We start from the raw sequence: 114811 nt of genomic DNA on the forward strand, positions 1-114811 counted from the left end.
CGCTGCAAGGGGATCGAGTGCTGGAGCGCCGTGAGGAACTGCAGATCTGGCGCGAAGCGACCACCGTGTTCATGACCTCCGGCCACGGGGGGTGCAGCCCTCAAGGCCTGGCACTGGCGGCATCGCGGCGCGGGTTTCGGGTGCGCCTGCAAGTGAGCATGGCCGGGCCGTTGTTTCTCGATGGCGTGCGCGATACGCATAAAAAAGACGTAATGCGCCTGGTGCATGAAGAGTTCACAACACAATTGCTCGCCACTGACGTTGAACGAGTGATTGGCGGGCCGCTGGATCTGCCACGCTTGCTGGCTGATGGCGGGCAGCCGCTGGTGCTGATCAGCAGCTATCGGCTGACCCGTTCAAAATCGCCGCACTGGGTGATCGTCACCGACTGCGATGAAGAGTTCGTCTACCTGCACGACCCGGATGTCGACCATAGCCAGCATCGTCAGCCCATGGATTGCCAGCATTTGCCGGTCAGCCATGGGGAGTTCGAGAAAATGAGCAGCTTCGGGCGGGGCAAATTAAGGGCGGCAGTGATTCTGTATGCACACAACTGAATTTGCTTATGCCTGAAAAGATCGCAGCCTTCGGCAGCTCCATGGATCGGCGTACACCTGTAGGAGCTGCCGAAGGCTGCGATCTTTGCTCTTTGCGTTACTTCAGTCCGACTTTGTAGAGCACGCCATCATCTTCATCGGTGAGCACATACAAATACCCATCCGGCCCCTGCCGCACATCGCGAATGCGCTTGTTGAGCTCGCCCATCAAGCGTTCTTCGTGAACCACCTTATCGCCGTCGAACTGCAAGCGAATCAACTCCTGGCTCACCAGCGCACCGATAAACACGTTGTGCTGCCAGACCTTGAAGCGGTCAGCGTCGTAGAACGCCATGCCGCTCAGCCCGGGGGATTTTTCCCAGACATGGTGTGGCCCAACGGTGCCTTCGGCAGTCTTGCCCTTGGCTTCCGGAATCGGCTGGCCTGAATAGTTGATGCCATGGGTTGCCATCGGCCAGCCGTAGTTCTTGCCACGCTCGATAATGTTGATCTCGTCGCCGCCCCGGGGGCCGTGCTCGTTTTCCCAAAGGACGCCGGTCCAGGGATTGAGCGCCGCACCTTGCGGGTTACGCTGGCCATAGGACCAGATTTCCGGGCGCACGCCGGCCTGACCGATAAAGGGGTTGTCGTCAGGCACCTTGCCATCCGGATAGATCCGCACCACCTTGCCTTGCAACTTGTCGAGGTCTTGGGCGGTTGGCCGGTCGTTGTTCTCGCCGAGGGTGATGAACAGGTAGCCATCGCGGTCGAACACCAGACGCGAACCGAAGTGATTGCCGACCGAAAGCTTGGGCTCCTGACGGAAGATCACTTTGAAATTCCTGATGGCTGTCAGGTCTTCCGACAGCTGTCCGCGACCGACCGCCGTGCCGGCCTTACCACCCTCACCGCCGCCTTCGGCATAGGACAGATAGACCGTGCGGTCCTGCTTGAAGTCGGGCGACAGCACCACGTCCAGCAAACCGCCCTGCCCCTTGGCCCAGACCTTTGGCACGCCGTTGAGCGGCGCCGAGAGCTTGCCATCGGCGCTGACCACTCGCAGGTTGCCGGGCCGCTCGGTCACCAGCATCCCTTGGCGATCGGGCAGGAACGCCAAGGCCCAGGGGTGATCCAGCCCCTTGACGATCGGCGTGACCTCAAGGGTGCCCTGTTCGCTTTTCAGTTCTTGTGTCGGCGCCGCGAAAACGGGTGCCACCGTGGTGATCAGTGCGCTGGCGCAGAGCGTGGCCAGGAGTTTTTTACGCAACATGCACGATTCCTTTTGTGGTCAGAATGGCTGGCAGTACTTGAGCCTTGCCGCTCAACGGTTGCTGGTGTCTGCGTCTCGATGAGGCGGATTGGGTATGAATTTCGGCGGGCTGACGGGGGCCGATCGATCCTGGGGATAGCGGTTGCCAATGCCACCATTGTCCAGGGTCGGCGGGCGCGGAACGGGTACGGTGTTGGGCCCGTGAATGGCCGGAGCGCTGGGTTGCGTGCCCTGCATGCTATTGGGATTGGCCCGGCGAATCGGGCTGTTGTAAGGATTACTGGCGTTGCCCGTCGGGCTCTGGGCCAGCAGCACGGGGGATGATGGCAATGCCGCGTCGGCCTGGGCCAGGCTGCTCAATGCCAACGCGGTGAGGCCAAGCATAAATCGGTTCATGGGGAGCCTCTTCACGTAAGCCTGGATAGGGTCTTCGATATCACGCTACGCCCAGGGTTCGGTTTTGTTAATCAAAACCTCCCCGGCAAGATGTAACACGAAGTTGATCCGCCGGCAGCTCCGGGCCACAAGCCGCTGAAACTTTTTCACCGGGCCACAGGTCACCTGATCATCACGCGGGAGTAGACGACGATGGCACGGGCAATCTGGAAAGGCGCAATCAGTTTCGGGCTGGTGCATATCCCTGTGGCGCTGGTCTCGGCAACGTCCTCCCAAGGCGTGGATTTCGACTGGCTCGACAGCCGCAGCATGGACCCGGTGGGCTACAAGCGCGTCAACAAGGTCACCGGCAAGGAAGTCACCAAAGAGCACATCGTCAAAGGGGTCCAGTACGAAAAGGGTCGCTACGTGGTGCTCAGCGAAGAGGAAATCAAATCGGCGCACCCGTTATCCACGCAAACCATCGACATCTTTTCCTTTGTCGACGCCGAACAAATTCCCCTGCAAAACATCGACACACCTTACTACCTGGCCCCGGATAAACGCGGTGGCAAGGTCTATGCGCTACTGCGCGAAACCCTCAGCAAAACCAACAAGGTTGCCCTCGCCCATGTGGTTTTGCATACCCGCCAGCATCTCGCCGCGCTGATGCCGCTGGAATCGGCCATGGTGCTGGTAATGCTGCGCTGGCCGGCGGAGGTACGCAGTCTCGACACACTGGAGTTGGGCAGCGAGGTGACCAAACCGGAACTGGCCAAGGGCGAACTCGATATGGCCAAGCGCCTGGTTCAAGACATGAGCGCCGACTGGAAACCCGAGGATTATCGCGACAGTTTCGAAGACAAGATCATGGCGCTGGTCGAGAAAAAGGCGAATGAAGGCAAGATCGAGGATGTGGAAACGGCGACCGGTGAAGAGGAGCGTAAGACTGCGGACGTTATTGATTTGACGGAACTGCTCAAACGTAGCCTTGGCGGCAAGGGTGCCGATAAAACCAAACCGGCCGCACACAAAAAAGCCACGAAGGCATCTCGTGGCTGATTGTGGGTTTTGCAGTAAAGGTTAAGACCCTATCGCGAGCAGGCTCGCTCCCACAGTCGACCGAGTTCCAATGTGGGAGCGAGCCTGCTCGCGATGGCGCCATACGCCACAACGAAAAAATCAGATCAGTACGAAAATCGCCAGCAACCCACCGAAAATCGCCCATTTTTCCAGGTAGTAGAGTTTGCGGTTGCGCTTCTTGAGCGCCTTGCCCCGCAGGCGAATCTTGTAGATTTTGGCGAACAGGCGGTTGATGCCACCGGTCTTGTCGCCTCCATCGTTCGGCGCGCCCGCCGCCGACATCACGTTACGGCTGAACCAGCCGTTGAAGGCCGTCGCCCAGCGATACTTCATCGGCCGCTCGATGTCGCAGAACAGAATGATGCGGTTCTGCTGAGTGGTGTTTTCGGCGTAATGAATGTAAGTCTCGTCGAACATCACCGCTTCACCGTCGCGCCAGTGGTAATTCTCGCCATCGACATTGATGTAGCAACCGGCATCGTTCGGCGTGTCCAACCCCAGGTGATAGCGATACGAACCGGCATAGGGATCGCGGTGACGCACCAGTTTGGAACCCGGCGGCAGCTCCGCGAACATCGCCGCCTTGATCGAACCGATGCTCTGCACCAGTTCGGTGGTGCGCGGGCAGAGTTTCATCGCAGAGGGGTGGCTGTCGCCGTACCACTTGAGGTAGAAGCGCTTCCAGCCGGTTTTGAAGAACGAGTTGAAACCGACGTCGTCATACTGGTTCGATCGCTTGATCTCACCAGCCTTGAGCAGGTTCTGGCCTTCGGCGCGGATTTCTTCCCAGTGGGTCTGCAACGGACTCAGGTCGGGAAAATCGGCCGGATCGAGGTAAGGCTTGTTGGGGATTTTCGAGAACAGGTAAAGGAAGCAATTGATCGGCGCGAGAAACGTCGAGTGGTCGCTCAATTGACGACCCAGTTTGTGGCGCACCCGACCGCGCAGATGAACATACGTAATGGATACAACATAAATAGCGGCGATGATGAGTTTCACGGAGATCGTCACACGTCAGAAGTGAACAAACTGCGTTCCCTGCCAGCCAGGCGGCCCAAGGGTCTTGTGCAGCGTCTGAATACGAAACAGCGTCCTGAGCTATGCCGCCGGTCGGCATCAGGTCGAAAGATGGCATATTAGCCATTATTTGTAACAAATAGTTAGCTTTCAGGTGTGAAAATCTGTCCGCTGATACTGCCAAAGTGCCCGTGGGGCCTCAACGCCCTATCGTTTAAAGAGCCAGACCAGTACAATCGCCGCCAAACATTACGCGCCCCCCTTGGTTGATGACGGGAATGAACCCCGTCTCAGCGCACTTCGACTCGGGCCAAGCGCTCCACATGCTGCTGTCCACTTATTGCCAGATGGACCTTCCGCTTCTGACCGGGATGCATTTCCCATGGTTTGAATACCGGAAACGGGTACTGAATCGGTACTGCCGCAACCCAAGCTACTCTGAATGCTTCGCAGGAAAAACCTTTGATCTCTACAGCTAACATCACGATGCAGTTCGGCGCCAAGCCGCTATTTGAAAACGTTTCGGTGAAATTCGGCGCGGGCAACCGCTATGGCCTGATCGGCGCCAACGGTTGCGGCAAGTCCACCTTCATGAAAATCCTCGGTGGCGACCTCGAGCCGTCGGGCGGCCAGGTCATGCTCGAGCCGAACGTGCGTCTGGGTAAATTGCGCCAGGACCAGTTCGCCTACGAAGAATTCACCGTGATCGACACCGTGATCATGGGTCACGAAGAGTTGTGGAAGGTTAAAGCCGAGCGCGATCGCATCTACTCGCTGCCGGAAATGACCGAAGAAGACGGCATGGCCGTGGCCGAACTGGAAACCGAGTTCGCTGAAATGGACGGCTACACCGCCGAATCCCGTGCCGGTGAACTGTTGCTGGGCCTGGGTATCGGCATCGAGCAGCATTTCGGCCCGATGAGCGAAGTGTCCCCAGGCTGGAAACTGCGCGTATTGCTGGCCCAGGCGCTGTTCTCCGATCCTGAAGTGCTGTTGCTCGACGAACCGACCAACCACCTGGACATCAACACCATCCGCTGGCTGGAAAACATTCTGACCCAGCGCTCCAGCCTGATGATCATCATCTCCCACGACCGTCACTTCCTGAACAGCGTGTGCACCCACATGGCTGACCTGGATTACGGCGAGCTGCGTCTGTTCCCGGGCAACTACGACGAGTACATGACCGTGGCGACCCAGTCCCGCGAGCAGCTGCTGTCGGACAACGCCAAAAAGAAAGCGCAGATTTCGGAACTGCAATCGTTCGTCAGCCGCTTCTCGGCCAACGCCTCGAAAGCCAAGCAGGCCACTTCCCGCGCCAAGGCGATCGACAAGATCCAGCTGGCCGAGGTCAAGCCTTCGAGCCGCGTGAGCCCGTTCATCCGTTTCGAACAAACCAAGAAGCTGCACCGTCAAGCGGTCATCGTCGAGCGCATGGCCAAAGGCTTCGACGGCAAGACACTGTTCAAGGACTTCAGCTTCCAGGTTGAAGCTGGGGAGCGCGTGGCGATCATCGGCCCGAACGGTATCGGCAAAACCACCCTGCTGCGCACCCTGGTCAACGAACTGACCCCGGATGCCGGCACCGTGAAGTGGACCGACGCCGCGGAACTGGGCTACTACGCCCAGGACCACGCGCACGATTTCGAAGACGACTGCAACCTGTTCGACTGGATGGGCCAATGGACCCAGGGCGGCGAGCAACTGGTTCGCGGCACCCTCGGCCGCATGCTGTTCTCCAACGACGAGATCCTCAAGTCGGTCAAGGTCATCTCCGGTGGCGAGCAAGGTCGCATGCTGTTCGGCAAGCTGATCCTGCAAAAACCGAACGTGCTGATCATGGACGAACCGACCAACCACCTGGACATGGAATCCATCGAGGCGCTGAACCTGGCGCTGGAGAACTATCCGGGCACGCTGATCTTCGTCAGCCACGACCGTGAGTTCGTATCGTCCCTGGCCACCCGCATCATCGAGTTGAGCGCCAGCGGCGTGATCGACTTCAGCGGGACCTATGACGACTACCTACGTAGCCAGGGCGTTGTGCTCTAAAACGCCCGCTGCAACTGAAAAGCCCCGTCCTGGTGACGGGGCTTTTTATTGTCTGAAGATCAAAAGATCGCAGGCTGCGCCAGCTCCTACTTTGGAATGCGTACCCCTGTAGGAGCTGGCGCAGCCTGCGATCTTTTGATCGTTAGCCTGCTTCCTTTTATTCCATGCCCGCGCCATGATGCAGTTCTCCCACCGCCGCCCGCGAACGAGCCCTCATGTCTGTGCAGCAGCTGCCACCGCAAAGCTCCATGGCGATCACCCTGCAGATCGTCTCCATCGTTTTCTATACCTTTATTGCCTTCCTCTGCATCGGCCTGCCGATTGCGGTATTGCCGGGCTATGTCCACGAACAGCTCGGCTTCAGCGCCGTCGTGGCGGGGTTGACGATTGGCTCCCAGTACCTCGCGACCCTGCTCAGCCGCCCCATGGCCGGGCGCGTGTCAGACACCATCGGCACCAAGCGAGCGATTGTTTACGGGTTGTCCGGGATTGTGTTGAGTGGCGTGCTGACATTGATTTCAACGCTGCTGCAAAGCGTTCCCCTGCTGAGCCTGTTGATTCTGATCGCCGGCCGTTTATTGCTGGGGATCGCCCAGGGCCTGATCGGGGTCGGCACCATCAGTTGGTGCATGGGCCAGGTCGGCGCAGAACACACCGCGCGCTCGATCTCCTGGAACGGCATCGCCTCCTATGGCGCCATTGCCATCGGTGCGCCGTTGGGGGTGGTGATGGTCGGTGAACTGGGGTTTGCCAGCCTGGGGATCGCGCTGTCGCTGCTGGCGCTGGCGGCGTTGCTGCTGATCCGTAACAAACCTTCGGTACCGGTGATTCGCGGTGAACGCCTGCCGTTCTGGGCGGTGTTCGGGCGTATTGCACCGTTTGGTGCGAGCTTGAGCCTGGCCTCTATCGGTTACGGCACCCTGACGACCTTTATTACCCTGTACTACCTCAGCCGCGGCTGGACCGACGCCGCGTACTGCCTGACGGTGTTCGGGGTGTGTTTCATTCTCGCGCGGCTGGTGTTCATCTCCAGCATCAGCCGCTTCGGTGGGTTTACCTCGGCGATTGCCTGCATGAGCATTGAAACAGCAGGCCTTGTGCTGCTGTGGCTCGCGCCTTCGACCGGTTTTGCGTCGATTGGCGCGGGCCTGACCGGGTTCGGTCTGTCGCTGGTATACCCGGCGCTGGGGGTTGAGGCGATCAAACAGGTGCCCAATTCCAGTCGTGGCGCGGGACTGAGTGCTTACGCAGTGTTTTTCGATCTGGCGCTGGCAATTGCGGGGCCGTTGATGGGCGCGGTGGCGTTGAACCTGGGGTATTCGTGGATTTTCTTCAGCGCGGCGCTGTTGTCGGTGACCGGACTGGGCTTGACCCTGTTACTGAAACGCCGCGCGATGGCCTGACACTGCATCCCTGTAGGAGCTGCCGAAGGCTGCGATCTTTTGCCTTTGCTTTTCCAAACAAAATCAAAAGATCGCAGCCTTCGGCAGCTCCTACAGGGGGTTGCGTTGGATCTTATTGATCGGCGGTCTGCATACCGGCCCGGGTCAGTTTACCCAGAGCATGTGAGAAGAACCGTCCGGCTTCGGAAATCAGGTTGCGGTGAATGTCTTCACGGTCGACCCCATCGGCATCGGTGCACAGCGCCGGCATGGCGATGATCTGCTCTTCGTTGCAAGGTGCCAGGAACACGAAGTGCCCTGCCCCGGCCAGCAATTTGAAGTCCGGTGCGATCGGCAGTTTGCGCGCCAGCGCCGCGGCGTTCTTGTCGAACGCCACCAGTTTGTCGCCGTCCCCGCTGTAAAGCAGTACCGGCACATGCACGTCGGCCAGGGTATGGCGGCCGAACTTCAGGCTCAGCGGCGCCATCAGCAGCAAGGCATGGACGCGTGGATCGGCCACCGGCTGCAAATCATCACGATCGACAATCAATTCGCCCTGAGTATTGCAGGCATCGCGGTCATCCGGACGCTCCTGGCAATAGCGACGCAGACGATCCAGGTCAGGTGTCGCACCAGACAGGATCAACGCAGTCTCACCGCCCGCCGAGTAACCGATCACACCGACCTGTTCGGCATTGACGAAAGGCGCCAGCATGCGGTCGCCCAAGGTGGCGGTAATGGCTTCGGAAATCTGGATCGGCCGCCCATAAAGGTTGCTCAAGGTGCCGAGACGGCTGTGGTCTTTGGAGTTGTCGCCGGGATGGATCACCGCCACCACCACAAACCCTTTGCGCGCCAACGACGTCATGAGGTCGTGCAGGGCCAGCGGGGTTCCGGTGTTGCCGTGGGACAGCATCAGCATCGGGAAACGGCCGATGGCAACCCGGGTGTCTTCGCCCGCTTCGACGGTGTAGCCCTCAAGTTTGCTGGAGTGTTCCTTGTCGCTGGAGGGATAGAACGCGATGGCGCGCATCGGTTGCAGGTCCAGCGGATCGAGAAAACTCATCTCATGGAAACCGACGCTCCAGTGAGGATGCGGCGCAGGCGCGGCGTGCACTGAATTCAGGCTGCTGAGCAGGAAAACCAGTAACGTTGCCCAAAGACGCACCATGGGATGCCCCACCTTTGTTACTTGACCGGGAAGCCCGTTCTCCTTCGGATACCGAGGACGCGGCCTTGTGCCAGTGATTGCTGCCGCCAAGGTCGTTGCTGAACGGGGACGTTAACCCTCGATTGCATAACCTGGGCCACACTCTGAAAAAATCTGCAATGATCAGAAACAAAAAACTCCATATCTGGCACTTGCGTGATCAGAATACAGAGTTTTTGGGGTATTGCCTGAGCTGTGTGATTTTTTTTACACAAGCCTTACGCAACGGCGAACAATTGCTCGCTGATTTGCGTCTGCGCGTCGCTCATGGCTTTGGTGCGCACTTCGTCACCGTAAGCCAAGCCGTGAGCACGGACGAACTCGATGTCGGTGATACCGAGGAAGCCGAACATCACCTTCAAGTATTCTTCGTGAGCAACGCCGGTCGCCTGACCGACATGCAGACCGCCAGCCGTCGAAACGATCACGACTTTCTTGCCACCGCACAGGCCTTCAGGGCCGGCTTCGGTGTAACGGAAGGTCTGGCCGGCAACGGCGATGCGGTCGATCCAGGCCTTGAGTTGGGTCGGGATGGTGAAGTTGTACATCGGCGCTGCAATCACGACGGCATCAGCGGCGAGGAATTCGGCCAGCGTCGAAGCACTCAGCTCGGCTTCATGCTGTTGGGCGGCATTGCGCAGTTCAGCGGTGGTGCCGGCGGCAACCAGGGTCGTGGCGGAGAAATGGCTGATGGCATCGGCGGCCAGGTCGCGGTAGGTCACGACGGCAGTCGGCTCGGCGGTTTGCCAGGCTTTAACGACTTCGCTGCTCAGCTGACGGGACGCCGAGTTGTCACCAAGAATGCTCGAATCGATATGCAGCAGTTTCATATGGGATCTCCAGGTGAGGATCGCTACGAGGCGATCTAATGGAGACAATCCTACAGACGAAACCAATAGCTGATTAGACGGCAACAATGCGATAGTTCGTCCCACTGATAGAACAATCGAGCTAACACCATGCAAGACCTCAATGACCTCTACTACTTCGCCAAGGTGGTTGAAGCCGGTGGTTTCGCGGCGGCCGGGCGCTTGCTGGGGATCCCCAAGTCGCGCTTATCACGACGGATCGCCGAGCTGGAAGAACGCCTGGGCGCGCGCCTGCTGCAACGCACCACCCGGCAACTCAAGCTAACCGCCGTGGGCGAGCGCTATCTGCGGCATTGTCAGGCAATGCTGCTGGAAGCCGAGATGGCCGACGAAGCGGTGGCCAGCATGTCCAGCGAACCTCGCGGGCGGCTGCGGGTGTCCTGCCCTGTCGGGCTGGCGCATGAGATGCTGCCGACGGTGATCAGCCGATTTCTCGAAAAATACCCTCAGGTTCAACTGGAAGTCATGCTGCTCAACCGCCGGGTCGATCTGGTGACCGAAGGCGTCGATGTCGCCCTGCGGGTCCGCGAGCTGGGTGATGAAGACCCCCTGCTAGTCACCCGGCGTCTGCGCCAGGCGCAGATGCTCATGGTCGCCAGCCCGGACTTTCTCCACGGCCGGCAAATCAATCATCCCGAGGACCTCAAGGGCCTGCCGGTGCTCGGCGCCCTGGAAGCCGACCGCATGGTGCACATACGCATGCTCGATCAACAGGGCAAAAGCTGCGACCTGGCACTGGAAGCGCGGCTGGGCATCGACGACTTCATCGTGCGCAGAGCCTGCACCCTCGCCGGCCAGGGCTTTACCATGCTGCCGATGATGTATTGCGAGCAGGAGCTGGAAGACGGCTCGCTGGTGCAATTGCTGCCCGACTGGTCATTGCCTGGCGGCTGGCTGCAAGCGGTCTACCCTCATCGGCGCGGGGTGATGCCGGCAGTACGCGCCTGGATCGACCATTTGGTCGAGTCATTCAATGCCTGTGGGGACCGACTGATATGAAAGCTGGACGCATGAGCGAAGAGGACGTCGCGACATTCTGTCTCGCGCTGCCCGGCGCGCGGGAAGACTATAAATGGGGAGGTGTGCGGGTGTTTTCGATTGCCGGCAACAAGATGTTCGCCTTGCAGAACCTGCGGGGCGAGTCCCTGGCCTTCAAGGTCGACAAGGATTTGTTTCTCGGCCATTGCGATCGTCCGGGCATTCATCCGGCACCTTATCTGGCGCGGGCCCAGTGGATCATCATGGAAACGCCCTACCCGCTGGGCGCCGAAGAACTGCAAGGCTTGTTGCAGCGCTCCCATCAACTGGTGGTGAGCAAGTTACCCAAGCGCACCCAAGTCGGATTGCTGCTTTAAAACAGCGCCAGCAGATTGGCACCGAGGAACATCTGGTCGATCCAGAACACTTGGTGCAGCAGCACGATCATCCAGAACAGCAGCTGAAACGACACCTTGCGCGTCTTGTGCCGAAACACCTGCTGGGCCAGCAACGCACCCGGCCAGCCACCGGCGAACTCCACTGCGTGCAGAACGTTCTCCGGCGTACGCCAACGGTCGGTGCGTGCCTTGTGCTTGTCACGCCAATAAAGGAAGAACGCCAGCACGCTGACCACGCCGTAGGCCGCCAGGGGAATCACCGAAACCCCACGCAGCCACAACGACATCGAACCCAACAACGGCAGCGCGCACAGCAGCGCAAACACCAGCAATTTCAGCCGCAGGTTCTGTACCCCGCCCCCGGAACCGCGTCCGGGGTAGTTGCGTGCGCTGCCATCATTCATGGTTTGACCGAAGTCCAGTCGACCCAGCCGAACTGCCAGGAGGCCAGGATGACCAGGCCAAACGCGATGCGATACCAGGCAAACGCCGCATAGCTGTGGCTGCCGATGAACACGAGCAAAGCTCTGACGGCAATCATCGCGAAGATGAATGCCGTGACGAAACCGATCGCGAACACCGGAAAATCAGCCGGAACGAACAGGTCGCGATACTTGTAGCCCGAGTACACCGCCGCGCCGACCATGGTCGGCATCGCCAGGAAGAACGAGAACTCGGTGGCGGTCTTGCGCGACAAGCCGAACAGCAAGCCGCCAATGATCGTCGAGCCGGAACGCGATGTCCCGGGAATCATTGCCAGGCACTGGGCAAAGCCGACTTTCAGGGCGTCTTTCCAGGTGATTTCGTCGACGGTGTGGGCATGCACTTCATGCTGACGCTGCTCAGCCCACAGCATGACGATACCGCCCCCGACCAACGCCGTGGCCACGGTGATCGGGTTGAACAGATACTCGTGGATCAGATCAGCGAAAATCACCCCCAACACCACGGCCGGCAGGAAGGCTATCAGCAGGTTCGCGGTAAAGCGTCGAGCACTTGGTTGGGTCGGTAAACCGATGACTACGTCGAAGATCTTGCGGCGAAACTCCCACACCACCGCCAGGATCGCCCCCAACTGGATAATGATGTTGAAGGCCATGGCCCGCTCACCACCGAAGTTGAGCAAGTCGGCCACGATGATTTGGTGACCGGTACTGGAAATCGGCAAAAACTCCGTCAGCCCTTCTACAACCCCAAGAATCAATGCCGAAAAAGCAGTCCAAAGATCCATCAATCCCCCAAGAAGCAATGCGCCACGGCATGCCCCGTTAATATTTTTTTCAGAACGTTGACTGCGGTCAGCGTCGCTGCTGCACCGCGCGCATAGAATCCGGACGAAACCGTAAAAGTTTCGTGAAAGATAAACTTGAATTCAGGTTTTTCCATGCGGGGCCGAAATCCTATCAGACAAGGCTGATTAACGCTGCCACGTTATTGGACTTGGGTCGGATATGCCCGATCGGCAAAGTGTGGTTGGATGCTGGCGATCGTTTATTACAAGAAAAAGAAACTGGAGTGACAGCGTTATGAACAGCTTGCGCAATATGTCGATCAGCCGCCGTTTGTGGCTCATTTTGATCGTGGCCGTCATGATGCTTTTGACATTGGGCGTGTTGATGCTCAAGCAGATACACGATGACCTCTACCACGCCAAGGTCCAGAAAACCGAGCACGTGGTGCAAACCGCCAGTGGCGTTCTGAACTATTACCACGACCTCGAAACCGCCGGCACGCTGACCCGCGAAGCCGCGCAGAAACAGGCACTGAGTGCCGTTCGCGGCCTGCGCTATGACCAGAGCGACTACTTCTGGATCAACGACCTGACGCCGGTGATGGTCATGCACCCGGCCAACCCGAAACTTGAAGGCCAGAACCTCTCGACGATCCGCGACCCGGATGGTTTTGCGCTGTTCAATGAAATGGTCGCCATCGCCAAGGCCAAAGGTGCCGGTACGGTTGACTACCGCTGGCCAAAACCGGGTGCCAACGCCCCCGTAGAAAAAACCTCCTACGTCAAACTGTTCGAACCCTGGGGCTGGGTGATCGGCTCGGGGGTGTACATCGATGACGTGCAGGCCGAGTTTTATGACCAGGTCTGGAAGGCCACGTTTGTCGGGCTGGTGATTGCCCTGTTTATGGCGTTGCTGGTGATCCTGATTGCCCGCAGTATCGTCCGTCCGCTCCAGGAAACCGTGAACGCCATGGCCAACATCGCCAGCGGCGAGAGCGACCTGACCCGCAGCCTCGACACCCATGGCCAGGATGAAGTCACGCAACTGGCCCGGCACTTCAATGCCTTCACCGCCAAGCTGCGGCTGGTGATCAGCGAGTTGCAGGTGTCCGCCAGCGCCCTGGGCCAGTCGTCCAGCGACTTGGGCAACGACGCCGCCCAGGCACAGCAACGCAGTCAGCAACAGTCCCAGCAGATGGAACTGGTCGCTACGGCCATCAATGAAGTGACCTATGGCGTGCAGGACGTCGCGAAGAATGCCGAGCATGCCGCCAGCGAAATGCGCGATGCCGAGTCTCAGGCGCAGCAAGGCCAGGTCAACATCGATGGTAGCCTGCAACAGATCGACAAGTTGTCGTCCACCATCGATCAGGCGGTGGAAGTGATTCGCACCCTGGCCGCTGAAAGCACCCAGATCGGCAGCGTCCTGGAAGTGATCCGCTCCATCGCCGAGCAAACCAACCTGCTGGCCCTCAACGCGGCCATCGAAGCCGCCCGTGCCGGCGAGCAAGGTCGGGGTTTTGCGGTGGTGGCTGATGAGGTCCGACTACTGGCCCAGCGCACCCAGAAATCCACGGCTGAAATCCAGGCGATGATCGAGCGCCTGCAAAGTCACTCCGAAGCGGCGGTCAAGGTGATCAGCGACAGCAGCCGGGCCTCTCAACTGACCATCGAGCAGGCCGGCCTTGCCGGTGCAAGCCTGAACGCCATTGGCCAGGCGCTGCGCAACCTCAACGGCCTGAACGCCTCCATCGCCAGCGCAACGTTGCAACAGGCCCATGTGGTCGAGGACATCAACCAGAACGTCACCCAGGCGGCCGGCTTGTCTCACAGCACGGCGCTGGCGGCGGAACAGTCGAGCCTGGCCAGCGTTCGTCTCAAGGAATTGAGCGAGCAGTTGAACGGGTTGCTCAAGCAGTTCCGGGTGTAGCCCGAAAAGATCGCAGCCTGCGGCAGCTCCTACGCCGACCGCATACCCCTGTAGGAGCGGCCGCAGGCTGCGATCTTTTGATCTTCAAACTTCGCGCCTACCCGTTACAATCGCCCCCTCTTCGATTTCCCCCAAGGAACCTCCATGTCCGGGCTTGAGCTGTTTGCCGCCGCCCTCGGTGTCACTGCCGTCTGGTTGACGGTCAAACAGAACCCCTGGTGCTGGCCGATCGGCCTGGTCATGGTGCTGCTTTATAGCTGGATCTTTTTCGAGGTGAAGCTGTATTCAGACATGCTGCTGCAAGTGATCTACGCCGCCTTACAGCTCTATGGCTGGTGGCAGTGGACGCGTGCGGGTGATGCGCATCAGGGGCGCCAGGTCAGCCAGCTCGATGGAAAATCAGTAGGGCTGAGCCTGGCCATCGGCGCCGTCGGCAGTCTGTTGCTGGGCGCTGCAATGGCGCACTGGACCGATGCCGCCCAGCCCTGGCTCGATGCGGCGCTGACCGGATTCAGCCTGGTGGCGCAGTTATGGATGGCACAGAAGCGCGTGCAATGCTGGCCGCTGTGGATCGTCCTGGATGTGATCTTCGTCGGTCTGTTTATCTATAAAGGCATGTACCTGACCGCCGGGCTCTACACGCTATTCACCCTGATTGCGGTGCAAGGCTGGCGGGAATGGCGCGCCGATCCGGCGTTGCGCACATGAAAGTCCTGGTGCTCACCGGCCCCGAGTCCAGCGGCAAGAGTTGGCTGGCGGCCGAGTTGCAAGCGCATTTCGGCGGGGTCCTGGTCGACGAATATGTGCGCTGGTTCGTCGAGCAGAACCCACGAGACACCTGCCTGGCCGATATTCCTGATATCGCCCGCGGGCAGCTGCAATGGGAGGACGAAGCCCGCGCACGGCAGCCGCCGTTGCTGATTCTTGACACTCACCTGCTGAGCAACATTCTCTGGAGCCAGAACTTGTTTGGCGATTGCCCGGCCTGGATCGAACAAGCGCTGCTGGCCCGGCACTACGACCTGCATTTGCTGCTGTCTCCAGAATTCGTGGAGTGGGCGGATGATGGCCAGCGTTGCCAGCCCGAACTGAGTGAGCGCCTGGCTTTTTTCAACACGACCCTGGCCTGGCTGAAACAACATCGACAACCCTTTCAAGTGCTGCAGGGTGACTGGGCAGAACGCCGTAGTCAGGCCTTGCAAGCCGTTACGGTGCTGCTCGGTAACTGATCCTGCTTTTGGGGTGTTTTCCCCAGCGTTTCCCCCTGTTTTTGGGGAAAAGTGTCCACTCCTGAAACACCCTTCCCGCTCCAAACAGGCCGTTTCAAAGGCCTTCGCGCCCTTGGCATGTCACTTGTTAAGCACGTGATACACCATACCGCAAACCCTTGATCTAGAGCTTCGCGACCGTTTTAGACGGTTGTGGGCGCTGTTGGGTGTCTCAAACATGAAACAACGCTGACACAGTGCTCCCGGAAAAAATCCATAACCTATTGAATTAAAATACTATTTAAAAACCGGCACAGCTTTCGCTCTCTCCTTCACAACGCTGACTAGGGCCAGCCCACAAAAGAAGGAATTGCCGCCGTGGGGACTATCAATAAAGGCTTGACCTGCCTCCTCCTGATTGGATGTGCCGCCAGCTCGGTACTCAGCTTCACCGCTCAAGCAGATGGCAACGGCACCATTATTCTTACTCGTGACGTTCAGCCTGTTCATTTTGGCCGTAACGGTGGCACGGATCCCAACCCGACCACCGTCAATGCCAACCCTTCTGCGCGGATCAATCAGAACATTGCCAACAACGAGTTGAGCGACGGTGACTTCGCCAGCGTGGCCAGCGGCTCGTCCATTCGCAACACCATCGCCCCGAACGGGGGCATCCACGGCCTCAACGTCGTCACCAACCCCAATGGCATGCCCGGCATGGGCGCAGGCCACGGCGGCAGCGGTGGTGGCGCGATTTCGGGAACCATCAACCGCGCCATGAGTTCCGGCCTCGCCCCACTGGGCAGACTGGCTGGAGGCAAATGACATGAATCGTTCCCTCCTGTTCCTCGCCTTGTTCGCCTGCACCAGCGTCATGGCTGATTCCAGTGTCAGCACAGTGAACAACGCCACCATTCAAAACTCCGGCACGCAATACAGAGGCAATTTCAACGTCAACCAGGCGTCCGGTGATCAACAGCAACAAACCAACGTTCGTGCGATCGCCATTGGCACCGAAGCCAGCGCGACCACCACCGTCATCCAGAGAATCGATACCCCCGCCAATCCGTCGATGAACGCGACGGCCACCATTGGCGGCACCTCTTTCAGTAATGGCAACGGTGTACTGGGCGTGAACCAGGGTGCCGGGGCCAACAACCAGATGGCCAACGTCATGCGCATCAGCATCAGTGCTGCACCGCAAGCCGTTGACGATAGCGCCCTTTCTCAACAGAACGTGGCGTTGCTACCAAGCTCAGGAGCAACTGGCACCCCAATCGGCAGTCGCCAGGTCGTTACCAGCGACCAGGCCTTCACCGGCAGCCGGGGCGTGATTCAGGTGAACCAGAGTGCCGGGGTGGGGAACCGAATGGCTAACACCCTGAGCATCCGGGTCGCTGACTGACCCAAACGCAGTGCGATTAGAAAGTACCAACACTTAACCAACTAATTAAGCACGGAGAAACACCATGAAACCTACAATGGCCTTAAAACCACTGGTTTTCGCTCTCGCAGCAGTGATGGCAATCGCAGCACAAGCAGGCGGTCGTGATAACGATCATGGAAATGGGCATGGTAATGGTAACGGTCATGGCAACAACCATGACCCTAAAGGCCCAACCCTGGAACAACTGCTGCAAATCACTGCCGGCGCCGGGGCCGCCGTCATCGACGTACAAAGCAGCTCGGGCAACGGCGTGTTGAACCAAGGCACCAAAAACGACGCCAAAATCGACAACTCGCTCAATGGCTCCAACGGCAACATGGGCGCCAACGTTGCAGCTGGCGACGGCAACCAACAAGACAACGCCGCGGCACTGGCTACTGCTGACGAAAGCTTCATCTTCGGTACTGCAGTCGCTGCTTCCAGCGCCACACAAACCAACACCGGCAACGCTGTTGCCAACTACTCTAATACCAACAGCGCAAACATGACCAATGCGGCCAACAACGGCTCCGGCAACATCGGTGTCAACTTGACAGCCGGCAACTTCAACCAACAGAAAAACAACCTGGCTATCGCTGTATCGGGTGGTCGTGTGGCAACAGCTGCTGCTGCGGCTAACCAAACCTCCAGTGGGCTGGTTGTCAACAACTACGGCACTCAGACCTGGAAAAAAGATACTCTGGTCGGTACCTTTAACGCTGCTGGCGTGTTCGTAGCCGCAGGCACTGCCACCACCCAAGATGATGATAACGGGCACGGCAATGGCCATGGCAATGACAACAGAGGCGGCAATGGCGGTGGTCATGGCGGCGGTCATGATGACGGCACCACTTCTGACTTCGTTGCAGTTGGCGTATTCGGCCTGGCTGGCGTAACCACTCAACAAGTGCTGACCGCAGATGGCTGGAAAAACCCTGTAACCAACACTGCCAACATGAGCAACTCGCTGAACGGCTTCTCCGGCAACGGCGGCGCCAACGTATCGGCTGGTGTAGGCAACCAACAAAGCAACTCGCTGTCCATCGCTGCTGGCTGCAAAGTCTGCCTGTAATCGCGATCGAAATGAAAGCCCCGGCAACGGGGCTTTTCCACAGTCCGCAAAGGCGTATCGATCATGCGTAAGACTGCCCTTTTCGCCCTCCTCTGCCTGTCTGGCCTGACTCAGGCCGCACAGATGCCGGTTGCCGCCCTGCCTGGCGGCATGTTGGTCTACAAGGAAGTACAGAGTGTGCGTGAACGCAAGTTCAGCGACATCGTCGAACAGAAAACCGATTTCAGCTGCGGCGCCGCCGCACTGGCAACGATATTACGCCAGGCCTATTGGCTCGATGTCGATGAGGAGCACGTCATCAAAGGCATGCTGGTCAACGCTGACCAGGACCTTGTTCGTACTCAAGGTTTCTCCATGCTGGACATGAAGCGCTACATAGAAAGCATCGGCATGCGCGCCCGGGGCTACAAAATCCCACCCGAAAAGTTGGACGCAGTAACGATTCCGGTGGTGGTACTGATGGACATTCGCGGCTACAAGCATTTCGTGGTGATGCAGCGGGCAGACAAGGATTGGGTCTATATCGGCGACCCGGTACTCGGTCACAAACGCTACTCCCATGATGACTTTGTCAAAGGTTGGAACGGCATTGTCTTCGCTATCGTAGGTCCCGGTTATGAAAAAACTAATGCACTACGCAGTCCACCGGTCCCCCTGACAGCCAAGAACAAGCTGGATAACTTCAACCCGGTCAAAGATGCTGAATTGATGGACTTTGGTTTCATACAGAGCGACTTCTTTTAATCGCCAAAAAGATGTTATTGGGGCTGGACGCCCTGGGAGCAGCAGATGAAAACCTCATACTGGCTGGCCGCCGCCTGCATGGCAGCGAGCGCTTCAAGTTTCGCCAACGGATTTAAACCCATCGAAATCAGCGATCAGCAGCTCGGCGAGTTGCGCGGTCGTTACGTCATGCCGGGCCGGATCATCAGCTTCGGCATTGTCATGAGCAGTACCTGGCGCAACGCCAGTGGTGATCTGATCGGTGCGACCAGCTCGATGCAGATCCAGTCATCGACCGTAAGACCCGAATTCTATGTTTCAACCTACAGCCAGACCGGCGACGGCAGTACGCCAGGTCAAGGTACCGGCAATGTTGTGGGCGGCTCTGGCCTGAACAGCACCCAGGGCGTCATCCAGAGCGTACGTGCAGCTGGCGATGGCAACAGCGCCTACAACAACGTCTCCATCAACGTCGGAGAAGGTCGGGCCCCTGCCCTGAGCCCTGGTCAAGGTCAGCTGCTGATGAGCGGACAAACCATTTCCGGTAGCAATGCCGCTGGAAGTATTGCCGTATCCGCCACGGGCGGCGGCATCCGCATGGCCATCGCAGCCAACAACAACCAAGGCTCGACCATGCAACAAGTTGGCCGGGGCGGGCTGCTGCAGAACACCCAGTTACTGGGTAACAGCAACATGGTCAGCAACATGACTCAACTCAACGTGGTACTCAATAATAATGGGCCAAGTGCCGGTGCATTGGATTGCAATCTTTCTCAACTAACCGCACTACGCACCTTGGGATATTGAACTACGCTGACTCTCGATCATTGGGCTTAAAGGGACGGCTTATTTCATGTATCGATCAGTATCACTGCGCGCAGTTGTATGTTTGAGCACTCTCTTCCCGGCGGCGATGCTGCAAGCAGCGCCCGATGCGGATGTAGAGCTTCTGAAACAAGAGCTTCTGGAGCTGAAGCAACGATACGAAGTACAACAAAAAGCCCTGGCGGTACTCGAGCAACGGGTCCGCCAGGTCGAAGATCAACCGGCAACCCCTCAACCCAAACGCCTGGCCAAATCGCCAGCGGACATGAAAGGCAATCAGGTGGCTACCGGTACCGGCGCCGCGGCCGCTTCAGGGGGAGCCGCCGGGGGTGGCAGTTCCTACGGGCAATCGCTGGCAGATGATTCACAACCGGCACAAAGCGTTTCCAACCTCTATGACGAGGCCAGCGGATTCTTCGGCGGCGGCAAATTCAGTTTCGAAACCGGAATCACCTACTCCAGATACGACACCCGCCAGCTGATTCTCAACGGCTTCCTCGCACTGGACTCGATCTTTCTGGGCAACATCAACCTCGACCGGATCAAGGCCGATACCTGGACGCTTGACCTCACCGGCCGCTATAACTTCGACAACCGCTGGCAGTTTGACCTGAACGTGCCAGTGATCTACCGCGAATCGACGTACCAGTCCGGCGGGGGCAACGACGGATCCGCAGGCGTCACCACCGAAGATACTGTCACCCGGGATCCAACCATTGGCGACGTCAACTTCGGTATCGCCTACAAATTCCTGGACGAATCGGTCAATACCCCGGATGCCGTGGTCACCTTGCGGGTCAAGGCGCCTACCGGCAAGGATCCGTTCGGTATCAAGCTGCGCCAGACCGACGAGAACACCAACCTGTTCGTGCCTGACACCCTGCCCACCGGTAACGGCGTCTGGTCGATCAGCCCTGGCATCTCGCTGGTCAAAACCTTCGACCCGGCCGTGCTGTTCGGTAGCTTGTCCTACACCCACAACTTCGAGGAGTCTTTCGACGACATCAGTTCCACCGTCAACCAGAAAACGCCTGGCAAGGTGAGGATCGGCGACAGCTTCCAGATCGGTGCCGGTATTGCGTTCGCACTGAACGAAAAGATGAGTATGTCGTTCTCGGTGTCTGACCTGGTGCAACGTAAAAGCAAGATCAAGGAAGACGGCGGGGAATGGCAATCGGTTACCTCCAGCGATGCCAACGCCGGTTACTTCAACATCGGCATGACCGTTGCGGCCACCGACAACCTGACCATCGTACCCAACCTGTCCATCGGCCTCACGGACGATGCTCCGGACTTCACCTTCAGCCTGAAATTCCCGTACTACTTTTGATCCACAATAACGAAGCCCCGCTACGATTTCGATCGTAGCGGGGCTTTTTATTGCATGAAGATCAAAAGATCGCAGCCTTCGGCAGCTCCTACGGTGGGATGCGTTCACTCTGTAGGGGCTACCGAAGGCTGCGATCTTTTGATCTTGCGCTCAGCGGATCTGGTGCTTGTGCAGCAATCGGTAAAAGGTCGGCCGCGACACGCCCAATACACGGGCGGCGACGCTCAGGTTATCGCTGTGGCGATTCAACACATCGCACAACGCCTGGCGCTCGGCGCGGGTCTTGTAGTCTTCGAGGGTGCCCATCGGTGTGGCGATGGTCTGTTGACTGATCAGCCCCAGGTCTCGCGCCTCGATCTGCCGTCCTTCGGCCAACACCAGCCCGCGACGTACCCGGTTGGCCAACTCACGAACGTTGCCCGGCCAGTCATGCTTGCCCATGGCAATCAGCGCGTCTTCGCTGAAACTGCGAGGACGGCGACCGGTTTCATGGCTGTAGAAATGGGAAAAGTGGTTGGCCAGCATCGACAAATCGCCGTGACGCTCACGCAACGGGGCGGTGACGACTTGCAGTACGTTCAGGCGGTAGTACAAGTCTTCGCGAAAGCGTTTCTTCTCGATGGCGGCCTCAAGATCCACGTGAGTCGCCGCCAATACCCGCACGTCCACCGGAATCGGCTGACTGCCGCCGACACGCTCGATGTGTTTTTCCTGCAGGAAACGCAGCAGATTGGCTTGCAGCTCCAGGGGCAAGTCACCGATTTCATCGAGAAACAGCGTTCCGCCGTTGGCCGCTTCGATCCGCCCGACCTTGCGCTGATGGGCGCCGGTAAAGGCGCCCTTCTCGTGGCCAAACAGTTCGGACTGGATCAAGTGTTCGGGGATCGCGCCGCAATTGATGGCGACAAAGGGTTTGCTGTGACGCTGGGACTGTCGATGGAGCGTGCGGGCGACCAGTTCTTTACCGGTCCCGCTTTCACCACGAATCAATACCGGGGACTCGGTGGGCGCCAGTTTGCTCAGCAGCTTGCGCAGTTCGCGAATGGGCTTGCTGTCGCCAAGCAACTCGTGCTCGGGCTGATCAATGTGAACCGTGCCCTGCCCGCGCAGGCGTGCCATGCCGAACGCTCGCCCCAGCGTAACCTGAACTCGGGACACATCGAACGGCAGGGTATGGAAATCGAAAAACCACTCGCAGACAAAGTCGCCGACATTCTGCAACCGCAGCACTTCCTGGTTGAGTACGGCGATCCACTCGGTGCCGCTGCGGCTGATCAGCTCTTTGACGGCTTCCGGGCGTTCCAGATGAAAAGGCTGCAAACGTAACAGGCCCACGTCGCAGGTTCGGTCGGCGGCATTTTCCAGGGTACAGCTGTCAACGTCCCACCCTATAGAGCGCAAACCGGGCAGCAGACGATGGCAGTCGTCGCAAGGATCCACTACTAACAAACGTCGTAACGCGGGCGCTTCGTTCATGACTGTTCCTTGGCGCCAAATTATAGGAAATTTTATTAAAAACAGTCATTTGGCAGACCTGGCTGTAACATTAGCAAGAATTTGACGTGAGCTTGTACCGATTGACTATAGGGATGACGCGTAAGCAGTTATAAGAAACGGCTTTGTTAGTTACCTAACGAGTCAAACCTTTCATTCCGCTTTCATTACCGGCCTGAATGTTGAATCAATGAAAGAAAGTTGAAATTTCTTTTGATTATGTGTGACCCGAACCCCGGTTGCGGGCATCAGTACAAGTAACCAGCCGAACGGTAAGCCCAACCGTCGGCACATCACTTGATTGGGCATACAGAGAGAAGACCCTGATGAACGCCCCGCTCCGTATCAACGAAGCTCTTTTGATTGCCGACCGCGCATTCCGGCCTTTCCAGTGCGTGGCCTGGGCACCACAGGACGGTAACGGTGAACTCAACCTGACCGTCATCGACCGTACCAGTAACAGTATAGGTCGCAAGCAGATCCCGAGCAGTGCCTATACCGACCCCGCACAACTTGAAAGCGTGCTCAACGAAGCACGTGACGAATTGAGCAAAGAAGGCTACACGCTGCAATCGTGGTCCATGCCGCACTAATCGTTTTGCGGATTACTTCACAGTAATCCGCACCCTCCCCTAGATCGTTAGTTAGCTGGCTTTCACGCCATCCAAACTTGCGACCTCTGTTTATTCGAACGTTTACGCCTCCAACTACTTGGCAGACTTGTCAGTGGTTCGAAAAGACACTGTTCTGGCACAAAACGACCCTCCGCCTGTTAGTTCTGACAGTTGTGCATGCAGTCGTTCAGGGATTGAATGATCTCCCTAAATAGTCGCCACCCCAACTCCTGGATCGGGACGACTCGCAAGGAGATGCGTGCATGTCAATCCAGACCGCTTTCGCCTTACCTGCTGCAACGCTGAACGACGCCGGAAACCTCGATAAAACCTTTGCCGGCAGTGGCAAAACCCAGGTGTATTTCGCGGGCAGCACCTCAAGCATGGCCAATGGGGTCGCGATTGATTCATGTGGCCGGTTGCTGGTGGCAGCGAAGGTCGGAGCCCAAGGCGGTAGTCGTCTTGGCCTGGCTCGCCTGCTGGCGGACGGCTCGGCAGATCTGGCATTCGGCAATCAAGGCAGCGTCATCGGCAAGTTCGAACACGGCTTCGAAGCCATGGCAGATAAAGTGCTCATACTGCCCGACGGATGCATTCTGGTAGCCGGCCTGCACTATGAAAATGCGCACCGGACACTGCCCGCCCTCGCACTGTTTGATCAGCAAGGCAAACCGGTTCCAGGTTTTGGCGACAACGGACGCTGCGTCGTACGCCTGCCGGGCAACCTGTCCCAGGGCGTGCGCGATGCCTGGTTACCACCCGGCGTACCGGGCGCCGAAGCCTGTGATGTCTTTGTGCAGGAGGACGGTCGAATCCTGCTGCTGGCCAATCATCATTTCGAACTGGCCGATCACGTCGGCATGCTGATACGGCTCAACGCCGATGGCTCGCTGGACGATTCCTTCAACGGTCGCGGCTTCGTCGTCGTCAGGCACCTGCTGATGAACACCTGGCTCAGCAGTCTGCTGGTACTGCGCGACGGCCGGATCCTGGTGGGCGGCTCGATTAACTTCCCGGAAGAAGGCCTGATCGCGCGTTATCACACCGACGGCAGGCTCGACGACAGTTTCGCCGTGGATGGTTTCATGAGTTTCATGGCTCAGGGACGTAACGTTCAGGTCAGCCAAATCGTCCAGCAGGACAATGGCGACTTGCACTGTTTTGGCAGCAGCCGCAACCCGATGCATTGCATGGCACTGAAAGTCCACGGTAACGGTCGCCCGGATATTCATTTCAACGGTGGCCAGCCGCAATTGTTGGAAATCGGCCACAGCGGCTGCCAGTGGACCGCCGCCCAGGCGCTTGCGGACGGTGGCGTGCTGACTGTTGGTGCCACCATCGGTGGGGTCGAAGCCGACTTTATTCTGGCCCGGCATCTGCCCGACGGACAGCTCGATTGCAGCTTCGGCAATGGCATCGGCTGGGTTCGCACCCGCCTCGGTCGAAGCCTGGATACCGCGACATCGTTGGCCGTGCAGGCCGACGGCAACGTTGTTGTAGGCGGCTACTCACTGGATGGCAACTATCGGGCGGTCGTCGCACGCTATCTGGGGTAGGCCAATGTATTTTTCCTACACTTGATCTTCCCTTCCGCTTACGGCAAGTTGCGTGCTTCTTAAAACAAGGAGCAGCCGATGTCCGGTTCAATGACCCAGGCGTTCGCGCACAATTTTCTCGGGCATTCACCCCGCTGGTACAAGGCGAGCATTGTCGGCTTTCTGATGCTCAACGCCCTGGTGCTATGGACCGTCGGCCCGGTAGCAGCTGGCTGGCTGCTGGTGCTGGAGTTCATCTTTACCCTGGCCATGGCGCTCAAGTGTTATCCCTTGATGCCCGGCGGCCTGCTGTTGGTCGAGGCGCTGCTGCTTAAGATGACCACGCCCCAGGCACTTTATGACGAACTGGTGCATAACTTCCCGGTGATCCTGCTACTGATGTTCATGGTGGCGGGCATCTACTTCATGAAAGACCTGCTGCTGTTTTTGTTCTCGCGACTGTTGCTGGGGGTTCGATCCAAGGCCCTGCTGGCGTTGATGTTCTGTTTCCTCTCGGCGTTTCTGTCGGCGTTTCTCGATGCCTTGACCGTGACGGCAGTGATCATCAGTGCCGCCGTCGGGTTTTACTCGGTGTATCACCGCGTCGCCTCGGGCAACGATCCGCGTCAGGACAGCGCCTTCAGCGATGACCAGCGACTGCCAAAACTCCATCATGCCGACCTCGAACAGTTCCGCGCCTTCTTGCGCAGCCTGCTGATGCACGGTGCCGTGGGCACCGCACTCGGTGGCGTTTGCACCCTGGTCGGCGAGCCGCAGAACCTGCTGATCGGCCATGAGATGGGTTGGCACTTCGCGGAATTCTTTGTGAAAATCGCTCCGGTTTCGTTACCCGTGCTGGTGGCAGGTCTGGTGACCTGCGTGCTGCTGGAGAAACTGCGCTGGTTTGGTTACGGCACGCTGCTGCCGGACAACGTGCGCGCAGTGCTGACCAATTACGCAGCCGAAGACAACGCCGAACGCACCTCGCGCCAACGCGCGGCGTTGATTGTTCAAGGGCTGGCGGCGCTGATTCTGATTGCCGGCCTGGGGTTTCACATCGCTGAAGTCGGCCTGATCGGTTTGATGGTGATCGTGCTGATCACCGCCTTCACCGGCATCACCGACGAGCATCGCATCGGCAACGCGTTCAAGGACGCCATGCCGTTCACGGCGTTGCTGGTGGTGTTCTTCGCCGTGGTCGCCGTGATTCACGATCAGCAGCTGTTCACGCCACTGATCCAGTGGGTACTGGCCCTGCCGGCGGATCAACAGCCGGGCATGCTGTTTATTGCCAACGGCTTGCTGTCGGCCATCAGCGACAACGTGTTCGTCGCGACCATTTACATCACCGAAGTGAAACAGGCCTTCCTCTCCGGCCACATGAGCCGTGAGCATTTCGAGACATTGGCCATTGCGATCAACACCGGTACCAACCTGCCGAGTGTGGCGACGCCCAATGGTCAGGCCGCTTTCCTGTTCCTGCTGACGTCGGCGATTGCGCCGCTGATTCGCCTGTCGTACGGGCGGATGGTGTGGATGGCGTTGCCGTACACCGTGGTGATGGGGGCTCTTGGCTGGTACGCCGTAAGCTACTGGCTGTAACACCGCTCCCCCTGTAGGAGCTGCCGAAGGCTGCGATCCTTTGATCTTGATAAGCCACCGAAGATCAAAAGCAAGATCAAAAGATCGCAGCCTTCGGCAGCTCCTACACGGACTCAGCGCTTCAGGATGTACTGTGCAATTGCCTGGGCTGCACCGTCTTCGGTGTTGGTGCCAGTGACGACATCAGCCTGGCGCTTCACCGCCTCCTCCGACTGCCCCATGGCAATCGACAACCCGGCGCGATGAAACATCGCCGGGTCATTGCCGCCATCGCCCATCGCCGCAGTCTGCTCCAGTGACACCCCCAGAAACCTGGCCAGCGTCGCCAGCGCATCGCCCTTGTTGGCTTGCATGGCGGTCACGTCCAGGAACACCGGCTGCGAACGCGAGACCTGAGCCTGGCCCTCGACCTTGGGCAGCAACTGCGCCTCCAGTTCGATCAGCAGCTGCGTGTTGTTGCTGGCAGCGACGATTTTGTCGATACGCTCCAGATACGGTTCGAAACTCTCCACCACCACTGGCGGATACCCCAGGCCATGCTGCTCCCGAGGAACCATTGGGCCAGTCGGGTCCTTCGCTAACCAATCGCCGCCACTGAACACCCAGACCTCGATGTCTGGCTGATCGGCAAACAACGCCAGCGTGATCAGCGCAGCCGTTGCCGGCAAGTAATGCGCGACCAGCAAACTGCCGTCGGGGTTTACGATCGTGCCGCCATTGAAAGCCGCTGTCGGCAGATCGACACCCAGGGCTTCGATCTGCTGCAACATGGCTTTGGGTGGACGGCCGGTGGCCAGGCTGAACAGCACACCGGCCTCGCGCAACGAACGGACGGCTTCGATGGTGCGCTGACTGAGGCTGTGATCGGGCAGCAGCAAAGTGCCGTCCATGTCACTGAGCAGGAAACGGATGGGTTGTTGCGTCGCATCACTCATCCGAGGCTGTGCCAGACGCGACCGTCGCGGGTCAGCAAATCTTCTGCAGCTTCAGGCCCGTCTTCACCCGCCGCGTAGCTTTGCACGCTCGCGTCCTGCTGCCAGGCGTCGAGGAATGGCTGCACGGCGCGCCAGCCGTTCTCGATGTTGTCGGCGCGCTGGAACAGCGTCTGATCGCCGGTCAGGCAATCGTAAATCAGCGTTTCGTAGCCGGTGGACGGCTGCATTTCAAAGAAATCCTTGTAGGCAAAACCCAGTTCGATATTGGCCATTTTCAGCGCCGGCCCAGGCCGTTTGGCCAGCAGGTCGAACCACATGCCTTCGTTGGGCTGAATCTGGATTCGCAGATACGTCGGCGCAAGCTCGTCGACCTCGGTATCGCGGAACTGCGCGTAAGGCGCCGGTTTGAAACAGATGACGATCTCGGTGTCGCGCACGCTCATGCGCTTGCCGGTGCGCAGGTAGAACGGCACGCCGACCCAACGCCAGTTGTCGATCATGACCTTGAGGGCCACGTAGGTTTCGGTGTTGCTGTCGGGCGCCACGTTGTTTTCCTGGCGATAACCGGGCAACGGTTTGCCGTCAATCTCGCCGGTCGCGTACTGGCCGCGTACCGAATTGGCTCGAGCCTCCTCGACCAACCAGGGGCGAATCGCGCCGACCACCTTGGCTTTCTCGCCGCGTACCGCATCGGCGCCGAAGGCTGCCGGCGGTTCCATTGCCACCATCGCCAGCAACTGGAACAGGTGATTGGGCACCATGTCCCGCAGGGCGCCGGTGTGTTCATAAAAACTGCCACGGGTTTCCACGCCGACGGTTTCGGCGGCGGTGATTTGCACGTGGTCGATGTAGTGATTGTTCCAGAACGCTTCGAACAGGCTGTTGGAGAACCGGCTGATCAGAATGTTCTGCACCGTCTCCTTGCCCAGATAGTGATCGATCCGGTAGATCTGGTTTTCCGACATCACCTTGAGCAGGCACGCGTTCAAGGCTTCGGCGGTATGCAGGTCGGAGCCGAAGGGTTTTTCGATCACCACCCTTCTGAACGCCTCGGGTGTTTCCTGCAGCAAACCGGCAGCGCCGAGACGGCGCACCACTTCACTGAAAAAGCGCGGCGCGGTGGCCAGGTAGAAGACCGCGTTGCCGGTGCCGCTGGCGGCAATTTTTGCCGCCAGGGCCTGGTAGGTGCTGTCGTCCAGGAAGTCGCCCTGAACGTAGCTGATGCCTTTGGCCAACGTCGCCCACACGTGCGGATCAAGGGCTTGATCGCCCTTGCCGACTTTGGCGGCCACTTCGGTGCGGATGAAGTCTTCAAGTTTCTTCGCGAAGGCTTCATCGGTTATGGCGTTGTGGTCAACGCCGATGATCCGCAGTCCATCCCCGAGCAGACCGTCGCGACTCAGGTTATACAGCGCCGGCATCAGCAGACGCTTGACCAGGTCACCATGGGCACCGAACAGGAACAGCGTGGTCGGTGGTGCGGGTTCTGCCTTGGATTTATTGCGGATCAATCGGGTCATTTTTTAGCAGTCTCCACATGGCCGCCGAAGCCGAAGCGCTGGGCCGAGAGAATCTTGTCGCCAAAGGTGCCTTGCCCGCGCGAACGGTAGCGGGAGAACAGCGAGTTCGACAGCACCGGTACCGGCACCGATTGTTCCATGGCCGCTTCGATGGTCCAGCGACCTTCACCGCTGTCAGCCACCGAGCCGGAATAACCGTCGAGTTTGGGATCGCTGGCCAGCGCATCGGCGGTCAGGTCCAACAGCCAGGACGACACCACGCTGCCACGACGCCAGACTTCGGCGATGTCGGCGACGTTCAGGTCAAAGCGCTGGTCTTCCGGCAGGTTGGTGCTGGATTTGGTCTTGAGAATATCGAAGCCTTCGGCGAAGGCCTGCATCATTCCGTATTCGATGCCGTTGTGGATCATCTTCACGAAATGCCCCGCGCCCGGTGGGCCGGCGTGGATGTAACCGCGCTCGGCGCGATCGTCTTCGGACTTGCGGTCCTTGGTGCGCGGGATGTCGCCCAGGCCCGGTGCCAGGCTTTCGAACAGCGGGTCCAGGCGTTTAACCACCTCGGCTTCGCCGCCGATCATCATGCAATAACCGCGCTCCAGGCCCCAGACGCCGCCGGAGGTGCCAACGTCGATGTAGTGCAGGCCTTTTTCCGACAGGGTTTTCGCCCGGCGGATGTCATCCTTATAGAAGGTGTTGCCGCCATCGATGATGGTATCGCCGGCATCAAGCAAAGTGCTCAGGGTGTCGATGGTGCCTTCGGTCGGCGCGCCGGCCGGCAGCATGACCCACACCGCTCGCGGTTTGCTTAGGCCGGCGACCAGAGCCGGCAGGTCCGCGACGCCGGTGGCGCCCTCTTCGCTCAAGGTTTCGACGAAGGCGGTATTGCGGTCGTAAACAACGGTGGTGTGCCCGTTGAGCATCAGGCGCCGCGCAATATTGCCGCCCATGCGGCCCAGTCCAATAATCCCGAGTTGCATGTGCTGATGCTCCCTACTACAAATAAAGTGTGTCAAAGGTTATAGCCCAACGCGACTAATGAGGGTTAGTCCAGAGCGTTGGCGTGAAGTTTCCGGGCATTGTGCCCGATCCCGATTGATAACGTCAGGAATCGTGCCGAAGACACAACGACCGTGAAAAATAAAAAAGTTCCCTTCCTGGGCAAAAGAAATCAAAATCGGCGCCGATAGTAAGTCAGCATCCGATTTCGGGGCGGATTTACAGTTGAGGCAGCCATTTGCGAGGTGAGCAATGGGCACAGTACAAGCAGCACGGCCAGCACAAACCCTTTACGTCACGATCCGTCGTGATGAACTGCGCCAGTTGAAAGACGAACGCGATCAGCTCAAGCAGGAAGTCGCACAATTGCGCATGCTGACGCAAGGCAGTCAGACTCAGTCGATGCCTGTTACACAGCGTGCTCCCCACGCCTGAACCCCTCGCTTGAATCGGAAGCAGCCCCCTGCTGTTTCCGACACGTCATCCGGCTTCATAAGCCTTCGCAGCTCACAAACTTTTCACACGCCCTTGTCGATACTCCGGCCCATTACGGTCGCCCGGTATCCGCGCGGCGCCCGTTCGTCGGCGACATTCCAGTCCCGGCGGTGGAAGTGATTTTTGGCTGGAGCGCTGAATGGCTTTGTTTAAACGCAGCAGCAATACGTCTGCGAAAGGTTTCGATTGGGCCGGGTTTCTCTGGCTGTTCGTGTTCTTCTGGTACTTTTCCGGGATCACCCAACTGCTGATCCAGCTGACGGGCACCTCCGGGTTCACCGGGTTCCGCCAGGCCTTCGTGATGAGTGCCATCTGGCTGGCGCCCATGCTGCTGTTCCCTAAACAGACCCGTGTCATGGCCGCGCTGATCGGCGTGGTGCTGTGGGCTTGTTCAATGGCCAGCCTGGGCTATTTCTTCATCTATCAGCAGGAATTTTCCCAAAGCGTCATCTTCATCATGTTCGAATCGAACATCTCTGAAGCTGGCGAGTACATGACCCAGTACTTTGCCTGGTGGATGGTGGCGGCATTTCTCGCCCACACGCTATTCGCTTATTTCCTGTGGACTCGTTTGCGTCCGGTGTACATGCCCCGTGGTCAGGCGCTGGTCGCCGCAACGGCCATTCTGGTGGCCGTGATCGGTTATCCGCTGATCAAACAGACCTTGCGCACCGGTAGCCTTGCCGACGGTTTCGAAAAGTTCGAAACCCGCATCGAGCCTGCCGTGCCCTGGCAGATGGCCGTGGCCTATCACCGCTACCTCGATACCCTGGCCGGCATGCAAGACATGCTCACCAGCGCGAGCAAGATTGCACCGCTGCACAACCTCAAGGATTCAGCGGCCAATCAACCGGCGACGTTGGTGCTGGTGATCGGCGAGTCCACCAACCGTCAGCGCATGAGCCTGTACGGCTACCCTCGGGAAACCACCCCGGAGCTGGACAAACTCAAGGATCAACTGGCGATCTTCGATAACGTCATCACCCCGCGCCCCTACACCATCGAGGCGTTGCAACAGGTGTTGACCTTCGCCGACGAAGAAAACCCGGAGGCGTACCTCGCGACCCCATCGCTGGTCAGCATGATGAAACAGGCGGGTTACAAGACGTTCTGGATCACCAACCAACAGACCCTGACCAAGCGCAACACCATGTTGACGACCTTCTCCGAGCAGGCCGACGAGCAGGTGTACCTGAACAACAACCGGAACCAGAACGCCGCCCAGTACGATGGCGATGTCATCGAGCCGTTCAACAAGGCGCTGACCGACGCGGCACCACGCAAACTCATCGTCGTGCATTTGATCGGCACACACATGAGCTACCAATACCGTTATCCCTCGACCTTCGATAAGTTCAAGGACCGCAACGGCGTGCCGGAAGGTGTGCGCGACGATCAACTGCCGACCTACAACAGCTATGACAACGCGGTGCTCTACAACGACTTCGTGGTGTCGAGCCTGATCAAGGGCTACGCCAAGTCCGATCCGAACGGTTTCCTGCTGTACCTCTCCGACCACGGTGAAGACGTCTTCGATTCCCCTGGCCATAACACCCTGGGCCGCAACGAAAGCAAACCGACGGCGCCGATGTACACCATCCCGTTCATGGCCTGGGCCTCGCCGAAATGGCGCGAAAACCATGACTGGAACTTCGCCGGCGAACTTACGCGGCCTTACAGCAGCTCGCATCTGATCCATACCTGGGCTGACCTGGCGGGCCTGAGCTTCGATGAACTCGATCACAGCAAAAGCCTGGTCAGCGACAGCTTCCTGCGCCGGCCACTGTTGATCGGGAATCCTTATGAGCGCCAGCAAAAGGCATTGATCGACTTCAGCCTGATAAAACCCAAGGCAGTGCCAGCCGCCCCGAACATCGTTCAGCAGTAATCCTTTCCAAGGGATCAGAACCTGTGGGAGCGAGCCTGCTCGCGATAGCGGCGGCACAGTCAATATTGATGTCGCCTATTGCACCGCTATCGCGAGCAGGCTCGCTCCCACATGGATTTTGCTGTCAGCCACTTCCTAAAGATAATAATTATTCTCGTTTAGCGCTAAATCTCCCCGCCCTCCTTCGTCTTTGAACAAACGGAATTTTTCCCTCGACGACAAGGAGTCGGCTGCGATGTTCGCGCCTATCACCCGTTCCATGACTTTAACCCTTGGCCTGTGCGGTGCAGCGCTGAGCCCGGATTTGTTAGCCGAAACCGACCCGGACAAGGAGCCCTTGGCGCCTACCCTGGAACTGGCAGCCACCAGCGTCACGGCCCAAGGCCTGGGCAGCACCACCGAAAACACCGAGTCGTACACCACCGGCGCCATGAGCACCGCCACCCGCCTGAACCTGTCAATCAAGGAAACGCCGCAATCGGTTTCCGTGGTCACGCGCCAGCAAATGGATGACTTCAAACTCGGCTCGCTCTCCGAGGCGATGAGCCAGACCACCGGTGTGGTGGTTCAGCACAACGACTCGGACCGGGTCAGCTATTCGTCCCGGGGCTACACGATCAGCAATTTCCAGGTCGACGGGATGCTGAACACCTTCAGCTACATGAAGTCCGATTCCGACACCATCATCTACGACCGCATCGAAGTGGTTCGTGGTGCAACCGGCTTGACCACGGGCGCAGGCGACCCTTCGGCCACCATCAACATGGTGCGCAAACGACCGACGGCGCAGTGGGAAGCCCAGACCGGCGTCAGCGGTGGCAGTTATGACGACTACTCCAGTTATCTGGACGTTGGCGGTCCGCTGGCTTTCGACGGACGCCTGCGCGGGCGTAGCGTGTTGGCCTATCGCGATGCTCATTCGATCCGCGACAAATATCAGCAGCAACGTGAAGTCGGCTACGGGATTCTCGAAGCCGACCTGACCGACGACACCGTGCTGGCCGTGGGTTACGACTATCAGAACAAACACGTTCAGGGTTCGTCCTACGGCACCACGCCCTATTGGAACTCTTCGGGCGGCAAGGCCGGCCTGGGGCGCTCCACCAACATGGCAACACCCTGGAGTTCCTGGCCGCTCAAGGACAAGACGGCGTTCGCCACCCTGGATCAACAACTGGGCGCCGGCTGGCATTTCAAGGCGGCCTACACTCACCGCGAAAGCGATACGGACGGCAAGTTGTATTACGGCGGTAGCGGCTTCCCCAACGAAGACCGCAGTGGCATGAGCGCCTTCCTTGGCCACATGAATGGCACACAAAAAATGAAAGCCTATGACTTCAACGTGGCCGGCCCCTATTCGCTGCTCGGTCGCGAGCATGAATTGATGGTGGGTTATGGCGAGGCCGAACGCAGTGAAGACGCACCCCACATGGTGGAGGGACCCAGGGCGGCGAATTACCTGAACATCCCTGACTGGAAATACATGGGTGACATCGCCAAGTTTCCCGACAGCGATTCCGGCCTTCCAGGCGAACAAAACAGTACCCGACAGAAAGCCGGTTACCTGGCGACCCGGTTGAGCCTGACTGACGACTTGCACGCGGTGCTCGGCAGTCGCTACGGCAGTTGGAAAGCCTCGAGCAAAGCCTACAGCTACGACGCCAACCTGCAGCTGACCAACGTGGATGCCAGTAACCAGCAACACAACGACATGTGGACGCCTTACGCCGGCCTGCTCTACGACCTCACCCCCGAATACACCGTGTACGTCAGCTACACCGACATTTTCAAACCGCAGTCCAATCGCGACGCCAATCGCAAATACCTGGAACCGGTGGTCGGCAGCAACTATGAACTGGGGCTCAAGGGCAGCCTGCTGGAAGAACGCCTCAACCTCGCCACAGCGCTGTTCTGGAGCAAACAGGACAACGTCGCCGAACTCGATGACTCAGTGCCACCGGACCCGGTGACCGGCGAGGAGTTCTTCAAGTCGGGCGGCAAAGGCAGCAAGGTCCAGGGCTTCGAAGCCGAGGTGTCGGGTGAGGTGATGGAAGGCTGGAACATGACCGCCGGTTACACCTACACCCACTCGGCCAATGGCGAAAAGCAGCGCAGCAACACCAACCAGCCATTGAACATGCTCCGGATGTCCACGGCCTATCGCCTGCCAGGCGATTGGCATGCACTGACGGTGGGTGGCGCGGTGAACTGGCAGAGCGATGTCTTCGGCAACTCCAGACGCCCGGTCGGACGTGACGCCGGTGGCGAGCTCATGACTGAAAGCGCGAAGATCCGTCAGGAGGCCTACACCGTGGTCAAGCTGATGTCGCGCTATGAGTTCGACAAACACCTGTCAGCGTCGTTGAACGTCGATAACCTGTTCGACAAGAAGTATTACGACAATGTCGGGTTCTACAACGGCGTGTTTTGGGGTGAACCGCGCACCGTGACCCTGAGCCTGGACTGGAAACTCTAGATTTGTTAACTCCCACTTAACGGAATCGCCGGACACTGTGCCCTCGACATTGGTTCATGGACGAAAGGCATCCGACATCCGTAGTGGGAGGCAAACCATGAAACGTACACCCCTGATCATCGCCGGCCTCATGACGTTCGTCTCGGCCAGCGCATTTGCCGAAGGTGGCGCCGAACGCATGCGGCATTACTACGAGACCTTGCGGTTCAACCAACAGCAGGCCCTGGGCAATACCACCGAAGGCAAAAGCTCTGAACTGCGGGTTCCTGACGATCAAACCGCACAAGTGACCGAGACTTACAAACCGAAATGACCGATGGACCTTTGACGGCTTGCTCAGCCATCGAAGATGACAGTTGGGCGTCCTCAGGGACGCCCTTTTTTTGCCCGCGATTTACAGCGCCTTGGTCCAGAACAGCATCCGGCCATGCGCCGGATCGAACATGCCGGCGGCGAATCCGAACTTGCTGTACGAAGCCTGGGCGACCGCATTGCCTTCCAGGACCTCCAGCGTGATCTTGCAGCAACCGCGTTGTCGGGCGATGTCCTCGACCTTTTGCAGCATTTTCTGGCTCAAGCCCAACCCGCGAAACTTGTTCACCACCACGACGTCATGCACGTTGACCAACGGCCGACAGGCAAAAGTCGAGAACCCTTCAAAACAATTAACCAGCCCGGCCGGCTCGCCATCCACGAAGGCCAGGACGCTGAACGCATGGGAACGCTTGGCCAGCTCCCCCGGGAGTTGCTCGATCACATCGGCGGGCAAGGAATGGCCGCCACCCATCGGGTCTTCGGCGTAAGCATTCAACACCAGACCAACAGCCTCGGCATGCACCGGATTGGTGTAGCTGGCCTGAAGCACAAGAATTTCTGCGGATTCCATTTCCATCCTCAATCACACATAAAGTAGCCCCAGCGCGGACCTCGCACTGGAAAGCCGACCCACCCTATCGCGAGCGCTGTGGTGCCGACAACCACTTGTAGATCAAAAGATCGCAGCCTCCGGCAGCGCCTATATGGAATTTTGTGTGCACCTGTAGGAGCTGCCGAAGGCTGCGATCTTTTGATCTTAATGGCCCCAGATCAACCCTTCGGTCCATCCCAACTCGGCAAAATCCTCGGCCCTGAGGCGCACCTCGCCGGAACAGAAAAACTCATCCAGTTGCGGCGGCGTGACCGAGGTGCCGCTGAGCATGGCGTGAACCTGTCCGCGATGATGAATCTCGTGCTCGAACAGATGAGACAGCAGACGCAAGCGGCTGTCATGTTGCGGCGTGTCCCGGGCGATGGTCACGATCTTGCCCAGGTCGGCGTCGCGCATTTGCTCGCAGTAGGCGATCAGTCGACGGTCCACCAGGGCTTGTTCGCGCTTGAGGTCCACGGCGGCGGTGAACGGCTCGTCTTTGTTGAAAAACACGTAGCAATCGGGGTGCGGCTCATCACCGCGCAACTCCCGTTCCAGGGCGTCCACGTAAAACCAGTCGCAGGTCAGAATGTGGTTGAGGGTCGCGCAGATACTGGGGAAGAAGCTGACCCGAGGTGCCGCCAGCTCGACCGGACTCAACTGACGCCAGGTCTTGGCCAGTCGATGATTGGCCCAGGCGTTCTGATAGGCCATGGTCAGCAAATGGTGGGACAAGGGCTGATTCATGTTCGCGGCTCCTTGGGGTCAGGCTTCGGCGAAACGTTGCAGTTGCATTTCCTGTAGACGGCTGAGGGTGCGGCGGAACGGGAACTCCAGATAACCCTCGGTGTAGAGCGACTCCATCGGCACCTGCGCCTGGAGGTACAGCGGCACCTTGCGGTCGTAGCATTCGTCCACCAGGGCAATGAAACGCCGCACACCGTCGTCGTGCACCGACAATTGCGGCAACTCGCGATCACCCGCCACCACCCGTTCGACCCCGTCTTCAGTGCCGCGGGCGATGCGTCCTTCGCGTTTTTGCGCGCTGAGATTGGGCACGTCACTCAACAGAATAGCCTTGAAGGTGTCGCACAGCGCCATGAAGTCCATGGCGGCAAAGGGCTGTTCACAGAGATCGGCGTAACGGCTCCAGAGCACGGTTTCACTGGCCTGCACGACATCGAGTGATCGGTAGCCGACCTTGATCGGCTCACCGGACACCTTTTGGCCGACGGTCAACGCCTTGAACACTTCGCCCAGCGCGCCGGGCTGTCCGGGTGCAGTCACCCAATAACGTTGCAAACCGGCGCCCGGGTGCAGGCGGTGGTCTTCGCCGCCATCCACCGCAATCACCTGCATGTGCTGCTTGATCGCCTCGATGGCGGGCACGAACCGGTCGCGGTTGAAGCCATCGGCGTACAGCTGATCCGGAGGTTGATTGGAGGTGCAGACCACCACCACGCCTTGATCGAACATCACCTGGAACAAGCGCCCGAGAATGATCGCGTCACCGATGTCATTGACGAACAGCTCATCGAAACACAGCACGCGCACTTCTTCGCTCAACTCGCGGGCCAGCGCCTTCAACGGATCGGCGGTGCCGGTCAGCTGAAACGAGCGCTGATGCACCCATCCCATGAAGTGATGGAAGTGCTGGCGCCGGGCCGGGACCTGAAGGCTTTGGTAGAACTGGTCCATCAACCAGGTCTTGCCGCGCCCGACCGGCCCCCACAGGTAAACACCGGTGACCGATGTGCGCCCTTCATGCAACGCTTCGTAGCATTTCTGCAGCGCCCAGACGGCATGTTCCTGGGCCTCGTCCTGGACGAAGCCCTTCTGTTCGATGGCGTGTTGCCAGGCGCTTAAGGGGGAGTCAATTTTCATGCGTCGCAGTATGCCACGCGGCCCGATCAGAGAGAGATGTCCAGCCGGGCGATCTTGCCCTGTTCATTGAGGCGAAACATGTAGCGCAGTTCCAGCGGGCTGCCGGGAAACGTGCCGGAGATCAGGTTGTGCACCAGCACTTTGCCAGTGCGCAGTTGCACGTCGAGCACGTCGACCCGTGGCTGGAAACGCTGAGCGGTGTCTTGCATCCATTGGGCGATGGCTTGGGTGCCGATCTGATGCTGACCTTCATCGAACACATTGGCATCCTCAGCGAAAAAACTGGCGACCCTCGACGTGTCCCGGGCATTGGCGGCAGCAATGTAGGCGGCGATGGCGGGTGCCAGTGAAGAGGCGGGATTGGACATGTTTGCAGCTCCTTGTTTATTGATTCTGGAGCTATGCTAAAACAAGCTTGTGTCAGTTCTTGTCAGGAGTGAAACGCCCGGCCTCATCCAGTTGCATCTGCTTGCGCCAGGTGCGCAACAGGTCGCTGCGTCGCCCCGGATACCGCTCGCCCTGCTCGCTCGCGGCCGAGATCCGGTCAGTGCGAAAGGTCCGATAAGCGCTGCGCAATTCACACCAGGCGACGATGATCCGTACCTCGTTGAGAAACCCCAGCGCCAACGGCCAGATCAGTCGCTGACTGGGCACCTGATGGGCGTCCGCGTAGTTGATGTGCAGCTTTGACTGATCGCGGATCGCCTGGCGAAACACATTCAGAGGCACCGCATTTGGCGCGAAGCCATAACCGGGCGGGCCCGGCAGCACGGTCGGGTTGCGCAGCGCGTCCAGCGCTTCGGGCGCCAGCACGGCGGCAATCTTGGCCAACGCATCCGCCGCCGCTTTGCTCAATACCTCGTCCCCGCGCTGATCCACATAGCGCAAACCCAGCACGATGGCTTCGGTTTCATCGGCATTGAGCATCAAGGGCGGCAGGAACAGGCCACTGCGCAGCACGTAGCCGACCCCCGCTTCGCCGTAGATCGGGGCACCCAGCGCGGTGAGTTCGGCGATGTCGCGGTACAGCGTGCGCTCGGAAATCTCCAGTTCGCCGGCGAGCGTCGCCGCCGTGACCGGGCGACTTTTGCCGCGCAGCACCTGCAACAGGGTCAGTAAACGAGTGGTACGCGACACGATGGGCAGGCTCTGTCCGGAAAAGTTGTCGGAGATTAGCAGAGACCCCTGTCAGAAAGTGGCAGCAGTGACGGGCCCGGTGGTCGGACCGTTTACCTCACATGAAAAAGCGTCTTGACGGGATATATGACTAGCATCATATTAAATACATGTCTAACGACATCTATATTCAGTCCCAGCGTTTTTTCCTTCAAGGAGTCATCCCATGCATTACAAAGTCTTCGGCCGAAAAACCGGCTTGCGGGTTTCGGAACTGGCGCTGGGCGCCGGCAACTTCGGCACGGGCTGGGGCCACGGCGCCGAACGTGACGAAGCCAAGCGTATTTTTGATGGCTACCTTGAGGCCGGCGGCAACTTCATCGACACCGCCAACGGTTATCAAGGCGGCCAATCGGAAGCCATGCTCAGCGAGTTCATCGCCGCGGAACGGGATCGACTGGTCATCGCCACCAAATACACCTTGGGGACTACACCGGCTGCGGGCATTTCCCACACCGGCAACAACCGCAAGAACATGATTCGCGCCGTGGAAGAAAGCCTGACCCGGCTCAAGACCGATCACATCGACCTGTTCTGGGCGCACATGAGCGACGGCGTGACGCCCATGGAAGAGATCCTGCGTGGTTTCGACGATCTGGTGCGCGCCGGCAAGATTCACTACGCCGGGTTGTCGAACTTCCCCGCGTGGCGCATCGCCCGGGCCGACCTGCTGGCCGAGGTTCGCGGTTTTGCGCCGATTGCCGCCATCCAGGTGGAATACAGCCTTGCCGAACGCACGGCCGAACGCGAACAACTGCCCATGGCCGAAGCGTTGGGGCTGGCCGCGACGTTATGGTCACCACTGGGCGGCGGGTTCCTCACCGGCAAGTACCGCACCAGCGGAGATAACAACCGCGCCGCCAAATTGGGCATGCTGGTGCACGCCGAGAAAAGTGCCCGGGAAACCGCCCTGCTCGACACCTTGCTCGCCGTCGCCGCGGAACTGGCGGCCAGCCCGACTCACGTCGCCATTGCCTGGCTGCGGGAAAAAGCCAAGCGTTCAACCACCGCGCTGATTCCGATTCTGGGTTCACGGACTCGCGAGCAACTGGATGCGACATTGGGCGCGTTGAATGTGCAATTGAGTGCGGACCAGTTGTCGCGACTCGAGGGTGTCAGCGGGGTGGAAATGGGTGTGCCCCATGAGTCGATTGCCGGGTCGATCGCGCGGTTTACCGGGGCCGAGACGCTGGATCTGCCAATCATTCCAGTGGCCTGACACCCATCACCTGTGGGAGCGAGCCTGCTCGCGAAGGGGGCCTTCCAGTCAACATTAATGTTGAATGTCAGACCGCTTTCGCCGGCAAGCCGGTCTCGCTCCCACATTGGTCTGTGTGTTACCGATCCACCTTGTGCCTGGCCGCATACAGACACAGCATTTCCATCGCCAATGTCGCCGCCGCCAGTGAGGTAATGTCCGCACTGTCGTAGGCCGGCGCCACTTCCACCACGTCCATGCCCACCAGATTGATCCCGCGCAAGCCGCCGAGGATCTCCAGCGCCTGCACCGTGCTCAAGCCACCGCACACCGGCGTTCCGGTGCCGGGCGCGAAGGCCGGGTCGAGGCAGTCGATGTCGAACGTCAGGTACACCGGGTTATCACCCACCCGCGCCCGAATGGCCTCGACGATGGCATCGCCGCCCCGTCGATGCACTTGCCGCGCATCCAGCACCTGAAAGCCCTGATGATCATCGTTGGTGGTGCGCAATCCGATCTGCACCGAACGCGACGGGTCCACCAACCCTTCCTTCGCCGCGTGCCAGAACATGGTCCCGTGGTCGATTCGCTTGCCCTCTTCGTCCGGCCAGGTGTCGCTGTGGGCATCGAAGTGGATCAGCGACAGCGCCCCGTGTTGACGGGCATGCGCCTTGAGCAGCGGATACGTGATGAAGTGATCGCCGCCGAACGTCAGCATCGCGCTGCCGGCACTGAGAATGTGCTCGGCATGGGCTTCGATGCTTTCCGGCACCGAGTGCGGCGTGCCGTAATCGAAGTCGCAATCGCCGTAATCAATGACAGCCAAGTGATCGAATGGATCGAACGTCCACGGCCAGTGCCGCTCCCAGGCAATCCCGGTGGACGCCGCACGAATGCCGCGAGGTCCGAAACGCGCACCGGGACGGTTGCTGGTGGCGGTGTCGAACGGGACACCGCTGACCGCTACGTCGACACCCCGTAAGTCGCGGCTGTAGCGACGACGCATGAAACTGGTGATACCGGCGTAGGTACTTTCTGCGGCAGTACCAAAGAGACTGTCGCGGGTCATGGCCTGATCGTTTTGCACAGGGACGTCCATGGTGGGTTCCTTATTATTGGCGGCTACGGAAAGTGGTCCACACGCGGGTGCGCTGACGCATGTCCTTGAGGCTCATGCTGCGGTCGGCGTACAGCAGACCGCGAACGTCGGCGGGTGGGTAGATGTCCGGGTCGGTGCGCACGGCCTCATCTACCAGAGGTGTTGCTGCCTGGTTGGCGGTGGCAAAGAACAAGGTGTTGGTCAGCGCCGCGACGGATTCGGGGCGCAGCATGAACTCGATGAACTGGCGGGCGGCTTCGGGGTGTGGCGCGTCCTTGGGGATCGCCAGGTTGTCCTGCCAGACGAGGGTGCCTTCCTTGGGAATCCGGTAGGCGATTTGATACGGTTTGTCGGCCTTGAGCGCCTGATCGGCAGCCATGCTGGCATCACCGTTGTAAGTCAACGCCAGACAGACACTGCCGTTGGCCAGATCGTTGATCTGCCGTCCACTGGCGACGTACAGCACCGAAGGCTGCAATTGATGCAATAACGCCTGCGCGGCGTCGAGATCGTGCTTGTCGGTGCTGTAGGGATCTTTACCCAAATAGTGCAACGCCAGGCCGATCACCTCCTGGGGCGAATCAATGATCGCAATGCCGCAGTCCTTCAGTTGGCTGGCGTATTCCGGTTTGAACAGCAGGTCCAGGCTGTTGAGCGGCACGTTCGGCAGGCGTTGTTGCACCGCGTCGACATTCATCCCGAGCCCCAGGGTGCCCCAGGTATAGGGCACACCGTAGCGATTGCCGGGATCGACCGCGGCCAGTTTCTCCAACAGATCCGGGTCAAGATTGGTGTAGCCCTTCAGGCCTTCACGAGGAATAGCCTTCAGCGCGCCGGCCGCCAGGCCACGGGCCAGAACGCTGGACGACGGCACCACCACGTCATAGCCGCTGCCACCGGTGAGCAGTTTGGTTTCGAGCACCTCCGGCGCGTCGAATGTGTCGTAGCGCACGTGAATGCCGGTTTCCTGCTCGAAACGCTGCAAGGTTTCGGGGGCGACGTAATCGGCCCAACTGTAGAGGTTGACGACTTTTTCCTCGGCCTGGGCCGACACGACCATCGCAAGGAACAGCGCGGGGAAACACAGCTTGAAGACGGGAGCCATGACGAACACCTGACCAGAGGAAGTGGTTGCAGGATGCATCGTCGGTTACATTGGAAAAATACCAAGTTAGTTATCCTGACTTTATCCCGGAGTAATGTTTGATGCTCGGCCAACTGCATGATCTGGACCTGCAACTGCTGCGTCTGTTTATCAGTGTCGTGGAGTGCGGCGGCTTCAGCGCGGCCCAGGGCGAACTGGGGCTGAGCCAGTCGAGCATCAGCCAGCAAATGGCCAAGCTCGAAACCCGGCTCGGCTATCGCTTGTGCAGTCGCGGCAAGGGCGGATTCAAGATCACCCCCAAGGGCGAACAACTGCTCACGGCGACTCGTGGATTGTTCGAGTCCATCGAAGCGTTTCGTCATAAATCCAACGGCGTGGCCGGGCGCTTGATCGGCGAAGTGCGCCTGGGGCTGTCCGAGGCGCTCGATCAATCGGTGTTGCAGCAGGTGGCCGAGGCGATCCGGCGTTTCCGTGAACGGGATGAATCGGTGCGTATCGAGTTGATCAGCGCGATGCCCGGCGAAATGGAACGGTTGCTGCTGCAGCAAAGGCTGGACCTGGCGATCGGCTATTTCTCACAGGTGCAAAGCGCTTTTGACTACCGCGAATTGTTTACCGAAACCCAGCACCTGTACTGCGCCGCCGGACATCCGTTGTTCACCCAAGATGCGCCTGACGATCAAGCGCTACAGGCTTGCGATCGGGTCGATCACCCTTACCGCTTCCTGCGTAGCGACGAGCCATTCCAGGGGAAGATGTGTTCGGCGCGGTCGGAGCAGGTCGAAGGCACCCTCGCCTTCATTCTTTCCGGTAAACACGTCGGCTATTTGCCCAGTCACTTTGCCCGGAGCTGGGAGGACAAAGGGTTGCTCAGGGCTGTACGTCGAGAGGACATGAGTTTCGACGTGGCATTTCATCTGACCCGCCATCGTGCGCAGGTGCCGGGGGATGCGCAGAAGGCCTTTGAAGAAGATCTGCTCGCGGCGTTTGCCTGAAGATCAAAAGATCGCAGCCTGCGGCAGCTCCTACTGAGATCAGCGTAGGAGCTGCCGCAGGCTGCGATCTTTTGATCTTGTTTCGGTTGTTCTTTTTGCTGTAGGCGGGCCGTTCTGGCATCCTGCGCCTCCATTTTTTGACCCGGCCCGCCTCCTGGCACGCACACAACCATGACCGCCCCTGAAAAAGCCCCTGCCCCGCGCAACAGCGACCTGATCTACGGCCTCGACGACCGTCCGCACCTGACGGCCACCGTCTTCGCCGCCCTGCAACACGTACTGGCGAGCTTCGTCGGCATCATCACCCCGACCCTGATCATGGGCAGCGCCCTCGGCCTGCAAAGCGAAGTGCCGTACCTGATCAGCATGGCGTTGTTCGTCTCGGGCCTGGGCACCTTTGTTCAAGCCCGACGATTCGGCCCGATCGGTTCCGGTCTGCTGTGCCTGCAAGGCACCAGCTTCTCATTCATCAGTGTAATCCTCAGCGCCGGGTTCATGGTCAAGGCCCGAGGCGGCGGTACCGATGAAATCCTCTCGACGATCTTCGGCGTGTGCTTTTTCGCCGCGTTCATCGAGGTCGTGTTGAGCCAGTTCATCGGCAAACTGCGCATGCTGATCACCCCGGTGGTGACCGGGACGATCATCACGCTGATGGGCCTGTCGCTGATCAAGGTCGCCATGACCGACATTGCCGGCGGCTTCGGTGCGACGGACCTCGGCGCGGCCAGCCATCTGGCCCTGGCGGCATTGGTACTGGGGACCATCGTGGTGTTGAACCGGGTCGACGTGCCGTTCCTGCGCCTTGGTGCGATTGTCATCGGCCTGACCCTCGGTTATGCCGTGGCCTGGCTCATGGGCCAGGTGGATTTCTCCAGCCTGCCCGCCGTGCCGTTGATGAGCGTGCCGGTGCCGTTCAAGTACGGCTTTTCCTTCGACTGGGTGGCGTTCGTGCCGGTGGCGGTGATTTTCCTGGTATCGCCGCTGGAAGCTGCTGGTGACTTGACTGCCAACTCGATGATTTCCCGGCAGCCGGTCAAAGGCCCGCTCTACATCCGCCGGATCAAATCCGGGTTGCTCGCCGACGGTCTCAACTCGGCCATGGCGGCGGTGTTCAACAGCATGCCGATGGTGACCTTCGCGCAGAACAACGGCGTGATTCAGCTCACCGGAGTGGCCAGTCGCTACGTGGCGTTCTTCATTGCCGGCCTGCTGGTGGTGCTAGGGTTGTTCCCGATGATCGGCGCGGTGCTGCAATTGATGCCCAAACCCGTGCTTGGCGGCGCGGAGCTGGTGATGTTCGGCACCGTCGCCGTGGCCGGAATCAAGATCCTCGCCGAAGCCGGCCTGCACCGACGCAACATGCTGATCGTGGCGATTTCGCTGGGGATGGGCCTGGGTGTCGCGGCGGTGCCGGAAGTCCTGCGCGAGTTGCCAACAGCACTGCACAACATCTTCGAATCGCCGATCACCGTCGGTGCGTTGTGCGCGATTGTGCTCAACATTTTCCTGCCCGAGGAATTCATCGAGCTTGAAGAGGATGACTTCGATCCGGAAGCCTCGATCCTTCAGGTCATGGAAAATCCACCGGCCACTGAAGCAACCGCCAGCCTGAACCGCTGAAGGGAGCGTGCTACATTCGCCTGGACCCCGTTTGGCAGAAGGTTGACCGCACGTTGAACAAGAAAACCGGCATTCGGGCCGCTCAGGCCCATCAGACCCGTACACGGATTCTCGAAGCGGCCGTGAAAGTGTTCACCCGCGACGGGTACTCCGGGGGGCGGGTCGAGAGCATTTCCCGGGAGGCCGATTCCAACGACCGCATGCTCTATTACTACTTCGGTAGCAAAGAGCAACTGTTCGTCTGCGTGCTGGAACACACCTACGAACAGTTCAACCAAGCCGAAAGCCAGCTCAAGCTGGACCTGAGCACACCGCTGGTGGCGTTGCAGGATCTGGTGGCGTTCGTCTGGAACTACTACGTCGAACACCCCGAGTTCGTTGCCATCCTGAGCAATGAGAACCTGCACAACGGCAAGCACGCCCAACAGTCCAGCGAGCTGCGCAGACTGTCGGGAGAAGCGGTCGGGGTGTTGCGACCGATCATCGAGGCCGGTCAGGTTCAGGGGCTGTTTCGTGAGGACCTGGACATCAAGCATGTGTACTTGATGATTGCCTCGCTTTGCTACTTCTATAACTCCAACCGGCATACCCTCAGTTCCTTTCTTGGGGAGGACCTGGCGGATAAGGGGCAGCGGGAGGATTGGCTGGGGTTTATCAAGGATCTGGTGGTGCGGGGGGTTATGAAGTTGCCCGACCAGATTCAGGGGTGACCGGGCCGGCCCCATCGCGAGCAGGCTCGCTCCCACAGTTGATTGTCGGCGCGCACATAACTTGTGACTGACACAGAACCAATGTGGGAGCGAGCCTGCTCGCGATGCTTTTAATGGCTACCGGGATTGGCCCTGAGGTGCGCCACCTTCTGCTCCAACCCTTGCCACTGCGGTGCCGCCGAAGCAAACCGACTCCGCAAATACGCCGCCAGTTCCGCCACCTGGGTATTGGACAGGCTGTCCTTGAACCCAGGCATGTAGCCCAAATCTTTCGTAGCCGGCACAGCGATGCCCTGCAGGATAACCTTGATCAGGTTATCCGGCTGATCGCTGTGCACGTTGGTGTTGCTCGCCAACGACGGGCTCACGCCAAACAGTTTCGGCCCCAGGCCATCGGCGTGACAGGCCTTGCACGAACCTTCGAACACCCGCTGGCCGTTGCTCAGCGACAGGCTCGCCACCGGCGTCGGCCGGGAGACTTTCTCCACCACTTGCGCTTCAGCCTGCGCGCCGTTGAGTGACGCCAGGTACACCGCCATCGCCCGGATATCGGCCTTGGGCAGTTTCGCCAATTCACTGACCACCGGCCCCATCGGTCCGGTCGCCACACCGTGAGCATCGGAATAGCCGGTGCTGAGGTAGTCGAACAGCTGATTCTCCGTCCACGGCGTTGGTGCCTTGGACAAGCCGGTCAGCGCCGGCGCCTCCCAGCCATCGACCCTGCCACCGGCGAGGAACGACGCACCGCCCTTCTCCGCCCCCAACAGGTTGCGCGGTGAATGGCAGGCCGCGCAGTGCCCCAGACCATTGACCAGGTACGCACCGCGATTCCATTGCTCGCTGCGCTGCGGTTGCACGCTGATCTCACCCTTGCGCAAAAACAACGCATTCCACCCGGCCATCAATGGTCGCAGATTGAACGGAAACCCCATGTCATTGGCTTTCGCCGGTTGACTGACCGGGGCTTGCGACATCAGGTACGCATACAGCGCCTGCATGTCGGCATCGTTGATATTGCGAAACGCGGTGTAGGGAAACGCCGGGTACAGGTTGCGCCCATCGCGGCCGATGCCGTCGCGCATTGCCCGCTCGAACGCCGGGTACGACCAGTTGCCGATGCCGGTCTTCACGTCCGGGGTGATGTTGCTGCTGTAGAGCGTACCGAACGGCGTCTGCATCGCCAGCCCACCGGCATTGGTCGCGCCGCCGGGCGCGGTATGGCACACCGCGCAATCCCCGACGGCCGCCAGCAAACGTCCGCGCTCAAGGGTCGCGGTCGACCAGGTGCCGGCACTCGGCGGCGCAATCGGCGCGATTTCGCCGTGAAACGGCCACGCGGTGGCCGCCATGCCGAGCACCGCGCCGAACGCGGCAAACAGTGAGCCAAACAGCCATTTCGAACGCTTGGCTGGCGACGTCGGCGGTTCGTCAGAAGAACCGGCGTTCAGCGCCGCCAGCACCCGCTCCGGGGTAATCGGCAGTTCGCGAAAACGAATCCCGGTGGCGTCATAAATCGCGTTGGCAATCGCCGCCGCACTTGGCACCGAGGCGGATTCACCGGCTCCCATGGGCGGCTGGTCCTGGCGCGGCATCATCATGACGTCGATCTGCGGCACCTCGGGGAAGGTCAGGATCGGATAGCCGCCCCACTCCTTGCTGGCCACCGTCGACTCCTCGAAGGTCACCCGCTCCTTGAGCACCCGGCTGGTGGACTGAATGACGTTGCCGTGAATCTGATGCTGCACGCCCGCCGGGTTGATCATCATCCCCGAATCATGCCCGATCACCACTCGCGTGACCGACACATCGCCGGTCTGGCGATCAACCGCCACATCCGCCACCCACGCCGCCCACGCCGCGCCAAAACCGGGGAACTTGCTGTGGATGTAGCGCGCATAGGCAAAGCCACGACCGCGCAAGAACTGATCGTCGTTCGGGGTTTGCATCGGCGCGGTGCGGGGTGTCCAGGCGGCGCGTTCGGCGGTGGATTTCACCAGGTCGATGGCACGCTCATCGCGCAGGTAGCGCAAGCGGTACTCCACCGGATCGACGCCCGCCGCGAAGGCCAGCTCATCGATGTACGACTCGTGGGCGAAGGTGTTGGGCAACGCCGACACCCCGCGCATCCACGAGGCCCGGACAATCGGTGCCATGTCATTGATGGTCACGCGCATGTGTTCGAAGTCATACGGCGGGATCGAGGTGCGATCGCCCATCTCGAACATCGCCGCCACCGGCTCGACGCGCCCGGTCAACAACAAGGCCAGGGTCGGCGCGCCGTTGGACGGATAGCTGGTCTGAAAGTCGTAGGCGGCGACGCTGCCATCGGCGTTCAATCCGCCGTCGACGTCCATCAGTTGCGCGGTGCCCTTGGGTTCCCACAGGTGCTCCTGCTCCCGGGTTAATTGCACCCGCACCGGCTTGCCCACGGCGCGGGATAACAGCAAGGCATCGGCGCAGACATCGTCGGCACAATTGCGCCCGTAACAGCCCGACGCCTCCATGCGAATGATCTCGATGGATTCTTCTTCACACTCCAGCAACCAGGCCAGGTCGGCGCGCAGCAAATGCGGGTTCTGGCTACCGGACCACACGCGAGTGCCCGACGGCTGATAGTCCGCCAGCCCACAGGACGGGCCGATGGAGCCGTGCATCTGATAGGGCCACAGATAAGTGCGAGACAGGCGTTGACTGGCATCGGCCAGGGCTTCGTCAACAGTGCCCTGATCGAGCACCACACGCTGCACGCGCGGGTTATCGCGGATCGCCTGCTCGACATCACTCAGGTCCGGCAATTTATGGTTCCAGGCTTTCCAGGTGATTTTCAACGCCTGGGCAGCCTTGATCGCCTGCTCTTCACGCAGGGCCACGACGCCGACGAAATCGCGGATCACCACCACGGCGACGATCCCCGGGATATGGGCGATGGAGGACTCATCGACCTCCAGCAAACTGTTGCCGACAAAGTCGCCACAATCGAGCCCGGCATAGGGTGGGCGAATCACCCGGCCATGGAGCATGTCCGGCACGCGCATGTCATGGACGTAGGTCAGTTCGCCGGTGGCCTTGGCCGGAATGTCCACCCGGGCGGCGCCCTTGCCCACCAGCCGATAGTCCTTGGCGGATTTGAGTGGCGCGTTGCCGGAGATGCGCAGCTCAATGTGATCGCCGCTGACCAACTCGGCGTAGGTTGAAGTGCGACCCTCTTCAGATCGAATCACCCCGGCCTCGACCGTCAGGCTGCCCGCCTCCACCGCCCAGCATTCAGCCGCCCGTTGCAGCAGAAACCGCCGGGCCTCGGCAGCGGCATTGCGCAACGGGACCGCGGAAATCTGCAGGGTGGCGCTGGCGATGGTCGCGCCCTGATTCGGTACGCGCTCGGTGTCGCCGAGCACCATGCACACCTGCTCCAGTTGCAGGTCCAGTTCTTCGGCGACGATCTGCGCCAGCGAGGTGCGGATGCCGGTGCCGAGGTCGACGTGGCCATTGAAGGCATACACCCGTCCGTCATCGCTGATGGCAATGAATAGCCCCAGTTCCTTGGGTTTGATCAGCGGCGTGCCACCTTTGGCCACCGGCCCTGAAGGCGGCAGGATGTCATCGACGATCAGCAGAACGCCGGTCTTGGCCAGCAATTGGTCGCGGGTAGGGATTGCGTCAGTCATGGTCATCGATCCACGTTCAAGGCATTTGACGGGCGGCACGCAGCACCGCGCGGAGGATTTCGATATGGGTGCCGCAACGGCAGAGGTTGGCCGAGAGTTCGTTGCGGATCTGGGTTTCGCTGGGGTGCGGGATGCGGTCGAGCAAGGCCTTGGCGGTCATGATCATGCCGTTGAGGCAATAGCCGCATTGCGCCGCCTGCTCATCGATGAAGGCTTGTTGCACCGGGTGCGGATCGGCGCGGGTGCCGAGCCCTTCGAGGGTGACGATCTGCCGGTCGGCCGCGCCGGCCAGCGGAAAGACGCAGGAGCGCGCCGCCACGCCGTCAATGATCACCGTGCACGCGCCGCACTCGCCCAGGCCGCAGCCGTACTTGGGGCCATTGAGGTGCAGGTCATTGCGCAGGATCAGCAATAACGGCGTATCCGCCATGGCGGTGACCGTGGTGGTTTGGCCGTTGACCTCAAGCGCAACCGTGATTTCCTGGCTTGTCATTCGCTTCGCCCGCTTCAGTTAATGAAGTATCCACTACACCAAAAGGTCGAAGAAAAGGTCGCAGCCCAAACCAGGTTTGTGGCGTCGCGACACACTCGAATGGTGAAGTGGTTACTACATGAAAAGAGAGCAAAAACAGTGCCAGCAACCGGATACGCTGATCAGTCCTGCGGGTCGTCGATCATTTTGCGCAGCAAAAACAGCACGGCCACCTGCTCTGCGGGGTTGAGGTTGCTCATGGTCAGCTCGGTGATCTTGCCGGCACAGGGCACGGTTTGCTGCACCAGGCGGTCGCCGGCTTCAGAGAGCCCGACGATGACTTTGCGCCGGTCTTGCGGGTCGGGTTCGAGGGTTATCAGTTCCCGGGCCTTGAGCCGTTCGACGATGCCGCGAATGGTGGCCTGGTCCACGGCGGTGGCCTTGACCAGTTCGGTCAGGGAGCTGGGGCCGTGATCACGCACGGCGCAGAGCGTGACGAACTGCACCGCCGTGAGCTGGGAGTCGCCGACGTTCTGCTGAAAAATCGCCATGTGCCGCTGATAGGCCTTGCGCAGCAAATGCCCGACTTGTTCGGAGAAAACGTAGGAAGAATCAGGAGTTTGTGACACGACAGACTCGAAAGGCGAAAAGTGGTGGGAAGGCATGATGGACAGGTTGGCGACTGGACTCAAGAGATGACCCATTTGCAGGCTTCCGCAACCCGTGTAGGAGCTGCCGCAGGCTGCGATCTTTTGATCTTGATTTTAAAAAGCAAAGTCAAAAGATCGCAGCCTGTGGCAGCTCCTACAGGAGGGATCTGTGGTTTATCTAACCCGGGAGGCCTCGGGTGCGACCACATCACCGCCGATCACCACCGCCAGGTCATCCAGGTACACATCGCAATGACGCAACGGAATATCCAGGTGACACGGGGTTTTGCGGGTGCCACCGACTTCGGTATTCGGTCCGGTGGAAAACAGGAAGTTGCCATAGAACGCCCGGGCGTCCATGCACATGCCGTCGTTCTTGTCGTGCAGGCCCATGGCGGTCCACTGCGCCCGTGGCTGCAATCCCCAGCCAATGTGAGAGATGCCGTATACCTCCGGATCGTTGAAGTACTTCATGTAATCACGCAGGTATTCGGCCTCGAAACCGCCGTGGATCGAGGTGATGAAGCCCTTCTCGATTTCCAGGGTGATTTTCTCCCGGGTGTAGTTCTTGAACGGCAGCAGAATGTCGCCGACATCCAGCACCAGCACGCCCTCGGCGGTTTCTTCGTTGGGCCAGGAGAACAAAAAGCCGCTGGGCCAGTGGTCCCAGCGCCCCGGCTCGTCGGCGAAACCGTACTCGGTGACGGAAGGATATTGCCCCAGCGCGGCGCGGAAATCGCTGCCGGCGCGGGAGGTGACGTGAATTGACCTGGCCTGCTTGAGCAGTTGTTCCGCCGCCATCACTCGCACCTTGTCGGCCTCGGTCGGCAGCATCCGCGCCAGCACTTCCGGCGGCTCTACGGCCAACAGAATCCGCGTGCCGGTCTTGAGGATCTGCTCCTGCTCAGGCGAGTGCAGCAGCATCATCGTGTCGACGATCAGGTCCGCCGCTTCCAGCGCCCGCTGCGCCGCGATGTTGCCGGTCAGCGCGGTGTCGCCGCAGTAGGCGGTCATGTCGTTGCCCATGGCCGTCGGATGGTTGAACGACGGCAATTCCACCGCGTACACCTTGGCCCCCAGCCGTTGCGCGGCATCCATCGCCGCGCGCACGGTGCGCGGGTCCGAATAGTGGCTCTTGAGCACGGCGACGCTCTGGGTCGGGTCGACCTTCGACAGCTTCAACACGTGCTCGAACATCTGGGTCAATTCGCAATCGCTTACCGGCATTTCCTGTCTCCTCGATCGTCTGCTGCGCACCAAGTCGAGGCGCCCCGCCTCACTCCAGTGCATATTTATAGTGTGTACGCCATTTGATGGCGATAAGACCTTAAATGCGAGCGAACTGCAAGAGCCAGACCATAACGTTACCACCCCACACAAACCCAATAAACAAGGTTACATTCAGTGACCGCCAAGCAAAACCGCTGAAAATTAAATTTTCAAAGCGGCTCTTTATTTTTCAAAAATACAGCGTATACACTTTAAAAATCTTGCGGCGACACAGCCAGCGACCATTCGAAGAAGAGGAACAAGCCCCATGGCAAGTACACAAAAAATCGCCATCGTCGGTGCAGGTCTGGGCGGTGCAGCCGCTGCGACGTTGCTGCAACAAGCCGGGTTCCAGGTGGACATCTACGAACAGGCCCCGGAGTTCTCCCGCCTCGGCGCCGGGATCCACATGGGCCCGAACATCATGAAAATCTTCCGGCGCATGGGCATCGAGCAGCAGCTCGACCTGATGGGGTCGCACCCGGATCACTGGTTCAGCCGTGACGGCTTGAGTGGCGATTACATGTCACGCATCCCGCTGGGAGATTTCGCTCGCAAGGAATACGGCGCGTCCTACATCACCGTGCACCGCGGCGATTTGCACGCCTTGCAAATGTCGACGATCAAGCCCGGCACCGTGCACTTCAACAAGCGTCTGGAAACCCTCGAAGAAACCGACAGCCAGGTGCGCCTGACCTTCAGTGACGGCGAAGTGACCTACGCCGACATCGTCATCGGCGCCGACGGCATCAATTCAAAAATTCGCGAAGAGTTGCTCGGCGCGGAAAAACCGTTGTACAGCGGCTGGGTGGCACACCGCGCACTGATCCGTGGCGAGCAACTGGCCAAGTACGACCTGAAGTTCGAGGACTGCATCAAGTGGTGGACCGAGGACCGGCACATGATGGTCTACTACACCACCGGCAAGCGCGACGAGTACTACTACGTCACCGGCGTGCCGCACCCGGAGTGGGATTTCCAGGGCGCGTTCGTGGATAGCAGCCGTGAAGAAATGTTCGAGGCGTTCGAGGGTTATCACCCGACGGTGCAGGCGCTGATCGAATCCACCGACAGCGTCACCAAGTGGCCGTTGCGCAACCGTAATCCGCTGCCGCTGTGGAGCCGTGGTCGACTGGTGCTGCTGGGTGACGCTTGCCACCCAATGAAACCACACATGGCCCAGGGCGCCGGCATGGCCATCGAAGACGCCGCGATGCTCACTCGCTGCCTGCAGGAAACCGGGCTCGGCGACTACCGCACCGCGTTCCAGCTCTACGAAGCCAACCGCAAGGAACGCGCCTCCCGGGTGCAATCGGTGTCCAACGCCAACACCTGGCTGCGCACCCAGGAAGATCCGGCCTGGGTCTACGGTTACGACCTGTACGCCCAACCGCTGAAATCGGGGGTGGCCGCGTGAGTACTTTCGTCCATGGCGGCAACGTCCAGGCCAATGGCATTCGCCAGCACTACCTGCGCTACGGCGGCAAAGGCCCGGCGCTGATTCTGATTCCCGGCATCACCAGCCCGGCGATTACCTGGGGGTTTGTCGCGGAGCGTCTTGGCGAGCATTTCGACACGTATGTGCTCGACGTTCGCGGTCGCGGCCTCTCTTCCACCGGCCCGGAACTGGACTACAGCGCTGACGCCTGTGCCGACGACATCGGTGCTTTCGCCAAAGCCATGAAGCTGGACGGCTACCACTTGGTCGGCCACTCCATGGGCGCGCGGTTTGCGGTGCGCAGCGCCGTGCGTCATCCGGCCGGGGTGAACCGCCTGGTGCTGATCGATCCGCCGGTGTCCGGCCCCGGGCGGCGTGAATACCCGAGCAAACTGCCGTGGTACGTGGACTCGATCCGCCAGTCATTGATCGGAATGGATGCCGAGGCGATGCGCGCCTTTTGCGCCACCTGGACCGATGAGCAACTGCAACTGCGCGCCGAGTGGCTGCACACCTGCTACGAGCCGGCAATCGTCAGGGCTTTCAACGATTTCCACGACGTGGACTTCCACCAGGACCTGCCGAAACTCGAGGCGCCCGCACTGCTGATGATCGCCGGACGCGGCGGCGTGATTCAGCCCGAAGACGAAGCGGAAATCCTCGACCTGCAACCGAACATTCGCAGCGTCCACGTGGAAAACGCCGGGCACATGATTCCCTGGGATGACCTCGAAGGCTTCTTCGCGGCATTCGGTGACTTCCTCGGCCCACGCCTGAATTAAATGCATTCGGAGACTCTTATGCTCAAGCCTTACCGCATCGGCCAGATCGTGCCGAGCTCCAACACCACCATGGAGACCGAGATCCCGGCGATGCTCACTGCGCGTCAGTTGATCCGTCCGGAGCGCTTTACCTTTCACTCCAGCCGCATGCGCATGAAGCAAGTGCGCAAGGAAGAATTGGCGGCGATGGATGGCGAATCCGACCGCTGCGCCGTGGAACTGTCTGACGCCAAGGTCGACGTGCTCGGTTACGCATGCCTGGTGGCGATCATGGCCATGGGTCTGGGTTATCACCGTAAATCCGAGCAGCGCTTGCGCAAGGCCACTGCCGATAACGACGGCAACGCCCCGGTGATCACCAGTGCCGGCGCCTTGATCGAAGGCCTGAAAGTGCTGGGCGCCAAACGCATCGCCATCGTCGCGCCGTACATGAAGCCGCTGACCGAACTGGTGGTGGATTACATTCGCGAAGAAGGCTTCGAAGTCGTGGACTGGCGCGCACTGGAGATTCCCGACAACCTCGCCGTGGCCCGTCACGACCCGGCCAATCTGCCAGGCATCGTTGCTGGCATGAACCTGGAAGGCGTCGATGTGATCGTGCTCTCGGCGTGCGTGCAGATGCAGTCGCTGCCGGTGGTGGCGCAAGTCGAAGCGCAAACCGGCAAACCGGTGCTCACCGCCGCCATTGCCACCACCTACGCCATGCTCAAGGCCCTGGACCTGGAACCCATCGTTCCCGGTGCCGGTGCCCTGCTCTCCGGCGCTTATTAAGAGGTGAGCGACATGAGCGAACAAACCGCCAACGACAATTACCAGGGCGTGTGGGGCCAGCGCATCGGTTTCGGCCAGAAAGCCGCGTTGCTGATGATCGATTTCATGCGCGGCTACACCACCGAAGGGGCGCCGCTGTTTGCTCCCGGCGTGGTCAGTGCCGTGGCCGAAAGCGTCGAGTTGCTGGCCAGCGCCCGGCGTCATGGCATCCCGGTGGTGCACACCAATATCCGCTACCATCCCGGCCATTTCGCCGACGGCGGCATCTGGGTTAAAAAGGCCCCGGTGATGAAAGACATGGTCGAAGGCAACCCCTTGGCGGCGTTTTGCGAAGAAGTAGTACCCCGTGAGGATGAAGTGGTGATCAGCAAGCAGTACGCCAGTGCCTTTTTCGGCAGCAGCCTGGCCTCGATGCTGCACGCCCAAGGCATCGATACCGTGGTGCTGGCTGGTTGCTCCACCAGCGGCTGTATTCGGGCGACCGCGGTGGACGCGGTGCAACACGGTTTTCGCACCATCGTCGTGCGCGAGTGCGTCGGCGACCGGCATCCGGCGCCCCATGAAGCGAACCTGTTCGACATCGACAGCAAATACGGCGATGTCGTCAGCAAGCAGGAGGCGATCGCCCGTTTCAAGGAGCAATAAGGCTGCACAAAGAACCACGACAGAGAGCGTGGTCTTGAAAAAACTGAGGAGCTCCCCCTGTAGGAGCGAGCTTGCTCGCGATGGTCGTCAACGATAACCCCAACCTGGATGAACGCGGGGCCTTGACGTTTTTCGCGAGCAAGCTCGCTCCTGCAAAAGCGGGTCCTCAGTCTTCTGACACTGCCTTTGGATGTCGCTTGCTACAGCGCGCCAGAGCGCTGGAAAAAAGCGGCAGTATAAAAACCATAAGTCACCGCCAGGAGACACCCAATGCCCATTGCGAATGCAGCACCTGCGACCACGGTCGCCGACCCGATTCAAGCGCTTTACCACAAGATCACCTGGAAGCTGATCCCTTTCCTGTGCTTCTGCTACCTGGCCGCGTACCTCGACCGGATCAACATCGGCTTCGCCAAACTGCAGATGCTCGACCAACTGCACTTCAGCGAAACCGCCTTCGGCCTGGGTGCGGGCCTGTTCTTTGTCGGCTACATCCTGTTCGAGGTGCCCAGCAACCTGGTCCTGGAAAAAGTCGGCGCCAAGATCTGGATCGCCCGCATCATGATCACCTGGGGCCTGCTCTCGGCCTGCACCATGCTCGTGACGTCCACGACGCAGTTCTACATCCTGCGCTTCTTGCTCGGCGCCGCCGAAGCCGGCTTCTTGCCGGGCGTGCTGTATTACCTGACGACGTGGTTTCCGACCTATCGCCGGGGCCGCATCATCGCGCTGTTCATGATCGGCCTGCCGTTGTCCAGCGTGATTGGCGGCCCGCTGTCCGGCTGGGTCATGGGTTATTTCGATAACTTTGGCGGCCTGCATGGCTGGCAGTGGCTGTTCCTGATCGAAGCGGTACCCAGCGTCTTGCTCGGTGTGCTGACCTTCTGGGCGCTGCCTAACAACTATCGCCAGGCCAAATGGCTCAACGACGAAGAGAAAGCCCTGCTGGACCAGGAACTGCAGGCCGATGAGGCCAGTGCCAGTGGCAGTGGCAGCAAACACAGTTTCCGCGACGGTTTTTTCAACCTGAAAGTGTGGATGCTCGGCGGGATCGACTTCTCGATTCTGCTCAGCGCCTATGCCATGGGGTTCTGGATGCCGACCTTCATTCGCAACGCCGGTGTCGTCGATACGTTCCACATCGGCGTCCTCACCGCGCTGCCGAGCATCGCCGCGTTGTTGGGCATGCTGTTGATCGGCGCCAGTTCCGATAAGCACCGCGAACGCCGCTGGCACATCATCGTGCCGTTCCTGGTGGGTGCAGCGGCCATGGCCAGCGCGCCGTTCTTCGTCCACAACGTGGTCGCGACCGTGGCGCTGTTCGCCGTCGCTTCGGCGGCGATCATCGGCGCAGTGCCGGTGTTCTTCAGCCTGCCGGCAACCTTTCTCAAGGGCACCGCGGCGGCCACCGGCTTCGCCCTCGCCTGCTCGCTGGCAAACATCGCCGGGCTGGTCAGCAACTCGCTGATGGGAGTGGCCATCGACGTCACCGGCAGCAGCGCCGGCGCGCTGTGGTTTTTCGCCGGCTGCCTGATTCTCAGCAGTTTCCTGGTGATCGCCTTGCCGGCCAAACTGGTCAACCGCTGACGCCACACACCGCTTCTGTAGGAGCTGGCGCAGGCTGCGATCTTTTGACATTGGGCCATAAAAAAACAAGATCAAAAGATCGCAGGCTTCGCCAGCTCCTACATTGCACGCGGTGGGCCAGCAACCTCTACAACAGCCCTTGAACCTAAATGCTCAGGTGAATTTCCATGCAAGGTTTCATCAAACGCTGCGCCCTGCTTGTCGCTGCCGGCCTCTGCGCCGGTTCCCTGCAAGCGGCGGAAAAAGTCATCTTCGACACCGACTTCAACGTGCTCAACGATGACGGACAGGCCTTCATCATGCTCGCCCAGCTCCACGCCCAGAAACGCATCGACCTGCTCGGCATGACCCTGGTCAGCGGCAACGCCTGGGTCGACCAGGAACAGGTCGATGCCCTCAAGGCGGTGGAGCGCATGGGCGTGGAAAAGGAGGTCGGGGTGTATTCCGGCGCGGCCTATCCGCTGCTGCATGACTTCGCCACCTACCCGCAGGAACAGGCGCTGTTCGGTGCCGGTTGGCCGGGTGCGTTCAAAGCGCCGCGACCGACATCCGCCGCGCAATTGATCGCCCCACCCGATGGCCTCGCGACCCACACCCCATTGCGCAAGGAAACCGCCGCGCAGTTCATCATCGACAGTGTGCGCGCCAATCCCCATGAAGTGACGCTGCTGGCGGTCGGTCCGCTGACCAACATTGCCCTGGCCATCCGCTCCGCTCCCGACATCGTGCCGCTGATCAAACGCATCGTGTACATGGGCGGGGCCATCGAGATTCCGGGCAACACCACACCGGCCGCCGAATTCAATTGGTGGTTCGACCCCGAGGCCGCGAAGATCGTCCTGCGCTCGCCCATCGAGCATGTGATCTTCCCCAACGATGTGTGCGAAAAGGTCACCTTCGACGCCTCGGTCTATCAGCGTGTCATCGCCCACCCGGGTCCGATTGCCGATCTGTATAAACACGAGTTCGCGCCGTTGTTCAGCAAGGACCCGGCGTATCACAGTTTCACCTGGGACAGCCTGCCCGCGCTGTTTCTGGTCGAGCCGGGTATCGTCACCGAATCCCGCGAGCTGTGGGTCGATGTGAATGCCCAGTTCGGCGCCGATTACGGCCGGGCCCTGGGTTACAAGAAAAGCCCGCCCGTGGGCACGCAAAAAGCCAAGGTGGTGTTTGCCATCGACCAGAAGAAATTCTGGGATCATTACGTGAGCCTGGTGACCTTGCCGACGCCGATCAAGGGCCCCTGAGGTCGCGTCGATCATGAACAAGTGACAGCCTGCAGCGAACCCCTCACAGTAAATGGAGTCGCACAGGTGAACCGCTGAACGTTACTCAAGGGTCGAGCCGTCAGCTGTTCGGTCCCTTTTTCTGTCGAGAGCCCCGTCATGCGCAGACTCCTCGCTGTACCCCTCTCGTTGCTGCTGCTCTCCCTGAGCGCCTGCGCCCTGCTCCCCAATCGTGATCCGCTGAACATCAACGTGGTCGGTTTCGAACCGCTGCCAAGCCAGGACATGGAAGTGCGGTTTGCCGTGAAAATACGCGTGCAAAACCCCAATGAAAGCGCCATCGACTACAACGGCGTGGCCCTGGACCTGGAGGTCAACGGCCAGCCACTCGCCTCGGGCGTCAGCGACCAGGCGGGCTCGATTGCACGCTTTTCGGAAACCGTACTGACAGTGCCAGTGAGCGTTTCGGCGTTCTCGGTGCTGCGCCAGACATTGGGCCTGAGCCAGACGCAAACCCTGAACAACCTGCCTTACGTCCTGCGGGGTAAACTGGCCGGCGGCTTGTTTGGCACGATGCGGTTTGTCGACAGTGGTAAGCTCAGCCTGCCGGGGCCGAACGCCACAACTCGGTAAATTCTCGGCTGGCGCTAACGTTTATTAGGGATGCACAAGGAGGCAACACTGACTATGGAAGCAACCCCCACGCTCCACACCGAACGCCTGATCCTGCGCCCGCTGGAGTTGGCCGATGCCGAGGCGATCCAGCAGCAGTTCCCGTACTGGGAAGTGGTGCGCTATCTGAACGCCTTCGTCCCTTGGCCCTATCCCGCCGACGGTGCGCTGACCTACCTGCGTGATAACGCCCTGCCGGCGATTACCCGTGGCGAGGAATGGCACTGGTCGATCCGCTTGAAATCGGCACCCGATCAACTGATCGGCAATGTCAGCCTGATGAACGAGCAGGACAACAACCGGGGCTTCTGGCTCAGCCCTCAATGGCAAGGCCAGGGTCTGATGGCCGAAGCCAGTGCAGCCGTCACCGCGTACTGGTTCGAAACCCTTGGCCGGTCGGTGCTGCGCGTGCCGAAAGCGACACCCAACATCGGCTCGCGCAAACTCTCGGAGCGTACCGGCATGCGCCTGATCCGCACGGATGAGGGCAACTTCGTCAGCGGGCGATTCCCGAGAGATATCTGGGAAATCACCCGTGAAGAGTGGCTCCAAAGTAGAAACAAATGACCCCCTGTAGGCGCTGCCGAAGGCTGCGATCTTTTGATCTTGATCCTATTCAAAATTGCCAAAAGATCGCAGCCTTCGGCAGCGCCTACAGGGGGTCATATGTCAGACAAACCGGACGCCGGGCTTGGCACGCTCATCCACTGTCAACTCAAACACGTCCGGGCGCGCGTAGTGCCCGACCACATCATAGTCGTAACGTGCGCGCACCAGGTCGTCGGTGTCGATTTGTGCCGTGAGCAAACCGGCACCGCCAAGCAGCGGACCCGCCAGAATGTCGCCCATCGGACCGACGATCACGCTGCCGCCGGCAATCAATGGCCGGTCCGCCGGCCAGTTGGCGATTTCCACGCCCAGGGCTTGCGGTGAATCCTGAACCTGACAGGCGCTGACCACGAAGCAGCGTCCTTCATGGGCGATATGGCGCATGCTGACCTGCCACATCTCCCGCTCGTCTACCGTTGGCGCGCACCAGACCTCTATACCTTTGGCGTACATCGCGGTGCGCAGCAGCGGCATCATGTTTTCCCAACACACCACCGCGCCGATCCGCCCGACCTGGCTGTCGATCACCGGCAGGGTCGAGCCATCGCCCTTGCCCCAGATCAACCGTTCGGTGCCGGTGGGCATCAACTTGCGGTGTTTGGCCACCAGTCCGGCCTGCGGATCGAAATACAACGCGGTGCAATACAAGGTGCTGCCGGAACGTTCGATGACGCCAATCACCAGGTTCACCCCGGTGCGCGCCGACAACCCGGCCAGCGCTTCTGTTTCCGCCCCTGGCACGTCGATGGCGTTGGCGAAATAGCGGGCGAAGGCTTCACGACCTTCCGGCAGTCGATAGCCCAGTTGAGTGCCAAAGCCCTCGCCTTTGGGGTAACCGCCGAGCAGCGCTTCGGGCATGACCACCAGCGCGGCACCGGACTCGAGAATGGCGTTTTCATACGACAGGATCTGTTCCAGAGTCTGGGCCTTGCCACCGGGCAAGGCGCCGATTTGCAGCGCAGCAACAATTGACTTGGGCATGGCGGTCACTCCGGAAGTTAATGAGGTGTTGCTCATTCTCAGGCGCCACGGGATCATGAATAAAGCCCGATTCGCTGCTGAATGATATGAACCCAATGAATATCGCCACCGTCGACCTCAACCTGCTCAAAGTCTTCGAAGCCCTGCACGAAGAGTCCAGCGCCAGCCGTGCCGCACTGCGTCTGGGGGTGACGCAATCGGCGGTCAGCGCGGCGTTGCGTCGTCTGCGCGAGCTGTATGGCGATCAGCTATTCGTGCGCACTGGCCGGGGCCTGGCCCCGACGCTCAAGGCCAATCAGTTGAAACCGGTGGTCAGCGACGCCCTGAACAAATGCCGTCAGAGCCTGGCGATGGTCGATCCGGCCGCCAATCAATACGACGGACGCTCGGTCACTGTCGGTTTGTCGGATGATTTCGAGATCGCCTACGGACGGCGATTGATCGAACACATCGCTGTCTGCGCACCGAAGCTGCGACTGATCTTCCGGCAGACCCACAGCCAGATCGTCGCCCAGGCGTTGATGGAACGCAGCATCGATCTGGCGATTACCGCAGGCGGGTTCGCCGAACGGCTACTCAGCCGCCAGGTGCTGGGTGAAGGGGGTTATCTGTGTCTGGTGGATCCGCGGAGCCTGACCGAAGGCCAGCAGACCCTCAGCCTTGAGGAGTTCGTCGCCCGCGAGCACATTCTGGTGTCATCCGGAGGATTTATCGGGATCACCGATGAAGGGTTGGCTGCACTGGGGTTGAGTCGGCGGGTATGCGCCTCGACCACGCACTTTGCAGCGTTGCCGCATTTGCTCAAGGGCAGTCAGGCGGTGGCGACCATTCCGGCACACGCCGCGCAAAGCATTGCAGCGCTCAGCGGCCTGGCGCTGCTGCCCTGCCCCTTGGCGTTGCCGCGTTACCCGATCGAACTGGGCTGGCGCACCAGCACGCAGCTTGATCCGGTGGTATTGAAAGTGCGCGAGGCCATTGTCGCGAGCTTTGCGAGCGCGTAGGAGCTGCCGAAGGCTCCTACAGGGATGGGGGTCTGGCTGAGGTTATTTGGCCGCCATCAGCCGATTCACTTCACTGCGCACCATGTTCGCGAATTCCGGGGGGGACATGCCGTCGAGCTCGGAACGGACCCACTCGGCCCATTTGCCTTTGCGCTTGGCGCGTTCGCCAAACAACCGGGCGGCCTCGCCTTTGGCTTTACCCAGGTTGTTTTGCCAGAGTTCGAACAGACGGGATTTCTCGTCTTCAAGCGCAGCGCGCTCGGCAAGGGGTTTGTCGGCCAGATTGAAGCTCATGGGAAGTACCTGCTGCGTAAAATAGGCGACATCTTACACTGTAGGAGGAAATGTCCCGCGCTGGATTTTTATGCGGGATTGAGTCAGCCCGCACATTCGCTGCAACTTTTTCAATGGCGAAAGACTCCATTGTTCACTGCCCATTCACCTGCAAGGAGTAACCCAATGGCCCGGAAAACCGCCGCACAAATCGCCGAAGATCAAATCAAGGATCAGGCTTTCAGCGAACTTCAGGCTCTGATCGAAGAGTCGGAAAAACTGCTTAAAAGCAGCGCCTCACTGGTCGGTGAGGAAGCGGACACACTTCGTGGGCAAATCGCCCAGAAGCTCCAGCAGGCCCGGAACTCGGTCACCAGCGTTCGTGACCGGACACTGCCTGCGGTCGAAGCCACCGAAACCTACATCGGCGGTCATCCATGGCAAACCGTGGCCATCTCCGCCGGTTTCGGTTTGATGGTCGGGTTATTGCTGGGCCGTCGTTAAGTTGATTTGCCTTTGTAGGAGCGAGCGTGCTCGCGATGGACGCCTGAGCACCGCGTTTACCCAGTAAACGCACGTTTTCGTTAACGACCATCGCGAGCACGCTCGCTCCTACAGGGGTTCACTTTCGTATCAAAAAGCCGCCAGTTCCCGCAGATTCGCCAGCGTTTGCGCATCGAGCGCAATCCCTTGAGTCGCAGCCTTTGCCCGTTGATGATGGCGTCGATCACCCGGCAGACGCTTGAGCCCCACACCGTGCATCTGCCGCACCAGCTCCTGACTGCGCTCGGCAAAGTTCTGCCCTGCCGCCTTGCTCGGATCGATGACGATCAGCAGTTGACCGGTCCAGGGTGTCTTGGCGCCGGGATGATTCTTCCAGTCGAACTCGAAGGAAAAATTTCCCCCGGTCAACGCCGCAGCCAACAGCTCCACCATCATCGACAGCGCCGAACCCTTATGCCCACCAAACGGCAACAACGCCCCGCCTTCGAGAATCGCTTTCGGGTCCTGGGTCGGCTGGCCGAGGCCATCCACGCCCATCCCCGCAGGCAAGCGCTCACCCTTGCGCGCGGCGATCTGCACATCGCCATGGGCGATAGCGCTGGTGGCCAGGTCGAAGACAATCGGCTCACCATCGGCCCGCGGGGCAGCGAAGGCAATCGGGTTGGTCCCGAACAGCGGACGATCGGCACCGTGAGGCACCACGCAGGTCATGCTGTTGACCACACTCAGCGCCACCAGCCCTTCATAGGCGAAAGGCTCGACGTCCGGCCACAAGGCTGCGAAATGGTGGGAGTTACGAATCGCCAGCACCGCAATGCCGGCGCTGCGGGCCTTCTCCACCAGCAAGGCGCGTGCGGCCGCAAGGGCCGGTTGGGCGAAACCATTGCCGGCATCGACCCGGACAAAACCCGAGGCCACGTCTTCAACCACCGGCACGGCACGGCCATTGACCCAGCCGCTCTTGAGCGTGGAGACATAACCGGGAATGCGAAACACGCCATGGCTGTGGGCGCCATCGCGCTCGGCGCCGGCGCAGTTGAGGGCCAGCGTTCTGGCGACATCGGCGGACGTGCCGTGGCGCAGGAAAATTTGCTCAAGCAATAGAACGAGTGCGTCAAAATCGAGGGTTTGCGTAGCCATTTCCGGTGTAGCGGTCATCTGACGCTCCAGTTTTATTATTGAGTACGGGCAACAGGGTGGAACGAGGTTGCAGCGCAACCAAAAACAATCGCCGATTAAGCGCTGTTTTACCGGCGTCCTGTCAAGTCTCGACAGCCTGTTCGTATCAAGCAATATGTACCGCACTCGGGCCTTTCACGGACCGTACTGTTTTTCCTCAATCCAACGGCCTGCGATTAACCGCCGATCGCAGCACATCGAGGAAAAAACATGAGTAATCCATCACTGCCGTATTTTTTCGACGAGGCAGACCGTGCAGCCTATGCCAAACAGCCCGGTGATCGCGAAAAAGCACTGGTTCTCACGCTTGATGACCTGAAATGGCTAAAAGTGGTTTATCTGCCCACCCATCATGCCCGTACGACCCATACCAGCCCCATGCACGTTGATCAGTTGCTTTTAAGCGTGCCTGATAAACCGGACATCCCCCTCGCCGGTGCCTTTGTCATGAGCCGGCCCGACGATGGAGAAGTCACGCTCTACACGCCGTGGAAAGGCCTGATCAAATTTGCGGGCATGGACGACCTCAAAAGCAAAATCAAGGAATGGTTGGCGCACACCACCGGAAAGCGTGAGCTACTGCGCTTTCTCTCCATCGAACAACGCAGCGCTTTACCCGCCACCACGGCACCAGACATTGCCACGCAGGCCATCGAAGCAGCGGTGTTCCAGGACCAGGAGCTCACACTCGAGCGCAATCAGGCGCAGAACATCAAGACGATGATGGGTGAGCTGGTGAAAATGCCAACACTGCAATCGATGCTGGAGGAGACCCTCACGAACGTGTTGCGCAAGCCGTTCCCCAAACTGGACCAGCGCCTGACTCGCCTCAAGAGCTTTGTCAGCACGATTTCAGCCTTCGACGACAGCGATCACCAGCACACGCTTTCCTCGCATTCACTGAGCGAGGCCCTGCTGCATTACTACCTGACCAACCAGTGGCCGACGGGTGATTCCAGGGTCTTTTCCAATCCCGAACACAATGTGAGCAGCGACGCCGATAATCAGGCCTGGGAAAGCGCAGTCGAAGGGATCGCGCAAAGTTTTACACCGCACTTGCAAAGCCTGCTCAAGACGTTCTGGAACACACCGATGAGCCATGGGCAGTCACGCTCGGAGTTTTTTGCCGAGGGCTTGCGCGACACCTTTCACGTGAAGCTTTTGCTTCAGCGCCAGCAAGGTGTTTTAACAACGCAGGAATACCTGCGACTGATGAAAGTCAGCCTCGAGCCTGACTCCGACAATCCTCTTCGCATCGAAAAAGTGCGTGTCACTGCGCCCTTCAAGCATTACGCGGAGCTGGCCTCGACCGTGATGATCGGCAGCAGCGACACGCTGGGTTTTCTGTACACCCAGTCCAGAGGCATCGAAGCAACGAGCGACCTGCCCGCGGTCAGGAAAATCGTCCTGGAGATGATGAAAAACGAAGGGCATGAAGACACGTTGCTCAATTTCATGTCTTTGGACGAACGCGGCACATTTCTATCACTGGAGCCGGATGAGCGCGTGATTGTCGGCGAACCCGTCGTCGGCCCGGTGTTTGCGCAGTTGATGGCCGACATCCTTGGCAAGCAACGGGACAATCTGTCCCATGCGCTGAACCGTTACCGTGAAAGCGAAGGCACCCAGGATCCCTATGCCTTGCTCGACAAGGCACTGGATGTCCGGGGACTGATTGACGATCGACTGCTGGCTGCCGATGCCGCAGAACGTTGGAGTACACACGCAGACCAGCGCTGGAGCGCGCAACCGGCCACCGTGCGCGCCGAGTCGGCCAAAGAACAACTGGCACGACTCTCCTCCGTTGAGCAGGCGCTCGACCAACTCCTCGAAAACCAACCGGTCATTCCCGCAACAACCCGCACGATTGCCGAGGCGCAGTCCCTCCTCAATTCGTCGCTCGGTAGCCTGCAATCGAGTTTCACTCACACCCTGTCAACGGCATTGCGCAGTGAATTGAAGCTGCACGCCGTCATGCGCACCCTGGGTGCGACGGAACAGGCGATCATCAACACCGTGCTTGATACCCCGGTACGCTTGCAGCGAGCGGCATTGAACGGTTTTTTTCCGGACGTATTTCCCCTGGCGTTGAAGGCAAGCGATGCTGAGGATCCGTTGAAACTGGCGAGTTGTTTTGTGCTGACTGAACGAGGAGGTCTGGACCCTGAGCACTCGGGCAGGGCGATTTTGTGGACGCCTGCATCGGGATTTGAAGCCTATAAGGCATTGACACCGTTATTGACCGAATTAGAGCGACGCCTCAAGAACCACGATGATCGCACCACCCTTCTGCAAAACCTTGGACGTAGCGAGCGATTACCCGGCCGGACTTACACGCTGGCGCCGCTGCAGCGAATAGATGAGTATTTTCTCGATCACGTGCAAAGGCCCTATGTCCAGTTGGACCAAGCGTGCGTCACCGATGCGCTGGCCACGAAACTGCCCGAGACGGCCCGGGCCAGTCTTCTGAAGCTGGTGGCACTGCGTCAACCGATGACAGGTCTAGACCGTGCGACGGACATTGCCCAGTCCCTGACGACCCAGCAAAAGCTGCCGGCCTGGCTGGCCAAGGCGTCCATCAACGATCTGATACTGCATGGGGAGCTGCTTCAGCAATACCTCAACAATGTCACCGACGATAAGGACTATCTCACCGGCATACGCTCCCTGGCGCGTACGGCGCACCATGAACTTGAAAAACAGCTCAAGGCAGACGCTTTCGACATCGATCCGGACAAGGTCCAGATCCGGATCAGCGAACGCTCAAGGTCTGCGGCCAGCACCCAAACCCTGACCGACTTCGCATTGACTCACTTCAAGGATCTGGACCAAACCCATTTCAAACTGGTGTCGCTGGATACCACCGTGATTCCCGCGCAAATGGACCAAAGCTATATCAGAGACCTGATACGAAACCTGAAGCTGGGCGAACATCAACAGAAAACATTGAACGAAGCCTTTGCAGACACCCAGGCAAACGCAACGGACCGCAGGAAGCGCTTTTACGCCCAATTGCCCTGGCAGCTGATGCACTATGCCCACACGGAAAAACTGCAAGAACGCCTGAGCGAAACCGGGTTTGATTTGATTCGTCAAGTCATGGACATGCCCGACGCCATAGCCCGTGCAGCAGTCGACGGTGCCCACGCGATCATCCGCCCACTTGAGTTCACAGGTATCAAGAGCGGACAAGCGATCAAAGTGCCAGGCGTTTATCTGGTCGGCTCATCGGCCGATAGCACAGCGCCACAGGTCCTTATCGCGCCTCACAGCCCTCGGCACGGGATGAAGGAATATAAAAATGAAACACAACTGCTGACAGAACTGAAGACTCGCGGCGGCCTGCTCGACTGGGTACTCATGAACCTGCCGCTGCCTGATCGCACATCGGTTAAATACCGGATGGCGACCACCAGTAACCACCTCACCGAAGTGACGCTGGCGTCCAATCCAATCAAGGGGAATCTGTTCAAACACTTGTTCAATGACAATGCCGAGTTACTGGCCCGATTGCTCGGTTGTCAGTCCGATGACAAAAAGCACAGCGAATGGGCAACCATCAAGCATGTGCTGGGTGAAGACCTGCATGAGGCGTTTACGTTCCTGACGGCCAAGCTTGCCTACCCGCTCACGGTATGGCGCAGTTACCGCGACATCAAGCAATCCGCCGAGGACCTTCAAACGCACAAATGGGGGGCTGCAATCAGAGCCTTCATCAGCGGCATTGCACAACTTGCCACGTTGCGCCAATCGCTGGAGGCTCAAGTGCAGCAGTCTTCGACGACCAGCACGCCGGCGCCGCAAATGCCCGACACCCGATTCAAATGGCAGGACATCGACATCACTGCACCCGAGCGCACGCAGTTGAAGCGTCATGAGAGCGTCGATATCGATCTGGGTTCGCTGACACTCGACGCCGGGCTTGGGCTCTACACTCATGCGTCGACAAAAAAACACTACGGGCCGGTGGAGGGCAAAGTGTATCCCATCGCAAAATACGATAAGCGGTGGCGTATCAGCGACACAAAAAATAGTGGCCCTTACCTGCGTCAGAACGCATCGAAGCAATGGGTTCTGGATAGGAAAACACCAGCGCCCCGCTTCAGCCTCGTCAACCGGATGAAGACCGCGTTGACGATTTGGGAAACCATGAATGTCGAAGCACATGGAATGCCCCAGATCCGCCAATTCTTCCCGCAAAAGGCTCGCCAGATTGACGAGGCGCTGGATCTGGCAACCACCTATGCCTGGAACAGCGTTCGGAACCTGCAACTGCTGAAGACTTCTGGCAGCACGATCACCCCCGTGCATCAGCTCATCATGGATTTTATTGATGTGGCTGCAGTGTTGCCCGCGCACGTGGAGAAGCTCGAAAAAGCAGTGGGTGACATTTTTGCAGCGCTGTTGGACCCCTCACTCAGAAAGCCGAACTCCAAGCGTTTTGTGGTCGGCAAACTCCTGAATCAAACAGAAAACACTTTTGGCTTCACCATTCCAAAGGATACAAAGTGGAAAATTTACCTGACAGAGAAATTCTTCTCCCCCCAATATGACTACTACCGCAAACATCTCTCCGACGCTGCTTTCCCCATTAATACTCATGCCCGGGCGGCAACCATGATCCATGAGGTTTCGCACCTTGACGGCAAAACCGAGGACATTTCTTATCTCGACGCAGGCAGACCCTTCGTCGACCTGATAGGAACGGCGAGTGCTTTCGCCAGTGATCTCAAGGCAGCTTTGGGTGACCTTCAGGACAGCGCACTGTCAATCAAGACGCCCTATACACAGCTGTTCAAGGTCCAGAACCCTGATGACGGCATGTGGGAGGACTTAGGCAGTACGCTTCATGAAGATACTGATCGGATAAAGGAACGTATTTTGACCTTGACCGGCGACGACAACCTGAGCGGTGCCCGCACAACCTTCAAAAAAAATCCATTGATCAGGCTGGCGGTACAACTGGCTAACGCCGACAGCGTTACCTGGCTGATCACCCATCTGGGGCGCCAATTGCACACCAGCACCCCGTGAATCAGAAAATAAGTGACACTTTGATGGGTAATTGCCATGACAGATGTTCTCGCAGACTTCCCCCAAGGTTAGAATGCAGGAAATCAGGATGAGTCAATGACCGACAACCCTCTCTCGCAAGCCCAATATGACGCCATCACCGATGCCGCTGCGCACTGGTGCATGCGTCTGCACGCCACCGACTGCACAGCTGAAGAACGTCAGGCGTTCGAGCAATGGCTTGATGCTCATCCGCTTCATGCGTTCGAGTACGAGGCCATGCTGGAGATCTGGGATATCGCAGGGGATTTGCCTCGTCCTGAATCCGTCGTGCCGATGGCTCGCATCAAACCTGCAACGCCCTGGCGCACCTTCGGCATCGCTGCCGCCGTGTGTGCCCTGGCGCTGCCACTGGCGGCCTACAGTGGCTGGAACCTCGGCTGGTTGCCCAATTCGTACCAGCACTTCGAGGCGAGCGACAATGTCCGCCACGTCACCCTGGGCGATGGCAGTCAGGTAGAACTGAACCTGGGCAGCGAGCTGACATTCAGCAATTACAAGGATCATCGTCGAGTGACACTGAAAAAAGGCGAAGCCTTCTTCAGTGTCAGCCACGACACGGCCCATCCCTTCATCGTCAAAGCGGCAGATGGCAGGATTCGGGTGACCGGGACCAAGTTCAACGTCTGGATGTATGAAGATCAGGTGAAAGTGAACCTGATCGAAGGGTCGGTGCTGGTCACCAGCAATGATGACCTTCCGGGTGATGGCTTGCGCCTCGGACCTGCGATGCAGGCTAGCTATAAACAAGGCGACTTCACGCCCCGGATCAGTCAGACCTACGACAACGACAACTCACTGGCCTGGCGCAGCGGCAAACTGGTACTCGATGATCTGGCGCTGAACGATGCGCTGCCCTTGATCAACCGCTACCTGGAAAACCCGCTCATGGTCGCCGACAACAGCACCGGTTCGATCCGCATCGGCGGCATCTATAACATCAAAGAGCTCAACAGCCTGGTGGCGTCCCTGCCCAAAGTGCTGCCGGTCTACCTGACCCGCAACAAGGACGGCAACCCGGTTCTCAACTCCATTCCGCAGCAAACCCCAAAAAGCTGAAGGCCGCCACCCTTGCGGGCGCGGCCTTCATTGTTGGTTCAAGCACCAGCCATTTTATTGTTTGGCCACCTTCCCGGCCTTTTCATCCTGCTCGCGGATGGTCTGGGCCTGATACTGCGGATCAGACGTGATCTGCTGCTCGGTGAACGGCAACACGCTCAACTGTTTCTTCGAAAAGGCCAGCGTCTGGTCCGTGGCGTACTTCGAGGTCGGATCACTGGACAACGAGAATGCCAGCAGCCCTTGAGCCTGCGGCCCTTTGTCATCGAAGGTCACCACCTGCAAATAGCTGGTGCCGCTGACCACTTCGCGTTTGCCATCGGTTCTCGGCACGCTTTGAATGGCGTTATAAACCCCCAGCGTGCCCGGTCCGCCGTGAATCGGCGTCTGTTGGCCGCCACTGCTGACCACCTGAATATCGCCCCAGCGGCTATCAGCCTTGAGCCCCGTCTTGTTGACCTGCTCAACCGACGCCAACATCGCCTCGCGCAGAACCTTGGCGACTTCCGGGCGATCCACCGCCAGGCCACGCGGGGTGTGTTGCGGATCTTTCGGATCGAACCCGACACGCCAGACATCAGGCGTTTCCTGCAGCGCCTCCATGATGTTCTGGAAATGGACAAACCCCAGGCCGCTGTCCAGATTCGCACTGCGGTCCCAGGCCTTGAGACTGGCACACAGCGGCGTGAGCGCTGGCGCATCGGCGCCCAGGTCCGCCGCGCAGAATTGCAGCAAGTCCGGCATCACTTGAGCCGCCTGATACACCTGATCGTCCATCACCATCCGTTGCAGATCCGCCGCCGCAATCGGGCCAGCCTTGTTCAATGTTCCCAGGCGATCCAGTGCAAAACGTGAACGCAGCCCCAATGGCTGGCTGTCCTGGCTGATCAGCGGAGAGAAACCACTGAGCGGTTGCGCCGGGTTGGCCATCCACGCCGAATCGTTGGAGTGCTGCACAAAGTCCTTGCGCAACAGTTGCGGCAACTGATCTGCCGCATAGATACCTTTTTGCGCCGCCTTCGGGTCGATGTCCCACGCACATTCGCTGTTGGAACCGTCGAGGACGATCATCTGCAACCCGACCCGCGGATCGCTGCACTTGGCCAGTTTGTCGGCATTGACGTTCGGCACCACCGACAGGTTCATGTAGAGCGTCTGGCCCTGATCGTCCGCCGCCAGGGTGTTGACCCACGGGATGCCCTGGATCTTGTGAACCGATGCCTGCAACGCCTTGAGGCTGACGGCTCGGTTCATGGCGTACCACTGCTGTAGCACCCGGTCGTTATCCAGATTGGCGTCGCGCAGGCTGTAGGCAAACTGCTTGTCCCAATCGAGTTTCCCCGGCCACTGCACGATCGGGCCGAATTGCGAGCTGTAGACCACATGGGAAACCGCTTGGGTCTGGCCATCCGCTTGTTTCACGTTCACGGTCACGGTCTGTTTCTTCATCGGCAAGGACTTGCCGTCGAGCAGGTAGCGGGTCGAATCCTTGGGATCGAGTTGCAGGCGATACAAGGTGAAATGCTTGGACGAGTCCACGGTGTGGGTCCAGGCCAGGTGCTGGTTGAAGCCGATGTTGATCATCGGCAGACCGGGCAATGCGGCCCCCATCACGTCCAGTTTGCCGGGAATGGTCAGGTGCATCTGATAGAAACGCATCCCGCCCACCCACGGAAAATGCGGGTTGGCCAGCAACATGCCGCGGCCATTGAAAGAACGCTCACTGCCCACTGCGACCGCATTGCTGCCGCGATCCAGGGCAAAGCGCTGCATGCGCGAAGCCGCCACCTGGAACGACGCCGGGGCGCCTGCTGTTTGAGCGACGGCTTTGGGTGGCGTGGCACCAGCCAACGCTTCGGCAAACTGCCCTACGCCGCCTTCGACCAGCAGACGACGGGTCAGCTTGACCAAATCCAGTGCGGTGATCTCGCGCACCCAGTCGCCCTGGCATTGCTGCGGCCGACCCTGCGCCCGACGTTCTGTCAGCGAGCGGTTGTAGCCCGCCGCATAACCTTCAACCAGATCACGGATTTCCGGCGTTTGTGCCTTCCAGAAAGCGGAGACAGCCTGCGGGGTGTTCAGCCAGTTGAAAAACAGATCGCTGACCAAATTTTCGCGCTCTTCGACCGTGAACTGGTCCGGGCCGAAATACCGTGAACGTTCGCCGCTCACCGTGGTGATCTCATTGGCCAGCAGGCACAGGTTGTCCTGGGCGTAGGCGTAACCAATGCCGTAGCCGAGCCCACGCTCGCTGTCGGCACGGATATGCGGCACGCCGAAACTGGTCCGGCGGATCTCGGCCGTCGCCGGCTCCGGCTGGCTGCGCGCGTTTGCCGCAACACTCAACCCCAGCAACACACCCGCAAGGCTCAACCTGGTTAACTGACTGGAAATAATCACGCTCGCTCCTGATCGAAAAAACGAAGGTCACACCCTGCGTCGTTACACGCAATGCGCCTCCCCCTAGGAACGAAATAAACGACAAAAATTTAGGACCCGGAACAGCGTTTCTGCGGGGTCTTACAGGTTCATGACGCGCTCGCGACAAAATTTCTACATTCGAGCCTTCATGATTTGTGTTGCTCGTACGTCTTATTGATTGAGAGCACCCATCACATTTTCCGGTTCAGGCTCTGAAAAGGAGTTTTTGCAATGTACAACTCGCAACTGCCAACGGACGGTAGCACTGCGCCAATGGGCACCACCCTGGGCTCTGGCGTGTTCAATCAACGTACCGAGCGCCACGGTAATGAGCGCATCAGGGTTCTGCTCAAGAGCTTTGGCCTGCGGACCAGTCTGATTCGCCTGAAAGTCATCGACGCCTTGCTGACAGCCGCCGAAAGCGACCGCAGCCTGGGAGTGCGTGGCGTGCACAGTCATCTGCTGGACCTGGATATTCCCCTGTCCTTTCTGAGCGTGCGTGAAGTGTTGAAACGCTTGTGCGGCGAAGGTGTGATTACCCTGAACCCGGACAAAAGCTACAGCCTGCACCCGCAGGCTGCCGCCGTGCTTCACAACGAGTAATCGGGCCCTGGTGCGTCTCAGGGCTTGACCTTGCGGCGCATCACGCCATTGACCACCACCACGATCACCGCCACGCCAATGGCAATGTACTGGAACAGCTTTTCGCTGATGACGCCGGCATTCTGCAAATAGGAAAGGCCAAACATGATCCCCAGTACCACCAGGGCGATCAGAATCGAGTATTTCAAACGTTGCGACTGGGTCATTGCCATTTCCTGAATGTGAGCCTGAACCTGAAAAATGTATCCGGTTTGTATCCGAATGCATGCCAAGCCCCTACTGTTTTCCGGGGATGGGACGCTGCAAACGGGGTCTCATGTTACAGCCGATGAAGAGTTTTGGCTTCATTGCGGCACAACCATGAGGATTTTCAAATGTTCCGTCGAATCACACTGCTGATTCCCCTGCTTGTCCTGCTTTCCCTGAGCGGCTGCATTATTTTCCCCCACGGCGGATGGCACGGTGGCCACCATTACGACGACCGTGGCGGACCGGGTTACTACCAACATCGCTGATGCTTTTTCAGCGACCTGACTGATCCCTGAAAAAGTCATTTCCCGGTTGCGCGCAAAGCTCGACCATCCAGTCGACGAACACCCGCACTCGTCGCGACAGCTGCCGATGAGGAGGATAGAGCGCCGTCAACGGCATAGCCGGTGGCGGCACTTCCCTCAGCACCTCGATCAAACCTCCCTCCTTCAAGCGCCGGGCAACGTGATAGTACGGCGTCTGGACCAAGCCATACCCGGCCTCGCACGCCGCCAGATAACCATCGGCGCTGTTGACCGAGACCTGCTTGGGCAGATCGATCGGCTGGGTTCGGCCATCGACGACAAACTCCAGCCCGAAGCGCTTGCCGCTGCTACTGGAAACGTACTCGACCATTTGATGCCCTTGCAGGTCCGCCAGACACCGGGGTGTGCCATGACGTTGCAGATAGTCGAGGCTGGCGCAGGTAACTTGATCCAGCATGACCAGCGGCCGCGCCACCAGTGAATCGTCCAGCGACAAGCCGCCGCGCAGCACGCAATCGACGCCCTCGCGAATCAGGTCGACCGGCCGGTCATTCAAACCGATTTCCAGTTCAATCAAGGGATAGCGGGCCGTGAATTGCGGCAATGCCGGGATCACGATCAAGCGCCCTACGCCTGCCGGCATGTCCACGCGCAACAACCCCTTTGGGTTGTGGCGCGCCGCCGAGAACACCGCTTCGGTTTCCTCCAGGTCGGCCAGCAACCGCACGCAACGGGGGTAATAGGCGGCACCGTCGAGCGTCAGGCTGATCTGGCGCGTGGTGCGTTGCAGCAATTGCACGCCCAGATGCGCCTCCAGTTGCTTGATCAGAATAGTCACCGAGGCACGGGGTAATTGCAGGCTGTCCGCCGCTTTGGCAAAGCCTCCCAGCTCGACGATTCGGGTGAACACGCGCATGGCGTTGAAACGGTCCATTGTTTTGTCGTACCGGCTGATTATTTAGAAATTGCAAACAGTGATAGCAGTTTTAGCCGGTTTATCTTGTTTCTGTCGAGGTCAACAATGGGCTTTCACATTCACAGGGAGCTGATTTCATGCAAACACGACAACTGGGCAAAAACGGTCCGCAGGTTTCCGCGATCGGTCTGGGCTGCATGGGCATGACCGATTTCTACACCACCGGCGTGGACACCCGCGAAGCCACGGCCACCCTGCATCGCGCGCTGGAGCTGGGGATCAACCTGCTCGACACCGCTGACATGTACGGCCCGCACACCAACGAAGAACTGATCGGCAAGGCCATTGTCGGCAAACGCGATCAAGTGTTCCTGGCGAGCAAGTTCGGCATCGTCCGCGACCCGGCGAACCCGGGCGCCCGCGGCGTCAACGGCCGCCCGGAATACATCCGTGCCTCTATCGACGGCACCCTCAAGCGCCTCGGTGTCGACACCCTGGACTTGTATTACCAGCACCGTATCGACCCGCAAGTGGCCATCGAGGAAACCGTCGGCGCCATGGCTGAACTGGTGAAAACCGGTAAGGTTCGTTACCTGGGATTGAGCGAAGCATCGGTCGCAACGTTGGAACGCGCAAACCAGGTTCATCCCATCAGCGCCCTGCAAAGCGAATATTCGTTGTGGAGCCGTGACCAGGAAGAAAACGGCTGTCTGGCAGCGTGCCAGCGGCTAGGCATTGCCTTTATCCCTTACAGCCCGTTGGGCCGGGGCTTTCTGACTGGCGCGCTGAAAAGCCCGGATGATTTCGCGGCAGACGATTATCGTCGGTTCAGCCCGCGTTTTCAGGGAGACAACTTCGCGAAAAATCTATTGCTGGTGCAGCAAGTTCAGGACCTGGCGGCGGAAAAAGGCGTGACGGCGGGCCAACTCGCGTTGGCATGGGTGTTGGCTCAGGGTGATTACCTGATCCCGATTCCTGGGACCAAACAGCGTAAATACCTGGAGGAGAACGTGGCGGCACTGGAGGTCAAACTCAGCCGTGAAGAGTTGCAAGCGCTGGAAGCGATTTTCCCGGCGAATGCCACCGCAGGTTTGCGTTACCCGGAAGAGGTCATGAAGCTGCTCGACCGGTAAACAGTACCAGGTCCACTCGAGGGTTCGAGTGGACCATTTCATGTGTATCCCCACGTTCAAAGACCACCGTCCGTCACCCCGTCCCGTTCTTGCACGGTCGTACCTAAAGCTCGATCTTTCCAGGCCGATAGCCCAATGGAAGCGCCGAATTTCATACCGCTAACCATAATGAGATCGCAGCTAAAGGACCGGCCCCATGCCCGCATTTCGTACCATTCAGGCTCGCTACACGCTGTTTCTGGTCCTGTTCATTCTGTTGTTGTCCATCCTCACCGTGGTCGGCATCAGCCAGTTGGTCGCACCGAAGCTACGCCACACCGAAGAACAAGTGGCCCTCAACCGCATCGCCGAAGTCGCCGAGCAAATCCAGGGCGAACTGGACAAGGTTCAGGCGCAACAGCGCAGCATCACCCAGACCATTCCCCTGCTCGACAGCGCCGCCATCGACACCGTCCTGCCGGGTCTGGTCGACCAGTACGGCGAACTGAAAGTCTTCGGCGGCGGGATCTGGCCGCTGCCCGGCCAGCGTGAAGCCGGGCGCAACAAGTTCAGCACCTTCTGGCACCGCGACGCCTCGGGCAAACTGGCGGTCAACACCTTCTGGAACAGCGACGCCGCGCCCAACTATTACGACCAGACCTGGTACAAGGGCGGCATGCAAACCCCGCGCGGCCAATGTGCCTGGGCAGCCGCCTATAAAGATGACGCCAGCGCCGAACCACGCACCAACTGCGCCATGGCCATCCAGAAAAATGGCGCGGCGTACGGCGTGTCGACCATCGACGTGACCCTGGGTTTCTTCAACGACCTGGTGGCGCGCAAGGAAAAAGACCTCGGCGCCGAAATGATGATCGTCGAGGCCGACGGCAAGATCATCAGCAACAGCTCGCGCATCAGCGGGCCCATCGTGCTGAAGAACATCAGCGAACTGGCCGGCAACTCGCCGTTCGCCAGTCAAGTGAAAGCCGGCCTGCAAAACCGTGACCAGTCGCAGCGGGTCGAATTCGACAACAACGGCGAAGCCAACACCTTCTTCATGCGCCCGATCGAAGGCACGCCGTGGTTCCTCGCCACGGCCCTGCCGACCAAACTGATCACCGCCCAGCGCGACGACGTGCTGAGCACGTTGAGCCTGCTGCAAATCCCGATGGTGATCCTGCTGGTGTTGCTGCAGATCTACGCGATTCGCCAACTGATCCAGCGCATGAAAGCCCTGAAAGCCAACATCGACGCACTGTCGGCCGGTGACGCCGACCTGACCAAGCGCATCACCATCCGCGCCGAAGACGAACTGGGCGCCATCGGCCATTCGGTCAACGCCTTCATCGCCTACCTGCAGAACATGATCGGCGAAGTCACCCAGGCGACCGGCGCCATGGCGTCCAGCCTGGACAACCTGCAACGCACCTCCGCCCACACCAGCCAGATTCTGGTGCGCCACGCCTCGGAAACCGACCAGACCGTCACCGCCATCACCGAGATGAGTTCGACCGCCGAAAGCGTTGCGCAGAATGCGGCCGAAACTGCGGCCTTCACCCAACGCGCCAACGAAAACGCCGACCGGTCGCGGGTGGTGGTGGGCGAAGCGTCCAGCAGCGTGATTGCGTTGATCGAAGAAGTGGCCAGCGCCACCCATAAAGTCGAAAGCATGCAGCAGGACGCCCAGCGCATTACCGAGATTCTCGGGGTGATCGGCGCGATTGCCGGGCAGACCAACCTGCTGGCGCTCAACGCGGCGATTGAAGCGGCTCGCGCAGGTGAGCAGGGTCGCGGTTTTGCGGTAGTGGCCGATGAAGTCCGCGCCCTCGCCGCCCGCACTCAGGCCAGCACCTCGGAAATCAACGAAATGCTCACCCGCCTGACGCAAGGCGTGAGTTCGTCGGTGAGCGCCATGGAAAACACTCAAGCCAGCTGCCAGTCGGCCGCCGATGCCACGGCGCGGGTCAACACCGGTCTGGATGAAATGGCCGGTTCCGTCAGCCACATCAACGGCCTCAGCACCCAGATCGCCACGGCCGCCGAGCAGCAAAGCGCAGTGACCGAAGAGATCAACCGCAGCATGGTGCAAATCCGCCACATGGTGGATGAGTTGGTGAAAAGCGGTCAGGCCAGCGAGCTCAACACCCAACAACTGCTGGAAGCCAACAGCCGCGTGAGTGCGATCATGGGGCGTTTCAAGGTTCGCTGATATGTGAACGCAGCTCCCTGTGGCGAGGGAGCTTGCCCCCGGTGGGTCGCGCAGCGACCCCAATTCTTCGCCTCGATCTACCAGAAACACCGCATACCCATTTCTGCGACTGCTTCGCAGCCGAACGGGGGCAAGCCCCCTCGCCACAAAAAGCTGTGCGTTTGATGTATTACCTCGAAACAATCTCATACCTCATTGCCGGAGAAACCGGTCAGAATGCATTTTTTGGCCGCAATCCAAGACGAGATTCCCCATGCGAACCCACCTGCGTCTGGTCGCCCTGAGCGCCCTGTTCATTTCTTCCCTCGCCCAGGCCGCCGATCTGATCCCGATCGAAGTTCACCGCGACGCCAACTGCGGCTGCTGCAAAAAATGGATCAGCCACCTGGAGGCCAACGGCTTCAAGGTCGAGGATCACGTCGAAACCAGCATGAGCGAATTCAAGCAACAGCACGGCGTGCCTCCGCGCCTGGCGTCCTGTCACACCGGCCTGATCAACGGCAAATTCGTCGAAGGTCATGTGCCGGCCGATCAGGTTCTGGCGTTAAGCAAACGCGATGATCTGTTGGGCGTTGCCGCCCCCGGCATGCCCATGGGCTCGCCCGGCATGGAAATGGACGGCATGAGCGATGCGTACCAGGTGATCGGCCTGAAAAAGGATGGCACTGACGTGGTGGTGGCGGACTACCCCGCCCATTGATGTTCGGTGCGTACATCGGGCTGTTCTTCGCCGCATTCGGTGCTGCGACCCTGTTGCCCTTGCAGTCCGAAGCGGTGCTGGTGGGGTTGTTGCTCAGCGGCCAGTATTGGCTCTGGTCGTTGCTCGTCGTGGCAACGTTGGGCAATGTCCTGGGCTCACTGGTGAACTGGTGGCTGGGGCGCGGCATCGAGCGTTTCCATGATCGGCGCTGGTTTCCGGTCAGCCCTCATCATCTGGAAAAAGCCCGGGTCCACTATCAACGCTACGGCCATTGGTCACTGCTATTGAGCTGGGTGCCCGTGATCGGTGATCCGCTGACGCTGGTGGCCGGCGTGATGCGTGAGCCGCTCGGGCGCTTCCTGCTGATCGTGACCCTCGCCAAAGGCGTCCGCTATGGCGCGTTGGCTCTGGCAACATTGGGCTGGATGGGTTGAACGAGCATTCACCACGATTGCCTGTGTTTAATGTCGCCCTAATCATGCCGATCCAGCATCGGCGGATTTCCTATGGAGTTCTCCCATGTCCCTGACGCTTTCCCGCTGGCTGCCCAGCCTGCTGCTGACCGCAGCACTGCCCGTCATCGCTGCCGAAGGCCCGGAATACGGCCCGGAGCTGCAAGGCTTCGAATATCCCTACACCGTCAAGCATTTCGCCTTTGAGTCCCAGGGCAAATCCCTGCAAATGGGTTACATGGACGTCGCCGCCCACGGCAAGGCCAACGGGCGCAGCATCGTGTTGATGCACGGCAAGAATTTTTGCGGCGCGACCTGGGACGCCTCGATCAAGGCGCTGAGCGACGCCGGCTACCGGGTTATCGCCCCGGACCAGATCGGTTTCTGTACCTCAAGCAAACCCGACAACTATCAATACACGTTCCAGCAACTGGCGACCAACACCCAACAACTGCTCAAGGCCCTCGGCATCCAGAAGGCCACCCTGCTCGGGCATTCCACCGGCGGCATGCTCGCTACCCGCTATACGCTGCAGTATCCCGATCAGGTCGAACAACTGGCCTTGGTCAATCCCATCGGACTGGAAGACTGGAAAGCCCTCGGCGTGCCGTACCGCACGGTGGATCAATGGTACGAGCGCGAACTGAAGGTCACCGCGCAAGGCATCCGCGATTATGAACGCAACACCTATTACGACGGCCGCTGGAAACCCGAATTCGACCGTTGGGTGGACATGCTCGCAGGCCTGAGCAAAGGCCCGGGCAAGACTCAGGTGGCGTGGAATTCGGCGTTGATCTACGACATGATCTTCACCCAACCGGTGTACTACGAGTTCAAGGACTTGAAGGTGCCGACGCTGCTGCTGATCGGTACATCCGACACCACGGCCATCGGCAAGGACATTGCGCCGCCCGAGGTCAAGGCGAAAATCGGTCACTACGACGTACTCGGCAAGCAAGTGGCGAAACTGATTCCCCAGTCGACGCTGGTCGAATTTCCCGGCATGGGCCACGCGCCGCAAATGGAAGAGCCGGCGAAATTCCACCAGGCCCTGCTCGCCTGGCTGAACAAAACCAACCCCGTTCGTTGATGAGGTAAGGCTGATGGCAGTGCAGATTGCGGTAATCGATGATTGGCAGGATGTGGCCCGGAACGTGGTGGACTGGTCGGCGCTGGACGCCATTGGCCAGGTGAGTTTTATCCACGACTACCCTGCCGACAATGAAACCCTGGCGGAACGCTTGGGTGGGTTTGAGGTGATCTGCGTGATGCGCGAGCGCACCCGGTTCGACGAGGAACTTCTGCGGCGGCTGCCGAAACTCAAACTGCTGGTCACCGGCGGCATGCGCAACGCCGCCCTGGACCAGAAAGCCGCTGCCGGGCTGGGCATTCAGGTCTGCGGCACCGACAGTTACAAACACGCCGCCCCGGAGCTGACCTGGGCGCTGATCATGGCCGCGACCCGCAACCTTGTCCTCGAAGCCAACGCGCTGCGCGCAGGTCAGTGGCAGCAAGGCCTGGGCGGCGACCTGCACGGCAAGACCCTGGCGATCCTCGGTCTGGGCAGCATTGGCAAGCGTGTTGCGCAGTTCGGTCAGGTGTTTGGTATGCGGGTGATCGCCTGGAGCGAGAACCTCACGGCCGAGCGGGCTGCCGAAGTCGGCGTGACGTATGTCAGCAAACAGGAACTGTTCGAACAGGCCGATGTGCTGTCGGTCCATCTGGTGCTCAGCGATCGCAGCCGCGGCCTGGTGGACGCCCAGGCACTGGACTGGATGAAGCCCACAGCGTTGCTGGTCAACACCGCTCGCGGACCGATTGTCGATGAGGCGGCGCTGATCAAGGCGCTGCAGAAACAGCGACTGGCCGGCGCGGCGCTGGATGTGTTCGAGCATGAACCGCTACCGGCTCATCATCCGTTCAGGACGCTGGAGAATGTGCTGGCCACGCCGCATGTCGGGTACGTGAGCCAGCAGAACTATCATCAGTTCTTTTCGCAAATGATCGAGGACATTCAGGCCTGGTCAGCGGGAGAACCGATTCGCCTGTTGAGCTGATACCGCTTCATCGTTCATCGTCGGAACGCCGCCCGGAGCAAGCCTGCTTCCACATGATCTGCGACGGTCACAAAATTTGTGCCTGATGCAGATCCCTGTGGGAGCGAGCCTGCTCGCGATTGACCCACCCCCGATCTAACTGCCCTTCACCGCCACAAACGCCGCCGTCACATAAGGCACCGTCACCACATCTTTGCCACGCAGTTCCGGCTCCCTGGCGATCATTGCGCGTATCTGTTCATCAACCTTCGCCCGCTCCGCCGCCGGCAATGCCGCGACAAAACTGGTGGAGCGCACACGGTTGAAAATCACATCCTCCGCAGAGCCCGTGTGACCATGGCTGAACTGCTGCTCTTGCATCGGCCCGAACGCCGCATGAGGAAATGCCCGGCGCCAGGCCCCGGTGTAGAACCGCGGCGTATCGCCCTCCAGCGCATTGACGATCGCGTCCAGTTTCGGCACCCAACTCACCCGGGTATCGCGCAGGTTCCACACCAGCCCCAGCTTGCCGCCGGGCTTAAGCACCCGGGCGATTTCTGTCAGCGCTTCGTTGCTGGCAAACCAGTGAAAGGCCTGGGCGCAGACGACCACGTCCACCGAAGCATCCGGCAGCGGCAAGTCCATGGCGGTGCCGCTCACGGCCAGCACGTCGGGAAAGGCTTCGGACAACTTGTCGAGCATCTGCGCCACCGGCTCCACGGCAATCACCTGTGCCCCGGTCGCCACCAGTCGACCAGTGAACTTGCCCGTGCCGGCACCCAACTCGATCACGGTTTTATCCGCGTTCAAACCGAGCGTGCCCGTCAACCAGTCGGCCACCTGCGGCGGGTAGTCCGGGCGACCGCGAACGTAAGTATCGGCAGCGGTTTTATAACCGGCGGCCGCAGCGTGATGGACCTGATCTTTCATGGCAGTGCTCCAGATCGACGACGAATGCTGTCGAGCATAGCGCCTCGATTTGCGCGTTCCCTGAAAAAACCGGCAGAAAAAATGAATAATTGTTCACGCCAGGGTGTTCACCTCCCATCACCCTTGAGGATTACCCGTGAACAACCTGAACCTGGATTCGCCGTCACGTTACGACCGCCTGACCATGAGCCTGCACTGGCTGACCGCCCTGCTGGTGATTGGCATGTTCGCCAGCGCCCAGGTCTGGGAGCAACTGGCCAAGGGCACGCCGCTGCGCAAGGAATTGCAGGCGTTACACATTTCCTGCGGCATCCTGTTGGCAGTGATCGTTATTACTCGACTGCTCTGGCGTCTGTCTCACGGTCGTCGCTTGCCACCCGCCAATCGGGGCGTCATGAACGTTCTGGCGAAGACCGCGCACCTCGCACTGTATGCCCTGTTGCTGAGCCAGATCGTGCTGGGCTTTTTGTTTCGCTGGGCCCAGGCTGAACCGTTCAACTTTTTCGGCCTGTTCGATGTCCCAACCCTGATTACCTTCGATAAAAGCATGAAGTCGGTGTTCGGCGGCCTGCACGAACAAGTGGCGTGGGCCATCGTGATTCTGGCCGCGCTGCATGCGGTCATGGCGCTCGTTCACCATTACGGCCTGCGGGATAACACGTTGCGCCGCATGTTGCCGGGGCGTGGTTCGAACTGAAACGAATAAACCTGTGGAGCATCGCCGATGAACATCCGTTTAGCTGTTTTCACGACCCCGCTGTTGCTTGCTGTCGCGCTGTCCAGCGCCCTTGCGTTGGCCGACGGTGACGAAGAAGAACCGGCCAAACCCAACTGCCCCAAAGGCCAGGTCTGGGACAGCAAGCAGCAGAAATGCCTCATGCAAAACAGCAGCCTGGTGCCGGACGCCGACCGCACCGATTACGCTTATCGACTGGCCAAGGACGGTCGCTATGAAGAAGCCCTGGCCTTGCTGGATACACTCAAGGAACCGAACACCGCCAAGGCGCTGAACTATCGCGGCTACGCCACGCGTAAACTGGGGCGTACCGACGAAGGCATCGGTTATTACCTGCAATCGGTGAAACTCGACCCGCAGTACGCACAAGTCCGCGAATACCTCGGCGAAGCCTATGTGATCAAAGGTCGACTGGATCTCGCTCAGGAGCAGTTGCAGCAGATCCAATCGATCTGCGGCAATACCTGCGAGGAGTACCAGGACCTGGCCGAAGCCATCGCCGATTCATCGAAAACCTGACACCCAGAGCGGACGGAGGTCGCCATCGCCAGCGATCAGGCAATACGGGCAGAGCTGGGCCAGCATCTGGCGCGTTTATGGCGCTACGGCCTGCTGTTGTCCCGGCAACGGCATGTCGCCGAGGACCTGGTGCAGGCCACCTGCGTGCGAGCGCTTGAACGTGCAGGGCAGTTTGTTCCGGGCACCCGCATGGATCGCTGGCTGATGAGCATTCTGCATTCGATCTGGCTCAACGAAGTTCGCTCGCGCCGGGTGCGTCAGGGCCAGGGTTTCGTGGAGGCCGATCATGCCTTGTCGTTCGACGGTGAGTACGCGGCGCAGACCCATGTCCTCGCAGCGCAGGTGATCCGGCGCGTCGACGCGTTGCCCGAAGCCCAGCGGGAAACGGTGTTTCTCGCCTATGTCGAAGGCTTGTCCTATCGCGAAGTCGCCGAGGTGCTGCAGGTGCCCATCGGCACCGTCATGAGCCGCCTCGCCGCCGCACGCGCGAAACTTGCGGAGTATCCGCCGTTGCACGCCGTGCCGAACCCCTCCACAGGAGAACGTTGATGAACGATCACGCGATACCTTCGGATGAGCAACTGGTGGCGTACCTCGACGACCAACTCGATATCGACCAGCGCACCCGTATCGACGCGGCCATCGCCGAAGACTCGACGCTCAACCTGCGCCTGCAATGGCTGGCCCGCAGCAGCCTGCCGTTCAAGGAGGCCTACGATGAACTGGCGCAACAGGCCCCCGTGGATCGGCTGCAAGCCATGCTCGACACCCTGCCCGCGCCTGCAAGCCCGACCCTGAACCGGCGCTGGTTCCTCGCTGCGGCGGCGGGCCTGGTGGTGAGTGGCGTCGTGGCGGACCGGTTGTTTCTCGGCTGGCAATTGAGCCAGCAGAAAAGCAACTGGCGCGGATTGGTCGCGGACTATATGTCGCTCTACGTCCCGCAAACCCTCGACCATCTGCCCAGCGACGATGCCGCCCAACGCGCGCAACTGCGGACCATCGACGCGCGTCTGGGCCTCAATCTGGTGCCCGCCAAACTGGCCTTGTCGCGCCCGGTGTTCAAGCGCGCACAAATCCTTGAATACGATGGTGTGCCCATCGCCCAGATTACCTACCTGGACCCGGCGCACGGGCCGATAGCGCTGTGCGTCACGCGCTCCAACAGCGGCAGCCGGCATTTTGCCCATGAGCGTCGGCATGGGATGAATGTGGTCTATTGGGCGGACATGGAACATGCGTGGATGCTGATCGGGCATAACCCGGCGGCGGAACTGGAGGACATGGCGAAGCTGCTAAGAAGCCGGCTAAGCGCCTGAAGGGAAAGGGTAACCAACTCGGCATCTGGAGTTCCCCCTGTGGCGAGGGAGCTTGCCCCCGCTGGGTCGCGCAGCGGCCCCTGCATTCTTTCTGTCAAACCCGGTTCCCGGTTTTTACGACTGCTTCGCAGCCGAACGGGGCGGGCGGCGTTCCGACAAGCCCCCTCGCCACAGGTATTGCGCAGACTCAGGCTGAGGTCGGCAACCACAAACGGAATCGCGCCCCGCCCAGCGGTGATGGCTCGACGGTCAGCGTTCCGCCCTGAGCTTCCAGCGCCCGCCGACTGATCGCCAGCCCCAGCCCAAACCCGCCGGTGGCCCGATCCCGGCTGCGATCCAGCCGATAGAACGGCTCGAAAATCCGCTCCCGCTCATCATCCGGAATACCAATCCCGTCATCGTCCACCCAGATCTCACACCCCTTCGCACACACCTGCACACCAATCTGAATACGCTTCTCGCAATAACGCATGGCATTGCGCAGCAGGTTCTGTATGGCGCGGGCGGTCAGGCGTGGGTCGAGGCTGAAGCGTTCGAGCTGACCGTGGAGCAGCACGTCGATGACGATGTCCGGCGATTCCAGTTCTTCATCGACGCTGCCGAGGATGCTGTCGATGAATTCATCCAGCGACACCTCGACCTGCTCCGGCAGCCGCGCCGGATTTTGCAGGCGGCTGTAGGACAACAGTTCCAGCACCAGCTCGTCCAGCTCGCGAATGTGGGCGACCAATCCCAGCAGACGTTCGCGACTGGCAGCCGGCAAATCGTCGGAAAGCGCCAGAGCCAGGCCGAAATCCAGGCGTGTCAGCGGCGTGCGCAATTCGTGGGAGACGGCATTGAGCAAGTCCCGCTGCTGGTTCAGCAGGTTCTCGATATCGCCGGCCATGGTGTCGAAGACGTTGGCCAGGCTGCCGATGTTGGAGTGGGCGGAAATCTGCGTGCGCTCGCTCAAGTGCCCTTTGCCGAAGCGTTCGGCGGTGCCTTTGAGGCGCTCCAGGTCGCGCCAGTGCGGGCGCAGCCACAGCAACAGACACGCCAGCATGGTCGCGCCGATCAGCACGTTGATGCTCCAGTACAGCAAACTGACGTCCATCGGGTCCGGCGGCACGACCATTTGCACCACCGTCTGCTCGTTCAGCGGCGACACCGCCAGGGTGCGCCAGCCCCAGTCGCCAATGCGCACGACGTTCTCGCCACGTTGCAAACGTTTCTGTTCGTCGAGGGTGAAATCGGCATCGTCGTTGCCGCTCAGGACGATGTGCAGTGGCTGGAATTCCTTGTCCATCTCGGCCGCCAGGGCCGGCCATTGTTCCTGAGGCACCGCGTGAAACTGTTTGACGATGAGGGTTTGCAGCCCTCGCGAATAATCGAGGTTGTAGGTGATAAAGCGCTCATGGAAGACCTTGATCACCAGGTCCGGCACCAGGTAGATCGCCGCACTGAACGAGACGATGGTCACCAGGTAGAGGCGAAACAGGATTCTGAACATGACGTCAGCATTCCCATTCGGAACGGCTGAACAGGTAGCCCTTGCCCCACACGGTCTTGATCTTGCGCGCCTCGCCGGCATGATCGTCGAATTTACGACGCAGCTTGGAAATCGCCACGTCCACCGAGCGATCGGTGCCGTTGAATTCGATGCCGCGCAGGCGTTGCAGGATCTGGTCGCGACTCAGCACTTCACCGGCATGCCGGGCCAGCACCACCAGCAGGTTGTATTCGCCGCTGGACAGTTCTACCAGTTGATCGCGCCAGGTCACGGTGCGCTCGGACAGGTCGATGCACAGGTTGCCCATGAGGATGCGGTCGTTGGCGGTCTGCGGTTCGCTGAGGCTGCTGCGGCGCAGCAAGGTCCGCACGCGGGCCAGCAGCACGCGCGGCTCGCAGGGTTTGGTGACGTAGTCGTCGGCGCCCATTTCCAGGCCCAGCACCTGGTCGTGGCTATCGTCGCGGGCGGTGAGCATCAGGATCGGCAACGTCGCCGAGTCGGCGCGCAGCAAGCGACAGACTTGCAGGCCATCGAGCCCCGGCAGCATCAGGTCGAGGATCACCAGGTCTGGCGGATTGACCCGCGCGCGCTCGCGCACATGGTCGCCACGGCTGATCACGCTGACGGAATAGCCGTTGCGTTCCAGGTAGCTGGCAATCAGTTCGGAGAGCGCGGTGTCGTCTTCGACCAGGAGGATGTTGGGCATGGGGTGTTCCAGAAAGTGCGGTGGCGCCTGATCAGCCGCTATCGCGAGCAGGCTCGCTCCCACAGTGGATTAGCGGCGTTCACAAAATCTGTGTCCACATGAGATCCCCCCTGTGGGAGCGAGCCTGCTCACGATAGCGGCCTGACAGTCGCAAAAAGTTTCAAGCGGCCAAGGATATACGCCCTCACCCCTACCTGAGCAAAACCCTTACACAATTTCACACAGCGCCTACAAAGCTTCACCGCTACCCTCGTTGGCTCCCCGTAGGATGCGGGAGTTCATTATTGGGGTATTTACATGTCAAAGAACCTGCTTGCCAAGCTCAGCCTGATTGCACTGGCGTTGACGCTGAGCGCTTGTGACAAGGCCTCGACTGCCGAAGAGCAGGCGCCTCTGGCCACGGTTCGCATCGAGACACTCGAAGCCCGGCCGCTGTCGATCACCAGCGAGTTGAGCGGGCGGATTGCCGCGCCACGCATCGCCGAAGTCCGCGCCCGAGTGGCCGGCGTGGTGCTGCAACGGGTGTTCCGTGAAGGCAGCGACGTGAAAAAAGGCGATATCCTCTTTCGCATCGACCCGGCGCCGTTCAAGGCTGACCTGGACAGCGCCGAAGCAGACCTGCGCAAAGCCGAAGCCAATGCCTTCCAGGCGCGCTTGCAAGAGCAGCGTTACGCGCAGTTGATCGAAGGCAATGCCATCAGCGGCCAGGACTACGACAACGCCCGGGCTGCCGTACGGCAAACCGCCGCCGACGTCGCCGCCAACAAGGCCGCCGTGGAGCGGGCGAAACTGAACCTCGGTTATGCCACCGTCACTGCACCGATCTCCGGGCGCATCGGGCGCGCGCTGGTCACCGAAGGCGCGCTGGTCGGGCAGAACGAAACCACGCCGCTGGCGTTGATCCAGCAACTGAACCCGATCCATGCCGACCTGACCCAATCGACCCGCGAACTCAACGACCTGCGCCGCGCCTTCCGTTCCGGCCAGTTGCAGCAAGTCGGTCAGGGCCAGGCCAAAGCCACGCTGATCCAGGATGACGGCAGCCTCTATCCGCTGCCGGGCAAGCTGCTGTTCACCGACATCACCGTCGACCCGGGCACCGGCCAGATCATCCTGCGCAGTGAGTTCCCCAACCCCGATCTCGACCTGTTGCCCGGCAGCTTCGTGCGTGTGCGTCTGGAGCAAGCGGTGAATCAGCAAGGCATCAGTGTGCCGCAACGGGCCATCCAGCGTGACAGCGCCGGTATTGCTCAGGTGCTGGTGCTCGATGCGGATCAACGCGTCGGCCAACAGCCAGTAGAACTGGGCCCGGTGCAAAACGATCGATGGATCGTCACCGCAGGCCTCAAGCCCGGCGACCGCATCGTCATCGAAGGCCTGCAACACGCACGCCCCGGCGAGAAAGTGCAGATCGACGACACCCCTCTTCCACTTGCCCAGGTTTCTGGTCAGTAAGCAGGACGCTTTTTTATGCCGCAGTTCTTTATCGACCGCCCGGTGTTCGCCTGGGTGGTCGCCCTGTTCATCCTGCTGGCCGGTGCCCTGGCCATTCCGCAGTTGCCGGTGGCGCAGTACCCCGACGTCGCGCCGCCGCAAATTGAAATCTATGCCGTGTACCCGGGCGCTTCGGCGCAGACCGTGGACGAGAGCGTGGTCAGCCTGATCGAGGAAGAGCTCAACGGCGCCGATCATCTGTTGTACTTCGAGTCCCAAAGCAGCCTTGGCAGCGCCACGATCAAGGCCACTTTCCAGCCAGGCACCGACCCGGAAATGGCCCAGGTGGATGTGCAAAATCGCCTGAAAGTCGTGGAGTCGCGCCTGCCGCAAGCGGTGAACCAGCAAGGCTTGCAGGTGGAGAAAGTCTCCGCCGGTTTCCTGCTGTTGATTACCCTGACGTCCAGTGACGGCAAGCTCGACGACGTGGCGCTCAGCGATTACCTGGCGCGCAACGTGATGAACGAGATCAAGCGTCTGGACGGTGTCGGCAAGGCGCAACTGTACGGTGCGGAACGGGCGATGCGCATCTGGATCGACCCGCAGAAACTGATCGGTTTCAACCTGACCCCGGCCGATGTCAACGCCGCTATCGTCGCGCAGAACGCTCAGGTCTCGGCCGGCAGCATTGGCGATTTGCCGACCCGCACCACCCAGGAAATCACCGCGACCATTCTGGTGAAAGGTCAGCTGTCGACCCCGGAAGAATTCGCCGACATCGTGCTCAAGGCCAATCCCGACGGTTCCACCGTGCGCATCGGCGATGTGGCACGGGTCGAGATCGGCAGCCAGGAGTATCAGTTCGGCACGCGCCTGAACGGCAAGCCGTCCACTGCCGTCAGTGTGCAGCTGTCGCCGGGCGCCAATGCCCTGAGCACCGCGACCCTGGTGCGGGCGAAGATGGATGAACTGGCGCGCTACTTCCCGGCGGGCGTGGAATACAAGATCCCGTACGACACCTCGCCTTTCGTCAAAGTCTCGATCACCAAGGTGGTTTACACCCTCGGTGAAGCCATGTTGCTGGTGTTTGCGGTGATGTTCCTGTTCCTGCAAAACATCCGCTACACGCTGATCCCGACGCTGGTGGTGCCGGTGGCGCTGATGGGCACCTTTGCGACCATGTTGGCGCTCGGGTTTTCGATCAACGTGCTGACCATGTTCGGCATGGTGCTGGCCATCGGGATTCTGGTGGACGACGCCATTGTGGTGGTGGAAAACGTCGAGCGGATCATGGTCACCGAAGGCCTGTCGCCCAAGGAAGCGACGCGCAAGGCGATGAAGCAGATTACCGGGGCGATCATCGGCATCACCCTGGTGCTGGTGGCAGTGTTCATTCCTATGGCGTTCATGCAGGGCTCGGTCGGGGTGATTTACCGGCAGTTCTCGTTGTCCATGGCCACCTCGATCCTGTTCTCGGCGTTCCTCGCGCTGACCTTGACCCCGGCGCTATGCGCAACGTTACTCAAGCCGATTACCAAGGGCGACCATCACGCCAAGGGCGGGTTCTTCGGTTGGTTCAACCGCCGATTCGAGCAACTGACCGTGCGTTATCAAGGCTGGGTCGCCTATGCGCTCAAACGCAGCGGTCGCTACCTGTTGATCTACGGTGTGCTGCTGATCGGCCTGGGCGTGAGCTTCAGTCGTCTGCCCTCCTCGTTCCTGCCGGTTGAAGATCAGGGTTACACCATCACCGACGTGCAACTGCCACCGGGCGCGAGCAAGAACCGGACGGTGCAAGTGGTCGAGCAGATCGAAGCGCACAACGCCACAGAATCGGGCGTTGGCGACAGCACAGTGATTCTCGGCTTCAGCTTCTCCGGCAGCGGCCAGAACGCGGCGTTGGCGTTTACCACGCTCAAGGACTGGTCTGATCGCGGCAGCGACGATTCGGCGAGTTCGATTGCCGACCGGGCCAACATCGCGTTCAGCCAGATCAAGGACGCCGTGGCCTTCTCGGTCCTGCCGCCACCGGTGGACGGGCTCGGCACCTCCAGCGGTTTCGAGTTCCGCTTGCAGGATCGCGGCGGCCTCGGCCATGCCACGTTGATGCAGGCGCGCAGCGAGTTGCTGGCGGCCGCCGAGAAAAGCCCGATCCTGATGAACGTGCGCGAAAGCGCCCTGGCCGAAGCACCGCAAGTGCAACTGATCGTGGACCGCAAACAGGCCAACGCGCTGGGTGTGTCGTTTGCCGACATTGGCAACGTGCTGTCCACCGCCGTCGGTTCGGCCTACATCAACGACTTCCCCAATCAGGGGCGGATGCAGCGGGTGGTGGTTCAGGCTGAAGGCGATCAGCGCAGCCAGGTGGCGGATCTGCTGAAGATCCACGTGCGCAACAACGCCGGGAAAATGGTACCGCTATCGGCCTTTGTCCAGGCCAAATGGACCCAGGGCCCCGCGCAGTTGTCCCGTTACAACGGCTACCCGGCGATCAGCATCTCCGGCGAACCGACGCCCGGCCACAGCACCGGCGAAGCCATGGCCGAAATCGAACGGCTGGTGGCGCAAGGGCCGGCGGGGCTGGGTCAGGAATGGACCGGGTTGTCGTTGCAGGAACGTTTGTCCGGCAGCCAGGCGCCGATCCTGCTCGGGTTGTCGCTGTTGATCGTGTTCCTGTGCCTGGCGGCGTTGTATGAGAGCTGGTCGATACCGACCTCGGTGCTTCTGGTGGTGCCGCTCGGTGTACTCGGTGCGGTGCTGGCCGTGACCTTGCGCGGGATGCCGAATGACGTGTTCTTCAAGGTCGGGTTGATCACCATCATCGGGCTATCGGCGAAGAACGCGATCCTGATCATCGAGTTCGCCAAGAGCCTGTATGACGAAGGCCACGACCTGATCGACGCCACCCTGCAAGCCGCGCGCCTGCGACTGCGGCCGATCGTCATGACGTCCCTGGCGTTCATCCTCGGCGTGGTGCCGCTGGCGATTGCCACCGGCGCCAGTTCGGCGAGCCAGCAAGCCATCGGCACCGGGGTGATTGGCGGGATGATCACCGCGACTTTGGCAGTGGTGTTTGTGCCGGTGTTTTTTGTGGTGGTGATGAAACTGGTGCGCAAGCGGCATAACAAAATCTAACCCGCAACACCTCCCACAGGGGTTTGCATCGATCTCAGGTTGTGGTCACAACGGAGTGCGCTGGGCTAAGGTGCTTGCAAAGCCCTGACGCATCGAGTCCACATGCCCTTCCTCGCCCGCACCCACCCACGCCTGTCCGCCGCAGCTACATTTGGCATCGCGGTGGGCATTCTGGCTCCGGCCGACTCGATCATCAGCAAAATCCTCTTCGGCTGGAATGCCGGGGTCTGGACTTACCTGGTCCTGATGCTCTGGCTCACCGTGCGCACCAAAGCGCCGGACGTGAAGCGCATTGCCGAAGTCGAAGACGAGAACGCCGGGCTGGTGCTGTTCGTGGTGTGCATCGCCGCGATTGCGAGCCTGGCGACCATCGCCTTCGAACTGGCCGGCAGCCGGGACCTGGAAACCACCCGCAAGCTGCTGCACTACGGCTTTACCGCGTTGACCGTGATCGGTTCATGGCTGCTGATCGGGGTGATTTTCAGCGTGCACTACGCCCGCCTGTTCTACACCTGGGACGGCAAAGACCTGGCGCTGCGCTTTGCTGAAGGTCTGGAAACCCCCAATTACTGGGACTTCCTGTATTTCTCGTTCACCATCAGCGCGGCGGTACAGACGTCCGATGTCGGCGTGGCGACTCGGGATTTGCGCAAGATTGTTTTGGCGCAGTCGCTGATCGGCTTTCTGTTCAACACGGCCATTCTCGGGTTTTCGATCAACATCGCCGCAGGTCTGTTCAACTGATCGTGCACAAACGTTCTAGTCATCGCCCTCGGCGCAGGCGTTAAATAGGTCGGCAATCCGCCTCACAGGTGCAGCATGACGACTCACAACTGGATCGACCTGGCCCAGGACGCCGACACCGGCATCGAGACGCTGCGCGCGCATTTCGAAGGCCACGCCTACGACCCGCACTGGCACGACAGCTATCTGGTGGGCGTCACCGAGCAAGGGGTCCAGCAGTTCAACTGTCGGCGGGCGAAACACCAAAGCACGCCGGGCAAGGTGTTTCTGCTTGAACCGGGCGACATCCACGACGGCGAAGCACCGACCGAAGACGGCTTCACCTATCGCATGTTGTACCTCGACCCGCAGTGGCTGAAGCGTGAACTCAGCGCCGTGTTCGACAATGCACCGGACAACAGTCAATTGAGTTTCGCCAACACCCTGGCGACCGATGTGCGCCTGGCTCACGCCACCAGCCTCGCGTTTCAATCCCTGCATCACGGTGAACTGAAAATCGTCCGCCAGACTGCCCTCGACGGTTTGCTCGAACGCCTGACCAGCCATCTGCACTGGCGCGCTCGCTACAGTGAAGATCCGCGCCTGCCGCTGGTGGCGCAAAAGGCTCGCGAGTATCTGCATGCCCACGCTCAATATGACATCGGTCTCGACCAACTGGCCGCCGCTACCGGCGTCGATCGCTTCCGCCTGACCCGCGCCTTCAAAACCGCTTATGGCATCGCGCCCCACGCCTATCTGGTGCAATTGCGCCTGGCCACGGCCCGTCGAATGCTGGCCCATGGCGAGCAACCGGCGACGGTGGCCATGGAGCTGGGGTTTGCCGACCAGAGCCATCTGGGCCGCTGGTTCGTGCGTGCCTACGGCCTGACGCCGGCGCTGTATCGCAAGCGCTGCTCAAATCTTCCAGACAGGTAACCCGCGGATTGTGAAGATCGACTTCAATGATCCTCACCGGAGTTTGCCTGCGATGTTCTCTTCTTTCCCGACGTTGCTGCCTTTTCTGTTGTTCGCTTTTGTGGCTTCGATCACCCCCGGTCCGACCAACATTCTGGTGTTGAGCAACAGCGCCCGATACGGACTGGTGGCCGCCGTGCCGATCATCTTCGGTGCCTGTGCCAGCGCGGCCACCCTTGTGTTGTTGGTCGGCACCGGTGCCGGTTCGTCGTTGACCGCGTTGCCCATCGTGCAAACCGCGATGCAGTGGATCGGCGTAGCCTGGCTGAGTTACCTGGCGTGGCAGATTTTCAGCGCACCGACCGTTGCCCTCGACACTCGGGACACCGACGCCCGACTCGGGCTGGTGGGCGCTGCGAGCCTGCAATTGATCAACCCGAAAACCTGGATGATGGCGCTCGCTGTCGTCAGTGTGTTCGCCGGAGTCGGCGAACAGCGCCTGGTCCATGTGATGTATTTGTCGTTGGCTTTTTTCCTGATTTCCTTGCCTTGCCTGGGCGTCTGGGCGTTGCTTGGCGCTGGCTCCGCGCGGTGGTTGCGCTCACCCCGGGCGATGCAACGTTTCAATCGCTGCATGGCCCTGCTGTTGCTGGGGTCCGCGTGGTTGAGTGTGTTGGCCTGAACGCCACCTGTCGGCATTTCTCGTTCGTCGGCCTATCGGGCACTTGACGAGGGATTCGTTTCTGGTGTCTTCTGAAACCGGTTTCAGTGCTGCCTGAACAGCACAGACCTTATAAATCCAATAAGAAGGTTTCAGACCGTGAACGATTTCTCCGCCGCCCAACGCAGCCGCGTGACCATGCTTGATGTCGCCGAACACGCCAAGGTTTCCAAGGCCAGCGTTTCGCGGTTCATCGGCGATGATCGCGCCTTGCTGTCCGATGCGATTGCCTTGCGCATCGAGCAGGCAATTGCCGAACTGGGCTATCGTCCGAACCAGATGGCCCGCGGCCTGAAACGCGGGCGAACCCGCCTGATCGGCATGCTGGTCGCCGATATCCGCAACCCTTATTCGATTGCCGTGATGCACGGGGTGGAAACCGCCTGCCGTCAGCACGGCTACAGCCTGGTGGTGTGCAACACCGACCGCGATGACGAGCAGGAACGCCAACACCTGGCCCTGCTGCGCTCCTACAACATCGAAGGGCTGATCGTGAACACCCTCGGTCACCACCGCGACGAATTACAAGAACTGCATCGGGAAATGCCCCTGGTACTGGTGGACCGCAAGGTCGAGCAACTCGAGAGTGATCTGGTCGGGTTGGACAACCCGGCGGCGGTCGAGATCGCCCTCACCCACCTTGAAGAGCGCGGCTACCGCGATGTGTTGCTGGTCACCGAGCCGTATGACGGCACCAGCTCGCGGATCGAGCGGGTCAGCAGCTTCAAGGCACAGATTGAACAGCGGCCTGCGCTTAAAGGCACCCTCATTGAAACCGGCAGCGAACTGACTGCGAACCTGAAATCCTTCCTCGATACACCCGGCCCCGGCCCGAAAGCGCTGTTCTGCGCGAACGGAATTGCGGCGCTGGCCAGCACCCATGCGTTGCGGGAATTGAAGTGCAACCTGTTCGAGGATGTCGGCCTGATCGCCCTCGATGATCTGGATTGGTACCCGTTGGTGGGCAGCGGCATCACCGCCCTCGCCCAGCCGACGGCGGAAATTGGCGCGAGTGCATTCGAGTGTTTGCTCAAGCGCTTGCGTGGCGATGACGGGCCGGCGCGGAGGCTGGATTTTTCGGCTCGGTTGATTGTGCGGGGGTCGACTCTTGGCGATTCTCGGTGATTGTTATGCCCCCATCGCGAGCAGGCTCGCTCCCACACGTGCGCCGCATTCCAATGTGGGAGCGAGCTTGCTCGCGATGAGGCCCTAAAGCTCATCACAAATACCCAGACATTTTTTTTGAACAAAAATGAAACCGGTTTCAGAGGTAGAGAACAATGAATAAACCACCCGTCTCCATCAGCCTGTCGAGCTACGGTGCCGACCTCGTGCGCCAACGTGGCCAAGGCAGTTTCATTGAAGTGCTGGCCGCCGCCGGCGCCACGCGCATTGAATGGCGCGAAGAACTGCTGACGGTCGAAGACCCTGCACAACTGGCTGACGCCACCCAGGCCCAGGGCCTCGAAAGTGTGTATTCCTCGCCAATGGAATTATGGCTGGCCGGCCAGTCGAAACCCAATCCCGAACTGACCACCACCCTGCAACGCGCCCAAGCCTTCGGCGCCAAATGGCTGAAAGTATCCCTGGGCTATTTCACCGACACCAGCGACCTCCAGACCCTGGCCCGAGTGCTGGGCAAAAGTGCGGTGCATCTGTTGGTGGAAAACGATCAGACCCTGCACGGCGGTCGCATTGAACCGTTCCAACGGTTTTTCGCTTACGTCGAGCAACACAACTTGCCGATCAAGATGACCTTCGATATCGGCAACTGGCACTGGCAAGACCAATCGGCCGCCAGCGCCGCGCGGCTGCTCGGCCGCCATGTGGGTTATGTGCACTGCAAGGCCGTATCACGCCGGGCCGACGGCAAGCTGGTCGCCATACCGCCTGCCGCCAGCGACCTGCATCTGTGGGAACAACTGCTGCGGCACATGGCCCAAAACGTCATGCGAGCAGCGGAATATCCGCTGCAAGGCGACGACCTGGTGCAACTCACCACCGAACATGTCGCGACCCTCGCCCGCCTCGGTCAATCCCGCCTGGAGAGCGCTCATGTCTGAGATCGATATTCTGTCGTTCGGCGAAACCATGGCGATGTTCGTCGCCGAGCAGAACGGTGAACTGTCCAACGTCGACCACTTCCACAAACGCATTGCCGGGGCTGACAACAACGTCGCCATCGGTCTCTCGCGACTGGGGTTCAAGGTGGCGTGGCTGAGCCGGGTCGGCGCCGATTCCCTGGGCCGGTTCGTGATCGACACGCTGGAAAAAGAAGGACTGGATTGCAGTAACGTTGCCATCGACTCCGCACACCCGACCGGGTTCCAACTCAAGTCGCGCACTGACGATGGCGGCGATCCGATGGTCGAGTATTTCCGGCGCGGTTCGGCGGCGAGTCATCTGTCGCCGCAATCGATCGTTCCCGAACTGCTGAACGCTCGGCACTTGCACGCCACCGGCATTCCCCCGGCGCTGTCCGCGTCCGCACGGGAAATGTCCTTCGAATTGATGACTCGCATGCGCGAGGCCGGGCGCAGCGTGTCCTTCGACCCGAACCTGCGCCCGAGCCTGTGGGCCAGCACGCAACAGATGATTACCGAGATCAACCGCCTCGCCGCCCTCGCCCATTGGGTGCTGCCGGGTTTGAGCGAAGGTCGTTTGCTGACCGGTTTCGAAGACCCCGCCGACATCGCGGCGTTTTACCTCGACCAGGGCGCCGAAGCCGTGGCGATCAAACTGGGTCCGCACGGTGCCTATTACCGCACCCATCTGGACCAGGGTTTCGTGGCGGGCGTGCCCGTGGAAACCGTAGTCGACACGGTCGGTGCCGGCGATGGCTTTGCCGTCGGCATGATCAGCGCCCTGCTGGAAAACCACAGATTTGCCGACGCCGTAAAGCGCGCCAACTGGATTGGCAGCCGGGCGGTGCAGAGCCGGGGGGATATGGAGGGGTTGCCGACCCGATCCGAAATGGCCGTCGAGTTTGAGGCCGCCATTCGCGAGCAGGCTCGCTCCCACACTGGTTCAGAGTCGGACACAAAATCCCCTGTGGGAGCGAGCCTCCTCGCGATGAGGCCAGCTTAGTCACCGAAGATTCAAACCGTTACCTGCTGCGACAAAAACAACAAGCTCAGGAGCACCACCATGAAAACCGCAACGCTCGCCGCCCGCCGCTGGTGGTACATCATGCCCATCGTGTTCATCACCTACAGCCTGGCGTATCTGGATCGCGCCAACTACGGGTTCGCTGCCGCCTCCGGAATGGCTGCCGACCTGATGATCACACCCGGCCTGTCGTCGATGCTCGGCGCGCTGTTCTTCCTCGGCTATTTTTTCTTCCAGGTGCCAGGTGCGATCTACGCGCAAAAGCACAGCGTGAAGAAGCTGATTTTCGTCAGCCTGATTCTCTGGGGCGGCCTGGCGACCTTGACCGGGATCGTCTCCAACGCCTACTGGCTGATCGTCATCCGCTTCATGCTCGGCGTAGTCGAAGCCGCGGTGATGCCGGCGATGCTGATCTACCTGTGCCACTGGTTCACCCGCGCCGAACGCTCGCGGGCCAATACCTTCCTGATCCTCGGCAACCCGGTGACCATGCTCTGGATGTCGGTGGTGTCGGGTTATCTGGTGCAGCATTACAGCTGGCGCTGGATGTTCATCATCGAAGGCTTGCCGGCGGTGCTCTGGGCGTTTATCTGGTGGCGTCTGGCCGACGACCGTCCGGCCCAGGCCAAGTGGCTCACCGACCAGGAAAAGCACGACCTGGAAAGCGCCCTGGCCGCCGAACAGGTCGGCATCAAAGCGGTGAAAAACTACGCCGAAGCCTTCCGTTCACCGAAAGTCATCCTCCTGGCATTGCAATTTTTCTGCTGGAGCATTGGTGTCTACGGTTTCGTGTTGTGGCTGCCGTCGATCCTCAAGGCCGGCGCGCAGATGGACATGGTCGAGGCTGGCTGGCTCTCGGCGCTGCCGTATCTGGCCGCAGTGATCGGCATGCTATTGGTGTCCTGGGGCTCTGACAAACTGCAAAAGCGTAAACGCTTCGTCTGGCCGCCGCTGCTGATCGCCTCGATTGCGTTCTACGGTTCCTACGCCCTGGGCGCTGAACATTTCTGGTGGTCCTACACCTTGCTGGTGATTGCCGGCGCCTGCATGTACGCGCCTTACGGCCCCTTCTTCGCCATCATCCCGGAAATCCTTCCGGCCAACGTGGCGGGTGGCGCCATGGCGTTGATCAACAGCATGGGCGCGCTCGGTTCGTTTGGCGGGTCCTATCTGGTTGGCTACCTGAACAGCTCCACCGGTTCGCCCGGCGCGTCGTACCTGTTGATGAGCGGTGCGTTGATGCTCTCGGTGGTGCTGACGATTTGCCTCAAGCCCGGCGCCAGTGACCGGGTTGTGGCCAAAGCCGCTGTGCAACGCCCAGTGGTTACTCACCCTGAATTGATGTTGAGAGGACGACGATGAAAAAGCAGGTTGTGCTGTACAAAAAACTCTCGCCGCTGCTGATGGCTCGCCTGCATGAGCAGACCGACGTGACGCTGATCGACAACCTCGATGCAGAAGGCCTTGCGCAACTGCGCGAAGCCCTGCCCCGCGCCCATGGCCTGCTCGGCGCCAGCCTGAAACTGGACGCCGCACTGCTTGATCTGGCACCCGACCTGGAAGCCATCGCCAGCGTCTCCGTGGGCGTCGACAACTACGACATCGACTACCTGACCGAGCGGCGAATCCTGCTCAGCAACACCCCGGATGTGCTCACCGAAACCACGGCCGACACCGGTTTCGCGCTGATCCTGGCGACGGCCCGACGCGTGGTGGAACTGGCAAACATGGTTCGCGCCGGTCAGTGGCATCGCAACATCGGCCCCGCGCAATTCGGCAGCGATGTGCACGGCAAGACTCTCGGGATCATCGGCATGGGGCGGATCGGCGAGGCGTTGGCCCAGCGCGGGCATTTCGGTTTTGGCATGCCGGTCATCTATCACAGCCACTCGCCGAAACCGGCGGTGCAACAGCGATTCAATGCACAGTACCGCAGCCTGCCGGAGCTGTTGCAGCAGGCGGATTTTGTTTGCCTGACGTTGCCGCTGACGGCTGAAACCGAAGGGTTGATCGGCGCGAAACAGTTTGCCCTGATGCGTCCCGAGACCATCTTCATCAATATTTCCCGGGGCAAGGTGGTGGACGAAACCGCACTGATCCAGGCGTTGCGTGACGGCCAGATTCGCGCGGCGGGGCTGGATGTGTTCGAACGTGAGCCGCTGAACCATGACTCGCCGCTGTTGCAGTTGAACAACGTGGTGGCGACGCCGCACATTGGCTCGGCGACTCATGAGACTCGGGAGGCGATGGCAAAATGTGCGGTGGATAATCTGCTGGCGGCGCTGGCGGGTGAGCGGCCGGTGAATCTGGTGAATGTTCAAGCGTGGAAGAAGTGAGGGATTTGGTGATTGTCAGATAGCTATCGCGAGCAGGCTCGCTCCCACAGGGGATCGGCTATGGACACAAACGCTGTGTACGTCGCAGATCAAATGTGGGAGCGAGACCGGCTTGCCGGCGATGAGGCCGGCACAAACAACACAAAACCTTCAGGCCCGCCGCGCCTCCAGAAGGTCCGCCGCACACAGCGCAATCCGCTGGCACGCATCGGCCAGCTTCAACTGATCCACCACCAACCCAAGGCGAATATGCCCCGCCGCACTCGGCCCGAACGCTTCACCGGCCAGCACCGACACGCCATACCCTTCCAGCAGACGCTCGGCAAAACCCTGGGCACAAAGCCCGGTCTGGCGCACATCGACCATCACGAACATCCCGCCATCCGGCCGTATCGGCCGAATACCCGGGCAATTGCTCAGACTCGCGCACACCAGGTCGCGACGCTGACGGTACTCTTCACGCATCTGCGCCACTTCCGGCAGATCCTCATCGAGCGCCAGTTGCGCGGCGTTCTGAATAAAATCCGGAATGCCGAACAGCATGCACAACGACAGGTGCACCAGATGCTCGGCCAAGGTTTTTGGCCCGATCACCCAGCCCACTCGCCAGCCGCTCATGGCGTGGGATTTGGACAGGCTGTTGATCGTCGCGGTGCGCTCGGCCATACCCGGCAGGCTGGCCGGGCTGATGTGCTCGCCTTCATACAACAGATCGCTGTAAACCTCGTCGCTGATCAGCCACAGATCATGACGAATACACAGTGACGCCAGTTCCTGCCAGATCATCAGCGACAAACTGGCGCCGGAAGGGTTGTTCGGACTGTTGAGCACAATGGCTCGGGTTTTAGCCGTGATCAGTGCCGCGACATCCGCCGGGTCGACCCGAAAGCCGTTTTCGGGACGCACCGCCACCGGCACCACTTTGGCTCCGCAGGCGCCGAACACGCCTTCATAGGTCACGTACATCGGTTCGGCGACGATCACTTCATCTCCCGGATCGAGCAGGCATTGCGCGACCGAATACACCGCGCACTGCGCACCGGGCAGCACGATCACATGATCGGCATCCACCCCTTGACCACTTCGACGCCGATGACGGCGGGCGATGCTGTCACGCAACCCCCGACTGCCGCGTACTTCCGAGTAGTGCGTGTCGCCGGCCAGCAGGCTGTCGATGCAGGCCTGGACAATGGGTTGCGGTGTATCGAAGTCCGGATCGCCGACCGACAACAGCAGCACATCGACGCCCTGTTCGCGCAATTCAAGTGCGCGGTAATGAATTTGCCAGGCCGCAGCGCCGTCGCCGGCGATTCGTTTGGTCAAGGCTGAGTAGCGCATGTATTTCTCCAATCGCGCGGGTTCCAAGCCTCAACCCTATCTCAAATCACGAAACGCGCCACCATGGCATTTAAATCCACGGCCAGGCGTGACAGTTCGTGGGTGGCGGCGCTGGTCTGGTTGGCACCGGCGGCGGACTGAGTCGCCAGGTCGCGAATGTTCACCAGGTTGCGGTCGACTTCCCGAGAAACCTGCGCCTGTTCTTCCGACGCGCTGGCGATCACCAGGTTGCGTTCGTTGATCAAATGGATCGATTGGGTGATCTGCTCCAGTGCAACACCGGCGGCGCGGGCCATTTCCAGGGTGCTTTGCGTGCGCTGATTACTTTGTTGCATCGACGAGACCGCTTCACCGGTACCGTTCTGAATGCCGGCGACCATCTTCTCGATTTCCTGAGTCGATTGCGCAGTGCGATGAGCCAGCGCCCGGACTTCGTCCGCCACCACGGCAAAACCACGCCCGGCTTCACCGGCACGGGCGGCTTCGATCGCGGCGTTCAGCGCCAGCAGGTTGGTCTGTTCGGCGATGGCGCGGATCACGTCGAGGACCTTGCCGATGTCGCGCCCCTGAGCGGCCAGGCCTTCGATCATCACCGAGGTTTTTTGCACGTCGTGGGTCATGGTCTGGATCGCGTCGACGGTTTCCACCACCCGGTCGCGACCTTCGCGAGCCGCCTGGGTCGACTGGTTCGAGGCCTCGGAAGTCGATACCGCGTTGCGTGCCACTTCTTCCACGGCGGCGGTCATTTCGTTGACGGCGGTGGCGGCCTGTTCGATTTCGTTGTTCTGCTGTTGCAGGCCACGGGATGCCTCTTGAGTGACGGTGCTCAGTTCTTCGGCAGCAGCCCCCAGTTGAGTGGCGGAACCGGCGATCTGTTCGATGGTTTTGCGCAGGCTGGTCTGCATGGTGGACAAGGCTTCGAGCAAACGCGCCGGTTCGTCCTTGCCGTCGACTTCGATGACTTTGCTCAGGTTGCCGCCGGCAATGGTTTGGGCCGCTTGCAGCGCGCGATTTAACGGCGTGACGATGCTGCGGGTCAGCAGCCAGGCCAGCAACACGGTCATCAGCGCAGCCATTACCGCCACGGCGACGATGCCGGTAATGGCGCTGTTGTATTCCTCGCCCGCTTCGGCCGAGGCAGCCTTGGCATAGCTGGTGTTGAGTGCCACCAGCTTATTGAGCTGCTCGCCCATCTGGTCCGTGCCGTCCTTGATCCGCGTATTGATCAGGGTGCGCATCTCATCGAGCTTGTTCTGCCGCGACAGCTCCATCATCTGAGTCTGGGCTTGCATGTAGTTGTCGAGCGTGGCGGTGAACGTCTTGTACAGCGCGACTTCTTCAGGCTGGGCCGGCAAGGCGGCGTAACTGGCCTGGGCGCTGCGGAGCTTGTCGATGAGGACGCCGATACGCGCCTGGGCTTCCTGCAACGCGGCCGGATCGCGGTTGACCAACACCCGGAACGAGAGGATGCGCATGCGCAAGACGTTTTCCGTCATGTTGCCCAGGAATCCGACGCTGGGGAGTTGCGTCGATCCCATCTCAACAGAAGCCTGGCGAATGATCGTCATGCGGTTTACGGCAAACACACCCAGCACGATGACGAGCAAGGCAATGAAGGCAAAACCCAGGAAAGCTCGAGGCGCGATATTCAGATTACGCAGGGACATAGGACGATACTCGGGTGATTGAGGCTTCGAGCGTCCTTGCCGTGATCGCTGTAGGGCGGGCGTTGGCGCGCACCGTTTCAGCGTGGCGCCACTGTTGTAATTGGTTTGTGTGCGCCTGTTATCTGTATCGGCGGGAGTTGAGGATTTTTGCGGGGTTTTGAGAAAAATATTTCAAGGGGTTACATGTGTTTCACCCATGAAACACATGCTGCGCAGAAGGAAGCCATCGAAGCTTCTGTGGCGAGGGGGCTTGCCCCCGTTCGGCTGCGCAGCAGCTGCAAACCAGACAACGAAATCAACCTGACAAATCGCAAGATGCCTTCGGAGACTGCTGCGCAGTCTAGCGGGGGCAAGCTCCCTCGCCACAAAAGTGCTGCCGTTCGCAGGATTGAGTCAGGCTTTGCGCGCAGCCATCCGCCACACCCGCGCGATATCGCTGGCCCGCTCCTGCAACAATCGTGGCGCCTCGGCACACGCCTGTTCCAGTGTCATCGGCCCGCTCGCCAAGGCAAACGCGGCATCGATGCCATGCTCGTACAGCGCCTGATAACCCTCGCCCAACGTACCGGCGATGACGATGACCGGCACACCGTGTTGTCGAGCGATACGCGCTACGCCAAACGGCGTTTTGCCACGCAGGGTTTGCGCATCGAAACGGCCTTCGCCGGTGATGACCAGGTCGGCACCTTTGACCGCATCGGCGAGGCCGACCAGCTCGGCGACCACTTCGACACCGGCCTTGAATTGCGCGCCAAGAAACGCCTTGGCGGCAAACCCCAGTCCACCCGCTGCACCGCTGCCCGGCTCGTCGCGCACGTCTTTATTCAGAACCTCGGCGCACCGCTCGGCAAAGTGCCCGAGGGCAAGATCCAGTTGCTGGACCTGCTCGGGCGATGCGCCTTTTTGCGGGCCGAAAATCGCTGAGGCGCCGTGAGGCCCGCACAGTGGATTGTTGACGTCGGCAGCGATGTCAAAACGCACCTCGGCCAGACGCGGATCAATGTCGCTCAGATCAATGCGAGCCAGTTGCCCAAGGGCCAGACCACCCGGCGCCAGGGTTTGCTCCTGTGCATCCAGCAGTTTCACACCCAGGGCTTGCATGGCGCCCGCGCCGCCGTCGTTGGTGGCGCTGCCGCCAATCGCCAGGATCACCCGTTGCGCGCCCGCATCCAGGGCGGCGCGAATCAATTCACCGGTACCGAACGTGCTGCTGGTGCATGCATCGCGCTGGCCTGGCGGAACCAGTTGCAGACCGCTGGCTTCGGCCATTTCGATAATTGCGGTGTGGCTCTGGGGCAGCCAGCCCCAAGCGGCATCGACCCTTGCGCCGAGCGGGCCACGAACGTTGGTCCGATGCAGTTCACCTTCACACGCGGCCAGAATCGACTCGACCGTCCCCTCTCCTCCGTCAGCCATCGGGCATTTGACCAACTGCGCAGCGGGCCAGACTTGCGCCAGGCCAAGGGCAATGGCGTCAGCCACACCCTGGGCACTCAGGCTGTCCTTGAACGAATCGGGGGCGATGACGATTTTCATGCAAATTCTCCAGTTCCAATGCCCTCATGCTGCCAGCAGCCATGAACAATAACGCCGGTCCGCTGCACAAGCGGCAATGAGGATTATTGTTCATTCCCACAAAACCAGGACATTCACATCTATCCATGTAGATACCGTCTTGACTCTCACCGAGCAAGCGCAAGTTTCGGGTCGAAGGGTTGACCCGACTTGAGCACGCCATAGACGAAGTGCAGCAGCTTGCGCATCGCGGCACAGATGATTTGCTTGGGAGCCTTGCCGTTGGCCTTCAGGCGGTCTTTGAGAGCGATGATTGCTTCGTTGTGTTTCAGCGCCACGATTCCTGGCATGTAGAGGCTGGCGCGCAGTCGTACCGAGCCGATTTTCGAGATCGGGGTGCGGCCCTTGAGCATGCCCGAGTCATGCAGCTTCGGGTTGAGTCCCGCAGCAGCCACCAGTTTGCGCGGATCGTCGTATTTGCGCAGGTCGCCCAGTTCGGCCAGTAGTCTCTCAAGTGTTTTTTCGCCGATGCCATCGATGGTCACGATCAAGTCGCGCATCTGACGCATGTCGGGGTCGTCATCGATGTGTTGCTTGATTACCTTGTGCGTCTCAGCGATCTCTTTTTCGACGTGGCGCAGTACCGACTGGATCGAGTCTTTGACGCTTTCGTCGGACACGTCCAGACGATTACGCTCCATTTGCTGCATTTCCTGAAGATCATCGAGGCGGCGAACCATCGCCTTCAGTTGGCGAAACTTCAGCGGTTCCGGGGCCCAGAGCGACAGTTTTTCATGTTTTTCTCTGGCGAAGTCAGCGATCAGCTTGGCGTCGCTTTTATCGGTTTTGACTCGACGCAGTTCGCTGTTGGCATAGGCATGGGTCGTAGCCGGGTTGACCACACAGACCCGATAACCCTTGTTGTAAACAAACTCGGCGAGCGCCAGGTGGTAGACGCTGGTGGCTTCCATCACGATCAGGGCCGAAGGCTCGGCCTGCTTGTGCAACCAAGCCTCAAGTTCCTTGAAGCCCTTGGCATCGTTAGCGAGTTTGGCCTTGGTTTTGTGTTTGCCATTAGGCAGATGAGTGGCGATATCAAAAGTATTTTTTGCGACATCGACGCCAACGAAACTGGACATGAATACCTCCAATCAGATCAATTGCGATCATCACTGCACTCTGTCCAACCTTGCAAATGCGGGCTCTCGCCGAAGACGGGCCCAAGATACCGTTCGAACTATACGAGTGAGTGTGGAGGGTTGGAGCACCATCTACATTGCAGGCATAACGCCTAAGGAGCTGCGCGTCTTCCAGATCCCTCCCTCGATGATCAGTCGAGAACTATCGCTCCTGACGGAGCGATAGTCGAGATACAAGGAGCTGCCGAAGGCTGCGATCTTTTGATTTTGTTTGGAAAAGCAAAGGCAAAAGATCGCAGCCTTCGGCAGCTCCTAAGTGGATCGTGTGCATCAGTCGGTCTGAGGGAGGAGTTGCACGCCGAGGTACAGCGCCAGCATCCCGTCCAGCCGCAACGGGTCCACGCCGCTGAGTTCGGCAATCCGCTCCATCCGGTAACGCAGGCTGTTGCGGTGGATGCCCAGTGCATCGGCACAGGCCTGGCTCTGGCCGTCGTGGTCGCACCAGCTGCGCAAGGTCGCCAGCAGCTGACCGTTGCCATCCTTGGCGATGACTTTGCGCAGCGGCTTAAGCAACTCGTCCAGCGCATCGTCGTTGCGGTGGCGCCAGAGCATCACCGGCAACCGATAGCGGGTCAGCGTCAACAAGCGCGAATGCGGCAGGACATCACGCCCGTAGGCCAGCAAGTCTCCGACCCGCCGATAGCAACGGCGCAGCCCCGACAGGCCATCAGCCTGCCCGCCCACGGCAATGCGCAGGATGTTCCAGCCCAGGCCATCGAGTTTTTCCAGCAGCCGATCATGCTCGATCGCCTGGCTCGCCGGCCGACACCAGAGCAACGAGGACTTGGCCGAACTCACACACCAACTGTCCGGATAACGCGAAATCAGCCAGGCGCTGAGTGCCTCGACGGTTTGCCCCGGACCGTGTTCCGTCCCCAATTCGAACAGGTAAGGCACTCGCGTCATCTGCGGCTTGAGCCCCAGCTGTTGCGCTTCGTCCAGTAATCGAGGCGAATCCCCCGCCTCGCTCAGCAACAACGCCAGCAGATCATCGCAACGCTGGCGCCGCCATTGCTGCTCGGCCTGCTGGTTACGCTGGCCCACCAGCATCTCCGCCGTCATCCGCACCAGTTCGGCATACGTGCGCAATTGTTCGGGTTCACCGGTGATGCCCAGCACGCCAATCAAACGCTGATCGAGCAACAACGGCAGGTTGATGCCCGGTTGCACACCCTTGAGATGTATGGCGGTCTGGGCGTCAATTTCCACCACGCGTCCATTGGCCAACACCAGTTGCGCGCCTTCATGCCGCGTGTTGACCCGCTCCGGTTCGCCGCTGCCAAGAATCAGCCCCTGACTGTCCATGACGTTGACGTTGTACGGCAGGATGGCCATCGCCCGGTCGACGATATCCTGGGCCAGGTCGTGATCGAGTTCGAACATAGCGGGGATCCTTGAAAGCGTGAAGGGGCGGGTTGTTCACCCGCACAGGCCTTGGTTGCAAACCCTGTGCGCAAGCACAAAGACAACGACCCAAAGGGTGGCCGAGACTCACTGGGCGATCAACGTTACCCTTGCATCGCAAAAAATCATAATAAAGAGAGAGCCCGCCATGTCACAGAGCGCCGCCGCTACTCAGGCCATCGTTGACGAAAAAAACGCCGTCTACAAACGCATTACCCTGCGTTTGATCCCCTTTATCTTCATCTGCTACCTATTCAACTACCTCGACCGGGTGAACGTTGGATTTGCCAAGCTGCAGATGCTCGACGCACTGAAATTCAGCGAAACCGTGTACGGCCTCGGGGCCGGGATCTTCTTTATCGGCTACGTGCTGTGCGGCGTACCGAGCAACCTGGCCCTGACCAAATTCGGCCCGCGCCGCTGGATTGCGCTGATGATGATCGTCTGGGGCACGCTGTCGACCTGCCTGCTGTTCGTCACCACCCCGACCGAGTTCTACACCTTGCGCCTGTTCACCGGCGCGGCCGAAGCCGGGTTCTTCCCGGGCGTGGTGCTCTACCTCTCGCAGTGGTTCCCGACCTTCCGCCGTGGCCGCATCATGGCGCTGTTCATGTCGGCGATCCCGGTGTCCGGCCTCCTCGGTAGCCCGTTCTCTGGCTGGATCCTCAACCACTTCGCCGCTGGCCAAGGCGGTTTGGCCGGCTGGCAGTGGATGTTTCTGCTGCAAGGCATTCCGACCGTGATCCTCGGCGCCCTCGCGTACTTCCTGCTCAGCGACAGTTATGCCAATGCCAAGTGGCTCACGCCTTTCGAGCGTTCAGTGCTTGAGGCCGACCACGCAGAAGACCTGGCCAACAAGCCGAAAACCACCACCGACTCGCTGCTGGCCGTGTTCAAGAACCCGGCGATCTGGGCGTTCGGCCTGATCTACTTCTGCATCCAGAGTGGCGTCTACGCGATCAACTTCTGGCTACCGTCGATCATCAAGAACCTCGGTTTCAGCGATAACCTGGTGATCGGCTGGTTGAGTGCGATCCCCTACCTGCTGGCGGCCGTGTTCATGTTGATGGTGGGCCGCTCGGCAGACCTGCGCAAAGAACGCCGCTGGCATTTAGTTGTACCGATGCTGATGGGTGCGGTCGGTCTGCTGATCGCCGTGAACTTCGCCGCCCACCCGGCCATCGCCATCCTCGGCCTGACCATCGCCACCATGGGCGCCCTCACCGGTCTGCCGATGTTCTGGCCGGTACCGACCGCGCTGCTGAGTGCCGGCGCCGCTGCCGGTGGCTTGGCGTTGATCAACTCGATGGGGCAGATGGCCGGGTTCCTCAGCCCGTATCTGGTGGGTTGGGTCAAGGACAGTACCGGCTCGACCGATGCGGCGTTGTATCTGCTGGCGGGTGTGATTGTTTGCGGGAGTTTGCTGGCGTTGAGGATGACGCGGAAGTTGCGGGTTTAGGCCTGTGTCACAACAGCAGCAATTAAAGAACTACAGGTTAAGTATATAGTTTCCTACATATCCTGTAGCAGGGTCCTACATTAATACCCCTGAAGAGGCGATAGTCTGCGATCGCCTCATTTCACCCAAGTTGGAACAACCCACTTGAAAGAGGCCACAAACAGAAACTGAAAAGGATTCATATTAATGCTTAAATCTCCTGCACGCCTACTATTGCTATCTCTATCACTAGCCTGCTTTCCGCTGATGGGCAATGCAGCGACTTCGTCTGCTGCAAATACTGCCAAAGCAGCTTCCCAGCCTTTTTCGGTTTCCTGCACTAGTGGCAATTTCAAAGGAGAAGCAACAGGGCATTACTATAATTATGGCAGCAGCAAAAGCATTTATCTCAAATACTACCGAATCACTAAAAGCAACGACCAGCAGGGTGGTAATAAAGCCAACGTAAACTTGGGCGCTTTTAATGCAAGCGGTAGCGGGAGCAAACAGGTCAAGTCTCCCGACAGTATGAAGCAAGATGGCCAGTGGCACTCTCAAGACCTGAGTATAACTTACGCCCCTTGGAGTTCCACGCAGATCCAGGTTGAGTTCGTTTTTGACAAATCCGGGTCAGATCCAAAATGTATCGGGCGCGCCAACATCTAACCCCCTCCAAGACGGTATTTTTTCGTTACTTGACCCCACATAAAAATAACAATAAAAGCTTTTATAGGTTTTAACTTCGCTCGCCGCCCATTAAGCGGCGAGCAACTTGACCCGCTGATAAAATCGTCCACACCAGAACATCTTACTACTTCAGCAACCTCTTCAAAACTCCACTCAAGCAGCACTCACGCCCCACACCGAACAGCAATGACTACCCCTATTAAAAACCTGATCCAACTGTCAGCCATCAGTAAAAGCTATCGGCTTGACAGCCAACACCTGCCCATTCTAAGGGAAGTATCACTGACAATAAGTGCAGGTGAAAGCTGCGCACTTCTTGGAAGTTCGGGATCCGGCAAAAGTACATTACTCAACTTACTTGGCCTACTCGACAGTGCCGATGCCGGTATGTATCGATTCGCAGGCCACGATATGTTTACTACGACAGCCGATGAACGGGCTGTGATTCGCAATCAACACATTGGATTCGTATTCCAGAGCTTTAACCTGATGCCGAGATTAAGCGCCCTCGACAACGTCGCCGTGCCCCTCAGGTATCGCGGTGTCGGACGAGATGACGCGCTGCAACGATCCATGCGCATGCTTTCCCGGGTCGGTCTCGAGCAGCGCGCCCATCACCGCCCCGCTGACCTGTCGGGCGGTCAGAGGCAGCGCGTTGCAATTGCCCGGGCGCTGGTCGGTGAGCCGTCACTAATACTGGCTGATGAACCTACCGGTAACCTCGACAGTGACACTGCAAGCGACATCATGGACCTCCTGTTATCCCTCAACCGCGAACGCAAAGTAACGCTGATCGTCGTCACACACGATCGGGCCGTCGCCGCGCTTCTGGACCGACAGATTCTCGTTGCAGACGGCAGCGTACAGGAGCTCGGAGCGTGCCTCACATGATTGCCGGCACCGGGCAGTTCGTCCTGATGCTGATGCACGATGTCGGCGCCAGCCTTCACGCGCTGGGCAAGCGTTCCGTTCTGGCAGTGTTGGGCATCGCTATCGGCAGTTCATCGGTCGTCGCAATGATCAACATCGGAAGCAACGCTGCCACAGATGCGTCGATGATCTTCAACGCAATGGGGGTCGATACGCTGGTCGTCCAGCTTTCCGATACACCCGAATACGGCGCCCTTTCTTCAACCTTTGACTCTCATCGGATTCGTAACGTCATGCCCAGTCTCCTGAGCATTGCGCCGACCACCCAAACGGGTGGCTCAGTAATACTTAACGGTCGCACCGTGGATGCCGACCTGATCGGCAGCACGTCCGAGTTGGCGCAAGCACTGGATTTAACGCTCCGCGAAGGACGATTTCTGTCCGACTTCGATAAGGATGAAACATTCGCGATAGTCGGACACGAACTCGCCGAAGCATTGAACGGGAAAGAGGGTCCATTACAGGTAGGTGACCGGTTGCGCATCAACCGCTACCTGTTTCAGGTCATTGGCATTCTGCAAAAGAAACCCGACTTGATGTTCATTCCGATAAGGGTCAATGAGTCGATATTTCTCCCTCTGGAAGGGATGATTCGCCTGAATGCTTCGACGCAAATACGTGACGTGATTGTTCGGGTGAAACCGCATCAGGACATGAGTGCCGTGGCCCTTGCGCTGGGCGACATGCTGAAAAAAATGCTGGGCGCAAAGGAAGCCTCAGTCCTTGTCCCGCAGCAGATCATTGATGGAATGTCTCATCAAAATCGCACGTTCGCCTACTTGTTAATGGCACTTGGCGGTATTTCTCTGGTCGGCGGCGGTGCCGGCGTAATGAATGTCATGCTCATGAATGTTTCAGAAAGACGAAGAGAGATAGGCGTTCGTATGGCGCTGGGTGCGCGGCGGCGGGACATTCGTAATTTGTTCATGCTGGAAGCCCTCACACTGACAACAGTGGGCGCACTTTGCGGCGGAGCTATCGGCATCACTTTCGCACTCATATACGCCAATCTTTCAGGCTGGAAATTTTTCCTGGCGCCGGTTTCCCTGCCACTCGGATTAACCAGCACACTAATGGTGGGTCTGTTTTTCGGACTGTACCCCGCGATCCTTGCTTCTCGACTACAACCCGTAGAAGCGTTGCGCGATGAGTAGCTGGCGAGTCCGGGTGGCCTCTCTACTGTGCCTGGTGCAAAGCAGTAGCACCTTGGCAGGTCTCACCGATCCCTTATCGGCGCCAACGCTTCAACGTGACCATTACCGCAGCGTACTGTTGAGTCAGCAGTCGACCCATCTGACGTTGGATGACGCGGTGTACCTGGGCTTGCGTAACCATCGGGGTATCAAAAGTGCTTACCTGCAGCGCGTGGGGCAGAAGTTCGACTTGCGCGTAGCCAAAGATGCGTTTAATCCAAAACTACTTCTCAAAGCCAAATATCAGGGTACTCAGGGCAGTGAGGACCAGGCCAGCCACACGACGCTGTCACCCACGGCTAGTTTACTTGGAGAGTACGGAACGCGCATAAGCCTGGGCTGGACCCGGCAACTGAGCAGTGCCGAACTTGCCGGGCGCACTCGCAGTGATGGCCTGGACCTGACGGTGATTCAACCCTTGTTACGTGGCGCGGGACGAGACATCACCACTGCTCCCTTGCGCCTGGCAAAAATTTCGGAACAGTCCAACCGGTTGAATCTCAAGGCCAGCGTCTCTCAGGCCATCTTCGACATCATTACGGCTTACCGTGAGCTCCTCAAATCTCAACAGCAACTGATCATTGTCCAGGAGGCACTCGAACGGAGCCATTCGTTACTGGAGGTAAATAAGGCACTGATCAGTTCCGGGCGCATGGCCGCGTTCGAAATCATTCAGGCGCAAGCCGATATCGCCACACAGGAATTGAGCGTGGAAGAGGCGCAAAACCAGGTGCACAGAAATCGCCTGGCACTTCTGCAGCTGCTCGCGCTGGATCTTTCGACGACCCTCTACGCGGCTGAAGTGCCGGTAGCGTCCCCTACCCTTATCGACAAGCATGAAGCCCTGCGCGTGGCACAGGCCCAACAGCCGCAATATCTTTCCACGTTGCTGGATAGTCAACGGATTGATTTGGACCTGGTCATCGCCCAAGACCAGGCACGCTGGGATGTTTCACTTGTAGCTGGGGCCAATCAGCTTCAGGGCCGCAATGATGCAGGTACTGGTCGACGCTGGGACAGCTACGCTGGCGTGCAGCTGGAAATACCACTGGGTGAACTTGCAACGCGCCGGGCCGAGGTGCATGCGCGGATCAACATTGAGAGTCATCAAATCACCCTCGCCGACGCTCGCCAGGAACTGGAACGCAGTGTCAACGACGTAGTGCGTGAACTCGGAACTCGCTGGCGCCAATATGAAATTGCTCAGCGCGCCAGTGAATTATCTAAACGAAAACTCGACATCGAACAGGAAAAGCTGGGCGCCGGGCGCTCAAGTAACTTTCAGATAATCAGTTTCGAGGGGGACATGCGAGATGCCCAGAACGCTCAGATCAATGCGCTCATTGCATATCTGAACACACAAGCCCAACTCGATTTGATCCTCGGTGTGATGTTGGAAAATTGGGAAATTGCGCTCAATGATTATTAATGAAGCTAGCCAGCCAATCCGGCGCTCGTGCAAGTTGCGAGCAGGCATTGGCGTCGCCTTGCTGGTCGTTTCCGGCATCGCCGTTGACCGTTTTCAAGCCTCGGGGACCTGTCAGCCGAATGCTGAGCAGTGGGTGTCAGTACAGAGCGAATTACTGGTCCACAAAATCGGCCTGGTGGGGAAGATCGAACCACACAGGAATGTGATCCTGACTGCACCCTTCGAGGGCAATGTTCAAGCGAAGCTGGTGGAACCGGGTCAACGGGTGGAAAAAGGCCAGACGATGCTGTCGATGGATCCCGCGTTTATCCAAATAGAACTGCGCGATGCACTGTCGGCACAACTGAAAGCACGACGCGCAGTGCAGGAGTTCAACGACTGGACCAACAGTGCGTCCGTCGCACGGGCACGCCGGACGCTGCGGACATCCGAGTTGTCTATGAATAATCTGCAACGCGCGTTTCGCGACAGCCAGACATTGTTTGACCGGGGAATCATTGCGCGTAATGAGCTGGATGATTTAAACCAACAAATACAGACGCAAAAGCTCGAGCTGCTCGCCGCTCAAAGCGAACTGCAACAGATACTCGAACAGGGACAAGGCGAGTACAGGCAAATAGCCGAGATGGAGTTGAAGAACGCTTCGGTGAGGTATGAGACGTTGTTGACACTGCTCGATGATCAGCACGTCCTTGCCCCTTTCACGGGGGTTGTCGTTCCAGCCGGCACCTCTCAACCCTCCGGGACGAACTCGACGGGCCCGGTGCAGGCCGGGGCCAGAGTTGGCCGGGGTCAAGTGTTATTCGGCTTGGCCAATATCAATGAACTGAAAATTGCGACTTCGGTATCAGAGCTCGATGTGAACAAGCTACATCCTGGGCAAGAGGTCGAAATCCTCGGTGACGGCTTCGAAGGCGATCTTTTGAGGGGAACCGTACGCACAGTTGGCAGCGTGGCCGAGCGGGATGAGGAGTCCAGCGGCAGTGCAACGTTTTCGGTGACGTTGTCGATTCCCGAACTGACCCATGAGCAATCACAGCGCGTACGTTTGGGCATGAGCACCCGCCTGACCATCATCACGTATCGCAATGATGAGGCGATCATTCTCCCACCGGAGGCTATCCTGCTCGAAGGTCAGGACAGAATAGTGGAATACCGTGAGGGTGTTGATCAACCGATCAAGCGGATGCCCGTCACCACGGGCCGATCAACCCTCAAAGGCATCGAGGTATTCGGGCTGTCACCTGGGCTTGTCCGGCTGCAGATCCAGGCACCCTGCGCATGACAAACCTTCGCGCCGACATGTCCTGTCTCGGTATTTGCGCCGCGTTGCCGGACAAGGAGTCGACAATTGCGTTTGCCACGTACGCTTGTTCTGGTATTTGATTGGGCCTTTCCCCTCAGTAAAAGGATTTCGTCATGAGCTATCGCACACTGGGTCATTCGGGTCTGCAGGTTTCCACCCTGACCCTGGGCACCATGATGTTCGGCGAACAGACCAGCACCGAAGACTCCCTGCGGATCATCGACAAGGCCTGGGACCAGGGCATCAATTTCATCGACACTGCCGACGTCTACACCAGCGGCCGCTCCGAAGAAATCGTCGGCGAAGCGATCGCCAGTCGCCGCCACGAATGGGTACTCGCCACCAAGGTCGGTTTCGGCCCGGTGGACGGCGTGCCGAACCGCAGCGGCCTGAGCCGCAAGCACATCTTCAATGGCATCGACGCCAGCCTGACGCGCCTCGGCACCGATTACCTCGACATCTATTACCTGCACCGCGAGGACCACAACACGCCGCTGGAGGTCACGATATCGGCCATCGGCGATCTGATTCGCCAGGGCAAAATCCGTTACTGGGGCTTGTCGAACTATCGCGGCTGGCGTATCGCCGAGGTCATTCGCGTGGCCGACAAACTGGGGGTCGACAGGCCGGTCATCAGTCAGCCGCTGTACAACATCGTCAACCGCCAGGCCGAAACCGAGCAGATCACTGCGGCGCAAAACCATGGCTTGGGCGTGGTGCCTTACAGCCCGCTCGCTCGCGGTGTGCTCAGCGGCAAGTACGCGCCGGATGTGACACCGGACGCCAACAGCCGCGCCGGTCGTCAGGACAAACGCATTCTGGAAACCGAATGGCGCGTCGAATCCCTGCGCATTGCCCAGCAGATCCAGCAATACACTCAGGGTCGTGGCGTGGGCATCGTCGAGTTCGCGATTGCCTGGGTGCTGAACAACAGCGCCGTCACCTCGGCCATCGTCGGGCCGCGTACCGAAGAACAGTGGGATGCCTACACCAAGGCGCAGGCGGTGAAGATCACGGCTGAGGATGAAGCGTTCATCGATTCGCTGGTGACGCCGGGGCATGCGTCGACACCGGGGTTCAATGACGTGAGTCACTTTGTGTCTGGGCGCAAACCGCGTACGGCTTAAGATTTATCGCGAGCAGGCTCGCACCCACAAAAGTTATGTGTCGACCGCAAATCATGTGCGAGGTTGCCCAAATGTGGGCGCGAGCCTGCTCGCGATGACGGTTTCACGTTCAATATTGATGTTGGCTGGTAGACCGCTATCGCGAGCAAGCTCGCTCCTACAGTTGGACAGTGTTGATCAGTTGGTCAATATTCAACGCGAAAGCCACGTATCCTCTGCGCCCCGTTTCACACTCAACTCCGCGAGGACAGTTTGTCTAAAGGTATCGCTCTATCGGTTTCGGCCTCGGTGCTGTTTGCCGTCATGTATTACTACACCTCGCTGCTCACCCCGTTGAGTGGCGTGGAGATATTCGGCTGGCGAATGCTGCTGACGGTGCCCTGCATGACTGTGTTCATGGTGGTGTCCGGTGAATGGAAGCGCGTGGTCGAAATTGTTCGGCGCATCGCTGCCAATCCGAAATTGATTGCCGGCCTGATCGCCTCCTCGGCCCTGCTCGGCGTGCAGCTCTGGCTGTTCATGTGGGCGCCGCTCAACGGTTATAGCCTCGACGTGTCGCTGGGCTATTTCCTGCTGCCCTTGACCATGGTCCTGACCGGGCGGCTCGCCTATGGCGAACGCCTCTCGTACTTGCAAAAAATCGCCGTGTTTTTCGCCTGCCTGGGCGTGATCAACGAGGTGTATCAGGTCGGTGGTTTTTCCTGGGCGACCTTGCTGGTGTGCGTTGGCTATCCGGCCTATTTCATTTTGCGCAAGCGTCTGGCGGCGGACAACCTCGGCGGGTTATGGCTGGACATGACGCTGACGCTACCGGTGGCGTTCTGGTTCGTTCAGAGTGGTGAACAGGGCTTCGACGTGTTCGATCAACACCCGTGGCTGTCGCTGCTGATCCCGATGCTCGGGGTGATCAGTGCCTCGGCGCTGGTGGTCTACATCATCGCCAGCCGATTGCTGCCGTTCAGCCTGTTCGGGTTGTTGAGTTATGTCGAGCCGGGGCTGTTGCTCGGCGTCGCGTTGCTGCTCGGGGAAAGCATCAAGGCCGGGGAGTGGCTGACCTACATTCCGATCTGGCTGGCGGTGCTGGTGCTGATGTTCGAAGGGTTCAAACATTTGATGCGACAACGACGTCCATAAAGCAAAAGATCGCAGCCTTCGGCAGCGCCTACACGGGATCAGTGTTCACCCTGTAGGAGCTGCCGAAGGCTGCGATCTTTTGATGTAAAAAAAACCGGTCAACGACCGGTTTTTTTTACATCTGCAACGGCTTAGTCGGTGGACAGCACGCCACGACGAACCTGGTCGCGTTCGATGGATTCGAACAGCGCCTTGAAGTTGCCTTCGCCGAAACCATCATCACCTTTACGCTGGATGAATTCGAAGAACACCGGGCCCATCAGGGTTTCCGAGAAGATCTGCAGCAGCAGGCGCTTGTCGCCCGACTCGGACGAACCGTCCAGCAAAATGCCCCGTGATTGCAGTTCGTTGACCGGTTCGCCGTGGTTCGGCAAACGGCCTTCGAGCATTTC

At 59.7% G+C, this 114811-nt stretch carries 106 protein-coding genes (2 of these 106 only partly in view); 68 read left to right on the forward strand and 38 right to left on the reverse strand.

Translation table 11 applies throughout. The features are described 5' to 3' along the window. A protein-coding gene (gene rimI / locus ACYZUD_RS07240) for a ribosomal protein S18-alanine N-acetyltransferase (protein ID WP_462023311.1) crosses the window boundary here: on the forward strand, positions 1-557 show its 3' portion. 541 nt of this gene lie to the left of the window's left edge; the window shows 557 of its 1098 coding nt (coding positions 542-1098); its start codon lies off the left edge, out of view; it ends in the stop codon at positions 555-557. 97 nt (positions 558-654) lie between these two features. Here the strand turns inward: rimI and ACYZUD_RS07245 are convergent, their stop codons facing one another. Next, the gene (locus tag ACYZUD_RS07245) at positions 655-1806 is read right to left on the reverse strand and encodes a PQQ-dependent sugar dehydrogenase (RefSeq protein ID WP_462023312.1); all 1152 of its coding nucleotides are present in this window, start codon (positions 1804-1806) and stop codon (positions 655-657) included. Positions 1807-1857: 51 nt separating this feature from the next. Beyond that, on the reverse strand, positions 1858-2202 hold the full coding sequence (locus ACYZUD_RS07250; protein ID WP_462023313.1) for a hypothetical protein: 345 nt from the start codon (positions 2200-2202) through the stop codon (positions 1858-1860). A gap of 192 nt (positions 2203-2394) precedes the next feature. On the opposite strand from ACYZUD_RS07250, the gene ku reads away from it, so the two are divergent. Next, positions 2395-3243: a non-homologous end joining protein Ku gene (gene ku / locus ACYZUD_RS07255; protein WP_462023314.1), complete on the forward strand. Its 849-nt coding sequence runs from the start codon at positions 2395-2397 to the stop codon at positions 3241-3243. Positions 3244-3363: 120 nt separating this feature from the next. On the opposite strand, the gene lpxO is transcribed toward ku, so the two are convergent. After that, positions 3364-4263, reverse strand: coding sequence for a lipid A hydroxylase LpxO (lpxO, locus tag ACYZUD_RS07260; RefSeq protein WP_462023315.1), 900 nt, complete (start codon positions 4261-4263; stop codon positions 3364-3366). 480 nt (positions 4264-4743) lie between these two features. Between lpxO and ACYZUD_RS07265 the strand changes: the two genes are divergently transcribed. Both ACYZUD_RS07265 and ACYZUD_RS07270 read left to right on the forward strand, forming a co-directional pair. Beyond that, complete coding sequence (locus ACYZUD_RS07265) at positions 4744-6333, forward strand: ABC-F family ATPase (RefSeq protein WP_462023316.1); 1590 nt, start codon at positions 4744-4746, stop codon at positions 6331-6333. A gap of 215 nt (positions 6334-6548) precedes the next feature. Beyond that, positions 6549-7736: an MFS transporter gene (locus tag ACYZUD_RS07270; protein WP_462023317.1), complete on the forward strand. Its 1188-nt coding sequence runs from the start codon at positions 6549-6551 to the stop codon at positions 7734-7736. Positions 7737-7848: 112 nt separating this feature from the next. Here ACYZUD_RS07270 and ACYZUD_RS07275 read toward each other — a convergent pair whose 3' ends face one another. Beyond that, the gene (locus tag ACYZUD_RS07275; protein WP_462023318.1) at positions 7849-8886 is read right to left on the reverse strand and encodes an alpha/beta hydrolase family protein; all 1038 of its coding nucleotides are present in this window, start codon (positions 8884-8886) and stop codon (positions 7849-7851) included. Between the two features lie 257 nt (positions 8887-9143). Next, complete coding sequence (locus ACYZUD_RS07280; protein WP_462023319.1) at positions 9144-9755, reverse strand: FMN-dependent NADH-azoreductase; 612 nt, start codon at positions 9753-9755, stop codon at positions 9144-9146. Between the two features lie 129 nt (positions 9756-9884). On the opposite strand from ACYZUD_RS07280, the gene ACYZUD_RS07285 reads away from it, so the two are divergent. Together ACYZUD_RS07285 and ACYZUD_RS07290 are read left to right on the forward strand one after the other, a co-directional pair. Beyond that, positions 9885-10793 carry a LysR substrate-binding domain-containing protein gene (locus ACYZUD_RS07285; protein ID WP_462023320.1) on the forward strand — a complete coding sequence of 303 codons (909 nt, stop codon included), beginning with the start codon at positions 9885-9887 and terminating at the stop codon, positions 10791-10793. After that, positions 10790-11149: an MmcQ/YjbR family DNA-binding protein gene (locus ACYZUD_RS07290; RefSeq protein WP_462023321.1), complete on the forward strand. Its 360-nt coding sequence runs from the start codon at positions 10790-10792 to the stop codon at positions 11147-11149. The genes ACYZUD_RS07285 and ACYZUD_RS07290 overlap by 4 nt, the downstream gene beginning before the upstream one ends. On the opposite strand, the gene ACYZUD_RS07295 is transcribed toward ACYZUD_RS07290, so the two are convergent. From ACYZUD_RS07295 to ACYZUD_RS07305, 3 genes are read right to left on the reverse strand one after another with little or no spacing between them, the layout of a single operon-like run. Beyond that, on the reverse strand, positions 11146-11574 hold the full coding sequence (locus tag ACYZUD_RS07295) for a DUF1294 domain-containing protein (protein ID WP_462023322.1): 429 nt from the start codon (positions 11572-11574) through the stop codon (positions 11146-11148). The two genes, ACYZUD_RS07290 and ACYZUD_RS07295, sit on opposite strands and share 4 nt — an antisense overlap. Beyond that, positions 11571-12401: an undecaprenyl-diphosphate phosphatase gene (locus ACYZUD_RS07300; protein WP_462023323.1), complete on the reverse strand. Its 831-nt coding sequence runs from the start codon at positions 12399-12401 to the stop codon at positions 11571-11573. The genes ACYZUD_RS07295 and ACYZUD_RS07300 overlap by 4 nt, the downstream gene beginning before the upstream one ends. Continuing rightward, positions 12401-12556, reverse strand: a complete 156-nt coding sequence (locus tag ACYZUD_RS07305) for a hypothetical protein (RefSeq protein WP_462023324.1) — start codon at positions 12554-12556, stop codon at positions 12401-12403. Before ACYZUD_RS07305 ends, ACYZUD_RS07300 begins: the two co-directional genes overlap by 1 nt. Before the next feature lie 140 nt (positions 12557-12696). Here ACYZUD_RS07305 and ACYZUD_RS07310 point away from each other — a divergent pair, with 140 nt between their 5' ends. The 9 genes from ACYZUD_RS07310 to ACYZUD_RS07350 all read left to right on the forward strand — a co-directional run bounded on the left by ACYZUD_RS07310 (position 12697) and on the right by ACYZUD_RS07350 (position 20915). Beyond that, on the forward strand, positions 12697-14331 hold the full coding sequence (locus ACYZUD_RS07310) for a methyl-accepting chemotaxis protein (protein WP_462023325.1): 1635 nt from the start codon (positions 12697-12699) through the stop codon (positions 14329-14331). A 144-nt stretch (positions 14332-14475) separates the two neighbouring features. Then, complete coding sequence (pnuC, locus tag ACYZUD_RS07315) at positions 14476-15039, forward strand: nicotinamide riboside transporter PnuC (RefSeq protein WP_462023326.1); 564 nt, start codon at positions 14476-14478, stop codon at positions 15037-15039. Then, entirely contained in the window at positions 15036-15560 is a 525-nt protein-coding gene (locus ACYZUD_RS07320; protein WP_462025199.1) for an AAA family ATPase, read from the forward strand. The genes pnuC and ACYZUD_RS07320 overlap by 4 nt, the downstream gene beginning before the upstream one ends. A gap of 357 nt (positions 15561-15917) precedes the next feature. Beyond that, complete coding sequence (locus ACYZUD_RS07325; protein WP_462023327.1) at positions 15918-16364, forward strand: hypothetical protein; 447 nt, start codon at positions 15918-15920, stop codon at positions 16362-16364. Between the two features lies 1 nt (position 16365). After that, positions 16366-16944, forward strand: coding sequence for an adhesin (locus tag ACYZUD_RS07330; RefSeq protein WP_462023328.1), 579 nt, complete (start codon positions 16366-16368; stop codon positions 16942-16944). 64 nt (positions 16945-17008) lie between these two features. After that, complete coding sequence (locus ACYZUD_RS07335) at positions 17009-18037, forward strand: heme utilization protein (RefSeq protein ID WP_462023329.1); 1029 nt, start codon at positions 17009-17011, stop codon at positions 18035-18037. A 63-nt stretch (positions 18038-18100) separates the two neighbouring features. Then, entirely contained in the window at positions 18101-18781 is a 681-nt protein-coding gene (locus tag ACYZUD_RS07340; protein ID WP_462023331.1) for a C39 family peptidase, read from the forward strand. A gap of 45 nt (positions 18782-18826) precedes the next feature. Then, on the forward strand, positions 18827-19567 hold the full coding sequence (locus ACYZUD_RS07345; protein WP_462023332.1) for a hypothetical protein: 741 nt from the start codon (positions 18827-18829) through the stop codon (positions 19565-19567). 46 nt (positions 19568-19613) lie between these two features. Next, positions 19614-20915, forward strand: a complete 1302-nt coding sequence (locus tag ACYZUD_RS07350) for a transporter family protein (RefSeq protein ID WP_462023333.1) — start codon at positions 19614-19616, stop codon at positions 20913-20915. A 150-nt stretch (positions 20916-21065) separates the two neighbouring features. On the opposite strand, the gene ACYZUD_RS07355 is transcribed toward ACYZUD_RS07350, so the two are convergent. Further along, a complete protein-coding gene (locus ACYZUD_RS07355; RefSeq protein WP_462023334.1) occupies positions 21066-22391 on the reverse strand; it encodes a sigma-54 dependent transcriptional regulator in 1326 nt (441 codons plus the stop codon). Between the two features lie 344 nt (positions 22392-22735). Between ACYZUD_RS07355 and ACYZUD_RS07360 the strand changes: the two genes are divergently transcribed. The 3 genes from ACYZUD_RS07360 to nhaB all read left to right on the forward strand — a co-directional run bounded on the left by ACYZUD_RS07360 (position 22736) and on the right by nhaB (position 26160). Continuing rightward, positions 22736-23002, forward strand: coding sequence for a hypothetical protein (locus ACYZUD_RS07360; protein WP_462023335.1), 267 nt, complete (start codon positions 22736-22738; stop codon positions 23000-23002). A gap of 284 nt (positions 23003-23286) precedes the next feature. Next, entirely contained in the window at positions 23287-24579 is a 1293-nt protein-coding gene (locus ACYZUD_RS07365) for a hypothetical protein (protein WP_462023336.1), read from the forward strand. Positions 24580-24657: 78 nt separating this feature from the next. After that, positions 24658-26160, forward strand: a complete 1503-nt coding sequence (nhaB, locus tag ACYZUD_RS07370) for a sodium/proton antiporter NhaB (RefSeq protein WP_462023338.1) — start codon at positions 24658-24660, stop codon at positions 26158-26160. 113 nt (positions 26161-26273) lie between these two features. Here the strand turns inward: nhaB and ACYZUD_RS07375 are convergent, their stop codons facing one another. From ACYZUD_RS07375 to gnd, 3 genes are read right to left on the reverse strand one after another with little or no spacing between them, the layout of a single operon-like run. Further along, entirely contained in the window at positions 26274-27095 is an 822-nt protein-coding gene (locus ACYZUD_RS07375) for an HAD family hydrolase (protein WP_462023339.1), read from the reverse strand. Next, a complete protein-coding gene (zwf, locus tag ACYZUD_RS07380) occupies positions 27092-28615 on the reverse strand; it encodes a glucose-6-phosphate dehydrogenase (protein ID WP_462023340.1) in 1524 nt (507 codons plus the stop codon). The genes ACYZUD_RS07375 and zwf overlap by 4 nt, the downstream gene beginning before the upstream one ends. Next, positions 28612-29592, reverse strand: a complete 981-nt coding sequence (gnd, locus tag ACYZUD_RS07385; RefSeq protein WP_462023341.1) for a phosphogluconate dehydrogenase (NAD(+)-dependent, decarboxylating) — start codon at positions 29590-29592, stop codon at positions 28612-28614. Before gnd ends, zwf begins: the two co-directional genes overlap by 4 nt. Positions 29593-29863: 271 nt before the next feature. Between gnd and ACYZUD_RS07390 the strand changes: the two genes are divergently transcribed. The 4 genes from ACYZUD_RS07390 (at position 29864) to ACYZUD_RS07405 (ending at position 34783) form a co-directional block, all read left to right on the forward strand. Further along, complete coding sequence (locus tag ACYZUD_RS07390; protein WP_462023342.1) at positions 29864-30046, forward strand: DUF6026 family protein; 183 nt, start codon at positions 29864-29866, stop codon at positions 30044-30046. A gap of 199 nt (positions 30047-30245) precedes the next feature. Further along, complete coding sequence (locus ACYZUD_RS07395; RefSeq protein WP_462023343.1) at positions 30246-31994, forward strand: phosphoethanolamine transferase CptA; 1749 nt, start codon at positions 30246-30248, stop codon at positions 31992-31994. A gap of 235 nt (positions 31995-32229) precedes the next feature. Continuing rightward, positions 32230-34470: a TonB-dependent siderophore receptor gene (locus ACYZUD_RS07400; protein ID WP_462023344.1), complete on the forward strand. Its 2241-nt coding sequence runs from the start codon at positions 32230-32232 to the stop codon at positions 34468-34470. A gap of 97 nt (positions 34471-34567) precedes the next feature. Continuing rightward, on the forward strand, positions 34568-34783 hold the full coding sequence (locus tag ACYZUD_RS07405; protein WP_462023345.1) for a hypothetical protein: 216 nt from the start codon (positions 34568-34570) through the stop codon (positions 34781-34783). Between the two features lie 81 nt (positions 34784-34864). Here the strand turns inward: ACYZUD_RS07405 and ACYZUD_RS07410 are convergent, their stop codons facing one another. From ACYZUD_RS07410 to ACYZUD_RS07430, 5 genes are all read right to left on the reverse strand, one after another. Beyond that, the gene (locus tag ACYZUD_RS07410; protein ID WP_462023346.1) at positions 34865-35356 is read right to left on the reverse strand and encodes a GNAT family N-acetyltransferase; all 492 of its coding nucleotides are present in this window, start codon (positions 35354-35356) and stop codon (positions 34865-34867) included. 186 nt (positions 35357-35542) lie between these two features. Further along, on the reverse strand, positions 35543-36124 hold the full coding sequence (locus ACYZUD_RS07415) for a DinB family protein (RefSeq protein ID WP_462023347.1): 582 nt from the start codon (positions 36122-36124) through the stop codon (positions 35543-35545). Positions 36125-36142: 18 nt separating this feature from the next. Further along, positions 36143-37261, reverse strand: a complete 1119-nt coding sequence (gene zapE, locus ACYZUD_RS07420; RefSeq protein WP_462023348.1) for a cell division protein ZapE — start codon at positions 37259-37261, stop codon at positions 36143-36145. A gap of 26 nt (positions 37262-37287) precedes the next feature. Next, positions 37288-37629, reverse strand: a complete 342-nt coding sequence (locus ACYZUD_RS07425) for a nuclear transport factor 2 family protein (protein ID WP_462023349.1) — start codon at positions 37627-37629, stop codon at positions 37288-37290. A 52-nt stretch (positions 37630-37681) separates the two neighbouring features. Continuing rightward, a complete protein-coding gene (locus tag ACYZUD_RS07430; RefSeq protein ID WP_462023350.1) occupies positions 37682-38398 on the reverse strand; it encodes a helix-turn-helix transcriptional regulator in 717 nt (238 codons plus the stop codon). A gap of 205 nt (positions 38399-38603) precedes the next feature. On the opposite strand from ACYZUD_RS07430, the gene ACYZUD_RS07435 reads away from it, so the two are divergent. After that, a complete protein-coding gene (locus ACYZUD_RS07435; protein ID WP_462023351.1) occupies positions 38604-39656 on the forward strand; it encodes an aldo/keto reductase in 1053 nt (350 codons plus the stop codon). A gap of 118 nt (positions 39657-39774) precedes the next feature. Here ACYZUD_RS07435 and speB read toward each other — a convergent pair whose 3' ends face one another. Next, the gene (gene speB / locus ACYZUD_RS07440) at positions 39775-40734 is read right to left on the reverse strand and encodes an agmatinase (protein ID WP_462023352.1); all 960 of its coding nucleotides are present in this window, start codon (positions 40732-40734) and stop codon (positions 39775-39777) included. Between the two features lie 13 nt (positions 40735-40747). After that, on the reverse strand, positions 40748-41839 hold the full coding sequence (locus ACYZUD_RS07445) for a polyamine ABC transporter substrate-binding protein (RefSeq protein WP_462023353.1): 1092 nt from the start codon (positions 41837-41839) through the stop codon (positions 40748-40750). A 101-nt stretch (positions 41840-41940) separates the two neighbouring features. Between ACYZUD_RS07445 and ACYZUD_RS07450 the strand changes: the two genes are divergently transcribed. The 3 genes from ACYZUD_RS07450 (at position 41941) to ACYZUD_RS07460 (ending at position 45164) form a co-directional block, all read left to right on the forward strand. Then, entirely contained in the window at positions 41941-42834 is an 894-nt protein-coding gene (locus ACYZUD_RS07450; protein WP_462023354.1) for a LysR family transcriptional regulator, read from the forward strand. A 171-nt stretch (positions 42835-43005) separates the two neighbouring features. Continuing rightward, on the forward strand, positions 43006-44454 hold the full coding sequence (locus ACYZUD_RS07455; protein ID WP_462023355.1) for a nucleobase:cation symporter-2 family protein: 1449 nt from the start codon (positions 43006-43008) through the stop codon (positions 44452-44454). Between the two features lie 53 nt (positions 44455-44507). Next, entirely contained in the window at positions 44508-45164 is a 657-nt protein-coding gene (locus ACYZUD_RS07460; RefSeq protein WP_462023356.1) for a TetR family transcriptional regulator, read from the forward strand. Positions 45165-45274: 110 nt separating this feature from the next. Here ACYZUD_RS07460 and ACYZUD_RS07465 read toward each other — a convergent pair whose 3' ends face one another. From ACYZUD_RS07465 to ACYZUD_RS07480, 4 genes are all read right to left on the reverse strand, one after another. Beyond that, positions 45275-48829, reverse strand: coding sequence for a molybdopterin cofactor-binding domain-containing protein (locus ACYZUD_RS07465; protein WP_462023357.1), 3555 nt, complete (start codon positions 48827-48829; stop codon positions 45275-45277). Positions 48830-48845: 16 nt separating this feature from the next. After that, positions 48846-49322: a (2Fe-2S)-binding protein gene (locus ACYZUD_RS07470; protein WP_462023358.1), complete on the reverse strand. Its 477-nt coding sequence runs from the start codon at positions 49320-49322 to the stop codon at positions 48846-48848. A 161-nt stretch (positions 49323-49483) separates the two neighbouring features. Next, the gene (locus ACYZUD_RS07475; RefSeq protein WP_462023359.1) at positions 49484-49930 is read right to left on the reverse strand and encodes a MarR family winged helix-turn-helix transcriptional regulator; all 447 of its coding nucleotides are present in this window, start codon (positions 49928-49930) and stop codon (positions 49484-49486) included. A 195-nt stretch (positions 49931-50125) separates the two neighbouring features. Beyond that, complete coding sequence (locus ACYZUD_RS07480; protein ID WP_462023360.1) at positions 50126-51178, reverse strand: 2,5-dihydroxypyridine 5,6-dioxygenase; 1053 nt, start codon at positions 51176-51178, stop codon at positions 50126-50128. 310 nt (positions 51179-51488) lie between these two features. On the opposite strand from ACYZUD_RS07480, the gene ACYZUD_RS07485 reads away from it, so the two are divergent. From ACYZUD_RS07485 to ACYZUD_RS07520, 8 genes are all read left to right on the forward strand, one after another. Then, on the forward strand, positions 51489-52637 hold the full coding sequence (locus ACYZUD_RS07485; RefSeq protein ID WP_462023361.1) for an FAD-dependent monooxygenase: 1149 nt from the start codon (positions 51489-51491) through the stop codon (positions 52635-52637). Continuing rightward, entirely contained in the window at positions 52634-53440 is an 807-nt protein-coding gene (locus tag ACYZUD_RS07490; protein WP_462023362.1) for an alpha/beta fold hydrolase, read from the forward strand. The genes ACYZUD_RS07485 and ACYZUD_RS07490 overlap by 4 nt, the downstream gene beginning before the upstream one ends. Before the next feature lie 18 nt (positions 53441-53458). After that, a complete protein-coding gene (locus tag ACYZUD_RS07495; protein WP_149419787.1) occupies positions 53459-54211 on the forward strand; it encodes a maleate cis-trans isomerase family protein in 753 nt (250 codons plus the stop codon). Between the two features lie 12 nt (positions 54212-54223). Continuing rightward, positions 54224-54856 carry an N-carbamoylsarcosine amidohydrolase gene (locus tag ACYZUD_RS07500; protein ID WP_462023363.1) on the forward strand — a complete coding sequence of 211 codons (633 nt, stop codon included), beginning with the start codon at positions 54224-54226 and terminating at the stop codon, positions 54854-54856. A gap of 270 nt (positions 54857-55126) precedes the next feature. Further along, positions 55127-56443, forward strand: a complete 1317-nt coding sequence (locus tag ACYZUD_RS07505) for an MFS transporter (RefSeq protein ID WP_462023364.1) — start codon at positions 55127-55129, stop codon at positions 56441-56443. Between the two features lie 167 nt (positions 56444-56610). Next, positions 56611-57690 (forward strand): nucleoside hydrolase, encoded by a 1080-nt coding sequence (locus tag ACYZUD_RS07510; protein ID WP_462023365.1) that lies wholly within the window; start codon positions 56611-56613, stop codon positions 57688-57690. A 138-nt stretch (positions 57691-57828) separates the two neighbouring features. Further along, positions 57829-58302: an LEA/WHy family protein gene (locus tag ACYZUD_RS07515; protein ID WP_462023366.1), complete on the forward strand. Its 474-nt coding sequence runs from the start codon at positions 57829-57831 to the stop codon at positions 58300-58302. Positions 58303-58356: 54 nt separating this feature from the next. Next, positions 58357-58908: a GNAT family N-acetyltransferase gene (locus ACYZUD_RS07520; RefSeq protein ID WP_462023367.1), complete on the forward strand. Its 552-nt coding sequence runs from the start codon at positions 58357-58359 to the stop codon at positions 58906-58908. A gap of 102 nt (positions 58909-59010) precedes the next feature. Here ACYZUD_RS07520 and ACYZUD_RS07525 read toward each other — a convergent pair whose 3' ends face one another. Beyond that, positions 59011-59931 carry a carbon-nitrogen hydrolase family protein gene (locus tag ACYZUD_RS07525; protein ID WP_462023368.1) on the reverse strand — a complete coding sequence of 307 codons (921 nt, stop codon included), beginning with the start codon at positions 59929-59931 and terminating at the stop codon, positions 59011-59013. Between the two features lie 86 nt (positions 59932-60017). Here ACYZUD_RS07525 and ACYZUD_RS07530 point away from each other — a divergent pair, with 86 nt between their 5' ends. Then, entirely contained in the window at positions 60018-60932 is a 915-nt protein-coding gene (locus ACYZUD_RS07530) for a LysR family transcriptional regulator (RefSeq protein WP_462023369.1), read from the forward strand. A 42-nt stretch (positions 60933-60974) separates the two neighbouring features. Here the strand turns inward: ACYZUD_RS07530 and ACYZUD_RS07535 are convergent, their stop codons facing one another. After that, on the reverse strand, positions 60975-61226 hold the full coding sequence (locus ACYZUD_RS07535; protein ID WP_007937833.1) for a hypothetical protein: 252 nt from the start codon (positions 61224-61226) through the stop codon (positions 60975-60977). Positions 61227-61391: 165 nt separating this feature from the next. On the opposite strand from ACYZUD_RS07535, the gene ACYZUD_RS07540 reads away from it, so the two are divergent. After that, positions 61392-61709 (forward strand): ElaB/YgaM/YqjD family protein, encoded by a 318-nt coding sequence (locus ACYZUD_RS07540; protein ID WP_462023370.1) that lies wholly within the window; start codon positions 61392-61394, stop codon positions 61707-61709. A 129-nt stretch (positions 61710-61838) separates the two neighbouring features. On the opposite strand, the gene ACYZUD_RS07545 is transcribed toward ACYZUD_RS07540, so the two are convergent. Further along, the gene (locus tag ACYZUD_RS07545; RefSeq protein ID WP_462023371.1) at positions 61839-62867 is read right to left on the reverse strand and encodes an Ldh family oxidoreductase; all 1029 of its coding nucleotides are present in this window, start codon (positions 62865-62867) and stop codon (positions 61839-61841) included. 231 nt (positions 62868-63098) lie between these two features. Here ACYZUD_RS07545 and ACYZUD_RS07550 point away from each other — a divergent pair, with 231 nt between their 5' ends. Together ACYZUD_RS07550 and ACYZUD_RS07555 are read left to right on the forward strand one after the other, a co-directional pair. Continuing rightward, positions 63099-67922 carry a dermonecrotic toxin domain-containing protein gene (locus ACYZUD_RS07550; RefSeq protein WP_462023372.1) on the forward strand — a complete coding sequence of 1608 codons (4824 nt, stop codon included), beginning with the start codon at positions 63099-63101 and terminating at the stop codon, positions 67920-67922. A 96-nt stretch (positions 67923-68018) separates the two neighbouring features. After that, complete coding sequence (locus ACYZUD_RS07555) at positions 68019-69020, forward strand: FecR family protein (RefSeq protein WP_462023373.1); 1002 nt, start codon at positions 68019-68021, stop codon at positions 69018-69020. 54 nt (positions 69021-69074) lie between these two features. Here the strand turns inward: ACYZUD_RS07555 and pvdQ are convergent, their stop codons facing one another. Next, positions 69075-71420, reverse strand: a complete 2346-nt coding sequence (gene pvdQ, locus ACYZUD_RS07560; protein ID WP_462023374.1) for a bifunctional acylase PvdQ — start codon at positions 71418-71420, stop codon at positions 69075-69077. 252 nt (positions 71421-71672) lie between these two features. On the opposite strand from pvdQ, the gene ACYZUD_RS07565 reads away from it, so the two are divergent. After that, positions 71673-72044, forward strand: a complete 372-nt coding sequence (locus ACYZUD_RS07565) for a fe2+ zn2+ uptake regulation protein (protein WP_462023375.1) — start codon at positions 71673-71675, stop codon at positions 72042-72044. Between the two features lie 17 nt (positions 72045-72061). Here the strand turns inward: ACYZUD_RS07565 and ACYZUD_RS07570 are convergent, their stop codons facing one another. Then, positions 72062-72250 carry a hypothetical protein gene (locus ACYZUD_RS07570; protein WP_462023376.1) on the reverse strand — a complete coding sequence of 63 codons (189 nt, stop codon included), beginning with the start codon at positions 72248-72250 and terminating at the stop codon, positions 72062-72064. Between the two features lie 168 nt (positions 72251-72418). Here ACYZUD_RS07570 and ACYZUD_RS07575 point away from each other — a divergent pair, with 168 nt between their 5' ends. After that, entirely contained in the window at positions 72419-72559 is a 141-nt protein-coding gene (locus ACYZUD_RS07575; RefSeq protein WP_462023377.1) for a hypothetical protein, read from the forward strand. Positions 72560-72566: 7 nt separating this feature from the next. Here the strand turns inward: ACYZUD_RS07575 and ACYZUD_RS07580 are convergent, their stop codons facing one another. Further along, a complete protein-coding gene (locus tag ACYZUD_RS07580; RefSeq protein ID WP_462023378.1) occupies positions 72567-73493 on the reverse strand; it encodes a LysR family transcriptional regulator in 927 nt (308 codons plus the stop codon). A 119-nt stretch (positions 73494-73612) separates the two neighbouring features. On the opposite strand from ACYZUD_RS07580, the gene ACYZUD_RS07585 reads away from it, so the two are divergent. From ACYZUD_RS07585 to ACYZUD_RS07610, 6 genes are all read left to right on the forward strand, one after another. Beyond that, positions 73613-74608, forward strand: coding sequence for an aldo/keto reductase (locus ACYZUD_RS07585; protein WP_462023379.1), 996 nt, complete (start codon positions 73613-73615; stop codon positions 74606-74608). A gap of 196 nt (positions 74609-74804) precedes the next feature. Continuing rightward, on the forward strand, positions 74805-76796 hold the full coding sequence (locus ACYZUD_RS07590) for a methyl-accepting chemotaxis protein (RefSeq protein WP_462023380.1): 1992 nt from the start codon (positions 74805-74807) through the stop codon (positions 76794-76796). A gap of 253 nt (positions 76797-77049) precedes the next feature. Next, positions 77050-77496, forward strand: a complete 447-nt coding sequence (locus ACYZUD_RS07595; RefSeq protein WP_462023381.1) for a DUF411 domain-containing protein — start codon at positions 77050-77052, stop codon at positions 77494-77496. Next, positions 77496-77930 carry a YqaA family protein gene (locus ACYZUD_RS07600; RefSeq protein ID WP_462023382.1) on the forward strand — a complete coding sequence of 145 codons (435 nt, stop codon included), beginning with the start codon at positions 77496-77498 and terminating at the stop codon, positions 77928-77930. The genes ACYZUD_RS07595 and ACYZUD_RS07600 overlap by 1 nt, the downstream gene beginning before the upstream one ends. Positions 77931-78015: 85 nt before the next feature. Beyond that, positions 78016-79038 (forward strand): alpha/beta fold hydrolase, encoded by a 1023-nt coding sequence (locus tag ACYZUD_RS07605; RefSeq protein WP_462023383.1) that lies wholly within the window; start codon positions 78016-78018, stop codon positions 79036-79038. A 13-nt stretch (positions 79039-79051) separates the two neighbouring features. After that, positions 79052-80005: a D-2-hydroxyacid dehydrogenase family protein gene (locus ACYZUD_RS07610; protein WP_462023384.1), complete on the forward strand. Its 954-nt coding sequence runs from the start codon at positions 79052-79054 to the stop codon at positions 80003-80005. 135 nt (positions 80006-80140) lie between these two features. Here ACYZUD_RS07610 and ACYZUD_RS07615 read toward each other — a convergent pair whose 3' ends face one another. Continuing rightward, entirely contained in the window at positions 80141-80914 is a 774-nt protein-coding gene (locus ACYZUD_RS07615; RefSeq protein ID WP_462023385.1) for a class I SAM-dependent methyltransferase, read from the reverse strand. 184 nt (positions 80915-81098) lie between these two features. Here ACYZUD_RS07615 and ACYZUD_RS07620 point away from each other — a divergent pair, with 184 nt between their 5' ends. From ACYZUD_RS07620 to ACYZUD_RS07635, 4 genes are read left to right on the forward strand one after another with little or no spacing between them, the layout of a single operon-like run. Then, positions 81099-81611 (forward strand): cytochrome b, encoded by a 513-nt coding sequence (locus ACYZUD_RS07620; protein WP_462025200.1) that lies wholly within the window; start codon positions 81099-81101, stop codon positions 81609-81611. A gap of 27 nt (positions 81612-81638) precedes the next feature. Next, positions 81639-82169, forward strand: coding sequence for a tetratricopeptide repeat protein (locus tag ACYZUD_RS07625; RefSeq protein WP_462023387.1), 531 nt, complete (start codon positions 81639-81641; stop codon positions 82167-82169). Between the two features lie 54 nt (positions 82170-82223). Continuing rightward, positions 82224-82718 (forward strand): RNA polymerase sigma factor, encoded by a 495-nt coding sequence (locus ACYZUD_RS07630; protein ID WP_462025201.1) that lies wholly within the window; start codon positions 82224-82226, stop codon positions 82716-82718. Continuing rightward, entirely contained in the window at positions 82718-83485 is a 768-nt protein-coding gene (locus tag ACYZUD_RS07635) for an anti-sigma factor family protein (RefSeq protein WP_462023388.1), read from the forward strand. The genes ACYZUD_RS07630 and ACYZUD_RS07635 overlap by 1 nt, the downstream gene beginning before the upstream one ends. A 187-nt stretch (positions 83486-83672) precedes the next feature. On the opposite strand, the gene ACYZUD_RS07640 is transcribed toward ACYZUD_RS07635, so the two are convergent. Continuing rightward, positions 83673-84974, reverse strand: coding sequence for an ATP-binding protein (locus ACYZUD_RS07640; RefSeq protein WP_462023389.1), 1302 nt, complete (start codon positions 84972-84974; stop codon positions 83673-83675). A 4-nt stretch (positions 84975-84978) separates the two neighbouring features. Continuing rightward, positions 84979-85680, reverse strand: coding sequence for a response regulator (locus ACYZUD_RS07645; protein WP_010459989.1), 702 nt, complete (start codon positions 85678-85680; stop codon positions 84979-84981). Between the two features lie 297 nt (positions 85681-85977). On the opposite strand from ACYZUD_RS07645, the gene ACYZUD_RS07650 reads away from it, so the two are divergent. The 10 genes from ACYZUD_RS07650 (at position 85978) to ACYZUD_RS07695 (ending at position 98052) form a co-directional block, all read left to right on the forward strand. Next, on the forward strand, positions 85978-87135 hold the full coding sequence (locus tag ACYZUD_RS07650; RefSeq protein ID WP_462023390.1) for an efflux RND transporter periplasmic adaptor subunit: 1158 nt from the start codon (positions 85978-85980) through the stop codon (positions 87133-87135). A gap of 15 nt (positions 87136-87150) precedes the next feature. Further along, on the forward strand, positions 87151-90249 hold the full coding sequence (locus ACYZUD_RS07655; protein WP_462023391.1) for a multidrug efflux RND transporter permease subunit: 3099 nt from the start codon (positions 87151-87153) through the stop codon (positions 90247-90249). A gap of 102 nt (positions 90250-90351) precedes the next feature. Beyond that, the gene (locus ACYZUD_RS07660) at positions 90352-90993 is read left to right on the forward strand and encodes a DUF1345 domain-containing protein (RefSeq protein ID WP_462023392.1); all 642 of its coding nucleotides are present in this window, start codon (positions 90352-90354) and stop codon (positions 90991-90993) included. Positions 90994-91068: 75 nt separating this feature from the next. Further along, positions 91069-91908: an AraC family ligand binding domain-containing protein gene (locus tag ACYZUD_RS07665; protein ID WP_462023393.1), complete on the forward strand. Its 840-nt coding sequence runs from the start codon at positions 91069-91071 to the stop codon at positions 91906-91908. Between the two features lie 52 nt (positions 91909-91960). Then, positions 91961-92569, forward strand: a complete 609-nt coding sequence (locus ACYZUD_RS07670; protein WP_462023394.1) for a LysE family translocator — start codon at positions 91961-91963, stop codon at positions 92567-92569. Positions 92570-92707: 138 nt separating this feature from the next. After that, entirely contained in the window at positions 92708-93733 is a 1026-nt protein-coding gene (locus tag ACYZUD_RS07675; RefSeq protein ID WP_462023395.1) for a LacI family DNA-binding transcriptional regulator, read from the forward strand. A 155-nt stretch (positions 93734-93888) separates the two neighbouring features. After that, a complete protein-coding gene (locus tag ACYZUD_RS07680; protein WP_462023396.1) occupies positions 93889-94671 on the forward strand; it encodes a sugar phosphate isomerase/epimerase family protein in 783 nt (260 codons plus the stop codon). Then, entirely contained in the window at positions 94664-95695 is a 1032-nt protein-coding gene (locus ACYZUD_RS07685; protein ID WP_462023397.1) for a sugar kinase, read from the forward strand. The genes ACYZUD_RS07680 and ACYZUD_RS07685 overlap by 8 nt, the downstream gene beginning before the upstream one ends. Before the next feature lie 60 nt (positions 95696-95755). Further along, the gene (locus ACYZUD_RS07690; protein WP_462023398.1) at positions 95756-97078 is read left to right on the forward strand and encodes an MFS transporter; all 1323 of its coding nucleotides are present in this window, start codon (positions 95756-95758) and stop codon (positions 97076-97078) included. Next, entirely contained in the window at positions 97075-98052 is a 978-nt protein-coding gene (locus ACYZUD_RS07695; RefSeq protein WP_462023399.1) for an NAD(P)-dependent oxidoreductase, read from the forward strand. The genes ACYZUD_RS07690 and ACYZUD_RS07695 overlap by 4 nt, the downstream gene beginning before the upstream one ends. Before the next feature lie 150 nt (positions 98053-98202). On the opposite strand, the gene ACYZUD_RS07700 is transcribed toward ACYZUD_RS07695, so the two are convergent. From ACYZUD_RS07700 to ACYZUD_RS07720, 5 genes are all read right to left on the reverse strand, one after another. After that, positions 98203-99390 carry a pyridoxal phosphate-dependent aminotransferase gene (locus tag ACYZUD_RS07700; RefSeq protein ID WP_462023400.1) on the reverse strand — a complete coding sequence of 396 codons (1188 nt, stop codon included), beginning with the start codon at positions 99388-99390 and terminating at the stop codon, positions 98203-98205. Between the two features lie 41 nt (positions 99391-99431). Beyond that, positions 99432-101057, reverse strand: a complete 1626-nt coding sequence (locus ACYZUD_RS07705; RefSeq protein ID WP_462023401.1) for a methyl-accepting chemotaxis protein — start codon at positions 101055-101057, stop codon at positions 99432-99434. A 393-nt stretch (positions 101058-101450) separates the two neighbouring features. Then, entirely contained in the window at positions 101451-102593 is a 1143-nt protein-coding gene (locus ACYZUD_RS07710; protein WP_462023402.1) for a glycerate kinase, read from the reverse strand. A 146-nt stretch (positions 102594-102739) separates the two neighbouring features. Continuing rightward, a complete protein-coding gene (locus ACYZUD_RS07715) occupies positions 102740-103711 on the reverse strand; it encodes an IS110 family RNA-guided transposase (RefSeq protein ID WP_462019512.1) in 972 nt (323 codons plus the stop codon). A 330-nt stretch (positions 103712-104041) separates the two neighbouring features. Beyond that, positions 104042-105154, reverse strand: a complete 1113-nt coding sequence (locus ACYZUD_RS07720; protein ID WP_462023404.1) for a sugar diacid recognition domain-containing protein — start codon at positions 105152-105154, stop codon at positions 104042-104044. A 169-nt stretch (positions 105155-105323) separates the two neighbouring features. On the opposite strand from ACYZUD_RS07720, the gene ACYZUD_RS07725 reads away from it, so the two are divergent. The 8 genes from ACYZUD_RS07725 (at position 105324) to rarD (ending at position 114419) form a co-directional block, all read left to right on the forward strand. Beyond that, a complete protein-coding gene (locus tag ACYZUD_RS07725; protein WP_462023405.1) occupies positions 105324-106634 on the forward strand; it encodes an MFS transporter in 1311 nt (436 codons plus the stop codon). A gap of 186 nt (positions 106635-106820) precedes the next feature. Continuing rightward, the gene (locus ACYZUD_RS07730; RefSeq protein ID WP_462023406.1) at positions 106821-107279 is read left to right on the forward strand and encodes a hypothetical protein; all 459 of its coding nucleotides are present in this window, start codon (positions 106821-106823) and stop codon (positions 107277-107279) included. A gap of 207 nt (positions 107280-107486) precedes the next feature. Beyond that, positions 107487-108191 carry an ABC transporter ATP-binding protein gene (locus ACYZUD_RS07735; protein WP_462023407.1) on the forward strand — a complete coding sequence of 235 codons (705 nt, stop codon included), beginning with the start codon at positions 107487-107489 and terminating at the stop codon, positions 108189-108191. Further along, positions 108188-109384: an ABC transporter permease gene (locus tag ACYZUD_RS07740; protein WP_462025202.1), complete on the forward strand. Its 1197-nt coding sequence runs from the start codon at positions 108188-108190 to the stop codon at positions 109382-109384. The genes ACYZUD_RS07735 and ACYZUD_RS07740 overlap by 4 nt, the downstream gene beginning before the upstream one ends. Continuing rightward, complete coding sequence (locus ACYZUD_RS07745) at positions 109377-110852, forward strand: TolC family protein (protein WP_462023408.1); 1476 nt, start codon at positions 109377-109379, stop codon at positions 110850-110852. Before ACYZUD_RS07740 ends, ACYZUD_RS07745 begins: the two co-directional genes overlap by 8 nt. Further along, on the forward strand, positions 110842-112137 hold the full coding sequence (locus ACYZUD_RS07750; protein ID WP_462023409.1) for an efflux RND transporter periplasmic adaptor subunit: 1296 nt from the start codon (positions 110842-110844) through the stop codon (positions 112135-112137). The genes ACYZUD_RS07745 and ACYZUD_RS07750 overlap by 11 nt, the downstream gene beginning before the upstream one ends. Before the next feature lie 134 nt (positions 112138-112271). Further along, a complete protein-coding gene (locus ACYZUD_RS07755) occupies positions 112272-113285 on the forward strand; it encodes an aldo/keto reductase (RefSeq protein WP_462023410.1) in 1014 nt (337 codons plus the stop codon). A gap of 252 nt (positions 113286-113537) precedes the next feature. Then, positions 113538-114419, forward strand: coding sequence for an EamA family transporter RarD (gene rarD, locus ACYZUD_RS07760; RefSeq protein ID WP_462023411.1), 882 nt, complete (start codon positions 113538-113540; stop codon positions 114417-114419). A 131-nt stretch (positions 114420-114550) separates the two neighbouring features. On the opposite strand, the gene hppD is transcribed toward rarD, so the two are convergent. Further along, on the reverse strand, positions 114551-114811 hold the final stretch of the coding sequence (hppD, locus tag ACYZUD_RS07765; protein WP_462023412.1) for a 4-hydroxyphenylpyruvate dioxygenase. Its footprint extends 816 nt past the window's final position; the window shows 261 of its 1077 coding nt (coding positions 817-1077); its start codon lies off the right edge, out of view; its stop codon occupies positions 114551-114553.

Source organism: Pseudomonas sp. XS1P51 (assembly GCF_054897845.1).

Bases quoted from the DNA above. Each gene is read 5' to 3' on its own strand.
- ACYZUD_RS07245 (WP_462023312.1), bottom strand. From the start codon at position 1,806: ATGTTGCGTAAAAAACTCCTGGCCACGCTCTGCGCCAGCGCACTGATC.
- ACYZUD_RS07250 (WP_462023313.1), bottom strand. From the start codon at position 2,202: ATGAACCGATTTATGCTTGGCCTCACCGCGTTGGCATTGAGCAGCCTG.
- ku (WP_462023314.1), top strand. From the start codon at position 2,395: ATGGCACGGGCAATCTGGAAAGGCGCAATCAGTTTCGGGCTGGTGCAT.
- ACYZUD_RS07270 (WP_462023317.1), top strand. From the start codon at position 6,549: ATGTCTGTGCAGCAGCTGCCACCGCAAAGCTCCATGGCGATCACCCTG.
- ACYZUD_RS07275 (WP_462023318.1), bottom strand. From the start codon at position 8,886: ATGGTGCGTCTTTGGGCAACGTTACTGGTTTTCCTGCTCAGCAGCCTG.
- ACYZUD_RS07280 (WP_462023319.1), bottom strand. From the start codon at position 9,755: ATGAAACTGCTGCATATCGATTCGAGCATTCTTGGTGACAACTCGGCG.
- ACYZUD_RS07285 (WP_462023320.1), top strand. From the start codon at position 9,885: ATGCAAGACCTCAATGACCTCTACTACTTCGCCAAGGTGGTTGAAGCC.
- ACYZUD_RS07290 (WP_462023321.1), top strand. From the start codon at position 10,790: ATGAAAGCTGGACGCATGAGCGAAGAGGACGTCGCGACATTCTGTCTC.
- ACYZUD_RS07295 (WP_462023322.1), bottom strand. From the start codon at position 11,574: ATGAATGATGGCAGCGCACGCAACTACCCCGGACGCGGTTCCGGGGGC.
- ACYZUD_RS07300 (WP_462023323.1), bottom strand. From the start codon at position 12,401: ATGGATCTTTGGACTGCTTTTTCGGCATTGATTCTTGGGGTTGTAGAA.
- ACYZUD_RS07305 (WP_462023324.1), bottom strand. From the start codon at position 12,556: ATGGAAAAACCTGAATTCAAGTTTATCTTTCACGAAACTTTTACGGTT.
- ACYZUD_RS07310 (WP_462023325.1), top strand. From the start codon at position 12,697: ATGAACAGCTTGCGCAATATGTCGATCAGCCGCCGTTTGTGGCTCATT.
- pnuC (WP_462023326.1), top strand. From the start codon at position 14,476: ATGTCCGGGCTTGAGCTGTTTGCCGCCGCCCTCGGTGTCACTGCCGTC.
- ACYZUD_RS07320 (WP_462025199.1), top strand. From the start codon at position 15,036: ATGAAAGTCCTGGTGCTCACCGGCCCCGAGTCCAGCGGCAAGAGTTGG.
- ACYZUD_RS07330 (WP_462023328.1), top strand. From the start codon at position 16,366: ATGAATCGTTCCCTCCTGTTCCTCGCCTTGTTCGCCTGCACCAGCGTC.
- ACYZUD_RS07335 (WP_462023329.1), top strand. From the start codon at position 17,009: ATGAAACCTACAATGGCCTTAAAACCACTGGTTTTCGCTCTCGCAGCA.
- ACYZUD_RS07340 (WP_462023331.1), top strand. From the start codon at position 18,101: ATGCGTAAGACTGCCCTTTTCGCCCTCCTCTGCCTGTCTGGCCTGACT.
- ACYZUD_RS07345 (WP_462023332.1), top strand. From the start codon at position 18,827: ATGAAAACCTCATACTGGCTGGCCGCCGCCTGCATGGCAGCGAGCGCT.
- ACYZUD_RS07350 (WP_462023333.1), top strand. From the start codon at position 19,614: ATGTATCGATCAGTATCACTGCGCGCAGTTGTATGTTTGAGCACTCTC.
- ACYZUD_RS07355 (WP_462023334.1), bottom strand. From the start codon at position 22,391: ATGAACGAAGCGCCCGCGTTACGACGTTTGTTAGTAGTGGATCCTTGC.
- ACYZUD_RS07360 (WP_462023335.1), top strand. From the start codon at position 22,736: ATGAACGCCCCGCTCCGTATCAACGAAGCTCTTTTGATTGCCGACCGC.
- ACYZUD_RS07365 (WP_462023336.1), top strand. From the start codon at position 23,287: ATGTCAATCCAGACCGCTTTCGCCTTACCTGCTGCAACGCTGAACGAC.
- nhaB (WP_462023338.1), top strand. From the start codon at position 24,658: ATGTCCGGTTCAATGACCCAGGCGTTCGCGCACAATTTTCTCGGGCAT.
- ACYZUD_RS07375 (WP_462023339.1), bottom strand. From the start codon at position 27,095: ATGAGTGATGCGACGCAACAACCCATCCGTTTCCTGCTCAGTGACATG.
- zwf (WP_462023340.1), bottom strand. From the start codon at position 28,615: ATGACCCGATTGATCCGCAATAAATCCAAGGCAGAACCCGCACCACCG.
- gnd (WP_462023341.1), bottom strand. From the start codon at position 29,592: ATGCAACTCGGGATTATTGGACTGGGCCGCATGGGCGGCAATATTGCG.
- ACYZUD_RS07390 (WP_462023342.1), top strand. From the start codon at position 29,864: ATGGGCACAGTACAAGCAGCACGGCCAGCACAAACCCTTTACGTCACG.
- ACYZUD_RS07395 (WP_462023343.1), top strand. From the start codon at position 30,246: ATGGCTTTGTTTAAACGCAGCAGCAATACGTCTGCGAAAGGTTTCGAT.
- ACYZUD_RS07400 (WP_462023344.1), top strand. From the start codon at position 32,230: ATGTTCGCGCCTATCACCCGTTCCATGACTTTAACCCTTGGCCTGTGC.
- ACYZUD_RS07405 (WP_462023345.1), top strand. From the start codon at position 34,568: ATGAAACGTACACCCCTGATCATCGCCGGCCTCATGACGTTCGTCTCG.
- ACYZUD_RS07410 (WP_462023346.1), bottom strand. From the start codon at position 35,356: ATGGAATCCGCAGAAATTCTTGTGCTTCAGGCCAGCTACACCAATCCG.
- ACYZUD_RS07415 (WP_462023347.1), bottom strand. From the start codon at position 36,124: ATGAATCAGCCCTTGTCCCACCATTTGCTGACCATGGCCTATCAGAAC.
- zapE (WP_462023348.1), bottom strand. From the start codon at position 37,261: ATGAAAATTGACTCCCCCTTAAGCGCCTGGCAACACGCCATCGAACAG.
- ACYZUD_RS07425 (WP_462023349.1), bottom strand. From the start codon at position 37,629: ATGTCCAATCCCGCCTCTTCACTGGCACCCGCCATCGCCGCCTACATT.
- ACYZUD_RS07435 (WP_462023351.1), top strand. From the start codon at position 38,604: ATGCATTACAAAGTCTTCGGCCGAAAAACCGGCTTGCGGGTTTCGGAA.
- speB (WP_462023352.1), bottom strand. From the start codon at position 40,734: ATGGACGTCCCTGTGCAAAACGATCAGGCCATGACCCGCGACAGTCTC.
- ACYZUD_RS07445 (WP_462023353.1), bottom strand. From the start codon at position 41,839: ATGGCTCCCGTCTTCAAGCTGTGTTTCCCCGCGCTGTTCCTTGCGATG.
- ACYZUD_RS07450 (WP_462023354.1), top strand. From the start codon at position 41,941: ATGCTCGGCCAACTGCATGATCTGGACCTGCAACTGCTGCGTCTGTTT.
- ACYZUD_RS07455 (WP_462023355.1), top strand. From the start codon at position 43,006: ATGACCGCCCCTGAAAAAGCCCCTGCCCCGCGCAACAGCGACCTGATC.
- ACYZUD_RS07465 (WP_462023357.1), bottom strand. From the start codon at position 48,829: ATGACTGACGCAATCCCTACCCGCGACCAATTGCTGGCCAAGACCGGC.
- ACYZUD_RS07470 (WP_462023358.1), bottom strand. From the start codon at position 49,322: ATGACAAGCCAGGAAATCACGGTTGCGCTTGAGGTCAACGGCCAAACC.
- ACYZUD_RS07480 (WP_462023360.1), bottom strand. From the start codon at position 51,178: ATGCCGGTAAGCGATTGCGAATTGACCCAGATGTTCGAGCACGTGTTG.
- ACYZUD_RS07485 (WP_462023361.1), top strand. From the start codon at position 51,489: ATGGCAAGTACACAAAAAATCGCCATCGTCGGTGCAGGTCTGGGCGGT.
- ACYZUD_RS07495 (WP_149419787.1), top strand. From the start codon at position 53,459: ATGCTCAAGCCTTACCGCATCGGCCAGATCGTGCCGAGCTCCAACACC.
- ACYZUD_RS07500 (WP_462023363.1), top strand. From the start codon at position 54,224: ATGAGCGAACAAACCGCCAACGACAATTACCAGGGCGTGTGGGGCCAG.
- ACYZUD_RS07505 (WP_462023364.1), top strand. From the start codon at position 55,127: ATGCCCATTGCGAATGCAGCACCTGCGACCACGGTCGCCGACCCGATT.
- ACYZUD_RS07510 (WP_462023365.1), top strand. From the start codon at position 56,611: ATGCAAGGTTTCATCAAACGCTGCGCCCTGCTTGTCGCTGCCGGCCTC.
- ACYZUD_RS07515 (WP_462023366.1), top strand. From the start codon at position 57,829: ATGCGCAGACTCCTCGCTGTACCCCTCTCGTTGCTGCTGCTCTCCCTG.
- ACYZUD_RS07520 (WP_462023367.1), top strand. From the start codon at position 58,357: ATGGAAGCAACCCCCACGCTCCACACCGAACGCCTGATCCTGCGCCCG.
- ACYZUD_RS07525 (WP_462023368.1), bottom strand. From the start codon at position 59,931: ATGCCCAAGTCAATTGTTGCTGCGCTGCAAATCGGCGCCTTGCCCGGT.
- ACYZUD_RS07530 (WP_462023369.1), top strand. From the start codon at position 60,018: ATGAACCCAATGAATATCGCCACCGTCGACCTCAACCTGCTCAAAGTC.
- ACYZUD_RS07535 (WP_007937833.1), bottom strand. From the start codon at position 61,226: ATGAGCTTCAATCTGGCCGACAAACCCCTTGCCGAGCGCGCTGCGCTT.
- ACYZUD_RS07540 (WP_462023370.1), top strand. From the start codon at position 61,392: ATGGCCCGGAAAACCGCCGCACAAATCGCCGAAGATCAAATCAAGGAT.
- ACYZUD_RS07545 (WP_462023371.1), bottom strand. From the start codon at position 62,867: ATGACCGCTACACCGGAAATGGCTACGCAAACCCTCGATTTTGACGCA.
- ACYZUD_RS07550 (WP_462023372.1), top strand. From the start codon at position 63,099: ATGAGTAATCCATCACTGCCGTATTTTTTCGACGAGGCAGACCGTGCA.
- ACYZUD_RS07555 (WP_462023373.1), top strand. From the start codon at position 68,019: ATGACCGACAACCCTCTCTCGCAAGCCCAATATGACGCCATCACCGAT.
- ACYZUD_RS07565 (WP_462023375.1), top strand. From the start codon at position 71,673: ATGTACAACTCGCAACTGCCAACGGACGGTAGCACTGCGCCAATGGGC.
- ACYZUD_RS07570 (WP_462023376.1), bottom strand. From the start codon at position 72,250: ATGACCCAGTCGCAACGTTTGAAATACTCGATTCTGATCGCCCTGGTG.
- ACYZUD_RS07575 (WP_462023377.1), top strand. From the start codon at position 72,419: ATGTTCCGTCGAATCACACTGCTGATTCCCCTGCTTGTCCTGCTTTCC.
- ACYZUD_RS07580 (WP_462023378.1), bottom strand. From the start codon at position 73,493: ATGGACCGTTTCAACGCCATGCGCGTGTTCACCCGAATCGTCGAGCTG.
- ACYZUD_RS07585 (WP_462023379.1), top strand. From the start codon at position 73,613: ATGCAAACACGACAACTGGGCAAAAACGGTCCGCAGGTTTCCGCGATC.
- ACYZUD_RS07590 (WP_462023380.1), top strand. From the start codon at position 74,805: ATGCCCGCATTTCGTACCATTCAGGCTCGCTACACGCTGTTTCTGGTC.
- ACYZUD_RS07595 (WP_462023381.1), top strand. From the start codon at position 77,050: ATGCGAACCCACCTGCGTCTGGTCGCCCTGAGCGCCCTGTTCATTTCT.
- ACYZUD_RS07600 (WP_462023382.1), top strand. From the start codon at position 77,496: ATGTTCGGTGCGTACATCGGGCTGTTCTTCGCCGCATTCGGTGCTGCG.
- ACYZUD_RS07605 (WP_462023383.1), top strand. From the start codon at position 78,016: ATGTCCCTGACGCTTTCCCGCTGGCTGCCCAGCCTGCTGCTGACCGCA.
- ACYZUD_RS07610 (WP_462023384.1), top strand. From the start codon at position 79,052: ATGGCAGTGCAGATTGCGGTAATCGATGATTGGCAGGATGTGGCCCGG.
- ACYZUD_RS07615 (WP_462023385.1), bottom strand. From the start codon at position 80,914: ATGAAAGATCAGGTCCATCACGCTGCGGCCGCCGGTTATAAAACCGCT.
- ACYZUD_RS07620 (WP_462025200.1), top strand. From the start codon at position 81,099: ATGAGCCTGCACTGGCTGACCGCCCTGCTGGTGATTGGCATGTTCGCC.
- ACYZUD_RS07625 (WP_462023387.1), top strand. From the start codon at position 81,639: ATGAACATCCGTTTAGCTGTTTTCACGACCCCGCTGTTGCTTGCTGTC.
- ACYZUD_RS07635 (WP_462023388.1), top strand. From the start codon at position 82,718: ATGAACGATCACGCGATACCTTCGGATGAGCAACTGGTGGCGTACCTC.
- ACYZUD_RS07640 (WP_462023389.1), bottom strand. From the start codon at position 84,974: ATGTTCAGAATCCTGTTTCGCCTCTACCTGGTGACCATCGTCTCGTTC.
- ACYZUD_RS07645 (WP_010459989.1), bottom strand. From the start codon at position 85,680: ATGCCCAACATCCTCCTGGTCGAAGACGACACCGCGCTCTCCGAACTG.
- ACYZUD_RS07650 (WP_462023390.1), top strand. From the start codon at position 85,978: ATGTCAAAGAACCTGCTTGCCAAGCTCAGCCTGATTGCACTGGCGTTG.
- ACYZUD_RS07655 (WP_462023391.1), top strand. From the start codon at position 87,151: ATGCCGCAGTTCTTTATCGACCGCCCGGTGTTCGCCTGGGTGGTCGCC.
- ACYZUD_RS07660 (WP_462023392.1), top strand. From the start codon at position 90,352: ATGCCCTTCCTCGCCCGCACCCACCCACGCCTGTCCGCCGCAGCTACA.
- ACYZUD_RS07665 (WP_462023393.1), top strand. From the start codon at position 91,069: ATGACGACTCACAACTGGATCGACCTGGCCCAGGACGCCGACACCGGC.
- ACYZUD_RS07670 (WP_462023394.1), top strand. From the start codon at position 91,961: ATGTTCTCTTCTTTCCCGACGTTGCTGCCTTTTCTGTTGTTCGCTTTT.
- ACYZUD_RS07680 (WP_462023396.1), top strand. From the start codon at position 93,889: ATGAATAAACCACCCGTCTCCATCAGCCTGTCGAGCTACGGTGCCGAC.
- ACYZUD_RS07685 (WP_462023397.1), top strand. From the start codon at position 94,664: ATGTCTGAGATCGATATTCTGTCGTTCGGCGAAACCATGGCGATGTTC.
- ACYZUD_RS07690 (WP_462023398.1), top strand. From the start codon at position 95,756: ATGAAAACCGCAACGCTCGCCGCCCGCCGCTGGTGGTACATCATGCCC.
- ACYZUD_RS07695 (WP_462023399.1), top strand. From the start codon at position 97,075: ATGAAAAAGCAGGTTGTGCTGTACAAAAAACTCTCGCCGCTGCTGATG.
- ACYZUD_RS07700 (WP_462023400.1), bottom strand. From the start codon at position 99,390: ATGCGCTACTCAGCCTTGACCAAACGAATCGCCGGCGACGGCGCTGCG.
- ACYZUD_RS07705 (WP_462023401.1), bottom strand. From the start codon at position 101,057: ATGTCCCTGCGTAATCTGAATATCGCGCCTCGAGCTTTCCTGGGTTTT.
- ACYZUD_RS07710 (WP_462023402.1), bottom strand. From the start codon at position 102,593: ATGAAAATCGTCATCGCCCCCGATTCGTTCAAGGACAGCCTGAGTGCC.
- ACYZUD_RS07715 (WP_462019512.1), bottom strand. From the start codon at position 103,711: ATGTCCAGTTTCGTTGGCGTCGATGTCGCAAAAAATACTTTTGATATC.
- ACYZUD_RS07720 (WP_462023404.1), bottom strand. From the start codon at position 105,154: ATGTTCGAACTCGATCACGACCTGGCCCAGGATATCGTCGACCGGGCG.
- ACYZUD_RS07725 (WP_462023405.1), top strand. From the start codon at position 105,324: ATGTCACAGAGCGCCGCCGCTACTCAGGCCATCGTTGACGAAAAAAAC.
- ACYZUD_RS07730 (WP_462023406.1), top strand. From the start codon at position 106,821: ATGCTTAAATCTCCTGCACGCCTACTATTGCTATCTCTATCACTAGCC.
- ACYZUD_RS07735 (WP_462023407.1), top strand. From the start codon at position 107,487: ATGACTACCCCTATTAAAAACCTGATCCAACTGTCAGCCATCAGTAAA.
- ACYZUD_RS07740 (WP_462025202.1), top strand. From the start codon at position 108,188: ATGATTGCCGGCACCGGGCAGTTCGTCCTGATGCTGATGCACGATGTC.
- ACYZUD_RS07745 (WP_462023408.1), top strand. From the start codon at position 109,377: ATGAGTAGCTGGCGAGTCCGGGTGGCCTCTCTACTGTGCCTGGTGCAA.
- ACYZUD_RS07750 (WP_462023409.1), top strand. From the start codon at position 110,842: ATGATTATTAATGAAGCTAGCCAGCCAATCCGGCGCTCGTGCAAGTTG.
- ACYZUD_RS07755 (WP_462023410.1), top strand. From the start codon at position 112,272: ATGAGCTATCGCACACTGGGTCATTCGGGTCTGCAGGTTTCCACCCTG.